The 115,343-nt window shown below is 71.3% G+C and carries 88 protein-coding genes, 1 tRNA gene, 2 rRNA genes and 1 riboswitch (2 of these 92 running past the window's edge); of the genes, 62 read left to right on the forward strand and 29 right to left on the reverse strand.

Features of this window, described 5'->3' with window-relative positions; translation table 11 throughout:
- From ACSMXR_RS28240 to ACSMXR_RS28250, 3 genes are all read left to right on the forward strand, one after another.
- A 23S ribosomal RNA gene (locus ACSMXR_RS28240) occupies positions 1–2,174 on the forward strand (it extends 951 nt beyond the left edge of the window).
- Between the two features lie 79 nt (positions 2,175–2,253).
- A 5S ribosomal RNA gene (gene rrf / locus ACSMXR_RS28245) occupies positions 2,254–2,370 on the forward strand.
- Between the two features lie 178 nt (positions 2,371–2,548).
- A tRNA-Thr gene (locus ACSMXR_RS28250) sits at positions 2,549–2,621 on the forward strand.
- A 68-nt stretch (positions 2,622–2,689) separates the two neighbouring features.
- On the opposite strand, the gene ACSMXR_RS28255 is transcribed toward ACSMXR_RS28250, so the two are convergent.
- Entirely contained in the window at positions 2,690–5,317 is a 2,628-nt protein-coding gene (locus ACSMXR_RS28255) for a SpoIIE family protein phosphatase (RefSeq protein WP_137230043.1), read from the reverse strand.
- A 401-nt stretch (positions 5,318–5,718) separates the two neighbouring features.
- Here ACSMXR_RS28255 and ACSMXR_RS28260 point away from each other — a divergent pair, with 401 nt between their 5' ends.
- The 11 genes from ACSMXR_RS28260 to ACSMXR_RS28310 all read left to right on the forward strand — a co-directional run bounded on the left by ACSMXR_RS28260 (position 5,719) and on the right by ACSMXR_RS28310 (position 21,037).
- The gene (locus ACSMXR_RS28260) at positions 5,719–11,178 is read left to right on the forward strand and encodes a HAMP domain-containing protein (RefSeq protein ID WP_218524532.1); all 5,460 of its coding nucleotides are present in this window, start codon (positions 5,719–5,721) and stop codon (positions 11,176–11,178) included.
- A gap of 244 nt (positions 11,179–11,422) precedes the next feature.
- Entirely contained in the window at positions 11,423–12,106 is a 684-nt protein-coding gene (locus ACSMXR_RS28265) for a response regulator (protein WP_030080218.1), read from the forward strand.
- A gap of 114 nt (positions 12,107–12,220) precedes the next feature.
- Positions 12,221–15,052 carry a DNA translocase FtsK gene (locus ACSMXR_RS28270; protein ID WP_381848154.1) on the forward strand — a complete coding sequence of 944 codons (2,832 nt, stop codon included), beginning with the start codon at positions 12,221–12,223 and terminating at the stop codon, positions 15,050–15,052.
- A 320-nt stretch (positions 15,053–15,372) separates the two neighbouring features.
- Positions 15,373–16,173 carry a helix-turn-helix domain-containing protein gene (locus tag ACSMXR_RS28275; RefSeq protein ID WP_137230049.1) on the forward strand — a complete coding sequence of 267 codons (801 nt, stop codon included), beginning with the start codon at positions 15,373–15,375 and terminating at the stop codon, positions 16,171–16,173.
- A 164-nt stretch (positions 16,174–16,337) separates the two neighbouring features.
- Positions 16,338–17,819 carry a 30S ribosomal protein S12 methylthiotransferase RimO gene (rimO, locus tag ACSMXR_RS28280; RefSeq protein ID WP_137230051.1) on the forward strand — a complete coding sequence of 494 codons (1,482 nt, stop codon included), beginning with the start codon at positions 16,338–16,340 and terminating at the stop codon, positions 17,817–17,819.
- Entirely contained in the window at positions 17,816–18,661 is an 846-nt protein-coding gene (gene pgsA / locus ACSMXR_RS28285; protein WP_381793946.1) for a CDP-diacylglycerol--glycerol-3-phosphate 3-phosphatidyltransferase, read from the forward strand. The genes rimO and pgsA overlap by 4 nt, the downstream gene beginning before the upstream one ends.
- Positions 18,658–19,167 carry a CinA family protein gene (locus ACSMXR_RS28290; protein ID WP_137230055.1) on the forward strand — a complete coding sequence of 170 codons (510 nt, stop codon included), beginning with the start codon at positions 18,658–18,660 and terminating at the stop codon, positions 19,165–19,167. Before pgsA ends, ACSMXR_RS28290 begins: the two co-directional genes overlap by 4 nt.
- Positions 19,168–19,276: 109 nt before the next feature.
- Positions 19,277–19,660 carry a helix-turn-helix domain-containing protein gene (locus ACSMXR_RS28295; protein ID WP_003965837.1) on the forward strand — a complete coding sequence of 128 codons (384 nt, stop codon included), beginning with the start codon at positions 19,277–19,279 and terminating at the stop codon, positions 19,658–19,660.
- Positions 19,661–19,858: 198 nt separating this feature from the next.
- Entirely contained in the window at positions 19,859–20,329 is a 471-nt protein-coding gene (locus ACSMXR_RS28300; protein ID WP_137230057.1) for a Dps family protein, read from the forward strand.
- Between the two features lie 100 nt (positions 20,330–20,429).
- Positions 20,430–20,606 (forward strand): CsbD family protein, encoded by a 177-nt coding sequence (locus tag ACSMXR_RS28305; protein WP_137230713.1) that lies wholly within the window; start codon positions 20,430–20,432, stop codon positions 20,604–20,606.
- 176 nt (positions 20,607–20,782) lie between these two features.
- Positions 20,783–21,037 (forward strand): hypothetical protein, encoded by a 255-nt coding sequence (locus ACSMXR_RS28310; RefSeq protein WP_376188212.1) that lies wholly within the window; start codon positions 20,783–20,785, stop codon positions 21,035–21,037.
- Here ACSMXR_RS28310 and ACSMXR_RS28315 read toward each other — a convergent pair.
- The 3 genes from ACSMXR_RS28315 to ACSMXR_RS28325 all read right to left on the reverse strand — a co-directional run bounded on the left by ACSMXR_RS28315 (position 20,985) and on the right by ACSMXR_RS28325 (position 27,470).
- Positions 20,985–21,749, reverse strand: a complete 765-nt coding sequence (locus tag ACSMXR_RS28315) for an SDR family NAD(P)-dependent oxidoreductase (RefSeq protein WP_376188213.1) — start codon at positions 21,747–21,749, stop codon at positions 20,985–20,987. The genes ACSMXR_RS28310 and ACSMXR_RS28315 overlap by 53 nt on opposite strands.
- A 36-nt stretch (positions 21,750–21,785) precedes the next feature.
- Complete coding sequence (locus ACSMXR_RS28320; RefSeq protein ID WP_473170179.1) at positions 21,786–22,706, reverse strand: Fpg/Nei family DNA glycosylase; 921 nt, start codon at positions 22,704–22,706, stop codon at positions 21,786–21,788.
- 78 nt (positions 22,707–22,784) lie between these two features.
- Entirely contained in the window at positions 22,785–27,470 is a 4,686-nt protein-coding gene (locus ACSMXR_RS28325; protein ID WP_473170180.1) for an Lhr family ATP-dependent helicase, read from the reverse strand.
- Between the two features lie 102 nt (positions 27,471–27,572).
- Here ACSMXR_RS28325 and ACSMXR_RS28330 point away from each other — a divergent pair, with 102 nt between their 5' ends.
- The 3 genes from ACSMXR_RS28330 to ACSMXR_RS28340 all read left to right on the forward strand — a co-directional run bounded on the left by ACSMXR_RS28330 (position 27,573) and on the right by ACSMXR_RS28340 (position 29,685).
- Positions 27,573–28,421 carry an AraC family transcriptional regulator gene (locus ACSMXR_RS28330; protein WP_137230067.1) on the forward strand — a complete coding sequence of 283 codons (849 nt, stop codon included), beginning with the start codon at positions 27,573–27,575 and terminating at the stop codon, positions 28,419–28,421.
- 140 nt (positions 28,422–28,561) lie between these two features.
- On the forward strand, positions 28,562–29,383 hold the full coding sequence (locus ACSMXR_RS28335) for an AzlC family ABC transporter permease (protein ID WP_381793936.1): 822 nt from the start codon (positions 28,562–28,564) through the stop codon (positions 29,381–29,383).
- On the forward strand, positions 29,380–29,685 hold the full coding sequence (locus tag ACSMXR_RS28340; RefSeq protein WP_137230071.1) for an AzlD domain-containing protein: 306 nt from the start codon (positions 29,380–29,382) through the stop codon (positions 29,683–29,685). Before ACSMXR_RS28335 ends, ACSMXR_RS28340 begins: the two co-directional genes overlap by 4 nt.
- Positions 29,686–29,727: 42 nt before the next feature.
- Here ACSMXR_RS28340 and ACSMXR_RS28345 read toward each other — a convergent pair whose 3' ends face one another.
- Positions 29,728–30,642, reverse strand: coding sequence for a hypothetical protein (locus tag ACSMXR_RS28345; protein WP_381793934.1), 915 nt, complete (start codon positions 30,640–30,642; stop codon positions 29,728–29,730).
- Positions 30,643–30,721: 79 nt separating this feature from the next.
- On the opposite strand from ACSMXR_RS28345, the gene ACSMXR_RS28350 reads away from it, so the two are divergent.
- The gene (locus ACSMXR_RS28350; protein WP_137230074.1) at positions 30,722–30,916 is read left to right on the forward strand and encodes a DUF3046 domain-containing protein; all 195 of its coding nucleotides are present in this window, start codon (positions 30,722–30,724) and stop codon (positions 30,914–30,916) included.
- A gap of 164 nt (positions 30,917–31,080) precedes the next feature.
- A complete protein-coding gene (locus tag ACSMXR_RS28355) occupies positions 31,081–32,223 on the forward strand; it encodes an AI-2E family transporter (RefSeq protein WP_473172454.1) in 1,143 nt (380 codons plus the stop codon).
- Positions 32,224–32,270: 47 nt separating this feature from the next.
- On the opposite strand, the gene ACSMXR_RS28360 is transcribed toward ACSMXR_RS28355, so the two are convergent.
- The gene (locus ACSMXR_RS28360; protein WP_381848133.1) at positions 32,271–33,224 is read right to left on the reverse strand and encodes an SDR family oxidoreductase; all 954 of its coding nucleotides are present in this window, start codon (positions 33,222–33,224) and stop codon (positions 32,271–32,273) included.
- 90 nt (positions 33,225–33,314) lie between these two features.
- Between ACSMXR_RS28360 and ACSMXR_RS28365 the strand changes: the two genes are divergently transcribed.
- The 3 genes from ACSMXR_RS28365 (at position 33,315) to recX (ending at position 36,328) form a co-directional block, all read left to right on the forward strand.
- The gene (locus ACSMXR_RS28365; protein ID WP_473170181.1) at positions 33,315–34,250 is read left to right on the forward strand and encodes an aminoglycoside phosphotransferase family protein; all 936 of its coding nucleotides are present in this window, start codon (positions 33,315–33,317) and stop codon (positions 34,248–34,250) included.
- A gap of 191 nt (positions 34,251–34,441) precedes the next feature.
- On the forward strand, positions 34,442–35,572 hold the full coding sequence (gene recA / locus ACSMXR_RS28370) for a recombinase RecA (protein ID WP_137230078.1): 1,131 nt from the start codon (positions 34,442–34,444) through the stop codon (positions 35,570–35,572).
- Positions 35,573–35,575: 3 nt separating this feature from the next.
- Complete coding sequence (recX, locus tag ACSMXR_RS28375; RefSeq protein ID WP_137230080.1) at positions 35,576–36,328, forward strand: recombination regulator RecX; 753 nt, start codon at positions 35,576–35,578, stop codon at positions 36,326–36,328.
- A 20-nt stretch (positions 36,329–36,348) separates the two neighbouring features.
- Here recX and ACSMXR_RS28380 read toward each other — a convergent pair whose 3' ends face one another.
- The 9 genes from ACSMXR_RS28380 to ACSMXR_RS28420 form a co-directional block, all read right to left on the reverse strand.
- Positions 36,349–36,981, reverse strand: a complete 633-nt coding sequence (locus ACSMXR_RS28380) for a DUF6197 family protein (RefSeq protein WP_473170182.1) — start codon at positions 36,979–36,981, stop codon at positions 36,349–36,351.
- Positions 36,982–37,136: 155 nt separating this feature from the next.
- Positions 37,137–37,574, reverse strand: a complete 438-nt coding sequence (locus ACSMXR_RS28385; protein ID WP_240805823.1) for a rhodanese-like domain-containing protein — start codon at positions 37,572–37,574, stop codon at positions 37,137–37,139.
- Complete coding sequence (locus tag ACSMXR_RS28390; protein ID WP_473170183.1) at positions 37,571–38,194, reverse strand: cupin domain-containing protein; 624 nt, start codon at positions 38,192–38,194, stop codon at positions 37,571–37,573. Before ACSMXR_RS28390 ends, ACSMXR_RS28385 begins: the two co-directional genes overlap by 4 nt.
- Before the next feature lie 73 nt (positions 38,195–38,267).
- Positions 38,268–38,354 carry a putative leader peptide gene (locus ACSMXR_RS28395; protein ID WP_311605579.1) on the reverse strand — a complete coding sequence of 29 codons (87 nt, stop codon included), beginning with the start codon at positions 38,352–38,354 and terminating at the stop codon, positions 38,268–38,270.
- Positions 38,355–38,394: 40 nt separating this feature from the next.
- Positions 38,395–40,107: an FAD-dependent monooxygenase gene (locus ACSMXR_RS28400; RefSeq protein ID WP_137230086.1), complete on the reverse strand. Its 1,713-nt coding sequence runs from the start codon at positions 40,105–40,107 to the stop codon at positions 38,395–38,397.
- Positions 40,108–40,283: 176 nt separating this feature from the next.
- The gene (locus ACSMXR_RS28405; protein ID WP_137230088.1) at positions 40,284–41,225 is read right to left on the reverse strand and encodes an amino acid ABC transporter permease; all 942 of its coding nucleotides are present in this window, start codon (positions 41,223–41,225) and stop codon (positions 40,284–40,286) included.
- Positions 41,222–41,869, reverse strand: a complete 648-nt coding sequence (locus tag ACSMXR_RS28410) for an amino acid ABC transporter permease (RefSeq protein WP_137230090.1) — start codon at positions 41,867–41,869, stop codon at positions 41,222–41,224. Before ACSMXR_RS28410 ends, ACSMXR_RS28405 begins: the two co-directional genes overlap by 4 nt.
- A gap of 175 nt (positions 41,870–42,044) precedes the next feature.
- The gene (locus tag ACSMXR_RS28415) at positions 42,045–42,968 is read right to left on the reverse strand and encodes a glutamate ABC transporter substrate-binding protein (RefSeq protein WP_137230092.1); all 924 of its coding nucleotides are present in this window, start codon (positions 42,966–42,968) and stop codon (positions 42,045–42,047) included.
- Between the two features lie 33 nt (positions 42,969–43,001).
- Positions 43,002–43,787: an amino acid ABC transporter ATP-binding protein gene (locus ACSMXR_RS28420; RefSeq protein ID WP_030080163.1), complete on the reverse strand. Its 786-nt coding sequence runs from the start codon at positions 43,785–43,787 to the stop codon at positions 43,002–43,004.
- A gap of 390 nt (positions 43,788–44,177) precedes the next feature.
- Between ACSMXR_RS28420 and ACSMXR_RS28425 the strand changes: the two genes are divergently transcribed.
- Together ACSMXR_RS28425 and ACSMXR_RS28430 are read left to right on the forward strand one after the other, a co-directional pair.
- The gene (locus ACSMXR_RS28425) at positions 44,178–44,870 is read left to right on the forward strand and encodes a response regulator transcription factor (protein ID WP_030080161.1); all 693 of its coding nucleotides are present in this window, start codon (positions 44,178–44,180) and stop codon (positions 44,868–44,870) included.
- 20 nt (positions 44,871–44,890) lie between these two features.
- Complete coding sequence (locus ACSMXR_RS28430) at positions 44,891–46,285, forward strand: sensor histidine kinase (RefSeq protein WP_137230094.1); 1,395 nt, start codon at positions 44,891–44,893, stop codon at positions 46,283–46,285.
- 48 nt (positions 46,286–46,333) lie between these two features.
- On the opposite strand, the gene ACSMXR_RS28435 is transcribed toward ACSMXR_RS28430, so the two are convergent.
- Positions 46,334–47,332: a TAXI family TRAP transporter solute-binding subunit gene (locus ACSMXR_RS28435; RefSeq protein WP_137230096.1), complete on the reverse strand. Its 999-nt coding sequence runs from the start codon at positions 47,330–47,332 to the stop codon at positions 46,334–46,336.
- Between the two features lie 144 nt (positions 47,333–47,476).
- Between ACSMXR_RS28435 and miaB the strand changes: the two genes are divergently transcribed.
- On the forward strand, positions 47,477–48,997 hold the full coding sequence (gene miaB / locus ACSMXR_RS28440; RefSeq protein ID WP_030715951.1) for a tRNA (N6-isopentenyl adenosine(37)-C2)-methylthiotransferase MiaB: 1,521 nt from the start codon (positions 47,477–47,479) through the stop codon (positions 48,995–48,997).
- A gap of 153 nt (positions 48,998–49,150) precedes the next feature.
- Positions 49,151–49,870 (forward strand): class III extradiol dioxygenase subunit B-like domain-containing protein, encoded by a 720-nt coding sequence (locus ACSMXR_RS28445; RefSeq protein ID WP_381793916.1) that lies wholly within the window; start codon positions 49,151–49,153, stop codon positions 49,868–49,870.
- Between the two features lie 63 nt (positions 49,871–49,933).
- Here ACSMXR_RS28445 and ACSMXR_RS28450 read toward each other — a convergent pair whose 3' ends face one another.
- Positions 49,934–50,179 (reverse strand): antitoxin, encoded by a 246-nt coding sequence (locus ACSMXR_RS28450; RefSeq protein WP_030080154.1) that lies wholly within the window; start codon positions 50,177–50,179, stop codon positions 49,934–49,936.
- A gap of 211 nt (positions 50,180–50,390) precedes the next feature.
- Here ACSMXR_RS28450 and miaA point away from each other — a divergent pair, with 211 nt between their 5' ends.
- The 6 genes from miaA to hflX all read left to right on the forward strand — a co-directional run bounded on the left by miaA (position 50,391) and on the right by hflX (position 58,481).
- Positions 50,391–51,329, forward strand: a complete 939-nt coding sequence (miaA, locus tag ACSMXR_RS28455; RefSeq protein ID WP_473170184.1) for a tRNA (adenosine(37)-N6)-dimethylallyltransferase MiaA — start codon at positions 50,391–50,393, stop codon at positions 51,327–51,329.
- Positions 51,330–51,436: 107 nt separating this feature from the next.
- Positions 51,437–51,889, forward strand: a complete 453-nt coding sequence (locus ACSMXR_RS28460) for a hypothetical protein (RefSeq protein WP_030080151.1) — start codon at positions 51,437–51,439, stop codon at positions 51,887–51,889.
- 72 nt (positions 51,890–51,961) lie between these two features.
- Positions 51,962–52,834, forward strand: a complete 873-nt coding sequence (dapF, locus tag ACSMXR_RS28465; RefSeq protein WP_473170185.1) for a diaminopimelate epimerase — start codon at positions 51,962–51,964, stop codon at positions 52,832–52,834.
- Between the two features lie 209 nt (positions 52,835–53,043).
- Positions 53,044–55,209 carry a RelA/SpoT family protein gene (locus ACSMXR_RS28470; protein WP_473170186.1) on the forward strand — a complete coding sequence of 722 codons (2,166 nt, stop codon included), beginning with the start codon at positions 53,044–53,046 and terminating at the stop codon, positions 55,207–55,209.
- A 174-nt stretch (positions 55,210–55,383) separates the two neighbouring features.
- On the forward strand, positions 55,384–56,829 hold the full coding sequence (locus ACSMXR_RS28475) for a M1 family metallopeptidase (RefSeq protein ID WP_473170187.1): 1,446 nt from the start codon (positions 55,384–55,386) through the stop codon (positions 56,827–56,829).
- Between the two features lie 131 nt (positions 56,830–56,960).
- Positions 56,961–58,481: a GTPase HflX gene (gene hflX / locus ACSMXR_RS28480; protein WP_103512823.1), complete on the forward strand. Its 1,521-nt coding sequence runs from the start codon at positions 56,961–56,963 to the stop codon at positions 58,479–58,481.
- Positions 58,482–58,571: 90 nt separating this feature from the next.
- Here hflX and ACSMXR_RS28485 read toward each other — a convergent pair whose 3' ends face one another.
- Together ACSMXR_RS28485 and ACSMXR_RS28490 are read right to left on the reverse strand one after the other, a co-directional pair.
- On the reverse strand, positions 58,572–59,747 hold the full coding sequence (locus ACSMXR_RS28485) for a trypsin-like serine peptidase (RefSeq protein WP_473170188.1): 1,176 nt from the start codon (positions 59,745–59,747) through the stop codon (positions 58,572–58,574).
- A 242-nt stretch (positions 59,748–59,989) separates the two neighbouring features.
- A complete protein-coding gene (locus ACSMXR_RS28490) occupies positions 59,990–61,159 on the reverse strand; it encodes a trypsin-like serine peptidase (protein ID WP_218524511.1) in 1,170 nt (389 codons plus the stop codon).
- A 355-nt stretch (positions 61,160–61,514) separates the two neighbouring features.
- On the opposite strand from ACSMXR_RS28490, the gene ACSMXR_RS28495 reads away from it, so the two are divergent.
- From ACSMXR_RS28495 to ACSMXR_RS28515, 5 genes are all read left to right on the forward strand, one after another.
- Positions 61,515–62,909, forward strand: coding sequence for a diaminobutyrate--2-oxoglutarate transaminase family protein (locus tag ACSMXR_RS28495; RefSeq protein WP_137230112.1), 1,395 nt, complete (start codon positions 61,515–61,517; stop codon positions 62,907–62,909).
- A gap of 28 nt (positions 62,910–62,937) precedes the next feature.
- On the forward strand, positions 62,938–64,854 hold the full coding sequence (locus tag ACSMXR_RS28500) for an IucA/IucC family protein (protein ID WP_364890994.1): 1,917 nt from the start codon (positions 62,938–62,940) through the stop codon (positions 64,852–64,854).
- An 83-nt stretch (positions 64,855–64,937) separates the two neighbouring features.
- Positions 64,938–65,735 carry a GNAT family N-acetyltransferase gene (locus tag ACSMXR_RS28505; protein WP_473170189.1) on the forward strand — a complete coding sequence of 266 codons (798 nt, stop codon included), beginning with the start codon at positions 64,938–64,940 and terminating at the stop codon, positions 65,733–65,735.
- Positions 65,736–65,795: 60 nt separating this feature from the next.
- Positions 65,796–67,751 (forward strand): IucA/IucC family protein, encoded by a 1,956-nt coding sequence (locus ACSMXR_RS28510; protein ID WP_473170190.1) that lies wholly within the window; start codon positions 65,796–65,798, stop codon positions 67,749–67,751.
- 38 nt (positions 67,752–67,789) lie between these two features.
- A complete protein-coding gene (locus ACSMXR_RS28515; RefSeq protein ID WP_473170191.1) occupies positions 67,790–69,760 on the forward strand; it encodes an ATP-dependent DNA helicase in 1,971 nt (656 codons plus the stop codon).
- Between the two features lie 107 nt (positions 69,761–69,867).
- On the opposite strand, the gene lexA is transcribed toward ACSMXR_RS28515, so the two are convergent.
- Positions 69,868–70,665 carry a transcriptional repressor LexA gene (gene lexA, locus ACSMXR_RS28520; RefSeq protein WP_010072358.1) on the reverse strand — a complete coding sequence of 266 codons (798 nt, stop codon included), beginning with the start codon at positions 70,663–70,665 and terminating at the stop codon, positions 69,868–69,870.
- Between the two features lie 488 nt (positions 70,666–71,153).
- Here lexA and nrdR point away from each other — a divergent pair, with 488 nt between their 5' ends.
- Both nrdR and ACSMXR_RS28530 read left to right on the forward strand, forming a co-directional pair.
- The gene (nrdR, locus tag ACSMXR_RS28525; RefSeq protein WP_473170192.1) at positions 71,154–71,666 is read left to right on the forward strand and encodes a transcriptional regulator NrdR; all 513 of its coding nucleotides are present in this window, start codon (positions 71,154–71,156) and stop codon (positions 71,664–71,666) included.
- Positions 71,667–71,840: 174 nt separating this feature from the next.
- Positions 71,841–74,738 (forward strand): vitamin B12-dependent ribonucleotide reductase, encoded by a 2,898-nt coding sequence (locus ACSMXR_RS28530; protein ID WP_137230121.1) that lies wholly within the window; start codon positions 71,841–71,843, stop codon positions 74,736–74,738.
- 124 nt (positions 74,739–74,862) lie between these two features.
- On the opposite strand, the gene ACSMXR_RS28535 is transcribed toward ACSMXR_RS28530, so the two are convergent.
- Positions 74,863–75,399 carry a TerD family protein gene (locus ACSMXR_RS28535; protein ID WP_381848093.1) on the reverse strand — a complete coding sequence of 179 codons (537 nt, stop codon included), beginning with the start codon at positions 75,397–75,399 and terminating at the stop codon, positions 74,863–74,865.
- A 173-nt stretch (positions 75,400–75,572) separates the two neighbouring features.
- Here ACSMXR_RS28535 and ACSMXR_RS28540 point away from each other — a divergent pair, with 173 nt between their 5' ends.
- The 6 genes from ACSMXR_RS28540 (at position 75,573) to ACSMXR_RS28565 (ending at position 81,513) form a co-directional block, all read left to right on the forward strand.
- A complete protein-coding gene (locus ACSMXR_RS28540; RefSeq protein WP_364890986.1) occupies positions 75,573–76,178 on the forward strand; it encodes a YdbC family protein in 606 nt (201 codons plus the stop codon).
- A gap of 98 nt (positions 76,179–76,276) precedes the next feature.
- Positions 76,277–76,936 carry a histidine phosphatase family protein gene (locus ACSMXR_RS28545; RefSeq protein ID WP_137230128.1) on the forward strand — a complete coding sequence of 220 codons (660 nt, stop codon included), beginning with the start codon at positions 76,277–76,279 and terminating at the stop codon, positions 76,934–76,936.
- A gap of 12 nt (positions 76,937–76,948) precedes the next feature.
- Positions 76,949–77,857 (forward strand): ADP-ribosylglycohydrolase family protein, encoded by a 909-nt coding sequence (locus tag ACSMXR_RS28550; RefSeq protein WP_137230130.1) that lies wholly within the window; start codon positions 76,949–76,951, stop codon positions 77,855–77,857.
- A gap of 250 nt (positions 77,858–78,107) precedes the next feature.
- Positions 78,108–79,952, forward strand: a complete 1,845-nt coding sequence (locus tag ACSMXR_RS28555; protein WP_473170193.1) for a DUF4153 domain-containing protein — start codon at positions 78,108–78,110, stop codon at positions 79,950–79,952.
- A gap of 149 nt (positions 79,953–80,101) precedes the next feature.
- Positions 80,102–80,812 carry a ribonuclease HII gene (locus ACSMXR_RS28560; protein ID WP_376188824.1) on the forward strand — a complete coding sequence of 237 codons (711 nt, stop codon included), beginning with the start codon at positions 80,102–80,104 and terminating at the stop codon, positions 80,810–80,812.
- Positions 80,813–80,874: 62 nt separating this feature from the next.
- Positions 80,875–81,513, forward strand: a complete 639-nt coding sequence (locus tag ACSMXR_RS28565) for a hypothetical protein (protein ID WP_381793891.1) — start codon at positions 80,875–80,877, stop codon at positions 81,511–81,513.
- Positions 81,514–81,630: 117 nt separating this feature from the next.
- On the opposite strand, the gene ACSMXR_RS28570 is transcribed toward ACSMXR_RS28565, so the two are convergent.
- Positions 81,631–82,272 (reverse strand): hypothetical protein, encoded by a 642-nt coding sequence (locus tag ACSMXR_RS28570; RefSeq protein WP_137230138.1) that lies wholly within the window; start codon positions 82,270–82,272, stop codon positions 81,631–81,633.
- 216 nt (positions 82,273–82,488) lie between these two features.
- Positions 82,489–84,660, reverse strand: a complete 2,172-nt coding sequence (locus tag ACSMXR_RS28575) for a RecQ family ATP-dependent DNA helicase (RefSeq protein WP_364890979.1) — start codon at positions 84,658–84,660, stop codon at positions 82,489–82,491.
- Between the two features lie 110 nt (positions 84,661–84,770).
- On the opposite strand from ACSMXR_RS28575, the gene ACSMXR_RS28580 reads away from it, so the two are divergent.
- The 6 genes from ACSMXR_RS28580 (at position 84,771) to ACSMXR_RS28605 (ending at position 92,797) form a co-directional block, all read left to right on the forward strand.
- A complete protein-coding gene (locus ACSMXR_RS28580) occupies positions 84,771–86,180 on the forward strand; it encodes a DUF4192 domain-containing protein (RefSeq protein WP_473170194.1) in 1,410 nt (469 codons plus the stop codon).
- 91 nt (positions 86,181–86,271) lie between these two features.
- A complete protein-coding gene (locus tag ACSMXR_RS28585; RefSeq protein WP_030080101.1) occupies positions 86,272–87,030 on the forward strand; it encodes an NUDIX hydrolase in 759 nt (252 codons plus the stop codon).
- A 145-nt stretch (positions 87,031–87,175) separates the two neighbouring features.
- Entirely contained in the window at positions 87,176–88,912 is a 1,737-nt protein-coding gene (locus ACSMXR_RS28590) for an ATP-binding cassette domain-containing protein (RefSeq protein WP_473170195.1), read from the forward strand.
- 160 nt (positions 88,913–89,072) lie between these two features.
- Positions 89,073–89,960 carry a FadR/GntR family transcriptional regulator gene (locus ACSMXR_RS28595; protein WP_170994441.1) on the forward strand — a complete coding sequence of 296 codons (888 nt, stop codon included), beginning with the start codon at positions 89,073–89,075 and terminating at the stop codon, positions 89,958–89,960.
- A gap of 323 nt (positions 89,961–90,283) precedes the next feature.
- Positions 90,284–91,831 (forward strand): RNA polymerase sigma factor, encoded by a 1,548-nt coding sequence (locus tag ACSMXR_RS28600; RefSeq protein ID WP_137230149.1) that lies wholly within the window; start codon positions 90,284–90,286, stop codon positions 91,829–91,831.
- Positions 91,832–91,966: 135 nt separating this feature from the next.
- On the forward strand, positions 91,967–92,797 hold the full coding sequence (locus ACSMXR_RS28605) for a S1 family peptidase (RefSeq protein ID WP_364890974.1): 831 nt from the start codon (positions 91,967–91,969) through the stop codon (positions 92,795–92,797).
- Positions 92,798–92,917: 120 nt separating this feature from the next.
- Here ACSMXR_RS28605 and ACSMXR_RS28610 read toward each other — a convergent pair whose 3' ends face one another.
- On the reverse strand, positions 92,918–93,151 hold the full coding sequence (locus ACSMXR_RS28610; RefSeq protein WP_030080091.1) for a DUF7455 domain-containing protein: 234 nt from the start codon (positions 93,149–93,151) through the stop codon (positions 92,918–92,920).
- Between the two features lie 447 nt (positions 93,152–93,598).
- On the opposite strand from ACSMXR_RS28610, the gene ACSMXR_RS28615 reads away from it, so the two are divergent.
- The 3 genes from ACSMXR_RS28615 (at position 93,599) to ACSMXR_RS28625 (ending at position 98,000) form a co-directional block, all read left to right on the forward strand.
- Positions 93,599–95,725 carry a DNA gyrase/topoisomerase IV subunit B gene (locus tag ACSMXR_RS28615; protein ID WP_030631429.1) on the forward strand — a complete coding sequence of 709 codons (2,127 nt, stop codon included), beginning with the start codon at positions 93,599–93,601 and terminating at the stop codon, positions 95,723–95,725.
- A 209-nt stretch (positions 95,726–95,934) separates the two neighbouring features.
- Positions 95,935–96,411 carry a DUF485 domain-containing protein gene (locus ACSMXR_RS28620; RefSeq protein ID WP_218524495.1) on the forward strand — a complete coding sequence of 159 codons (477 nt, stop codon included), beginning with the start codon at positions 95,935–95,937 and terminating at the stop codon, positions 96,409–96,411.
- A complete protein-coding gene (locus ACSMXR_RS28625) occupies positions 96,408–98,000 on the forward strand; it encodes a solute symporter family protein (RefSeq protein WP_381793881.1) in 1,593 nt (530 codons plus the stop codon). The genes ACSMXR_RS28620 and ACSMXR_RS28625 overlap by 4 nt, the downstream gene beginning before the upstream one ends.
- Positions 98,001–98,016: 16 nt before the next feature.
- Here the strand turns inward: ACSMXR_RS28625 and ACSMXR_RS28630 are convergent, their stop codons facing one another.
- Both ACSMXR_RS28630 and ACSMXR_RS28635 read right to left on the reverse strand, forming a co-directional pair.
- Positions 98,017–98,691: a response regulator gene (locus ACSMXR_RS28630; protein WP_030080085.1), complete on the reverse strand. Its 675-nt coding sequence runs from the start codon at positions 98,689–98,691 to the stop codon at positions 98,017–98,019.
- Positions 98,688–100,391 (reverse strand): ATP-binding protein, encoded by a 1,704-nt coding sequence (locus ACSMXR_RS28635; protein WP_473170196.1) that lies wholly within the window; start codon positions 100,389–100,391, stop codon positions 98,688–98,690. The genes ACSMXR_RS28630 and ACSMXR_RS28635 overlap by 4 nt, the downstream gene beginning before the upstream one ends.
- 183 nt (positions 100,392–100,574) lie before the next feature.
- Here ACSMXR_RS28635 and ACSMXR_RS28640 point away from each other — a divergent pair, with 183 nt between their 5' ends.
- On the forward strand, positions 100,575–101,594 hold the full coding sequence (locus tag ACSMXR_RS28640) for a LacI family DNA-binding transcriptional regulator (RefSeq protein WP_030080080.1): 1,020 nt from the start codon (positions 100,575–100,577) through the stop codon (positions 101,592–101,594).
- A 7-nt stretch (positions 101,595–101,601) separates the two neighbouring features.
- Here the strand turns inward: ACSMXR_RS28640 and ACSMXR_RS28645 are convergent, their stop codons facing one another.
- The gene (locus tag ACSMXR_RS28645; RefSeq protein ID WP_473170197.1) at positions 101,602–102,894 is read right to left on the reverse strand and encodes a citrate synthase; all 1,293 of its coding nucleotides are present in this window, start codon (positions 102,892–102,894) and stop codon (positions 101,602–101,604) included.
- A gap of 111 nt (positions 102,895–103,005) precedes the next feature.
- On the opposite strand from ACSMXR_RS28645, the gene ACSMXR_RS28650 reads away from it, so the two are divergent.
- Both ACSMXR_RS28650 and ACSMXR_RS28655 read left to right on the forward strand, forming a co-directional pair.
- Positions 103,006–104,160, forward strand: coding sequence for a citrate synthase/methylcitrate synthase (locus ACSMXR_RS28650; RefSeq protein WP_137230157.1), 1,155 nt, complete (start codon positions 103,006–103,008; stop codon positions 104,158–104,160).
- Positions 104,161–104,183: 23 nt separating this feature from the next.
- Positions 104,184–105,338: a CobW family GTP-binding protein gene (locus tag ACSMXR_RS28655; protein ID WP_376188613.1), complete on the forward strand. Its 1,155-nt coding sequence runs from the start codon at positions 104,184–104,186 to the stop codon at positions 105,336–105,338.
- A gap of 37 nt (positions 105,339–105,375) precedes the next feature.
- Here the strand turns inward: ACSMXR_RS28655 and ACSMXR_RS28660 are convergent, their stop codons facing one another.
- A complete protein-coding gene (locus ACSMXR_RS28660) occupies positions 105,376–107,829 on the reverse strand; it encodes a DNA gyrase/topoisomerase IV subunit A (RefSeq protein WP_218524492.1) in 2,454 nt (817 codons plus the stop codon).
- A gap of 280 nt (positions 107,830–108,109) precedes the next feature.
- Between ACSMXR_RS28660 and ACSMXR_RS28665 the strand changes: the two genes are divergently transcribed.
- The 4 genes from ACSMXR_RS28665 to ACSMXR_RS28680 all read left to right on the forward strand — a co-directional run bounded on the left by ACSMXR_RS28665 (position 108,110) and on the right by ACSMXR_RS28680 (position 112,988).
- Entirely contained in the window at positions 108,110–109,483 is a 1,374-nt protein-coding gene (locus ACSMXR_RS28665) for a M16 family metallopeptidase (protein ID WP_137230163.1), read from the forward strand.
- Between the two features lie 26 nt (positions 109,484–109,509).
- Positions 109,510–110,880, forward strand: a complete 1,371-nt coding sequence (locus tag ACSMXR_RS28670) for a M16 family metallopeptidase (RefSeq protein WP_473170198.1) — start codon at positions 109,510–109,512, stop codon at positions 110,878–110,880.
- A gap of 224 nt (positions 110,881–111,104) precedes the next feature.
- Positions 111,105–111,273, forward strand: a riboswitch (cyclic di-AMP (ydaO/yuaA leader).
- A 13-nt stretch (positions 111,274–111,286) separates the two neighbouring features.
- A complete protein-coding gene (locus ACSMXR_RS28675; RefSeq protein ID WP_218524491.1) occupies positions 111,287–112,102 on the forward strand; it encodes a M23 family metallopeptidase in 816 nt (271 codons plus the stop codon).
- Positions 112,103–112,280: 178 nt separating this feature from the next.
- Positions 112,281–112,988 carry a GntR family transcriptional regulator gene (locus ACSMXR_RS28680; RefSeq protein ID WP_137230167.1) on the forward strand — a complete coding sequence of 236 codons (708 nt, stop codon included), beginning with the start codon at positions 112,281–112,283 and terminating at the stop codon, positions 112,986–112,988.
- A gap of 171 nt (positions 112,989–113,159) precedes the next feature.
- Here the strand turns inward: ACSMXR_RS28680 and ACSMXR_RS28685 are convergent, their stop codons facing one another.
- Positions 113,160–113,441, reverse strand: coding sequence for an HPr family phosphocarrier protein (locus tag ACSMXR_RS28685; RefSeq protein ID WP_007449776.1), 282 nt, complete (start codon positions 113,439–113,441; stop codon positions 113,160–113,162).
- Between the two features lie 96 nt (positions 113,442–113,537).
- Between ACSMXR_RS28685 and ACSMXR_RS28690 the strand changes: the two genes are divergently transcribed.
- Positions 113,538–115,343 carry the 5' portion of a bifunctional acetate--CoA ligase family protein/GNAT family N-acetyltransferase gene (locus ACSMXR_RS28690; protein WP_473170199.1) on the forward strand. Its footprint extends 1,119 nt past the window's final position, so the window shows 1,806 of its 2,925 coding nt (coding positions 1–1,806); it begins with the start codon at positions 113,538–113,540; the stop codon falls past the right edge of the window.

Raw genomic sequence — 115,343 nt, forward strand, 5'->3', positions numbered from 1 at the left:
TTCTTGCCGGAGGTAGAGCACTGGATAGGCGATGGGCCCTACCGGGTTACTGACCTTAGCCAAACTCCGAATGCCGGTAAGTGAGAGCGCGGCAGTGAGACTGTGGGGGATAAGCTCCATGGTCGAGAGGGAAACAGCCCAGAGCATCGACTAAGGCCCCTAAGCGTACGCTAAGTGGGAAAGGATGTGGAGTCGCAGAGACAACCAGGAGGTTGGCTTAGAAGCAGCCACCCTTGAAAGAGTGCGTAATAGCTCACTGGTCAAGTGATTCCGCGCCGACAATGTAGCGGGGCTCAAGCGTACCGCCGAAGTCGTGTCATTCGTACACATATCCCCAACGGGAGTACGGATGGGTAGGGGAGCGTCGTGTGCCGGGTGAAGCAGCCGCGGAAGCGAGTTGTGGACGGTTCACGAGTGAGAATGCAGGCATGAGTAGCGATACACACGTGAGAAACGTGTGCGCCGATTGACTAAGGGTTCCTGGGTCAAGCTGATCTGCCCAGGGTAAGTCGGGACCTAAGGCGAGGCCGACAGGCGTAGTCGATGGACAACCGGTTGATATTCCGGTACCCGCTTTGAAACGCCCAGTACTGAATCAGGCGATGCTAAGTCCGTGAAGCCGGCCCGATCTCTTCGGAGTTGAGGGTAGTGGTGGAGCCGATGAACCAGACTTGTAGTAGGTAAGCGATGGGGTGACGCAGGAAGGTAGTCCAGCCCGGGCGGTGGTTGTCCCGGGGTAAGGGTGTAGGACGCACGGTAGGTAAATCCGTCGTGCACATAGTCTGAGACCTGATGCCGAGCCGATTGTGGTGAAGTGGATGATCCTATGCTGTCGAGAAAAGCCTCTAGCGAGTTTCATGGCGGCCCGTACCCTAAACCGACTCAGGTGGTCAGGTAGAGAATACCGAGGCGTTCGGGTGAACTATGGTTAAGGAACTCGGCAAAATGCCCCCGTAACTTCGGGAGAAGGGGGGCCATCACTGGTGATAGCACTTGCTGCTTGAGCTGGGGGTGGCCGCAGAGACCAGCGAGAAGCGACTGTTTACTAAAAACACAGGTCCGTGCGAAGCCGTAAGGCGATGTATACGGACTGACGCCTGCCCGGTGCTGGAACGTTAAGGGGACCGGTTAGCTGACTTTCGGGTTGGCGAAGCTGAGAACTTAAGCGCCAGTAAACGGCGGTGGTAACTATAACCATCCTAAGGTAGCGAAATTCCTTGTCGGGTAAGTTCCGACCTGCACGAATGGCGTAACGACTTCTCGACTGTCTCAACCATAGGCCCGGTGAAATTGCACTACGAGTAAAGATGCTCGTTTCGCGCAGCAGGACGGAAAGACCCCGGGACCTTTACTATAGTTTGATATTGGTGTTCGGTTCGGCTTGTGTAGGATAGGTGGGAGACTTTGAAGCGGCCACGCCAGTGGTTGTGGAGTCGTCGTTGAAATACCACTCTGGTCGTGCTGGATGTCTAACCTGGGTCCGTGATCCGGATCAGGGACAGTGTCTGATGGGTAGTTTAACTGGGGCGGTTGCCTCCTAAAGAGTAACGGAGGCGCCCAAAGGTTCCCTCAGCCTGGTTGGTAATCAGGTGTTGAGTGTAAGTGCACAAGGGAGCTTGACTGTGAGACCGACGGGTCGAGCAGGGACGAAAGTCGGGACTAGTGATCCGGCAGTGGCTTGTGGAAGCGCTGTCGCTCAACGGATAAAAGGTACCCCGGGGATAACAGGCTGATCTTCCCCAAGAGTCCATATCGACGGGATGGTTTGGCACCTCGATGTCGGCTCGTCGCATCCTGGGGCTGGAGTCGGTCCCAAGGGTTGGGCTGTTCGCCCATTAAAGCGGTACGCGAGCTGGGTTTAGAACGTCGTGAGACAGTTCGGTCCCTATCCGCTGTGCGCGTAGGAATATTGAGAAGGGCTGTCCCTAGTACGAGAGGACCGGGACGGACGAACCTCTGGTGTGCCAGTTGTCCTGCCAAGGGCATGGCTGGTTGGCTACGTTCGGAAAGGATAACCGCTGAAAGCATCTAAGCGGGAAGCCTGCTTCGAGATGAGTATTCCCACCCTCTTGAGGGGTTAAGGCTCCCAGTAGACGACTGGGTTGATAGGCCAGATGTGGAAGCCTGGTAACGGGTGGAGCTGACTGGTACTAATAGGCCGAGGGCTTGTCCTCAGTTGCTCGCGTCCACTGTGTTAGTTCTGAAATAACGAACGGCCGTGTTTATGTCCGGTGTTGGTTAATTTCATAGTGTTTCGGTGGTCATTGCGTTAGGGAAACGCCCGGTTACATTCCGAACCCGGAAGCTAAGCCTTTCAGCGCCGATGGTACTGCAGGGGGGACCCTGTGGGAGAGTAGGACGCCGCCGAACAATTTGTCCGGGAAAGCCCCGCACCTTTTGGTGCGGGGCTTTTCTGCGTTCCGGGTGCGATCGGTCGGCTTGTGCTGCGTGGGGTCGGTACTCCAAGCGCCTTGCGCCTGGGCCGGGCGCGATTATGAGCATCTCCGGATCCCGTGTATGGTTTACCTCGTTGCCACAGCGCAACGAGGCCCCAATAGCTCAGTCGGTAGAGCGTCTCCATGGTAAGGAGAAGGTCTGCGGTTCGATTCCGCATTGGGGCTCAGAACATAACGAAAGGCCCCCGCCGGATGGCGGGGGCCTTTCGCGTTGGTGGAGTGGGGAGCGGGGCTCAGACGAGGGGCGGTTCCGGGACGCGCATGGCGAGGATGGCCATGTCGTCCGAGGCCGGCTCGGCGGCGAAGCGTTCCACGGCCCGCAGGATGCGTGAGGCGACCGCTCCGGCCGTCAGGCCCGTACACGTCGACAGGACGTCCGCGAGGCCGTCGTCGCCCAGCATGCGGCTTCCCTCGCGGCGTTCGGTGACGCCGTCCGTGACGCACAGCAGGACGTCACCTGGGTTGAGGACCACTTCCTGCTCGTACAGGTCGAGGTCCTCGATGACGCCGAGCAGGGGCTGCGGTTCCGCGGCGGACTCCACGGAGCCGTCCTGGCGCAGGCGCAGCGGCAGCGGGTGGCCGGCGCAGACGACCTTCAGGAGGGCGCTGCCGTCCTCCTGGGGCCACAGCTCGCCGTACAGAAGGGTCAGGAAGCGGCTGCGGGCGCCCTCGTCGAGGATCGCCGCGTTGAGGCGCTCCAGGACCGCGGGGCCGCCGAAGCCCTCGCGGGCGAGCAGACGCAGTGCGTGGCGGGCCAGGCCCGTGACGGCGGCCGCCTCCGGGCCCGTACCGCACACGTCGCCGATGGCGAAGCCGTACGCGCCGTCGCTGATCGGGAAGACGTCGTAGAAGTCGCCGCCGACCTCGTTGCCCTCGCCCGCGGCGCGGTAGATGACCTCGATCTCGACGTTCGGCACGTCGGGGAGGCCCGGGGGCAGCAGGCTGCGCTGGAGGGACTGGCTGATGGCCATGCGCTCCGAGTACAGGCGGGCGTTGTCCAGGGCCAGGGCGGCCCTGCGGGAGAGGTCCTCGGCCAGTTCCAGGATCTCCTGGCGGAAGTGGTCGTCCGAGGGCTTCCCGAGCGTCAGCATGCCGATCACACGGTTGCGGGCGACCAGCGGGAGGACCACCGTCTCACCGCCGACGGCCTGAGCCGTGGCGAGCGTCGTGCGGGTGGCCGTGCTCATGCTCAGCGGAGCGTCGTGCTGCAGGCTGCGGGTCGACGTGGACAGGGCCGCGCGGTGGCCCGCCTCCGAAGGGGCGGCCCAGACGCGGGCGCCCGGGGTCGGGACCGGATCCGGCGGGGCGATCTTGGAGAGCAGGGCCTTGAGGCCGTCGATGAGGTCCTCGTCCTCGTGCAGCACGTACGAGAGGTACGGCTCGGAGGACTGGTCCGCGATCGTGTAGACGGCGCACCAGGTGGCCAGCGTCGGGACCGTCATCTGGGCCATCAGCGCCAGGGTCTGGTCCCGGTCGAGGGTGCCGGCCAGCAGGTCGGAGGCCTCGACGAGGAAGGACAGGGAGCCTCGGCGCAGCCGTTCCAGCTCGCCGAGGCGGGCGGACTCCACGGCGAGCGCGATGCGGTCGGCGGCGAACTGGAGGCGCAGGGCCTCCTCGTTGGAGTAGCGGCCCGCGCCCTCCGCCGCGACGCCGAGGGAGCCGGTGAGGCGTCCCTCGACCTTCAGCGGGACGGTGACGACCGAGCGCATCCCGGTGTCGGTGAGGAGCGGGACGGCGCCGGGGACGGCGGTCAGGTCCTCGTGGACGGCGGGCATACGGGCGGAGCCGTAGCGTCCCGTACCGGCCTCGACCGGGACCCGGGCGAAGCGCTGGCGGGCCGAGGGCAGGCCCGTCGTGGCGCGGACCTCCAGCTCCGTCTCGTCGTCCGTGGCGAGCAGCAGGAACGCGGCGTCGGCGTCGAGCATGTCGCGGGCCCGCTCGACCGTCCGCTGGAGCAGACCGTCCAGGTCGTCCGGGGCGGGGGAGCCGATGAAGACCTCGAACGGGTCCGTGGCGCGGCTGTCGGGCGAGGTGTCGGAGACCGGGGCACGGACCGGGGTCTGGAGCACGGCACGCTCGTCGTCGCGGACGAGGAGGCAGACCGTGGAGGGTTCGCCGTCGTTGTCGCGGACCCGCAGGTGCGAGGCGTAGACGGCGATGGTCCGGCCGTCCGCGCCGCGGATCCCGTAACTGCCCTCCCAGCGGGAGAGCTGCAGGGCGTCGGCGATGCCGGTGTTGGTCCCCGGGGTGTGCGGCCAGGCCACGAAGTCGGTGAACTGCTTGCCGGTGACCTGCTCCGCGGTGTGCCCGAAGACATACGCGGCGTCGTCGTTCCACGCGCTGATCGCGCCGGTGCTGTCGATCTGGACGACGGCGACCCGGACCCGCTGGTCGGTGACGGGGAGGAGCGAGGTGGGCAGGACCGGGCCGGCGGAGCGGATGCCCACCGGCCGGTCGGGCAGGTCCAGCTGGAACCAGACGTGCTTGCGGGTGGGGGAGTACTCGACGCCCCAGCGGGAGGCCAGGGCGGCGCACAGCAGCAGACCGCGGCCGTTCTCGCGGTCGGGGCTGCCGAAGTCGAGGCCGTTGCTCTGGAGCGGGACCTCGCGTTCCGGATAGTGGTCGGAGACCTCGACCCGGACGCCGTCCTCGGTGCGCAGGCACAGCACGTCGGCCGCGGTCCCCGCGTGCACGACGGCGTTGGTCACGAGCTCACTGGTGAGCACGACGGCGTCGTCGACGACATCGTTGTAGCCCCACCCCTGGAGCGTGTCCCGGACGAAGGCGCGGGCGGTCGCGACGGAGCGTCCGACCGGTTCGAAGGTGGCGGCCGCGCGCGCGGTGATCACAGCACTCCCCATATTGGTGTCTCGTCGCTTCCCCGAGTCCTGTGCCCGTTTATCGCCGCTTCGATTCGCTTGCCAGGCTAGACGTATCTCAAGGGTGCCGGGTACACGAGGGCCGAGTTCGGGACAGAGCGGTCCGGCGGTGGTGCGCGGGCGCACAAGTATGGACTCCCGGTGCAAGGGATGGGGGGCAACCGGTGCAGGTTGCCCGCCGACCGGTTCCGGCCTGGTACGTTGCCATGATTTGACGTCCGCCCGGTCGCCCGTTGACGGTGTGCAGTGGCGGTGAGCCAAAGTGGAACTGGGCAAGCTTCCGGATAGGCCCGAGTGAAACGGTCAACCCCTGCGGGAGGGACACGGTGGAGTCTGGCGTGGCGGCGCAGGGTTCGAAGGCGCGTACAAAAGGCGGACAGTCCGTGAAAAAGCAGCGCAATGGCACCGTCGAAGTGGACGCGGCAGCTCTGAACAGAGTGCTCGCGGGCCTCGTGGCGATGCGCGACGGCAACTTCCGCCGGCGGCTCACCGTCTCCGGCGACGGTGTGATGACGGAGATCGCGGCGGTCTTCAACGAGGTCGCCGACCGGAATCTCCATCTCACCGGTGAGCTGGCGCGCGTACGGCGGGTGGTCGGGCGCGAGGGCAAACTCACGGAGCGGCTGGAGACGGGCGCCTGCGAGGGTTCCTGGGCCGCCGCGATCGACGCCTCCAACGAGCTCGTCGACGATCTCGCGCGACCGGTGTCCGAGGTGGGCCGGGTGCTGTCGGCGGTCGCCGACGGTGATCTGGAGCAGCGGATGGAGCTGCGGTCGCACACGACGGACGAGACGGTCCGGCCGCTGCGCGGCGAGTTCCTGAAGGTCGCCCGTACGGTCAACAACCTGGTCGACCAGCTGTCGGTCTTCACCGAGCAGGTGACCCGGGTCGCCGTCGAGGTGGGCACCGAGGGCAAGCTCGGCGGTCAGGCGCAGGTGCGCGGGATGTCCGGGTCCTGGAAGGACCTCACGGACTCCGTGAACACCATGGCGTACCGGCTGACCGCCCAGGTGCGGGACATCGCGCTGGTGACGACGGCGGTCGCCAAGGGCGATCTGTCGCGGAAGGTCACCGTCCATGTGGCCGGCGAGATGCTTCAGCTGAAGAACACCGTCAACACGATGGTCGACCAGCTGTCCTCGTTCTCCTCCGAGGTGACGCGCGTCGCCCGTGAGGTGGGCACGGAGGGCGAGCTGGGCGGTCAGGCGACCGTGCCGGGTGTGGCCGGTGTGTGGAAGGACCTCACCGACTCCGTCAACACGATGGCGGGCAACCTCACCTCCCAGGTGCGCGGTATCGCCGAGGTGACGACGGCGGTCGCCAGCGGTGACCTGACGCAGAAGGTCACCGTGAGCGCGCGCGGCGAGGTCGCGCAGCTCGCCGAGACGATCAACCAGATGACCGAGACGCTGCGCACCTTCGCGGACGAAGTGACGCGGGTGGCGAGCGAGGTCGGTGGCGAGGGGCTCCTCGGCGGTCAGGCGCAGGTGCCGGGCGCCGCGGGGACCTGGAAGGACCTCACCGACTCGGTGAACACGGTCTTCCGGAACCTGACGACGCAGGTGCGCGACATCGCGCAGGTCACCACGGCGGTGGCCAGCGGTGACATGTCGCAGAAGGTCACGGTCGACGTGGCCGGGGAGATGCTGGAGCTGAAGAACACCGTCAACACGATGGTGGACCAGCTCCAGTCGTTCGGTTCCGAGGTGACCCGGGTGGCCCGGGAGGTCGGCGTCGAGGGACGGCTCGGCGGCCAGGCCGAGGTGCCGGGGGCCGCCGGCACGTGGAAGGACCTCACCGACTCGGTGAACACCGCGTTCCGCAACCTGACCGGTCAGGTCCGGGACATCGCGCAGGTCACCACGGCGGTCGCCAACGGTGATCTGTCGCAGAAGGTCACCGTGGACGTGGCCGGGGAGATGCTGGAGCTGAAGAACACCGTCAACACGATGGTGGCGCAGCTGTCCAGCTTCGCCGACCAGGTGACGCGGATGGCCCGCGACGTGGGCACCGAGGGCCGCCTCGGCGGCCAGGCGCGGGTGGACGGCGTCTCGGGTACGTGGAAGGAACTGACGGACTCCGTCAACTTCATGGCGGGCAACCTCACCTCACAGGTGAGGCAGATCGCCCAGGTGACGACGGCGGTGGCGCGGGGCGACCTGTCGCAGAAGATCGATGTGGACGCCCGGGGCGAGATCCTGGAGCTCAAGAACACCATCAACACGATGGTCGACCAGCTCTCCGCCTTCGCCGACCAGGTCACCCGGGTCGCCCGCGAGGTGGGTACGGACGGCCGGCTCGGCGGTCAGGCGCAGGTGCCCGGCGTCGCCGGAGTGTGGCGCGATCTCACCGATTCGGTGAACGGCATGGCCGGAAACCTCACCGCTCAGGTCCGTAACATCGCGCAGGTCGCCACGGCGGTGGCGCGCGGTGACCTGTCGCAGAAGATCGATGTGGACGCCCGGGGCGAGATCCTGGAGCTGAAGAACACCCTCAACACGATGGTGGACCAGCTGTCCAACTTCGCGGAGCAGGTGACGCGGGTCGCCCGTGAGGTGGGTACGGAGGGCATCCTCGGCGGACAGGCCGAGGTGCAGGGCGTGTCCGGTACGTGGAAGGACCTCACCCAGTCCGTCAACGGCATGGCGAACAACCTGACCCTCCAGGTCCGCAACATCGCCGAGGTCACCACCGCGGTCGCCAAGGGCGATCTCTCCAAGAAGATCACCGTCGACGCCAAGGGCGAGATCCTCGAACTGGTCACGACCGTCAACACGATGGTCGACCAGCTGCTGAACTTCGCCGACGAGGTGTCCCGGGTGGCCCGTGAGGTGGGCACCGAGGGGATCCTGGGCGGTCAGGCGCGGGTGCGCGGGGCGACCGGCATCTGGAAGGACCTCAGCGAGAACGTCAACCTGATGGCCAACAACCTGACCAGCCAGGTGCGGAACATCTCCCGGGTCTCCTCCGCGGTCGCCAACGGCGATCTGACGAAGAAGGTCACCGTGGAGGCGCGCGGCGAGGTCGCGGAGCTGGCCGACACGGTCAACACGATGGTGACGACGCTCTCCTCGTTCGCCGACGAGGTCACGCGGGTGGCCCGTGAGGTGGGCACCGAGGGCGAGCTGGGAGGCCAGGCCCGGGTGCCGGGAGTCGCCGGTACGTGGAAGGACCTCACCGAGTCCGTGAACTCGATGGCCTCCAACCTGACCGGTCAGGTGCGGCAGATCGCCACGGTCACCACCGCCATCGCCAAGGGCGACCTGACCAAGAAGATCGACATCGACGCGCGCGGTGAGATCCAGGAGCTGAAGAACACCATCAACACGATGGTCGACCAGCTGTCCTCGTTCGCCGAGCAGGTGACCCGGGTGGCCCGCGAGGTGGGCACCGAGGGGCAGCTGGGCGGTCAGGCGCGGGTGCGGGACGTGGACGGCACCTGGCGCGACCTCACCGAGTCGGTGAACGAGATGGCCGGGAACCTGACCCGTCAGGTGCGGGCCATCGCGGCCGTCGCCACCGCGGTGACCCGCGGCGATCTGAACCTCAAGATCGATGTGGACGCGGCCGGTGAGATCCAGGTCCTCCAGGACAACATCAACACGATGATCGCGAACCTGCGCGACACCACGCTCGCCAACAAGGAGCAGGACTGGCTGAAGGGCAACCTGGCCCGGATCTCCGGTCTGATGCAGGGCCGCCGCGACCTGGACGACGTGGCCTCGTTGATCATGAGCGAGCTGACGCCGGTGGTCTCGGCGCAGCACGGTGCGTTCTTCCTGGCGATGGCCGCGGGCGACTCGGACGAGGTGGGTCCGGACAACGGTGAGGCCGGCGCGTACGAGCTGCGGATGCGGGGGAGTTACGGCTACTCCGCGGGTTCGATGCCGACCTCCTTCCGGCCTGGTGAGACGCTCATCGGGACGGCGGCCGAGGAGAAGCGGACGATCCAGGTGGACAACGTGCCGCCGGGCTATCTGAAGATCTCCTCCGGTCTGGGCGAGGCCCCTCCGGCGCATGTGATCGTGCTGCCGGTGCTCTTCGAGGGCAAGGTTCTCGGCGTGATCGAGCTGGCCTCGTTCCAGCCGTTCACGCATATCCAGCGGGACTTCCTCAACCAGCTCGCCGAGATGATCGCGACGAGCGTCAACACGATCAGCGTCAACACCAAGACCGAGAAGCTGCTGGAGCAGTCGCAGGAGCTGACCGAGCAACTGCGGGACCGCTCGCAGGAGTTGGAGAACCGGCAGAAGGCCCTCCAGGCGTCCAACGCCGAACTGGAGGAGAAGGCCGAGCTGCTGGCCCAGCAGAACCGCGACATCGAGGTGAAGAACACCGAGATCGAGGAGGCGCGGCAGGTGCTGGAGGAGCGCGCCGAGCAGCTCGCGGTATCGATGCGCTACAAGTCCGAGTTCCTGGCGAACATGTCGCACGAGCTGCGTACGCCGCTCAACTCGCTGCTGATTCTGGCCAAGTTGCTGGCGGACAACGCCGAGGGCAATCTCTCGCCGAAGCAGGTGGAGTTCGCCGAGACGATCCACGGGGCCGGTTCCGACCTGCTCCAGCTGATCAACGACATCCTGGACCTGTCGAAGGTCGAGGCGGGCAAGATGGACGTCAGTCCGACCAGGATCGCGCTGGTCCAGCTGGTCGACTACGTGGAGGCGACCTTCCGCCCGCTCACCGCGGAGAAGGGGCTCGACTTCTCCGTACGGGTGTCGCCGGAGCTTCCCGCCACGCTGCACACCGACGAGCAGCGCCTGCTCCAGGTGCTGCGCAACCTGCTGTCCAACGCGGTGAAGTTCACCGACAGCGGCGCGGTGGAGCTGGTGATCCGGCCGGCCGGCGCCGATGTGCCCAACGCGATCCGTGAACACCTGCTGGAGGCGGGTTCGCTGCGGGACGCGGACGCCGATCTGATCGCCTTCTCGGTGACCGACACCGGGATCGGGATCGCGTCCAGCAAGATGCTGGTGATCTTCGAGGCGTTCAAGCAGGCGGACGGCACGACGAGCCGGAAGTACGGCGGCACCGGCCTCGGTCTCTCCATCAGCCGGGAGATCGCCCGGCTGCTCGGCGGCGAGATCCACGCGGCGAGCGAGCCGGGGCGCGGTTCCACCTTCACCCTGTACCTGCCGCTGCACCGCGCCGAACTGCCGCCCCAGGGCTACCCGCCGGTGGGTTCCGGTTCCGCCGAGGTGCTGGGCGGTACGGGCGAGATGGGGCAGCCGCAGTCCCCGCAGGGCCAGTCGGCTCCGTACGGCGATCCGGCCAACTCCGCCGGGATGTTCCGGCGGCGGCGCAAGGCGCTGGGGGAAGCGGCGGGCAGGGCAGCGCTGCCGGCCGGCCGCACCCCGTCCGAGAGCGCCCCGCAGCAGGAGGAGCGGGTGCCGGGGAGCCAGGGCGAGGGGCAGGTTCAGGGCCAGGCCGCGGCGGAGGAGCCGGCGCCCCGGCGGACATTCCGCTTCCGCGGCGAGAAGGTGCTCATCGTCGACGACGACATCCGCAATGTCTTCGCGCTCACCAGCGTGCTGGAGCAGCACGGACTGTCGGTGCTGTACGCGGAGAACGGCCGTGAGGGCATCGAAGTGCTGGAGCAGCACGACGATGTGACGGTCGTGCTGATGGACATCATGATGCCCGAGATGGACGGTTACGCGACGACGACCGCGATCCGGCGGATGCCGCAGTTCGCCGGGCTGCCGATCGTGGCGCTCACCGCGAAGGCGATGAAGGGCGACCGGGAGAAGGCCATCGATTGCGGGGCTTCCGACTATGTGACGAAGCCGGTCGATCCTGATCACCTGCTCGCGGTGATGGAGCAGTGGATGCACGGAGAGTGATCGAGGATTGAACGAATTGGCGTGAGTTGTTGACCGACTGTGCTCGAACGGGTGTGAACGCGCTGCATTCGGGGAACCTTCTGGTCTCCCACCGCGTTTGCGGTATGTGCACAGTGACATCGCGGTGACAGGGTGTGGTGACGGGCGGGGTGCGGCTACCATGACCGGCACAAGGACGGACGGCGCAAGGGAGTCGTCCCCTGGGGCGGCACCCGGTGCATTTCCGGGGCGAGGAGGGCGGGCCATGGTGCAGAAGGCCAAGATCCTCCTGGTCGATGACCGGCCGGAGAATCTGCTGGCGCTGGAGGCCATCCTCTCTGCGCTCGATCAGACACTGGTCCGGGCATCGTCAGGGGAGGAGGCGCTCAAAGCGCTGCTCACGGACGACTTCGCGGTCATTCTGCTGGACGTCCAGATGCCGGGCATGGACGGTTTCGAGACCGCCGCGCACATCAAGCGGCGGGAGCGGACCCGGGACATCCCGATCATCTTCCTCACCGCGATCAACCACGGTCCGCACCACACCTTCCGCGGCTACGCGGCCGGTGCGGTGGACTACATCTCCAAGCCGTTCGACCCGTGGGTGCTGCGCGCCAAGGTCTCGGTCTTCGTCGAGCTGTACATGAAGAACTGCAAGCTCCGCGAGCAGGCCGCTCTGCTGCGGCTCCAGTTGGAGGGCGACGGCCACGCGGGCGGCGAGCACGAGAAGGAGCCGGCCGGTCTGCTGGCCGAGCTCTCCGCGCGGCTCGCGGCGGTCGAGGAGCAGGCGGAAGCGCTCTCCAAGCAGCTCGACGACGAATCGGCGGACGCCGCGGCGGTCGCCACCGCCGCCCATCTCGAACGCAAGCTGACCGGCCTGCGCCGCGCGCTCGACGCGCTGGAGCCGGGCACCGGCGGGGGCACGGGCGTGCTGCCCGCACAGGGCTGACCCGCCGCCCCTGCCGTGAGGCGGCGTCAGTTCCCGGCCGTCCGGAGGCGACACGGTCGAGTGAACCAGTAGGCGAACGTGTTCACGGGCGACGACAGCGGTAACCTCGGCATCATGGCCTCACGTACGTCCGGCAAGGGTTCCCAGGGCACGGCGGGCACCGCGAAGCGCGTCGGCCGTACCTCGGGCCCGGCGAAGAAAGCCGCGCCCGCCAAGAAGACCGCGCCGAAGAAATCGGCAGCTCCCGCGAAGAAGGCCCCCGCGAAGAAGGCGGCGGCCAAGAAACCCGCGCCCAAACCCGCACCGTCACCCACCGGGGGCATCTACCGGCTGGTGCGGGCGGTCTGGCTCGGGGCGGCGCACGGCGTCGGCGCGCTGTTCCGCTCGATAGGGCGTGGCGCCAAGGGACTTGACCCCGCCCACCGCAAGGACGGCCTCGCGCTGCTGCTGCTCGGCCTGGCGCTGATCGTCGCCGCGGGCACCTGGTCCAACCTCCAGGGGCCGGTCGGCGACCTGGTCGAGATGCTGGTGACCGGGGCCTTCGGCCGGCTCGATCTGCTCGCGCCGATACTGCTGGGCGCGATGGCGGTACGGCTGATCCTCTACCCGGAGCGGCCCGAGGCCAACGGACGCATCGTCATCGGGCTGTCCGCGCTGGTCATCGGAGTCCTCGGCCAGGTCCACATCGCCTGCGGTTCGCCCGGCCGGGACGAGGGCACCGAGGCGATGCAGGACGCGGGCGGGCTGGTCGGCTGGGCCACCTCCAAGCCGCTGATCTTCATGATGGGCGAGGTCCTCGCCGTACCGCTGCTGGTGCTGCTGACCGTCTTCGGACTCCTCGTCGTCACCGCCACCCCGGTCAACGCCATCCCGCAGCGGCTGCGTCAGCTCGGCGTCCGCCTCGGCATCGTGGAACCGCTGCCCGAGGCCGGCGAGGGGTACGAGAACGACGACGAGCGCTACGACGACCAGTGGCGCGAGGCGCTGCCCGAGCGGCACCAGCGGCGCGGCGCGCGTCGCACGGACCCGGACGCGGACCCGGTCTACGACCACGACCAGGCCGAGGCGGAGGCGCTCACCAAGCGCAGGAGGTCCCGCAGGCCCTCCGTGCAGCCCGCGATGAACCGGCCGCTGGACGCGGTGGACGTCGCCGCCGCCGCGGCCGCCGCGCTCGACGGGGCCGTGCTCAACGGCATGCCGCCCTCGCCGATCGTCGCCGACCTGACCCAGGGCGTCTCCGTGGACCGCGAGCGCACGGGCACGCCCGTCCCCGGCGCCCGGGAGGCCGAGCGGGACGGAGCGGGGAAGAGCGGGGCGGGCCGCCGGTCCGGCGACACCGACGAGCCGACCGGTGGTGACCGTTCCGGTGGCGCCTCCGAGCGGTCCGGTTCCGTTCCCGACCTGACCAAGCCCGCACCGGAGCGTTCCGAGGGCCTGCCCGCGCGCGCCGAGCAGCTCCAGCTGTCCGGCGACATCACGTACGCGCTGCCCTCGCTCGACCTGCTGGAGCGCGGCGGACCGGGCAAGACCCGCAGCGCCGCCAACGACGCGGTCGTCGCCTCGCTGACCAACGTCTTCTCGGAGTTCAAGGTCGACGCCGCGGTCACCGGCTTCACCCGGGGCCCGACGGTCACCCGTTACGAGATCGAGCTCGGCCCCGCCGTGAAGGTCGAGAAGATCACGGCCCTGGCCAAGAACATCGCGTACGCCGTGGCCAGCCCGGACGTACGGATCATCTCGCCGATCCCGGGCAAGTCCGCCGTCGGCATCGAGATCCCCAACTCCGACCGCGAGATGGTCAACCTCGGCGATGTACTGCGCCTCGCGGACGCCGCCGAGGACGACCACCCGATGCTCGTGGCGCTCGGCAAGAACGTCGAGGGCGGCTACGAGATGGCCAACCTCGCCAAGATGCCGCACGTCCTGGTCGCCGGCGCCACCGGCTCCGGCAAGTCCTCCTGCATCAACTGCCTGATCACCTCGATCATGGTGCGGGCCACCCCGGACGACGTGCGGATGGTCCTCGTCGACCCCAAGCGCGTCGAGCTCACCGCGTACGAGGGCATCCCCCACCTCATCACCCCGATCATCACCAACCCCAAGAAGGCCGCCGAGGCGCTCCAGTGGGTCGTGCGGGAGATGGACCTGCGCTACGACGACCTCGCCAACTTCGGCTACCGGCACATCGACGACTTCAACCACGCGGTGCGCAACGGCAAGTGCAAGGCGCCCGAGGGCAGCGAGCGCGAGCTGTCCCCGTACCCGTATCTGCTGGTGATCGTCGACGAGCTGGCCGACCTGATGATGGTGGCCCCGCGCGACGTCGAGGACTCGATCGTCCGCATCACCCAGCTGGCCCGCGCGGCCGGCATCCACCTGGTGCTCGCGACCCAGCGCCCCTCGGTCGACGTGGTGACCGGCCTGATCAAGGCGAACGTGCCCTCCCGGCTCGCCTTCGCCACCTCCTCCCTCGCCGACAGCCGGGTCATCCTCGACCAGCCCGGCGCCGAGAAGCTCATCGGCAAGGGCGACGGCCTCTTCCTCCCGATGGGCGCCAACAAACCCACCCGTATGCAGGGCGCCTTCGTCACCGAGGACGAGGTCGCCGCCGTCGTCCAGCACTGCAAGGACCAGATGGCCCCGGTCTTCCGGGACGACGTCGTGGTGGGGACGAAGCAGAAGAAGGAGATCGACGAGGACATCGGCGACGACCTGGACCTGCTCTGCCAGGCCGCCGAGCTGGTCGTCTCGACCCAGTTCGGATCGACCTCGATGCTCCAGCGCAAGCTCCGGGTCGGCTTCGCGAAGGCGGGCCGGCTGATGGACCTCATGGAGTCCCGCAACATCGTCGGGCCCAGCGAGGGTTCCAAGGCGCGGGACGTCATGGTGAAACCCGACGAGCTCGACGGGGTGTTGGCCGTCATCCGCGGGGAATCCGCTCCGTAACGGAATCCGCTCCGTAAAGGTTTTGTGGGCAACCGTTTCGTACGGTCGTACGTCCAGTTGAAGGGAGGGACGGAACCGTGCTCCTCCCCGCAGCCCGCTCCGTCGTCACCTCACCCGTACCCCCACCCCGTTCGGCCCACTACAGGTTGCCCAGTCCTCGATCGGGGCTGTGTTCCGCCCCCGCTCCACCCCGGAGCCGGTGGCGGGGCCGTCCGGCGAGCCCGATGGCGTACAAAGTCGTCCCTCCCGGTTGCCCCTCCCTTTCGTACCCCCCCTAGACTGAACATCCAGCAGGTGGCTCACGCTCGAAAGGCGCCCCCGTGTCCATCGGCAACTCCCCCGAAGACGACCGGCCTTCGATCGGTCGTGCCCTCCAGCAGGCTCGTATCGCCGCAGGTCTGACGGTCGAGGAAGTCAGCAGCTCCACCCGGGTGCGCATCCCCATCGTGCACGCGATCGAGCAGGACGACTTCTCCCGCTGCGGCGGCGACGTCTACGCCCGCGGTCACATCCGCACGTTCGCCCGTGCCGTCGGTCTCGATCCGGAACCGCTGGTCGAGGAGTACGACGCCGATCACGGCGGCCGTCCCGCACCGACCCCCGCGGCACCGCTGTTCGAAGCGGAACGCATCCGTTCCGAGCCCCGGCGGCCCAACTGGACCGCGGCCATGGTCGCGGCCATCGTCGCCGTCATCGGGTTCGTCGGCTTCACGCTCTTCGACGGCGAGGACGAACCCTCCAACACCGCACAGATCGCGGAGGGCTCCAAGCCCGACAAGACCGCGGCCAAGCCCACCGCCACCAAGCCCTCCGACCCCGAGCCCGTGCCCTCCGAGAGCGCCATCGCCGCCGCCCCCCGGGACAAGGTGACGGTCAAGCTCAGCGCGGACCGGGGCAAGAGCTGGATCTCGGCCAAGGACCACAACGGCCGGCTGCTCTTCGACGGGCTGCTGCTCCAGGGCGAGTCCAAGACCTTCCAGGACAAGGAGCGCATCGACCTCGTCCTCGGCGACGCCGGGGCGATCGACCTCTTCGTCAACGGCAAGCAGGTCGAGGACCGCTTCGGTCCCGGCCAGGTCGAACGGCTCTCCTACACCAAGGGCGACCCCGAGGCCGGCTGATCCGCCGCCCTCCGTTCCTGTAGACGTCCGACGGGCGTCCGGCCTCGCGCCGGGCGCCCGTCGGCGTTCCCCGGCCCGGTCCGACTGCTACGGGGAGTAACAGCGGCGAGGGCAGGCAACCCTGCACGGCAGGGGGGCCGCCGGGACAAAGTAGTCTTGAGTCCATGCCCGAACGCCGTACCGTCGCCCTTGTCACTCTTGGCTGCGCCCGTAACGAGGTGGACTCGGAGGAGCTTGCAGGCCGCTTGGCAGCGGACGGCTGGGACCTCGTCGAGGATGCCTCCGACGCGGATGTCGCAGTCGTCAACACCTGTGGGTTCGTCGAAGCCGCCAAGAAGGACTCCGTCGACGCCCTGCTCGAAGCCAACGATCTGAAGGATCACGGCCGCACCCAGGCCGTCGTCGCCGTCGGCTGCATGGCCGAGCGCTACGGCAAGGACCTCGCCGAGGCCCTGCCGGAAGCGGACGGCGTCCTCGGATTCGACGACTACGCCGACATCTCCGACCGGCTCCAGACCATCCTCAACGGCGGCATCCACGCCTCGCACACCCCGCGCGACCGCCGCAAGCTGCTGCCGATCAGCCCCGCCGAGCGGCAGGACGCCGCCGTGGCGCTGCCCGGCCACGCCCAGGAGACGCCCGCCCCGGCCCCCGAGGACCTCCCCGAAGGCGTCGCACCGGTCTCCGGGCCGCGGGCACCGCTGCGCCGCCGGCTCGGCACCAGCCCCGTCGCCTCGGTGAAGCTCGCCTCCGGCTGCGACCGCCGCTGCTCCTTCTGCGCCATCCCCTCCTTCCGCGGCTCGTTCATCTCGCGCCGCCCCTCGGACGTCCTCCAGGAGACCCGCTGGCTGGCCGAGCAGGGCGTCAAGGAGGTCATGCTCGTCTCCGAGAACAACACCTCCTACGGCAAGGACCTCGGCGACATCCGCCTCCTGGAGACCCTGCTGCCCGAGCTGGCCGACGTGGACGGCATCGAGCGGATCCGGGTCAGCTACCTCCAGCCCGCCGAGATGCGCCCCGGCCTCATCGACGTCCTCACCTCGACGCCGAAGGTCGCCCCGTACTTCGACCTCTCCTTCCAGCACTCCTCCCCGAGCGTGCTGCGCACGATGCGCCGCTTCGGCGACACCGACCGCTTCCTGGAGCTCCTGGACACCATCCGGAGCAAGGCCCCCGAGGCCGGCGCCCGCTCCAACTTCATCGTCGGCTTCCCCGGCGAGACCGAGGCGGACCTCGCCGAGCTGGAACGCTTCCTCACCGGCGCCCGCCTCGACGCGATCGGCGTGTTCGGCTACTCCGACGAGGAGGGCACCGAGGCGGTCGGCTACGAGAACAAGCTGGACGCCGACACCATCGCGGAGCGCCTGGCCCATATCTCCCAGCTGGCCGAGGAGCTGACCTCGCAGCGGGCCGAGGAGCGCGTCGGCGAGACCCTCCAGGTGCTGGTGGAGTCCGTGGAGTCGGAGGAGGACGGCGAGGTCGCGATCGGGCGCGCGGCCCACCAGGCTCCCGAAACGGATGGCCAGGTGGTCTTCACCACACGCGAGGGACTCGTGCCGGGCCGTATGGTCGAGGCAAAGGCAGTGGGCACCGAGGGCGTCGACCTGGTGGCCGAACACCACGAGCTTGCGGAGGCAGCCAGATGACCGGAGTCCCGGCATCCGCGGCAGGCGGCTCCGGCGCGAAGCCGGTCCGCGGCGGCAAGCTGGGCACTGCGGCCGTCAACCAGGCCAGCCTGTGGAACATCGCCAACATCCTGACCATGATCCGGTTGCTGCTCGTACCCGGCTTCGTGCTGCTGCTGTTCCACGACGGCGGATACGACCCGGTCTGGCGCTCCTTCGCCTGGGCGGCCTTCGCCATCGCGATGATCACCGACCTGTTCGACGGTCATCTGGCGCGGGCGTACAACCTGGTCACCGACTTCGGGAAGATCGCCGACCCGATCGCCGACAAGGCGATCATGGGTGCGGCGCTGGTCTCCCTCTCCGTCCTGGGCGACCTGCCCTGGTGGATCACCGGCGTGATCCTCGCCCGTGAGCTGGGCATCACGCTGATGCGGTTCTGGGTGATCCGCCATGCGGTGATCCCGGCCAGCAGAGGCGGCAAGCTGAAGACGCTCGCGCAGGGGACGGCGGCCGGGATGTACGTCCTGGTGCTCACCGGGCCGCTGGCCACGCTGCGCTTCTGGGTGATGATGGTCGCCGTCGTGCTGACGGTCGTCACCGGACTCGATTACGTACGCCAGGCCGTCGTCCTGCGCCGCAAGGGCCTCGCCGCCGAGCGCGCCGCCGCCGCTGAGCGGGCCGCGGAGGCTGTGGAGGCCCTTCAGGCTCCTGCGGGCACGGCGGTCGGCGCCGGTCAGGCCGCCGGTGCGGTGGGCGGTGTGACGGATGTACGTGGTGCCGACGTGCGGAGCGCTGACGTACGCGGTGCCGACGTGCGCGGTGGCGCCGAGGCGCGCGACGCCGCGGAGGCCGAGCGGTGACAGCCGCTGCCCGGGTGCTCCGGCTGCTCGGAGCGCGGGGCGAGACGCTCGCCGTCGCCGAATCGCTCACGGGCGGCCTCGTCGCCGCCGAGCTGACCTCCGTACCCGGCGCTTCCCTGTCCTTCCGGGGATCGGTGACGGCATACGCCACCGTCCTGAAGCGGGACGTCCTGGGCGTCGACGGGACCCTTCTGGCTGAGCGCGGAGCCGTGGACCCCGAGGTCGCGCTGCGGATGGCGGCCGGTGTGCGCCGGGTTCTCGACGCGGACTGGGGCGTCTCCACCACGGGGGTCGCGGGGCCGGAACCCCAGGACGGGCAGCCGGTCGGCACCGTCTACGTTGCCGTGGCAGGGCCCTCCGGCGTCGAGAAAGTGACGGCACTGCGGTTGAATGGTGGGAGGGCGGATATCCGTAGTGAGAGTGTGCGAAGCGTCCTCGAACTGCTCGCCGGCGAACTCGGTGAGAATGCGCGGGCACAGGATACGGAACAACACGGGGGGAATTGATGTTTGCAGCCCTGAGTGAACACGACATCGCTCCCCGCACGGCCGCAGCACAAGGCGGTACGGTAGGGCGTGAAGGATGCGGCTACGCGGTCCGAGGAGGGAGCCACCGATGATTCTGCTCCGTCGCCTGCTGGGTGACGTGCTGCGTCGGCAGCGCCAGCGCCAAGGCCGTACTCTGCGCGAAGTCTCCTCGTCCGCCCGGGTCTCGCTCGGTTATCTCTCCGAGGTGGAGCGGGGGCAGAAGGAGGCATCCTCCGAGCTGCTCTCCGCGATTTGCGACGCGCTTGACGTACGGATGTCCGAGCTCATGCGTGAGGTGAGCGATGAGCTCTCGCTCGCTGAGCTGGCCGAGTCGGCAGCTGCCAGTGATCCGGTCCCAGTACCGGTTCGTCCCATGCTCAATTCGGTCTCCGTCTCTTCGGTCGCAGGTGTGCCGTCGGGACGGGTGACCATCAAGGCGCCCGCGGAAGCGGTGGACGTCGTCGCCGCCTGATCCACGCGGCACACATGCTCGACCGGAGTCCCGGTCGGCCCCTGACGGGGCCGGCCGGGACTTCTGCGTTCCGTGTGTGAGGCGGGGGTCAGTGGGCACACGGAGGACAAGGCCCGCATGACCGTTTTGGTTCAAATGTGCCATCGTGGGTGATGCACCGAGACGGTCAGTGAAAGCTGACGGATGGGAGTAGCGCACATGTCTGTGGTCAAGAGCACGTTGTCCGAGGGCGATCTCAAGGTCGTGGGAACAGCGCTGCAGGGCGCTCTGGTCGACCTCGTCGACCTCTCCCTGGTGGCCAAGCAGGTCCATTGGAACGTGGTCGGTCCGCGCTTCCGCTCCGTGCACCTTCAGCTCGACGAGGTCGTCGTCACGGCCCGGCAGCACTCCGACACGGTGGCCGAGCGCGCCTCGGCGGTCGGGGTCAACCCGGACGGGCGCTCCGGCACGGTCGCCAAGGAGACCGCCATCGCGTCCGTGCCCGAGGGTTGGATCAAGGACACCGACGCCGTGCGGATCCTGGTGGACGCGCTGGGCGTGGTCATCGGCCGGATGCGGGAGCGCATCGAGGCGACCGACGAGCCGGACCCGATCACCCAGGACCTGCTGATCGGGCTGACGGCAGAGCTTGAGAAGCACGCGTGGATGTTCCAGGCGGAAAGCGCCTGACCGGCGTCTGAGCGAACCGCGTGAACCGCGTGATCCGAGCGATCCGCGTGAACCGAGTGACCGAGCGAAAGGGAGCGACATCGTGAGTGGTGACAGCGCCATGGACAAGCTCAAGGGCAAGGGCAAGGAAGCGGTCGGCAAGCTGACCGGCGACCACCGCAAGGAGGCCGAGGGCAAGACCGATCAGGCCAAGGGCCGGGCCAAGGACGCGGTGGACGAGGCCGGCGACCGTGCGAAGGGCATCAAGGACTCGCTCAGCGGCGACGACGACAAGTAGTCCTTCGGCCCTGCGGCCCTGTGGGCGCGTACCAGGGCTTGCGTGGCATCGGAGTGCCCCCGCCGGATCGGCGGGGGCACTCCTGTGTGGGTGGCCCTTCGGCCGGACGTTCTGGATGCACCGCCGCCGCGGCCAGGGGAAACTGCCGGAAAGGACGTCGGCCGCGGGAGGCAGCGATGAAACGGCGTTGGGTGCCGGCGCTGGTCCTCGGCGGGCTGTGGTGGTGGGCGGTGCTCCGGCTGGCGCTGCAACCGGAGCAGGCGGGGCTGGTGGAGGGGGCGGTGGCGGCGGGCGGCTGGGGGCTGAGCCTGTTGCCGGTCCATGTCGCGTCGGTGGGAGCGGGGGGCTCGGTGAGGTCGGTGGCGCCCGTCGGGCTGTTCACCAGGGCATGGCGACGCCGCCGTTCGGGCGGAGGATCTGGCCGGTCATGAAGGCCGAGGCGTCCGAGGCCAGGTGCAGCACGGTGTGGGCGACGTCCTCGGGTTCGCCGACCCGGCCCAGCGGAGAGATCCGGGCCATCGTCGCCTCCGCGCGGTGCTGGCTCTCGGCATCGTGCCGGTCGGTCATCGGCGTACGGATCCAGCCTGGTGCGACGGCGTTCACCCGTATGGCGTGGGGCCCCAGCTCGGTGGCGAGCGTCTTGGTGAGCTGCACCACGGCGGCCTTCGCGACGCTGTAGCAGAGCAGGCCCGCGCTGGCGGAGTCCACGGCTCCGGATGCCATCGTGATCAGCGAGCCGGGGGCGGAGCGGGCCGTCATGGAGCGGGCCACTTCCTGGCAGGCGTACAGCACGCCTTTGAAATTGACCGCCAGCACCCGGTCCAGATCTTCGTCCGCCGTCTCCAGCACGCTGCTCGTGTGCATGATCCCGGCCACCGCGACCAGGATGTCGAGATGCCCGGCCGCTTCGACGGCCGCCCGGACCTGGTCGCGGTCGGTGACGTCCAGGGGGTGCGTACGGGCGGAGCCGCCCGCGTCGGCGATCCGGTCGTACGTCCGGCGCAGGCCCGTCTCGTCACGGTCCGCGCAGTGCACCGTGGCTCCGGCCGCCGCGAGCAGCAGGGCGCTCGCCCGCCCGATACCGCTCGCCGCACCCGTGACGAACGCGGCGCGGCCCGTGAGGTCGTACGCGGAGAGGGGCATGACGGGACCGTACGACCGGGTCTGACGGGGCGTCAACTAGGGCGTCGGGCCTGATTGGCAGCCGGGGCACCAGTAGGTGGGCCGGTCGTCCTGGTCGGCGAGGCGGATCGGGGTGCCGCAGCGCAGACAGGGGCGGCGGGCGCGCCCGTAGACGTACAGCCGCTCCTGTACGCGAACGGGCGGCCGGGTACGGGGGCGGAGGCCGGCGGCCGTGGTGGGGATCGGGACCGGCCCGGGGCTCGTGCTCGGGGTCGGCCTCGGGGCCGGTCCGGGGCTTGTGCCTGGTGTCGGCGGGGTGCGGAGTTCGGAGGTGATGGTTGTGGTGCGGGTGGGGCGGTCGCGGTTGGCGTGCAGCAGACGCTCGGCCAGGGTGACGAGCCGGGGGAGTACGCCGTCGGGGAGGGCGCCCACGGGGAGCCAGGGCGTGACGCGGGCCAGGAAGCACAGCTCGCTTTTGTAGACATTGCCGATGCCCGCCAGATTGCGCTGGTCCAGGAGCGCCTCGCCGAGAGGGCGCTCCGGCGCGGCGAGCAGGTGGTCCACGGCGAGGCCGGGATCCCAGTCGGGGCCCAGCAGATCCGGGCCCAGGTGGCCCACGGCCCGGCTCTCCTCGCTGGTGCGGAGCAGTTCCAGCACGGGGAGCCGGTAGCCGACCGCGGTGTGCTCCGCGTTGCCGAGGATCGCGCGGATCTGGTGCCCCGGGCCGCCCCGCCAGCGCTCGTCCGGGGCGTACACCCGCCAGGAACCGTCCATCCGGAGGTGGCTGTGCAGCGTCAGGCCGCCCTCGATCCGGGTCAGCAGGTGCTTGCCGCGCGCGGTGACGTCCAGGACGGTGCGGCCGGTGAGGTCGGCGGTGGCGAAGCGGGGGACGCGCAGGTCCGACCGGGTCAGCACCTGCCCCGCCAGGGCCTCGTGCAGCCGGGCGGCGGTCTGCAGGACGGTGTCTCCTTCGGGCATGCCTCCATGATGGGTGCGTAGGGGCGGTTGTGCGCCGGCCCGGGCTCGCCCACGGCCCGGGGCGCGTTCCGGCGGCGGTCAGGCGCGCAGGCGCAGGCCTCTCGGAGTGGCGAGGAACCCGGCCGCCTCCAGTGTCCGGCCCAGCGGCGAGGTGAGGGAGGAGACGCCGTTCGTCCGCTCCACCGTCACCGTGCCCAGGGCGCCGGCCCGGGCCGAGGCCGCCAGTGCCTCGGCCGCCGCGCGCAGGGCGGGCGCCTCGGGGTCGGACGGCCAGGCCAGGAGGGTCTTGCCGCCGCGCTCCATGTAGAGCGTCAGCTCACCGTCGACCAGGACCACCAGCGCCCCCGCCTTGCGGCCCGGCTTGTGTCCGGCGCCGTCCGGGGACTCCGGCCACGGCAGGGCCGCTCCGTACGCGTTGGCCGGGTCGGCGGCGGCGAGCACCAGGGCCTGGGGCACGGTGTCCGGATCCCGGCGGTCCCGTGCGGTGGACGCCGCCCGCAGCCGGTCCACCGCGCCGTCCATCGCGAACTGGGCGGCCCCCAGACCCTCGACCACATAGCCGCGCCGCGCCTGCCCGTTGTCCTCGAAGGCGGCCAGCACGCGGTACGTCGCGGAGAAGCCGCCCTCCACCCCCTCGGCCTGCACCGCGCCCCGGGTCACCACACCGTGCCGGTCGAGGAGGGTGCGGGCCAGGGCGTGGGCGCGGTGGGTCCGTTCCGGTTCGACCGGGGGGAGCAGCGACCAGCGGCCCGAGACCGTCGGCGGGCCGGTGCGGGACGCGGGGCGGGCGGCCGCGGTGAGCGAGCCGTAGCGACCGCGCGGGACGCTGCGCCGGGAGCGGTGGGCGGTGGAGCCCGCCGTCCGCCCCGAGCCCAGCAGCGAACGCAGCGGGGCCAGGGTGTCGTTGGTCAGCCGCCCGGACCAGGCCAGGTCCCACAGGGCGTCGGCCAGCTGCTGGTCCGTGCAGTCCGGGTGGGTGGTGGCCCGGACCTGGTCGGCGATCTGGCGGAAGAAGAGGCCGTATCCGCCGGAGAGCGTGGTGAGCGCGGACTCGTGGAGCGCCGACAGCTCCAGCGGGTGCGGGGGAGGCAGGAGCAGCGGCGCGCTGTCGGCGAGGTAGAGGGAGACCCAGCCGTCCTTGCCGGGCAGCGCTCCCGCCCCGGCCCAGACGACCTCGCCCGTGGTCGTCAGCTCGTCGAGCATCGCCGGGTGGTAGCCCGTGACGCGGCTCGGCAGGATCAGCTTCTCCAGTGCCGACGCGGGCACGGGCGCGCCCTGGAGCTGCTCGACGGCGCGGGCCAGCCCGTCGATGCCCCGCAGGCTGCTGGAGCCGAAGTGCTGCCACTGGGGGAGGAAGGAGGCGAGGGCCGCGGGCGGCACCGGCTCCAGCTCCTGGCGGAGCGCCGCCAGCGAACGGCGCCGGAGCCGGCGCAGCACCGTGGCGTCGCACCATTCCTGGCCGATGCCCGCCGGGTGGAATTCGCCCTGCACGGTCCTGCCGGAGGCCGAGAGACGCTGCAGCGCGCCGTCCGTGACGGCGGTGCCGAGCCCGAAGCGCTCGGCGGCCCGGGCGGCGGTGAACGGGCCGTGCGTCCGTGCGTACCGTGCGAGGAGGTCGCCGAGCGGATCCTTCACCGGCTCGGTGAACGCCTCGGGAACGCCGACCGGAAGCGCGGTGCCCAGGGCGTCGCGAAGCCGGCCCGCGTCCTCGATCGCCGCCCAGTGGTCCGCGCCGGCGATCCGGACCTGGATCGCCCGGCGGGCCGTCGCCAGCTCTGGCGCCCAGGACGGCTCGGCCCCCCGCTCGGCCAGCTCGGCGTCGGTGAGCGGACCGAGCACGCGCAGCAGATCGGCCACCCCCTCGACGTCCTTGATCCGCCGGTCCTCGGTGAGCCACTGCAGCTCCCGCTCCAGCTCGGTGAGGACCTCGGGGTCGAGCAGTTCGCGCAGCTCCGCCTGGCCCAGCAGCTCGGCCAGGAGATGGGAGTCCAGGGAGAGGGCGGCGGCGCGCCGCTCGGCGAGCGGCGAGTCGCCCTCGTACAGGAACTGGGCGACGTAGCCGAAGAGGAGCGAGCGGGCGAACGGCGAGGGCTCCTGGGTGGTCACCTCGACCAGCCGGACCCGGCGTGCCTCCAGGTCGCCCATCAGTTCCGTGAGCCCGGGGACGTCGAACACGTCCTGCAGGCATTCGCGGACGGCCTCCAGGACGATCGGGAACGAGCCGAACTCCGAGGCGACCTGGAGCAGCTGGGAGGCCCGCTGGCGCTGCTGCCAGAGCGGGGTGCGCTTGCCGGGGGAGCGGCGCGGCAGCAGCAGGGCGCGCGCAGCGCACTCCCGGAACCGGGCGGCGAACAGGGCCGAGCCGCCCACCTGGTCGGTGACGATCTGCTGGACCTCGCCCTGGTCGAAGACGACGTCGGCGGCCGCCACCGGGGGCTGGTCGCTGTCGTACGCCACGGCGACCGGCGCCGGTCCGCCGTTCCCGGGGGCCGGGGTCGGCGGGGCGTCGAAGTCGAGCAGATCCAGGCCCATCATGTCCGCGTCGGGCAGCCGCAGCACGATGCCGTCGTCGGCGTGCATCACCTGGGCGTCCATGCCGTACCGCTCGCCGAGGCGGGCGGAGAGGGCGAGCGCCCACGGGGCGTGCACCTGGGCGCCGAAGGGGGAGTGCACGACCACCCGCCAGTCGCCCAGCTCGTCCCGGAACCGCTCGACCAGGATCGTCCGGTCGTCCGGCACATGACCGCAGGCCCGGCGCTGCTCGTCCAGATAGGCCAGGATGTTGTCCGCGGCCCAGGCGTCGAGTCCGGCGGCGAGCAGGCGCAGCCGGGCATCCTCGTCGGACAGTCCGCCGATCTCGCGGAGGAAGGCCCCCAACGCGCGGCCGAGCTCCAGCGGGCGGCCCAGCTGGTCGCCCTTCCAGAACGGCAGCCGCCCCGGAACGCCCGGGGCCGGTGAGACCAGGACCCGGTCCCGGGTGATGTCCTCGATCCGCCAGGACGTGGTGCCCAGGGTGAAGACGTCGCCGACGCGGGACTCGTAGACCATCTCCTCGTCCAGCTCGCCGACCCGGCCGCCGCCCTTCTTCGGGTCGGCCCCGGCCAGGAAGACCCCGAAGAGGCCGCGGTCGGGGATGGTGCCGCCCGAGGTGACGGCGAGCCGCTGCGCCCCGGGGCGGCCCGTGACCGTACCCCCCACCCGGTCCCACACCACCCGAGGGCGCAGCTCCGCGAAGGCGTCGGAGGGATAGCGTCCGGCGAGCATGTCGAGCACGGCGGTGAACGCCGATTCCGGGAGTGAGGCGAACGGGGCGGCCCGCCGGACCAGGGCCAGCAGGTCGTCGGCCTGCCAGCTGTCCAGGGCCACCATGGCGACCAGCTGCTGGGCCAGCACGTCCAGCGGATTGGACGGGATGCGCAGTGCCTCGATGGCCCCCTCGCGCATCCGCTCGGTGACGACGGCGGCCTGCACCAGATCGCCGCGGTACTTCGGGAAGACCACCCCGGTGGAGACCGCGCCCACCTGGTGCCCGGCCCGCCCCACCCGCTGGAGGCCGGAGGCGACGGAGGGCGGGGACTCCACCTGGATCACCAGGTCGACCGCGCCCATGTCGATGCCGAGCTCCAGGCTGGAGGTGGCGACCACGGCGGGCAGCCGGCCCGCCTTGAGGTCCTCCTCGACCTGGGCCCGCTGCTCCTTGGAGACCGAGCCGTGGTGGGCGCGGGCCAACAGGGCGGGGGCGCCCCTGCCGGCGCCGGACTGGGCCATGATCTCCGCCGGGGCATGGGCCTCCGGGAGCGCGGGGGCCGGGTTGTCGGGGTCGAACGCGGTGCCGGTGGCCCGTTCGTACGCGATCTCGTTCAGCCGGTTGCACAGCCGCTCGGCCAGCCGCCGGGAGTTGGCGAAGACGATGGTGGAGCGGTGCGACTGGACGAGATCGGCGATGCGCTCCTCGACATGCGGCCAGATCGAGGGCTTGTCCGCCTGGCCGGAGTCGCCGTCGGTCGCGGGGGAGCCGCCCAGCTCGCCCAGATCCTCGACCGGGACGACGACCGACAGGTCGAACTCCTTGGTGGACCGGGGCTGGACGATCTCCACCTTGCGCTGCGGCGACAGGAAGCGGGCCACCTCGTCGACCGGCCGGACCGTCGCGGACAGGCCGATGCGCCGGGCGGGACGGGCCAGCAGCTCGTCCAGACGCTCCAGGGAGAGCGCGAGATGGGCGCCGCGCTTCGTCCCGGCGACCGCGTGCACCTCGTCGAGGATCACCGTCTCGACGCCGGCCAGCGCGTCCCGGGCGGCGGACGTCAGCATAAGGAACAGCGACTCGGGCGTGGTGATCAGGATGTCCGGCGGTCTGGTCACCAGGGAGCGCCGCTCGGCGGGCGGGGTGTCCCCGGACCGGATGCCGACCCGCACCTCCGGCTCCGGCAGCCCCAGGCGCACCGACTCCTGCCGGATGCCGGTCAGCGGCGAGCGGAGGTTGCGCTCGACGTCGACCGCGAGGGCCTTGAGCGGGGACACGTACAGCACGCGGCAGCGCTTCTTCGCCTCGGCGGGCGGCGGCCCGGCAGCCAGCCGGTCCAGCGAGGCGAGGAACGCGGCCAGCGTCTTCCCGGAACCGGTCGGCGCGACGACCAGGACATCGCTGCCCTCGCCGATGGCCCGCCAGGCGCCCTCCTGCGCCGCGGTGGGCGCGCTGAAGGCCCCGGTGAACCAACTGCGGGTCGCGGGCGAGAAGGCGTCGAGAGCGGAGCCGGTCATGTCCCCCATCGTGCACCCCGCCACTGACAACCGGCCGGAACGACCGCCCGCGACCGGCTGCTCACACCCCGGCGCACGGCCGGGACCTGCGAGAATGTCCCCATGACGGGAGCGGACGGCACGGCGGAATGGGCGCGGCACTGGCAGTACGCCGCCCTGCCCGATCTCGATCTGCTGCGCGCCCGGTACGTCCGCCACACCTTCCCCCGGCACAGCCACGAGGGCTACGTCTTCGGTGCGGTCACCGGCGGGGTGGAGGACGTGGGACTGCCGGGCGGCACCGTCCACGCGGTCCCCGGAACCGTCGTCATGATCAACCCGGAGGTGCCGCACACCGCCCGCTCCGGGGCGCCCGAGGGCTGGGCGTACGCCACGCTCTACCCGTCGGCCCAGGTCGTCAACGACATCGCGGCCGAGGTGACGTCCCTGCGCGGCACGGTCGGCTTCGCCGAGAGCCGGGTGACCGATCCCCACGCGTCCCGGCTGATCACCGAGGTGCACCGGGCGGCGGAGGAGGGCAACGCACTGGCGGCCGACAGCCTGCTGCGGGTCCTGGTCACCCGGCTCCTCAGCCGGCACGGCAGCCCGTTGCCCGGTCTGACCGCGCACGCCGGGAGCGCGCGGAACGCCGTACGCGCCCGTGCCGTGCTGGAGGAGCGCATGGCCGCCCCGCCCACGCTGGAAACGCTCGCCGCGGAGCTGGGCACCGGCCCGTTCGCGCTGCTGAGGGCCTTCAAGAAGGAGTACGGCATGCCGCCCCACACCTGGCTCACCGACGCCCGGGTGCGCAGGGCCCGCCGCATGCTCGATGCCGGTGTCGCCCCCGCCGAGGCCGCGACCGCCGTCGGCTTCACGGACCAGCCGCACCTCAACCGCCACTTCACCCGGATCGTGGGGGTGCCGCCCGGCGCCTACCAGCGCGAGCGCGGTGTGCTGCGGCCCGGTGGATGAGAACCCGATGGCCGGGTGGGTGGGGAGCCCGGTGGCGCCGGTGGGTGGGAAACCGGTGGTCGGTGGGGGTCAGGAACATGTCGGTGGGGGTGCAAGAACGTACAAGACCCGGCCCGACCGATCCCCGTAGCGTTCCGGGCGTGGCAGAACAGACAGCACCCCCAGAGAGCACAGGCGCACCCGGTGCCATATCCGCCGGTCCGCCCGGCCCGTCGGCCGAGGTCCGACCGGAGAAGCCGGACGCGGCGGTCGTCCGGGACGCGCTCGGCGTCGGCATCGCCGTCGGGCTCTCCGGCTTCGCCTTCGGCGTCACCTCCGCCGGCTCCGGCCTCAGCCTGCTCCAGACCTGCGTCCTGAGTCTGCTCGTCTTCACCGGCGCCTCGCAGTTCGCCCTGGTCGGCGCGCTGGCCGCGGGCGGCAACCCCTACACCGCGGCGGCCGGGGCGTTCTTCCTGGGCGTACGGAACGCCTTCTACGGTCTGCGGCTCTCCCAGCTGCTCGCCCTTCCCCGTGCGGTGCGCCCCTTCGCCGCCCACTGGGTCATCGACGAGACGACCGCGGTCACCCTGCCGCAGCCCACCCGGCGAGCCGCGCGCATCGGCTTCACGGTCACCGGGCTCACCCTGTACGTGCTCTGGAACCTCACGACCCTGGTGGGTGCTCTGGGCGCCGAGGCGCTGGGCGACACCGACGCGTGGGGCCTGGACGCGGCGAGTCCGGCGGTGTTCCTCGCCCTGCTCGCGCCGATGCTCAGGAGCACCACCGAACGCGTCACGGCGGGCCTGGCCGTTCTGCTGGCCCTGACGCTGCTGCCCGTACTGCCGGCCGGTGTGCCCGTACTGCTGTCGGCGCTCGCGGCGCCGGTCGTCCTCTTCCTGATGGGACGTGCCAAGCGGGGACCGGGCACCGGGGACGAGGACGACGCGGTGACACAGCGGAAGAAGGGTGGGCGGCGCTCATGAACGTCTGGATCGCCATCGGACTGACCGTGGTGGGCTGCTACCTCGCCAAGCTGCTGGGCCTGCTGGTGCCCGCGGGCGTGCTGGAGCGACCGCTGGTCCAGCGGATGGCCGCGCTGCTGCCCGTGGCGCTGCTGGCGGCTCTCACCGCACAGCAGACCTTCGGCGACGGCCAGCACCTCGTCCTCGACGCCCGTGCCGCGGGTCTCGCGGCGGCCGCGCTCGCCCTGGTCCTGCGCGCCCCGTTCCTGGTGGTCGTCGGTGCGGGCGTCCTGGTCACGGCGGTCGTACGCGCGCTGGCCTGAGCGAGCGGCCCCGTACCGCCCGGCCGCGCGCTTCCGTGGTGGTCAGCCGAGCGGGCGACCGTACGAGCGGAGCGTCTCCAAGGCTCTGAGCGTCACCAGGGGACGTCCTTCCAGCGCGGTGCCCGGAGCCCACCGGCGCCAGTTCACGGGCCACCCGCCGTCGTCCTGCTGCTCGGCGGCCAGGTGGTCGAGCGAGCGCTCCAGCTCCTCGTCCGTGAACCAGCGGCGGGCCAGCGACCCGGGCGTACGGGCGTAGTCGTGCGGGAAGTGGTGCTCGCCCGGGGCGTAGCCCGTCGCCACCGGGTAGTCCGCCGTCCGGGAGGGATCGAGCACCGCGAGCCGTTGTTCGCGCACCAGGCGGCCGAGTCGGTCGGCCGCCGCCTCGGCGCGGGCCCGGTCCGGAGCGCCGTCCAGAAAGGCGATCGCGGCCTCGATCTCGTATGGATGGGACTGTTCCAGGGCATCGACGGCGCTCCAGCAGAAGTCCGTCGCCCGGAACAGCCAGGCGTGCCACACCTGATTGGCGTGCAGCAGTCCGACGACCGGCCCGGTCGCCAGCAGTTCCGCCGGCGGATCGTCCACGATCGGGATGAACGGTGCTGCGGGATAGCCGCGCTGGGTGGGCAGCAGAGCGGGCAGTGCGCCTTCTTTGGTTGACACATCGGTCAGATAGCGACAGATCCGTTCAACGCGCTGTCCGTCGCAGCGGCCGATCGAGTCAAGAACGCTCAGTGCGTGGGCGGTGTGCAGCGGCTGGCTGACCGGACCCCGGAGGTCGGGTTCCAGCGCGTGACCGTAGCCGCCGTCCCCGTTCAGATAGGCGGAGAGGGCCGTCTCGACGGCGTCGGGACCTGCGCCGAGGAAGCCATGGGCGAACCTCCGCTGTTCGAGGACGCGGGCCGTGAGCCAGATGAACTGCTCGGCGCGGGCGAGGGTGTTTGCTCCGGTTCCAGCCATGGACCGACCGTAGAGGGGAAAGGCGCCCGGCATGTGCCGGGCGGACCGGCTGCACTCTCAGGAGCGGGATACTGGTGGCATGCGGTTGACGATTTTCTGGGAGCGGATGGCCGACCACTTCGGTGCGGCGTACGCGGACTCCTTCGCCCGTGACCATGTGATGACCGAACTCGGCGGCCGCACGGTGCACCAGGCCCTGGACGCGGGCTGGGACGCCAAGGACGTCTGGCGCGGGGTCTGCGCGGCCATGGACGTCCCGGCGGACAGGCGCTGAACAGGAGAGGTCGACTCGGGGCGGGGGGACCGGTGGCCGGAGGCATGGGCCAGACTTGTCCCGTGCCATCGACAGACGAGACCGTCCCGGTCCAGCCGTCCGCCTCCCCGCCCACCCCGCCGGCCGCGCCACCCGCGCCGCCGTCCGGTGCCGGCGGGGTCCGTATGCCCGGCTGGCTGCCGCGTGCGATGGTGCTGGCCCTGGCGCTCTACGCCTGCTTCCAGCTCAGCAGCTGGGCGTTCGACCAGCTCATCGGGTTGCTGACGAACGTGCTGATCGCGTTCTTCCTCGCGCTCGCCATCGAGCCCGCGGTCGGCCGGATGGCGCATCGTGGCATACGCCGGGGGCTGGCCACGTTCCTCGTCTTCCTCTGCCTGATGATCTTCGGTGTCGGGTTCGTGGTGCTGCTGGGGTCGATGCTCGCGGGCCAGATCGTCGACATGGTCGACGAGTTCCCCAAGTACATCGACTCGGTGATCAACTGGGTCAACCAGACCTTCCACACCGAACTCTCCCGGGTCGAGGTCCAGGACAGCCTGCTGCACTCCGACTGGTTGCAGAAGTACGTCCAGAACAGCGCCACCGGAGTGCTCGACGTCTCCACCACGGTCATCGGCGGGCTGTTCCGGCTGCTGACGATCTTCCTGTTCTCGTTCTACTTCGCGGCCGACGGCCCCCGGCTCCGCCGCGCGCTGTGCTCCGTCCTGCCGCCGGCCCGGCAGACCGAGGTGCTGCGCGCCTGGGAGATCGCGGTCGACAAGACCGGCGGGTACATCTACTCGCGCGGTCTGATGGCACTGATCTCCGGTGCCGCGCACTACATCCTGCTGGTGATCCTCGGCGTGCCGTACGCCCCGGCGCTCGCGGTCTGGGTCGGACTCGTCTCGCAGTTCATCCCGACCATCGGCACGTATCTCGCGGGCGCTCTGCCGATGCTGATCGCCTTCACGGTCGACCCCTGGTACGCGGTGTGGGTGCTCGGGTTCGTGGTGATCTACCAACAGTTCGAGAACTATGTGCTCCAGCCCAAGCTGACCGCGAAGACCGTCGACATCCACCCCGCGGTCGCCTTCGGATCGGTCATCGCGGGCACGGCCCTGCTCGGTGCGGTCGGCGCGCTGGTCGCCATCCCCGCCGTCGCCACGCTCCAGGCGTTCCTCGGCGCCTATGTGAAGCGGTACGACGTCACCGACGACCCACGGGTGCACGGCGGAAGCAGCCGGGCTCCCCGGAGGCCGTTGCCGTCACGGATACGCCGTCTGCTGAACGGCCGCGGGGGAGCGGAGGACGGGCCGCGTCAGCGGTAGCCGGCCGCAGCGGGCGCCTCAGGGGTAGTCCGTGACGTCGGGCCGCCTCAGCGGTAGCCCGTCACGTCGGCCGGCAGGCCCGGGTCCTGGACCTCGGTCAGATACCGCCAGGCGTCGGGCCGGTCCCCGTCCACATCGGTGAAGCCGTACACCTGGGCGAGCTGCCCGCTGGAGAGCGACCTGCCGTTCCAGCGGGCCACCTCGGGATCGCCGGCGAGGGCGGCCACGGCGCGGCCGACGTACGCGGGGGACTCGGAGATCGCGAAGTGGGGCGCGTGCGCCACGGCGTCGCGCCAGGTGGCCTCGGTCACCCCGTGGGCCTGGAGCATGGCCTCGGACCGGAGCCAGCCGGGGGTGAGCGCCACGGCCGTCGCGCCGTGCGGTGCGAGTTCATGGCCGAGGGCGAAGGCCATCCGGTTCACCGCGGCCTTGGCCAGGTCGTAGAAGAACGAGACGCGGTAGTGGGACGCGTTGTACTCGTCCGTCCCGTCGGTCATCTCGACGACCAGGCCGCCCGGAGTCTCGATCAGCAGCGGCAGCGCGAAGTGGCTGGTGATGGCATGGGTGTCGACGGCCAGCCGCAGGGTGTGCAGCCCGGTGTCGAGCGACGACTCCCACACCGGCCTGTCCCACTCGATCTCGGCGCCCCAGATGTCGTTCACCAGGATGTGCAGGGCTCCCTGCTCGCTCGCGATACGGGCCACGAGTGCCCTGACCCGGTCGGGCACCAGATGGTCGACCTGGACGGCGATACCCCGTCCGCCCGCCGCGTCGACCAGGGCCGCGGTTTCCTCGATCGTCTCGGGCCGGTCCATCTCGGAGCGCTCGGACCCGCTCGTACGGCCGGTCACGTACACGGTCGCCCCGGCGGCGCCGAGCTGGACGGCGATCCCGCGACCGGCCCCGCGGGTGCCTCCGGCGACGAGCGCCACACGGCCGGCCAGGTCGGATGCGGGGGCCTGCCCTCCGTGGGGTGTTCCGGGTTCCGCGGTCGCTCCCATAACGATCGAATATAGGGCGATCCGTTCAGGTGCGCAGGCGCTGTCGGGAGGGCGGGAGACGCTCCGGCTGCTCCAGTACCGTGCATGCGCATGACTGATGCCGAGATCGAGATCCAGAACGGAACCGAGGCCGAGGCCGGAGCCGAGATCACCGCGGAGCTGGTTCGGGACCTGTTGCGGGAGCAGCATCCGGACCTCGCGGGGCTGCCCGTCCGCGAAGTGGCGGGCGGCTGGGACAACCAGCAGTGGCGGGTCGGGGACGAGCTGGCCGTACGGATGCCGCGTACCGAACGCGCCCCCGATCTCCAGCGCAAGGAGCGGCGGTGGCTGCCCGTCCTGGCCCCGCGCCTGCCTCTCCCGGTCCCGAACCCCGTGCGGACCGGTGAACCGTCCGCGCTCTTCCCGAAGCCCTGGACCGTCATGACGTGGGTCCCCGGAGAGCCCCTGGACCACACCTCCATCAGCCGTGGCGACCACGCGGCCGAGGTCTTGGCGGGCTTCCTCCGGGCGCTCCATGTGGAGGCGCCCGCCGGGGCGCCGATCAGCTCGGACCGCGGTGCCCACCCCAGCGGATGCACGGACGGCTTCGACGACTTCTTCGAGGCCGTCGCCCCCGGCGACATCGCCGATGCGATCCGGGCCGTCTGGGCCGATGCCGTCGCGGCCCCCGCGTGGGAGGGGCCGCCGGTATGGGTGCACGGTGACCTGCACCCGGCGAATGTCGTCGTCTCGGACGGGACGCTCTCCGGTGTGATCGACTTCGGCGACCTGTTCGCCGGTGATCCGGCGTGGGATCTGGCGGCCGCATGGGTGATCCTTCCGGCGGGCGCCGCAGCGCGGTTCTTCGACGCCTACGCGCGTGCCGACGAGGGGACGATCCGGCGCGCCCGTGGACTGGCCGTTCTGAAGGGCCTGGTCCTCATGCTCGTGGGCCGGAACGGGGACCAGGGCCTCCCCGGCGGCAAGCCGACATGGGGGCCCGCGGGCCGGGCGGCCCTCGACCGTGTCCTGGGAAGCGCTCGGTAGTGCGCATGGGGTCAGCGTGGTGCGCTTGACACCAAAATCGAACATCCATTCTGATGGGATTCCGGCCGGGTTTTCCCGGGCCCGACCGTGGAGTTGTCCACAGGCCGGGAGGACGTCGAGGCCCATTGTCAGTGGCAGGGGTTAGCGTCTGTGACGTGAAGCGATCGACTCAAGCAAATCGGGTGGAACCCATGGCAGGCAACGACCGCGAGAAGGCGCTGGACGCCGCACTCGCACAGATTGAACGACAGTTCGGCAAGGGCGCGGTGATGCGCCTGGGCGAGCGGCCCAATGAGCCCATCGAGGTCATCCCCACGGGATCGACCGCCCTCGACGTCGCCCTCGGCGTCGGCGGTCTGCCGCGCGGCCGCGTGGTGGAGGTGTACGGACCGGAGTCCTCCGGTAAGACGACGCTGACGCTGCACGCCGTGGCGAACGCGCAGAGGCTGGGCGGCTCGGTGGCGTTCATCGACGCCGAGCACGCGCTGGACCCGGAGTACGCGAAGAAGCTCGGTGTCGACATCGACAGCCTCATCCTGTCCCAGCCGGACAACGGTGAGCAGGCGCTGGAGATCGTCGACATGCTGGTGCGCTCCGGCGCCCTGGACCTGATCGTCATCGACTCCGTGGCGGCCCTGGTGCCCCGTGCGGAGATCGAGGGCGAGATGGGTGACTCGCACGTGGGTCTGCAGGCCCGTCTGATGAGCCAGGCGCTCCGCAAGATCACCAGCGCGCTCAACCAGTCCAAGACCACCGCGATCTTCATCAACCAGCTGCGCGAGAAGATCGGCGTGATGTTCGGCTCCCCGGAGACCACCACCGGTGGCCGGGCGCTGAAGTTCTACGCCTCGGTGCGTCTGGACATCCGGCGTATCGAGACGCTGAAGGACGGGACCGACGCGGTCGGCAACCGCACCCGCGTCAAGGTCGTCAAGAACAAGGTCGCGCCGCCGTTCAAGCAGGCGGAGTTCGACATCCTCTACGGCCAGGGCATCAGCCGCGAGGGCGGACTGATCGACATGGGCGTGGAGCACGGCTTCGTCCGCAAGGCCGGCGCCTGGTACACGTACGAGGGCGACCAGCTCGGCCAGGGCAAGGAGAACGCCCGCAACTTCCTCAAGGACAACCCCGACCTCGCCAACGAGATCGAGAAGAAGATCCTGGAGAAGCTGGGTGTCGGCGTCCGTCCGGACGCCGATACGGGCGAGCCCGCCGCGGACGCCGCCGCGACCGCGGCACCGGCGGCCGACGGGGCGGCGAAGCCGGCGGCCACCGCGGCCGCCAAGGCCAAGCCGGCCAAGACCGCGGCGGCCAAGAGCTAGGCCGTGACACGTCGTACGGAGTGGCCGGGCAGCCCTGCCGAGCCCGGTGGCGACCCCGAGTCCGGTTACGGGCACACCGACGCGTCCGCCGCCGCGCGGGGGGCGGCAGCGGACGACGTCGGGGCGCGGTCCGGGCGCCGCTCACGCGGTGGAGCGGGCGCCGGGAGCGGATTCGGCGAAGGGGCGGGCCGCCGTGCCCGCTCCGGCACCAGAAGCAGCGGCTCCCCTTCCTCGTCGAGGGCCGAGAAGGGGGAGCCGCGAGACCCGGTCGAGCAGGCGCGCAACATCTGTCTGCGCCTGCTCACCGGGACGCCGCGTACGCGCAAGCAGCTCGCGGACGCCCTGCGCAAGCGGGAGATCCCGGACGAGGCGGCCGAGGAAGTGCTCGCGCGCTTCGAGGACGTCGGGCTGATCGACGACGCGGCGTTCGCCGGGGCATGGGTGGAGTCCCGGCACCACGGCCGGGGGCTCGCGCGCCGTGCCCTCGTCCGTGAGCTGCGGACGAAGGGCGTGGACTCCGCCGTGATCGACGAGGCGGTCGGGCAGCTCGACGCGGATCAGGAGGAGGAGACGGCCCGCGAGCTCGTGGCCCGCAAGCTCCGCTCCACGCGAGGCCTGGACCGTGACAAGCGGCTGCGCCGTCTGGCGGGGATGCTCGCACGCAAGGGGTACGGGGAGGGCATGGCCCTGCGGGTGGTGCGGCAGGCGCTGGAGGAGGAGGGCGAGGACACGGAGGGCCTGGACGAGCCCTTCTGACGAGAGCTCTTGTCCGGTGGTTACTGCCCGGCCGAGGCCGCGCGGCGGGCGGCCCCGTCGACGAGGGCCAGCGCGTCCGCCGCGGTGCGGCCCGGCACGCGGTTCCAGGGGCCGATCAGCCCGGGCCAGCCCTGTGCGCGCAGCTCCGTGATCAGCCAGGCGCCGGCCCGGTCCACGGTGTCGAGGGAGCCGTAGCCGAGGCGGTGCGCCGAGATCAGGGCGCCGCAGACGCAGCGGGCGCCACGGGCGTTCCGCAGCCGGTACGGGGTGTTCTGCCAGCCCCACTCGGCGAGGATCTGCCGTGCGTAGCCGAGCTGGGTCGAGGGGCGCAGGTCGCTCTGCCCGACCCGTCGCCAGAGGTGGATGCGGTCGGGCAGCATCGCACCCAGCCGCCCGGGCAGCGGGCGCTCGTCCGGAGGCGGGGCGGGCAGCGTCCGCAGTGTGTCGTCGACGAGCCGGTCCACGGGCACGGACAGCAGGCTCCGCCAGTCGAAGGGGCCCGCGGGCGAAGGTTCCGCCGGACTCGCGGGGGTGAGCGCGGGCTCGGGGGCGGTGTGCTCCCACCCCGTGACGATCTGCTGCCACGCCTGGCTGTCGTGCAGCCGGGAGGCCTGGTCGTCGAGCAGTTCCGGGGTGAGGACAGCGATCGCCATGAGTGCGTCATCTCCGTACATTTCGGACCTCTGTGTGAGGCGAATGTCGGTCACGCACGGCGATTGCTCTAGTGGAACGTGGCGTTCGGGTGTGCGACACCCGGGGCCCGGCACCCGAACTCAGGTGTCAGGCCCCGGGTGTCAGGTCCCAGGTGTCAGACGGAGGCGACCGGGAGTCCCGCGGCCCGCCACGCCTGGAAGCCGCCGATCAGGTCGGTGGCCCGGTGCAGGCCCAGCTGTCGCAGCGAGGCGACCGCGAGGCTGGAGGCGTAACCCTCGTTGCAGATGACGACGATCCGGAGGTCGTGGCCGACCGCCTCGGCGGCGCGGTGGCTGCCCCGGGGGTCGAGCCGCCACTCCAGCTCGTTGCGTTCGACGACCAGCGCGCCCGGGATCAGTCCGTCCCGGTCGCGGAGGGCGGCGTACCGGATGTCCACCAGCAGGGCCCCGGCCTCCGCCGCCGCGGCTGCCTCCGCCGGGCCGATCCGGTCGTAGTCGGCCCGGACCCGCTCCAGCAGCTCGTCGATGCCCACCGGCGCAGTGCCCACCGGCGTCGAGGCGTCCTTCAACGTCTCGTTCCGGTCCGCGCTCACTGCCAGTCCTCCGGGCGCTCGGTCTGCTCCAGGCGGAGCACCGCACCGGTGCGGCTGAACCGGCGGATCCGCGGCAGCGGCGGGTAGTAGGCGTGGACGGAGACCGCGTGGGTGTCGGTGGACTCGTTGAGGACCTCGTGGACGTGGTTCTGGCCGAACGCCCGGCCCTGACCGGTCGCCAGCACCCTGGACCGGTCCACCCCCTCCGTCAGCTCCAGCGTCTTCCAGCCGTCGGTGGGCAGCCGCACGGCCAGCGAGTGTTCCTTGAGGGCGCCGGACGCGGTGGTGAACGCGCCGAACGAGTCGGCGTGATCGTGCCAGCCCGTGCCGGTGCCCGGCGGCCAGCCGATCAGCCACGCCTCGCTGCCGCCCGGCCCGTCGAGCCGGATCCAGGTGCGGCCCTCCGGGTCGAGGGGGAGCGAGGCGATGAGGTTCTCGTCCCGGGCGGCGTCGCGGACGAAGTCCATCAGCTCCGCGACCGTCGGCGCGGCAGCGGAAGACCCGGCAGCGGAGGACCCGGCAGGAGAGGACCCGGCGGAGGCGGGCGCAGTGGCGGCCACAGGGGCGGAAGGGGAAGGAACGGAGACAGCCGTGGGCACGGCGGAGTGAGGGGAAGACACGAGGACCGTCCTGAGAGTTCGCATGGGATCCCGGCCGTGCGGAAAGCGGCACGGACCGGCAGAGGAAAGCGATTCAGCAGGACGGGCGACACACGCAGCCCGCGTAACGGACGAGGTCCATATGGACCCTCCGCCACAGGCGCACATCGGTGTCGGTCATGATCTGGAGTACACCATGCGCGCCTGTGCCGGTCAATCGGTCAGGTGATCGCGGCGGTCCCGTCGGCGTGCACCCGTGCCCGTGCCCGGGGTGGCCGCTCGTGGTCCGTGCCCTGTCCGCCCTCGCCGTCCTCCGGTTCCGCGGGCTCCCGCGCGCCGCGCGGCGTACCGCCCAGCGCGGCCCGTGCCGCGGTGTACAGCTCCGCGGGCCGTACGCCGCCGAAGGCCGCCACCAGATGTCCGTCGGGCCTGACCAGCAGAACGGTATGGGCCGATGCCCCCGGATAGCTCTCGGTGACCAGCAGCTCCGTGGGCCCCGGGAGCGCGGCGACGGCGTCTGTGAGGCGGGGCATGACGCCGGCCGTCCGCCAGTGCCGCCGGTCCCAGACGCCGGTCCCCGGTGCGACCAGGATCACCAGCGGTCTGCCCTGCCCGAGCCGCTCCCGCAGCCGTGCCGTCGTTCCGTCCGGCGCCGTCACCGTCACATCGGTGACCGGCGCACCGGGGGGCGTACCGACAACGGTGTGCGCCTCGGCGTGCGGAGGCGCAAGAGGGGAGTGTGAGTACGAAGGGGGCGCACCGAGGGCTCCACAGCCCAGATGGCCGTCGGAGAGCAGGGTGTCGTGACCGCGCGCGGCGCCCGGGACCAGGGTCCGCAGGCCGCCTCCGCCGCGCAGTATCGGCAGCGACTGGTCGGCGGCGCGCAGCCGGGCGGCCACCGCGGCCCGGCGCTCCGCCTGGTAGCTGTCGAGCAGTTGCTCGGCCGGTCCGTGGTGCCAGGCGTGGGCCAGCTTCCAGGCCAGGTTCTCGGCGTCCCGGAGCCCCTCGTCGAGCCCCTGCGTGCCCAGCGCGCCCAGCAGATGCGCCGCGTCCCCGGCCAGGAAGGCGCGCTGCTTGCGCCAGCGCCGGGCGAGCCGGTGGTGGAGTGTGTGGACGCCGGTGTCCAGCAGTTCGTACGCCGGGGTCTCGCCGCACCAGCCGGCCAGCGTGTCCCGGATGCGGGTGACCAGGGCTTCGGGGGTGACCAGTTCGCCGCGCGGCGGCAGCAGCCAGTCCAGCCGCCAGACGCCGTCCGGCAGCGGCCGGGCGGAGATCTCGGCGCCCCCGGTCCGCCAGGGAGGCTGCCGGTGCAGAACGGCCTCGTCGGGCCAGGGCAGTTCGGCCCGGAGCGCGGCGACGGCGTGCCGCTCCACCGCCGTACGACCGGGGAACCGGATGTCCAGCAGCTTGCGCACGGTCGACCGGGCGCCGTCGCAGCCGACCAGATAACTCCCGCGCCACCAGGTCGATCCCGGCTCCCGGGTGTGCACCGTGATGCCGTCGGGGTCCTGCTCCAGCGTGTCGATCCGGCTCATCGGCACCAGCTGGACCAGCGGCGCCTTGTCCACCGCCGCACGCAGCGCGCCGCTCAGCGCGTGCTGCGGAACATGGAGCGGCGCGGGAAGGAGCCCGGGGAGCGGCTCCTCGGCCTCCTCGTGCCCGCGGCCCCCGCTCAGCGGCACGTCCCTGACCAGCTGCTTCCGGCGCATCGAACGCCATCCGGCCCAGCGCAGCCCGACGCGGTCCAGCTCCCGGCAGCCCAGGCGGCCCACCAGGTCGGCGGTGTCCTCGCGCAGCACGACCGTGCGGGCGGGACGGGGCTCCTCCGTGCCGGGGCCCTCGTCGAGAACGACCGAGGGGACGCCCTGGGCGGCGAGGGCCAGCGACAGCGTCAGGCCGACGGGCCCGGCGCCGACGACGATCACCGGGTCCACGGCGCGTACCCTCCGGCCCGTACGGTCATGCGGAACGTGGCATAGGAAGCCGGGTGCGTGATCACAGAACGTATGCAACCCACTGGTGGTGCTTGCGTCAAGTGACCGAGGCAGCGACGCGTGCGCCGCTGCCTCGAATGCTCCTGCCGGGAGGGGCCGGGAAGGCCCCCGGGAGGTCAGTTGCCCGTCACACCGGTCCCACCGGCACCGCCGTCCGTCGGGCCTGCGCCCCCTGCGCCCCCCGCGTCCACGCCGGGAAGCGCGCCCACGGTGGGGATGGTGGCGGTCTGGACGCCGGGCGCCACCTTGATGCCGGTCTTGGCGCGGCGGCCGCGCTTCTCGATCCAGGTCGCCAGCGCCGAGAGCAGCAGACACATCGCGATGTAGATCGTGCCGATGACGATGGTGGTGGAGACGTAGGGGTAGATCCCGTTCACCTGTGTGTTGGAGGCGATCAGACGCGCGGTCTGGAGCAGCTCCGGGTACAGGATGATGAAGCCGAGCGAGGTGTCCTTGAGCGTCACCACGAGCTGGCTGATGATCGTCGGCAGCATCGACCGGACGGCCTGCGGCATCAGAACCGTCATCATGACCTGCGTCTTGCTCATGCCGAGCGCGTACGCGGCCTCGCTCTGCCCCTTGGGGACCGAGTTGACCCCGGCCCGCAGCACCTCGGCCTGCACACAGCCGTTGTAGATGGACAGGCCCGCCGCCAGTGCCCACATCGAGTAGTCGGTGAGGAAGCCGACCCAGATGGCATAGATGGTGATCAGCAGCGGCAGTGAGCGGAACAGCTCGATGAAGGCGGTCGCCGCCCAGCGGACCGGTTTGTGGTCGGAGAGCCGGCCCACCGCCAGGAGCACACCGAGGATCAGCGAGCCGATCGCGGCCAGTCCGAAGGCCTTGAGCGTGGCGACGAGGGCATCAGCGATGTTCTGCCGGATACCCGCGTAGTTGAAGATGTCCCACATCTCGGGCGCCAGGTGGCCCTTGTCGGCGAGGCGCAGCACGCTGACGACGAGCAGCGCCGCGATGGCGAGGGTGCCGACGACGGCGTAGATCCGGTTGCGGACGACGGCCTTGGGACCCGGGGCGTCGTAGAGAACGCTGGCGCTCATCGGGCGACCTCCATACGACGCTCCAGCAGCCGGAAGAGGCCGCTGATGGTAAACGTGACGACCAGGTAGCCGAGGGCCACCCAGATGAAGACGGGGATGATGTCGTAACCCTTGTCGCTCATCAGCTTCTGCCAGCCGAACAGCTCGGTGTTGCTGAAGGCGCCGGCGATCGCGGAGTTCTTGGTCAGCGCGATGAAGATGCTGCTCAGCGGCGGGATCACGGTCCGGGTCGCCTGGGGGAGCACCACGATCTGGAGCGTCTGGGCGAACGTCATGCCGATCGAGCGTGCGGCCTCCGCCTGCCCCAGCGGCACGGTGTTGATGCCGGAGCGGACCGCCTCGCAGACGAACGACGAGGTGTAGAAGCCGAGCGCCAGCGAGCCGAGGACGAATGGGCTCATCCCCGGGAAGAGGATCTCGGGCACGACGAAGAAGAAGACCAGGAAGAGCAGTGTCAGCGGGGTGTTGCGCATCAACGTGACCCACGCAGTGCCGAAGTACCGCAGCGGCGGCACCGGCGAGACGCGGAATCCGGCGACGACGACACCGAGAACCAGGGCGATAAGCGAGCTGACGGCGGTGATCGACACAGTTCCTATGAAGCCGTCGCGGAACGCTGGAAAATTGTCGAGCAGTACGTTCATGAGGTCTCCGCGTCGGCGGTCATCGGCATCGGGGCAGGGGAAGGAGCGCCCCGTACGCACACCGGCCCCGGGGAGAGGGGCACGGCGGCGGCCTACGGGACGCCTGGGTCATTCGCGGGGCGTCGTGACAGGTGTCGGAGCTCGGACGCCCGGCGGTGCCGGGCGCCCGAGGGCGTCAGTAACGCTCGATGGCCGGCGGGTCGACGTACTCCGAACCGGACAGGCCCAGCGTGGCCTCGTAGATCTTCTTGTACGTGCCGTCCTTGACGCGGTCCTCCAGCGACTTGCTGATGGCCTCGCGGAGCACCTTGTCGTCCTTGTTCAGGCCGACGCCGTAGGGCTCGTCGGTGAACGGCTTGCCGACGACCTTGAGCTTGCCCTTGTTGGCGGCGGCGTAGCCCTTGAGGATCGAGTCGTCCGTGGTGACGGCGTCGACCTGCTTGGTCAGCAGCTGCTGCACGCAGTCGGAGTACTTGGCCAGCTCGACGACGCTCGCGCCGTACTCCGGCTTCTTGATCTCCTGGAGCGGCGTGGAACCGACGATCGAGCAGACCTTCTTGCCCTTCACCGACTCCTTGCCGGTGATCGACGTCTCGTCCTCGCGCACCAGGAGGTCCGCGCCGGCCTTGTAGTACGGACCGGCGAAGCCGACCTGCTTCTTGCGCTCGTCGTTGATCGTGTAGGTGCCGACGTAGTAGTCGACCTGGCCCTTGGAGATGGCCGTCTCACGGACGCCGGAGTCGACGGTCTTCCACTCGATCTGCTTGTCCGAGAAGCCGAGGTCGGCCGCGACCATCTTGGCGATCTCGATGTCGAAGCCCGAGCGCTCCTTGGTCGACTGGTCCTCGAAGCCGAGGAACGGCTGGTCGGCCTTGGCGCCGAGAACCAGCTTGCCGCGCTCCTTGGCCTTCTTGAAGACCGGGGAGTCCAGGGCGACGTCCTTGGCCACGGTGTACGTGGGCAGCGCGGGGGCCTCGGAGGAACCCGGCTGCGTGCCGCCCGGTTTGTCACCGGCGGAGCCCTCCTTGCCACCACACGCGGTGGCGGTCAGGGCGAGGACGGCGATGGCCGCGACGGCGGCGGACTTACGGAGCTTCATGTGAACAATCCTTAAGTTCGTAGGTCGTTGTCGTCAGTGGTGAAGGATCTTCGACAGGAAGTCCTTGGCCCGGTCGCTGCGCGGATTGCTGAAGAACTGCTCGGGGGTCGCCTCTTCGACGATCTTCCCGTCGGCCATGAACACGACGCGGTTGGCGGCGGAACGGGCGAAGCCCATCTCATGGGTGACGACGATCATCGTCATCCCGTCCCGGGCCAGCTGCTGCATGACCTCGAGGACCTCGTTGATCATCTCCGGGTCGAGAGCCGACGTGGGCTCGTCGAAGAGCATGACCTTCGGGTCCATCGCCAACGCCCGTGCGATCGCGACGCGTTGCTGCTGGCCACCGGAGAGCTGCGCCGGGTACTTGTCGGCCTGTACGCCGACGCCCACCCGGTCGAGCAGTGTCCTGGCCTTCTCCTCCGCCGCCTTCTTGTCGGCCTTGCGGACCTTGACCTGGCCCAGCATGACGTTCTCCAGCACCGTCTTGTGTGCGAAGAGATTGAACGACTGGAAGACCATGCCCACGTCGGCGCGCAGCCTCGCCAGCTCCTTGCCCTCCTGGGGCAGGGGCTTGCCGTCGATCGAGATCGCTCCCGAATCGATCGTCTCCAAGCGATTGATCGTGCGGCACAGCGTGGACTTGCCGGACCCGGAAGGCCCGATGACGACCACGACCTCGCCACGGGCGATGGTCAGGTCGATGTCCTGGAGCACATGCAGCGCGCCGAAGTGCTTGTTGACGTTGCTCAGTACGACCAGGTCGTTCGCCGCGGGCGCGGCATCCTCGGCGTCCTTGGTCACTGAAACTCCGCTCATCGGCTTCTTGCTCCGTCCTCCTCGGTTGAAGAGGGACACTAATGACGCAGTGCGACCAACGTCATTACATCTGAGCGGAAATTGAGCATAACGATCCGGCGGCAACCGGACACTCCGCGTGAACGGGACGTCACGCGCCGCCCCGGGGCGTACCGGGTGCATAACGGAAACCCTGCTGTAACCGGCAGGCTCTTGACTGGTGTGCCGCTCATCGGCGTGGATGCCTTGAGCAAGGAAGACGCGAAGCGTTGATGAACGGAAGGTCTCGCAGGCGATCTTCCGGGTGAAGCGGCGTGAAACGTGAGATAACACCTGGTGACACCGTGCAACGGTGGCGCCGACGCAACCCGAGGAGCCGGACGGCCCCGGGAGACACGCCAGAGGAGGGCCATGAGACTGCTGCTCGTCGAGGACGACGACCATGTCGCGGCGGCCCTGTCCGCCGTGCTCGCCCGGCACGGATTCCAGGTCGTGCACGCCCGCAACGGCGAGGAGGCCCTGCGCGCGCTGCTGCCCGCCGAGAAGGAGCCCTTCGGGGTGATCCTCCTCGACCTCGGCCTGCCCGACCAGGACGGCTACGAGGTGTGCGGAAAGATCCGCAAGCGCACCGCCACCCCCGTGATCATGGTCACCGCCCGCGCCGATGTGCGCTCGCGCATCCACGGACTCAACCTGGGCGCCGACGACTACGTCACCAAGCCGTACGACACCGGCGAGCTGCTCGCCCGTATCCACGCGGTCGCCCGGCGCACCACCAGCGGCGAGGACACCGCGCCGACCCCCGTCGCCGCCCTGCGTCTCGGGCCGGTCGCCATCGAGCTGCCGACCCGCCGGGTCAGCGTCGACGGCGAGGAAGTCCAGCTCACCCGCAAGGAGTTCGACCTGTTGGCGCTCCTCGCCCAGCGCCCCGGTGTCGTCTTCCGCCGCGAGCAGATCATCAGCGAGGTCTGGCGCACCAGCTGGGAGGGCACCGGGCGCACGCTGGAGGTCCATGTCGCCTCGCTGCGCTCCAAGCTGCGGCTGCCCGCCCTGATCGAGACCGTACGGGGCGTCGGCTACCGGCTCGTCGCGCCGTCCGCGTAACCGGCGGGTACGTTTCCCCGGTGCGCTCCCGTCTGCTCCCGCTGCTCATCGTCCTGATGGCCGCCATCCTGCTCACCCTCGGCCTGCCGCTCGCGGTCAGCGTGGCGGCGGCCGAACAGCAGCGCCTGGTGATCGACCGGATCGACGACACCGCGCGGTTCGCCGCCCTGGCGCAGGCCATCACCGACACCTCCCCGGACAGCGAGGAGCGCCGCCGCACCCTCCAGACCGACCTGGAGGTCTACACCTCGGTGTACGACATCCGCGCCGGCGTCTTCTTCCGGGACGACCGGGCCCTGGCCAAGGCCCCCAGCTTCTGGAGCCTGCCCGCCGAGGGCGAGGGGCGTACGGCTTTCGACGAGGCGTTGCTGGGCCGCCGCTCGCACGACCCGCCGCAGGTCTGGCCCTGGCGCGACGGCCGTGTCGTCGTCGCCTCGCCCGTGGTGCGCGACGGCGATGTGGTCGCCGTGGTCGTCATCGACTCGCCCACCGGCGAGATGCGGTCGCGGATCCTGCGGACCTGGCTGTTCATCGGCCTCGGCGAGGCGCTGGCGCTGCTGGTGGCGGTCGGCGCGGCGGTCCGGCTCACCGGCTGGGTCCTGCTGCCCGTGCGGACGCTGGACGCCGCCACCCACGACATCGCCGGCGGCCGCATGCGCTCCCGGGTCGCCGCCTCCGCCGGGCCGCCGGAGCTCCGACGCCTGGCGCGCTCCTTCAACGAGATGGCGGACAACGTCGAGGACGTGCTGGAGCAGCAGCGCGCCTTCGTCGCCGACGCCTCGCACCAGCTGCGCAACCCGCTCGCCGCCCTGCTGCTGCGCATCGAGCTCCTCGCCCTCGAACTGCCCGAGGGCAGCGAGGAGATCGCGGCCGTGCGCACCGAGGGCAAGCGGCTGGCCCGGGTCCTCGACGACCTCCTGGACCTCGCGCTGGCCGAGCACGCCGAGGCGGACCTCCAGCTGATCGACGTCGTCCCGCTCACCGCCGAGCGGGTCGCCTCCTGGCGGCCGATGGCGGAGCGGGAGGGGGTGACCCTCACCCTGGACGGAGCCCCGGCGGCCACCGCCTGGGCCGACCCCATCGCGCTCTCCAGCGCCCTGGACGCGGTGATCGACAACGCCCTGAAGTTCACCCCGGCAGGAGAGGACGTCACCGTCACCGTCGCCGCCGGAGCCGTCGCGGCGACCGTCGTCGTCGCCGACCGGGGCCCCGGCCTCACCGAGGCGGAGCTGGAGCGCGTCGGGGACCGCTTCTGGCGCAGCACCCGCCACCAGAACGTCAGCGGATCGGGCCTGGGCCTCTCCATCTCCCGGGTGCTGCTCGCGGCGGGCGGCGGCTCGATCGCGTACGAGCACCACCCACCGCACGGCCTGCGGGTGACGGTCTCGCTGCCCCGCGAACGGCCGGGCGGCTGAGCCGTCGGTCTCCGCGTCAGGAAGCCTCGCACCCTCGCCGAGGAGCGCTCACGGCTTCACCGAGCGGTAGTAGTCCTTCGCCCCGTCGTGCACATCCAGCGGATCCGTGTAGATCGCCGTCCGCAGATCCACCAGCTGCGCCGCGTGGACCTCGCGCCCGATCCGGTCCCGGCTGTTGATCACCGTCCGGGTGAAGGCCTCGGTCATCGCCGCGTCCGTGCGGTCGGTCGTGACGAGCAGATTGGCGACGGCGACCGTCGGCACCGACTGACCCTGCTGGGCCTCCGGATAGGCGTCGGCGGGCATCATCGCCGACCGGTAGAAGCGGGTGGGGCCGGTCGCCGCCTGCAACTTCGCGACCAGGGCCGCCTCCAGCGGCACCAGCCGGATGTCGAAGCGCTGCGACAGCTCCTGCACGGCCGCGGTCGGCAGCCCGCCCGACCAGAAGAAGGCGTCGAGCCGGCCCTGGGTCAGCCGTACGGGCATGGTGTCGATGCCCACCGGCACCGGTGTGATGTCCTCGGCCGGATCGAGCCCCGCCGCCGCCAGCAGCCGGTCCGCGACCAGCCGCACCCCGGAGCCCTGCTGGCCGACGCCCACCCGCTTGCCCCGCAGGTCGGAGGTGGTGCGGATGTCGGAGTCGCGGGGGACGACCAGCTGGACGTAGTCGTCGTACAGCCGGACGCAGCCGCGCAGCCGCTGGGCCCCCGGCCTTCCGTCCCGCAGATAGGTCGCCACGGCGTCGGCGGTGGCGATGGTGAAGTCCGCCTCGCCGGTCGCCACACGGGCGAGGTTCTGCTGCGACCCCTCGCTGGTCCGCAGCCGTATGGACACCTCCGGCATGTCCTTGGCGAGCGCGCCCTCCAGCCGCTCCCCGTACCGCTGGTAGACGCCGCTGGGCACCCCGGTGGAGAAGGTGAGCGACCCGCTCGGGTCACCGTCCCCCTGGGGCTGGAGCCACCACGCGAGCAGCCCGAGCACGACCGCGAGGACGGCGCCCGTCTGCAGGGTGCGCCGGCGGCCGAATCGGGACAGAGCGTGGAACATGCGCGCGATCCTGCCAGCTCACCCACCCCCCTGGCCAGGCTTCCCCGTGAGGCCCGGCCCACAGCGGACGGCCACGGGAGGGGCGGCGGAAGGTTGCGGAAGGCTACGGGAGGGGCCTGCCCGGCAACCGCCTACCCTTGTCCCATGAGCAGCGGCAACCGGAGCGAAGCAGTGGACGTCCAGAAGAGCTACGAGGTGCGCACCTACGGGTGCCAGATGAACGTCCACGACTCCGAACGGCTGTCGGGTCTCCTGGAGGGCGCCGGCTACGTCCGGGCGCCCGAGGGTTCCGACGGCGACGCCGACGTCGTCGTCTTCAACACCTGCGCGGTGCGCGAGAACGCCGACAACAAGCTGTACGGGAACCTGGGCCGTCTCGCGCCCATGAAGACCAAGCGCCCCGGGATGCAGATCGCCGTCGGCGGCTGTCTCGCGCAGAAGGACCGCGACACCATCGTCAAACGGGCCCCCTGGGTCGACGTCGTCTTCGGCACCCACAACATCGGCAAACTGCCGGTCCTCCTGGAGCGCGCCCGCATCCAGGAAGAGGCGCAGATCGAGATCGCCGAATCGCTGGAGGCCTTCCCCTCCACGCTCCCCACCCGCCGCGAGTCCGCCTACGCCGCGTGGGTCTCCATCTCCGTCGGCTGCAACAACACCTGCACGTTCTGCATCGTCCCGGCCCTGCGCGGCAAGGAGAAGGACCGCCGCACCGGCGACATCCTGGCCGAGATCGAGGCCCTGGTCGCCGAGGGCGTCTCCGAGATCACCCTGCTCGGCCAGAACGTGAACGCGTACGGCTCCGACATCGGCGACCGCGAGGCCTTCTCCAAGCTGCTGCGCGCCTGCGGAAAGATCGAGGGCCTGGAGCGCGTCCGCTTCACCTCGCCGCACCCCCGTGACTTCACCGACGACGTCATCGCCGCCATGGCCGAGACGCCCAATGTGATGCCGCAGCTCCACATGCCGATGCAGTCGGGATCGGACACCATCCTGAAGGCGATGCGCCGCTCCTACCGTCAGGAGCGCTTCCTGGGAATCATCGAGAAGGTGCGCGCCGCGATGCCGGACGCCGCCATCTCCACGGACATCATCGTGGGCTTCCCCGGCGAGACCGAGGAGGACTTCGAGCAGACGATGCACGCCGTCCGCGAGGCGCGGTTCGCCAACGCGTTCACCTTCCAGTACTCCAAGCGCCCCGGCACCCCCGCCGCCGACATGGACGGCCAGATCCCCAAGGAGGTCGTCCAGGAGCGCTACATGCGCCTGTCCGCCCTCCAGGAGCAGATCTCCTGGGACGAGAACAAGAAACAGGTCGGCCGCACCCTGGACGTCATGGTCGCGGAGGGCGAGGGCCGCAAGGACGGCGCCACCCAGCGCCTCTCCGGCCGTGCCCCCGACAACCGGCTGGTCCACTTCACGCAGCCCGAGAAGGCCGTGCGCCCCGGTGACGTGGTGACCGTGGAGATCACCTACGCCGCCCCGCACCACCTGCTCGCCGAGGGCACGCCGCTCGCCGTACGGTCCACCCGCGCGGGCGACGCCTGGGAGAAGCGCACCACCGAGGCGGCCGCCAAGCCCGCCGGAGTGATGCTCGGCCTCCCCGGCATCGGCGCCCCGGACCCGCTCCCGGCCGCCGCTGCCCCGGCCTGCGGCATCGGCTGACGGCCCCGGGCCCGGCGTCGGCCGGCGCTCCGGGTCCGCGAGCTCCAAGGCCCGCGACACCGGCCGACGGCCCGGGCCGCTGAGGACCCTGCCGACGGCCCCCGGCCCGCGCTCCGGCCCCGGCCGGCACCCCCGGCAAGTACGCTGACCGGCATGCTTGTCGCCGCCGCCGTGTGCCCCTGTCCGCCGCTCCTGGTGCCCGAGGTCGCCGCCGGAGCCGCCCCCGAGCTCGACGCCGCGCGGGACGCGTGCCTCGACGCCGTGGGGGTGCTCGCCGCCTCACGCCCGGATCTGCTCGTCGTGGTCGGACCGGGCGACGACCGCTCCGCCGGGCCCTACCCGGCAGGAGCGCACGGCACCTTCCGGGGCGTCGGCGTGGACCTCGATGTGACGCTCGGCGACGCACCGCGGGGCGCGGCGGTCCCGGACCGGCCGCTGCCGCAGTCCCTCACCGTGGGCGCCTGGCTGCTGGGCCGGGCCCGGTGGACGGGCGCCCCCGTCGAAGGGCTCGCCGTGGCCGAGCGGGAGGCCGCCGAGGAGTGCGCGTCGGCCGGACGGGCTCTCGCCGGACGTGCCGAGCGGGTCGCGCTCCTGGTGATGGGCGACGGCAGCGCCTGCCGCACCCTCAAGGCGCCCGGCTACCTCGACGAGCGGGCCGCCGCGTTCGACGCGGGGGCCACCGAAGCGCTCGGCTCCGCCGACCTCGACGCCCTCGCGGCGCTCGACGCCACGCTCGCCCACGAGCTCAAGGCGGCCGGCCGGGCCCCCTGGCAGCTGCTCGGCGGCGCCGCGCGGGACGCCGGGCTCGCCGGACGGCTGCTGTACGAGGACGCCCCGTACGGCGTGGGCTACACCGTCGCCGCCTGGTCCTGAACAGACCGGCGGCGGGCACGGAGCACTCGGCTCCGTACCCGCCGCCGGGGTACTGCCACCGCGTCAGGAAGCGGGCGGCGGCGGAGGCGGAGTGCCCCCGTCCTTCTGCCCCAGCTTGTCCACGGCCTCCTTGGCCTTGCGCGTACCCGAATCGATCTTGTCGCTGTACTTGCCCTTGGTCTTCTGGTCGACAGTGCGCGCGGCCTTGTCGAGGCCCTGCTCGATCTTGCCCCCGTGCTGCTGCGCGAGGTCGCCGACCTTGTCCTTGGCCGGACCCAGCTTGGCCTTCAGGTTGTCCAGGAACCCCATTGGGTCACCTTCCGTGCAGTGAGGACTGTTCGCGGGAGCGTTCTCCCGCCCCCATTGTCCGTCACCTGTCCGTTCCTGCCGTTTTTACTCGCCCTACAGCGCCCGTCGGCGTTTTCCGAGCGCATCCTTGACGTCGCTCTCCGCACCCGGCGGCGCCCCCCGCCCCGCCCGACGTGTTCGGGACGGCCCGGATATTTGGGAGACTGTCCGGGTGACCCCTCCCACCTCCGTCCCCCGCGTCATCACCGTCGTAGGCCCCACCGCAGCCGGAAAATCGGATCTGGGGGTCTTTCTGGCCCAGCGGCTGGGCGGTGAGGTGATCAACGCCGATTCCATGCAGCTCTACCGGGGGATGGACATCGGCACCGCGAAGCTGACGCTCGCCGAGCGCGACGGCGTGCCGCACCGGCTGCTGGACATCTGGGACGTCACCGAGGCCGCCAGCGTCGCGGAGTACCAGCGCCTGGCCCGGCTGGAGATCGACCGGCTGCTCGCCGAGGGGCGCACCCCCGTCCTGGTCGGCGGTTCCGGGCTGTACGTCAAGGGCGCCATCGACGCCCTGGAGTTCCCCGGCACGGACCCCGAGGTCCGCGCCCGCCTCGAAGCGGAACTGGCCGAGCACGGCTCCGGCGCCCTGCACGCCCGCCTCGCCGCCGCCGACCCCGACGCCGCCCGGTCCATCCTGGCCAGCAACGGCCGCCGCGTCGTGCGCGCCCTCGAAGTCATCGAGATCACCGGCAAACCCTTCACCGCCAACCTCCCCGGCGACGAGCCGGTCTACGACGCCGTGCAGATCGGCGTCGACGTGGACCGCCCCGAACTCGACGAGCGCATCGCCCTGCGTGTGGACCGGATGTGGGAGGCCGGACTCGTGGACGAGGTGCGCGCCCTGGAGAAGTCCGGGCTGCGCGAGGGCCTCACCGCCTCCCGGGCCCTCGGCTATCAGCAGATCCTCGCGGCGCTCGCGGGGGAGTGCACCGAGGACGACGCGCGGGCCGAGACCGTACGCGCCACCAAGCGCTTCGCCCGCCGTCAGGACTCGTGGTTCCGCCGCGACCCGCGTGTCGTGTGGCTCGGCGGCGGACACCGTGACCGGGGGGAACTCCCGCACCGGGCGCTGACGTTGGTCGAACGAGCGGTCACAGCCTGATCACGTGATGGCATCGGGAAGCTCCGGCCGTCAATTCGGCACCCGTGATCGTGCCATCATCGAGCATCGATCCACCAGTGGAGTCCGAGTTGGGAGGGCGCGTGGCGATGGAGGCCGGCCCTCGCGACACGGAGCAGCGCGACACAGAGCACGAGGTGCCGTCACAGCGGGAGACCGCGGGACGGCTGAGCCCGGACGGGCCCGACGAGCAGGACGTGACCCCCGAGGTCGAGGTCGAGCTGCGGCCCACCCGCAAGCTGCGGATCTGGCAGCTCGCGCCCATCGTCATGCTGGCCGCGGTCGGCTCGCTGATGTTCGCCTTCCCGCTCGCCTTCGAGTTCGGTGACGGCGGCGCGATCGTCGCCATGCTGGGTCTCCTGATCAGCTGCTGCGCGGCCGGCTGGGGCATGATGGCGGCCCGCCGCGTCGGCCACACCTGGCCGGGACTGCCCTCCCGCGGCTCGGGCGACCGCCCCGACTGGCGCGTGATCGCCCTGTACGCCGCGACCGGCGTCGCCCTGGTCGCCCTCGCCGTCTGGCGCGTGGCCCGGCTGCGCTGACGGCGTCGCGGCGCGGCCCGTACGACCGGGCCGCTCGTGCGGCTTGTCGGCGCCGCCTCGTACAGTTGGCCTGTGAGCACCTCGCAGATCGCCTTCCTCAAGGGTCACGGCACCGAGAACGACTTCGTGATCGTCCCGGACCCGGACAACGCCCTCACGCTGCCCGCCGCCGTCGTCGCCCGGCTCTGCGACCGCCGGGCCGGCATCGGCGGCGACGGTCTGCTGCACGTCGTGCGGTCCGCCGCGCACCCCGAGGCACGGGACATGGCGGAGACCGCCGAGTGGTTCATGGACTACCGCAACGCGGACGGCTCGATCGCCGAGATGTGCGGCAACGGCGTGCGTGTCTTCGCCCACCACCTCCAGCGCGCCGGCCTCGTCGAGGAGGGCGACCTCACCGTCGCCACCCGGGGCGGCCCCAAGCGGGTGCACCTCGCCAAGAACGGCGACATCACCGTCTCCATGGGGCGCGCCGTGCTGCCCGACGAGAGCGTCACGGTCACCGTCGGCGACCGCAGCTGGCCCGCCCGCAACGTCAACATGGGCAACCCCCACGCGGTCGCCTTCGTCGACGACCTCGACCACGCCGGTGACCTGCTCACCGCCCCGCCCATCAGCCCCGAGGCCGTCTACCCCGAAGGCGTCAACGTCGAATTCGTCGTCGACCGGGGCCCGCGCCACGTCGGGATGCGCGTCCACGAGCGGGGCTCCGGCGAGACCCGCTCCTGCGGCACCGGCGCCTGCGCGGTCGCCGTCGCCACCGCCCGCCGCGACGGCGCCGACCCCGCCGGGACCGGCCTCCCCGTGACGTATCGGGTGGATCTCCCCGGCGGCACCCTCGTCATCACCGAGCACCCCGACGGCTCGATCGACATGACCGGCCCCGCCGTGATCGTCGCCGAGGGCGTCATCGACGCGGCCTGGCTCGACACAGTCACCGGCTAGGGCCTGTCCAGCTCTTCCGACCGGCTCGAAGCAGCCACCCGGCCGGTTTCGCTCGAAACGGTGATCGGCCGGAGCTTCGCTCGAATGGGTGATCCGTTTCACGCTGGGCGAGAGCTGGACTGCGCCACGTGGTGGGCTCGATAGCATCAAGCACCGGCCCCGAGGCGCATCCAGCCCTCGCCCCGCCGGCCGAGTCGCCGGAGGTGCCCATGAGTGCAGAGGCCGCCGATCCGGGCGCTCCCCTTCGCAGGCGGAGCCGCCCCCGAATCGATCTGCGCAGACTGGGCCGGGTGGCACTGCGCGGCCCGGTCTCCCGCGACCGGCTGCCCGACGCCATCGGCCATGTCGCCGAGGCGCACCGCGCCCACCACCCCGACGCCGACCTGACCATCCTGCACCGGGCCTACGTCCTCGCGGAGTCCTCGCACCGCGGCCAGATGCGCAAGAGCGGCGAGCCGTACATCACGCACCCGCTGGCCGTCACCCTGATCCTCGCCGAGCTCGGCGCCGAGACCACCACCCTCACCGCCTCCCTCCTCCACGACACCGTCGAGGACACGGAAGTGACGCTCGATCAGGTGCGGGAGCAGTTCGGCGACGAGGTCTGCTACCTCGTCGACGGCGTCACCAAACTGGAGAAGGTCGACTACGGCGCCGCCGCCGAACCGGAGACCTTCCGCAAGATGCTCGTCGCCACCGGCAACGACGTCCGCGTCATGTCGATCAAGCTCGCGGACCGGCTGCACAACATGCGCACCCTCGGCGTGATGCGCCCCGAGAAGCAGGCCAGGATCGCCAAGGTCACCCGCGACGTCCTCATCCCGCTCGCCGAACGGCTCGGCGTGCAGGCGCTCAAGACCGAGCTGGAGGACCTGGTCTTCGCGATCCTGCACCCCGAGGAGTACGAGCACACCCGCGCCCTGATCGCCGCAGCGGCGGGCCCGGACGCCCCCCTCGACACCATCGCCGACAACGTACGGCACACCCTGCGCGACGCCGGTATCAGCGCCGAAGTCCTCATCAGGCCACGCCACTTCGTCTCCGTGCACCGGGTCCGCCGGAAACGCGGCGAACTGCGCGGCACCGACTTCGGCCGGCTGCTCGTCCTCGTAACGGAGGACGCCGACTGCTACGCCGTCCTCGGGGAACTGCACACCTGCTTCACCCCGGTGATCTCCGAGTTCAAGGACTTCATCGCCGCCCCCAAGTTCAACCTGTACCAGTCGCTGCACACCGCCGTCGTCGGCCCCGAGGGCGCGGTCGCCGAAGTCCTCATCCGTACGCACCGGATGCACAAGGTCGCCGAGGCGGGCGTCGTCGCGCTGGGCAACCCGTACGCCCAGGACCACGCGGCCGCCCAGCACGCCGAGCCGTCCGACGAGCGTGCCGACCCGACCCGGCCCGGCTGGCTCTCCCGGCTGCTGGACTGGCAGGAGTCCGCCACCGACCCCGACACCTTCTGGACCACCCTGCGCGACGACCTCGCCCAGGACCGCGAGATCACCGTGTTCCGCACGGACGGCGGCACCCTCGGGCTGCCGGCCGGGGCCAGCTGCGTCGACGCCGCCTACGCGCAGTACGGCGACCGGGCCCACACCTCCATCGGCGCCCGGGTCAACGGCCGCCTCGCCACCCTGAGCACCGTCCTCAGCGACGGCGACACCGTGCAGCTGCTGCTCGCCCAGGACACCGCGTCCGGCCCTTCGCCCGACTGGCTCGACCATGTGCGCACCCCCGCCGCCCGGATCGCGATCACCGGCTGGCTCACCGACCACCCCGACGAGGCGAAGCCCACCGGCTCGATGATGACGTCCGCGGACGCGGGCGCACCCGGCCCCGCCGACCCCGCCCCGGAGCGCGACGCCCAGGTCACCGCACCGGCGCGCACCCGCTCCGGCCCTCGCGCCACGGGTGTCGTCGTCGAGGGGGCGGGCGGTCCGGTGCGCCTGGCCGGCTGCTGTACGCCGGTGCCCCCCGACGAGCTGACCGGCTTCGTCGTCCGGGGCGGCGCGGTCACCGTGCACCGCCGTGAGTGTCCCGCCGTGGCCGCCATGCAGGAGATCGGCCGCGCCCCGGTCGGGGCCCGCTGGGCGGACGCCGAGGGCCGGGAGTCCGAAGCGGGGTGCCGGGTCACCCTCGTCGCCGAGTCCTTCGGCCGCCCCCGGCTCCTCGCCGACCTCACCGAGGCCATCGCCACCGCCGAGGCGGCGATCGTCTCCGCCACCGTGGAGCCGCCCAGCGAGCAGCGGGTCCGCCACACCTACACCCTCCAGCTCCCCGACGCGGCGGGTCTTCCCGCCCTGATGCGGGCCATGCGCGAGGTCGCCGGGGTCTACGACGTCAGCCGCGCCCAGCACCCGGCCCCGGCCAACTGAACGGTCAGGGGCGGCTGAACGGTCAGGGGCTGCTGAACGGTCCCGGCCGACCGAGCGGCCAGGGCCGACCGAGCGGTCACGGGCGGCCGAGCGGTCACGGTCCGGGCGTTCTCGTTCGGGTGGTGCGGCGCGCGGCTCCCCGGCCGGGCGGCGCCGCGCTGATAGCGGTAGTCCATGCCGCTCCTGACCCGCCGACTGCGCGCCGCCCTGCTGGCGACCGCCTCGGCCACCCTCGTCGCCGCCACCCTGCCCGCACCCGAGCCCCTGGGCATCGGCGACCGGCTCTTCCCCGAGCTGGGCAACCCCGGCTACGACGTCCTCGCGTACGACATCGCCCTCACGTACCACGGCAGCAACACCAAGCCCCTGGACGCCGTCACCAGGATCAAGGCCCGCACCACCGCCCCGCTCGACCGGATCAACCTCGACTTCGCCCGGGGCACCGTCCGGGGCGTCGAGGTCAACGGGCAGAGCGTCGACTTCGGCAGCAAGAACGAGGACCTCGTCCTCCAGGCCCCCCGCCGCCTCCCCGCGGGCGTACCGCTGAACATCACCGTCCGGCACACCAGCGACCCGAGCGGATCCGGCGACGACGGCGGCTGGGTCCGTACCGCCGACGGGTTGGCCATGGCCAACCAGGCCGACGCCGCCCACCGCGTCTTCCCCAGCAACGACCATCCCTCGGACAAGGCGTACTTCACCTTCCGGATCACCGCCCCCGAGAAGCTGACGGCGGTCGCGGGCGGCCTGCCCGTGGGGAAGACCCGGCACGGCTCCACGACCACCTGGACCTACCGCACCGAGCACCCCATGGCCACCGAGCTGGCCCAGGTCTCCATCGGCAGCTCCGCCGTCGCGCACCGCTCCGGACCGCACGGGCTGCCGGTGCGCGACGTCGTCCCGGCCGCCGACCGGAAGAAGCTGGAGCCCTGGCTGAAGAAGACCCCGGCCCATCTGACCTGGATGGAGGAGCAGGTCGGCCGCTACCCCTTCGAGACGTACGGGGTGCTCGTCGCCGACAGCCCCATCGGCTTCGCCCTGGAGACCCAGACGCTGTCCCTGTTCGGCAAGTCCTTCTTCACCGAGCCCGGCTACCCGGAGTGGTACGTCGAATCGGTGATGATCCACGAGCTGGCCCACCAGTGGTTCGGCGACAGCGTCTCGCCCGCGAGCTGGTCCGACCTGTGGCTCAACGAAGGACACGCCAGCTGGTACGAGGCCCGGTACGCCGAGGAGAACGGCGGCGGGACCCTGGAGCGGCGGATGCGACAGGCGTACGAGCTCTCCGACGGCTGGCGCGCGGACGGCGGCCCTCCGGCGCACCCGGACGGCCCGGCCCCGGGGCAGAAGCTCAGCCTGTTCCGCCCGGTCATGTACGACGGCAGCGCGCTGGTGCTCTACGCGCTGCGCCAGGAGATCGGCGAGGCCGCCTTCGACCGGCTGGAGCGCACCTGGGTCCGGGTGCACCGGGACTCCACGGCGACCACCGCGGACTTCACACGGCTCGCCTCCGGCATCGCGGGCCGTGATCTGACCGCCTTCTTCGACGGCTGGCTGTACGGGAAGAAGACCCCGCCGATGCCCGGACACCCGGACTGGAGCAGCGCGAAACCCGCGTGACGGGCCCGGTGGGGCCGTGCCACTATCGACGCGTCGGCGCGGCGGACCGCACCGGAGTTCCCGGAAGGGAATCATCCGGGAAGATCACACGTTGTGACTGGCGTAAAGACTTCTATCGACGTAAGGATCCAATGACCTCCTCTTCTTCCCTTCCCCAGGACGCGCAGGACGCGCAGAGCGCCACGGAGAACACCACCGAGAGCCTCACCGAGGCCCGCCGGGCCGACGCCCTGATGGAAGAGGACGTCGCCTGGAGCCACGAGATCGACGGAGCACGGGACGGCGAACAGCTGGACCGCTCCGAGCGTGCCGCGCTGCGCCGCGTGGCCGGTCTCTCCACGGAGCTCGAGGACGTCACCGAGGTCGAGTACCGCCAGCTGCGCCTGGAGCGCGTGGTGCTGGTGGGCGTCTGGACCTCGGGGACGGTGCACGACGCGGAGATCTCCCTCGCGGAGCTCGCCGCACTCGCCGAGACGGCGGGCGCCCAGGTGCTCGACGCGGTGTACCAGCGGCGCGACAAGCCCGACCCGGCCACCTACATCGGCTCGGGCAAGGCCCTGGAGCTGCGTGACATCGTGCTCGAATCCGGTGCCGACACCGTCGTCTGCGACGGTGAGCTGAGCCCCGGCCAGCTGATCCACCTGGAAGACGTCGTCAAGGTCAAGGTGGTCGACCGGACCGCCCTGATCCTCGACATCTTCGCCCAGCACGCCAAGTCCCGAGAGGGCAAGGCGCAGGTCTCGCTCGCGCAGATGCAGTACATGCTGCCCAGGCTGCGCGGCTGGGGTCAGTCGCTCTCCCGTCAGATGGGCGGCGGCGGTTCCAGCGGCGGTGGCGGCATGGCCACCCGTGGTCCCGGTGAGACCAAGATCGAGACGGACCGGCGACGGATCCGCGAGAAGATGGCGAAGATGCGCCGGGAGATCGCGGAGATGAAGACCGGCCGCGAGATCAAGCGGCAGGAGCGCAAGCGCAACAAGGTGCCCTCCGTCGCCATCGCCGGATACACCAACGCCGGAAAGTCCTCGCTGCTCAACCGCCTGACCGGGGCCGGAGTCCTGGTGGAGAACGCCCTGTTCGCCACCCTGGACCCGACCGTCCGCCGGGCCGAGACGCCGAGCGGCCGTATCTACACCCTGGCCGACACCGTCGGGTTCGTCCGGCATCTGCCGCACCACCTCGTCGAGGCGTTCCGCTCCACCATGGAGGAGGTCGGCGAGTCCGATCTCATCCTCCATGTGGTGGACGGCTCCCACCCGGTGCCGGAGGAGCAGCTCGCCGCGGTGCGCGAGGTCATCCGGGACGTCGGCGCGGTGAACGTACGAGAGATCGTCGTGATCAACAAGGCGGACGCGGCGGACCCCCTGGTCCTCCAGCGGCTGCTGCGCAACGAGAAGTACGCCATCGCGGTCTCGGCCAGGACCGGCGCCGGCATCGACGAGCTGCTCGCGCTCATCGACGCCGAGCTGCCCCGTCCCTCCGTCGAGATCGAGGTGCTCGTGCCGTACATCCAGGGGGCGCTGGTCTCCCGGGTGCACGCCGAGGGCGAGGTGCTCTCCGAGGAGCACACCGCCGAGGGCACCCTGCTCAAGGCCCAGGTCCATGAGGAGCTGGCCGCCGAGCTCGGGACCTTCGTTCCCGTCGCGCACTGACGGCGGCCCGCCCGCACGACAGCCGAAGGCCCGGCCCCCTCTCTTCCGGGAGAGGGGGCCGGGCCTTCGTCGTACGGTCGGCGTCCGGGACTACTGCCCGGCGAACTTGTCGCTCATCATCGTGAAGGTGCGCCGGGCGTCCTCACCGAGCTGCGGACCGGCCAGCCAGCCCGAAGTGACCGGGCCGATCGAGGTGTTGGACACCAGCATCGACTTCCCGTCAGGACCGGCGACGAACCAGCCGCCACCGGAGGAGCCGCCGGTCATCGTGCAGCCGATCCGGTACATGGTCGGGGTGCCCGGGGCGATCGAGAGCCGGCCGGGGCGGTCGACGCACTGGTGCATCAGCAGACCGTCGTACGGCGGACCGGCCGGGTAGCCCCAGGCGCCCATGCCGCTGATCTGCTGGACCTCCGGAGCGTCGAAGGAGACCGGCAGCGCGTTGCCCACCGTCTCCTCCAGCGACTTCGTGCCCTTCTCGGGCTTCACGTGCAGGATCGCGTAGTCGTACGGCGCGCCCGCACCGCCCGTCGGACCGCCGCCGGAGATCCACTCGCCGGAGGACGCGGCCCAGTCCGCCCAGTAGGTGCCGTAGGGGGCGATCTCCTGCGGCTGCGCGGTCCGCAGCTGCGCCGCGTTCTTGCCCTGGTCGTTGTACGAGGGCACGAAGACGATGTTGCGGTACCAGCCGCCGCCCGCGCCCGCGTGCACACAGTGTCCGGCGGTCCACACGAGGTTGGACCGGCCCGGGTTCTTCGGGTCCTTCACGACCGTGCCCGAGCACACCATGGAGCCCTTGGGGGAGTCGAAGAAGACCTTGCCGACCGGGGCGGCGTGCCGGTGGTACGGGGTCTTCTCCGGCTTGGCCCGCACCGGTGCGGGCTCCGGGTCGCTGACGTCCTGGCCCGCGGAGAGGTCACCGGCCGCCATCGTCTTGGCGGGCTCGTCGGCCGAGGCCATCCGGTCCGGCTCCCACAGGCCCTCGATGACCGGGTTGACGAAGTCCTCGGCCTTGCGGAGCCAGCCGTCCTTGTCCCAGTTCTTCCACCCCCCGTCCTTCCACTTCTCCGGGTCCACGCCGTGCTTCTCCAGGGCCTCGCCCAGATCACCGGGCAGACCGCCGGTGGGGCCCTTGCCGGCCGCCCCGTCGGAGGCGGACGGCTTCGCGGCGGAGGCGGCGTCCTCGTCCGGGCCGCAGGCCGTGGCCGTCAGTGTGAGCGCCGCGACGAGGCCGGTGGCGGCCAGCAGCGGACGTATCGATCGCATGGAAGAGATCCCCCTGAACAACTGAGTCGTACGGTGGCGCGCGGGCGCACGATGCGCGGAAGCGCGGTGGTGCGCGGGCGCGGTCGAGCATTCTGTCATGTGCTTGTCATGCCGAAGGTCGAGGTCGAACGCCGGGGCTGGGATGCCGGGCTCGGACGCCGGAGCCGGGCCCGGCCGGGCCGTGGCCCCCGGCAGACGACTGCCGGGGGCCACGGACGTACACAGGCCCGGACGGGCGGGTCCTACTGACCCGCGTACTTCTCACTCACCGCGCGGTAGACGCCCTCGGCCTCCTTGCCGAGCCGCGGACCGGCCAGCCAGCCCGCCGTGACCGGGCCGATCGAGGTGTTCGAGACCAGGGCGGGCTTGCCGTCCTGCCCCGCCGCCACCCAGCCGCCGCCGGAGGAGCCACCGGTCATCGTGCAGCCGATGCGGTACATCGTGGGCTGGTCCTGGAAGACGGAGAGCCGGCCCGGCTTGTCCTTGCACTGGAGCAGCTTCTGGCCGTCGTACGGCGGCGCGGCCGGGTAGCCGGTGGCCGTCATGTCGGTGATCTGCGGCACGGCCGGAGCGTTGAACTCCACCGGCAGCGCCGAACCGACCGTCTCCTCCAGCGACTTGCCGCCCGCACCCTTCTCCGGCGTCACGTGCAGCACCGCGAAGTCGTACGGCGCGCCCTGGCCGCCGACCGCGGCGCCCTGCTCGATCCACTGCTCGGAGGTCTGGGCCCACTGGCCCCACCACACGCCGTACGGAGCGATCTTCTCCTTGGGCGCGGTCTCCAGCTGGTCCAGCGACAGGCCGTCGTTGTTGTACGCCGGGACGAAGGCGATGTTGCGGTACCAGCCGCCCTTCTTGCCCGCGTGCACACAGTGCCCGGCGGTCCACACCATGTTGGACTTGCCGGGATTCGCCGGGTCCTTCACCACGGTCGCGGAACAGACCATCGAGCCCTGCGGGCCGTCGAAGAGCAGCTTCCCGGACTCCGGGGCGTTGTCGTGGTACGGCGTCGCGACACCGGCGGCCTGGACCGGGGCCGGCGTCGGGTCCGTCACACCGTCGTCGCCCGAGATGTCGTTGTCGACCGGGTTCTCCGGGGGCTTGTCGGCCTCCCGCATCCGGTCCGGGTCCCACAGACCGTCGATGATCGGGTTGACGAAGTCCTTGGCCTCACGCAGCCACTTGTCCTTGTCCCAGTTCTTCCACTCACCGTCCCGCCACTTGTCGGGGTCGATGCCGTGTTCCTTGAGACGGTTCTTGAGGTCGTCCGGAATCGTGACCTTGCCGTCGGAGGACTGTTCGGCGGAGGCGCTGGGCGTGGAGCCCGCGTTGTCCTCCTCCGGGCCGCACGCGGTGGCGGTGAGCGCCAGCACGGCGGCGACGGCGGTCGCGGCGAGCGCGGAGGAGGGCATGCGCCGTGCGCGCCTCCCGCGCCGTGCGGTATCGGTCGGGCGAATGGGTCGCATCTCGTGATCCCCCTGGGACTTCGTCACTCGGTACTCGTGCTGCATTGCGGACACTTCGGGCGCCGGAGCGGGTGCTTCCGCGCCGCTGTGCGGCCCCCACTATGCCGGTGCCGATGGTGACGGTACGCGGCAGGTCCGCGGTTCCGTCGCCGCGAGGATGTTCCGATTTACCCGTGATCCATCGCGGACGGCGTCGTTGGTACGTACGGGGGACACCAGGACAGCGTTCACGCCCTTGGTGCGTCCGCGCGAAAACGTACCGACGTGCAACGCAACTGTTACCGCAGGAGGATCAAGAGCCGTGTCCGTGACCGAACCCGCACCGGTGGCACCGCCCTCCGCGCACGAGGGGATCCTCCGCCGACAGTCCCTGCGCGAATCGGCGGCCCGCACCTACGCACGGTCCCTGCCGATCGTCCCGGTGCGCGCCCGCGGGCTCACCATCGAGGGCGCGGACGGACGGCGCTATCTGGACTGTCTGTCGGGAGCGGGCACCCTGGCGCTCGGGCACAACCACCCCGTCGTGCTCGAAGCCATCCGGAAGGTCATCGACTCCGGCGCCCCGCTGCACGTGCTGGACCTCGCCACCCCGGTCAAGGACGCCTTCACCACCGAGCTGTTCGCCACCCTGCCGCGGCAGTTCGCCGACAACGCCCGCATCCAGTTCTGCGGCCCCGCCGGCACGGACGCCGTCGAGGCCGCGTTCAAACTGGTCCGCGCCGCCACCGGCCGCACCGGCCTGCTCACCTTCACCGGCGCCTACCACGGCATGACCGCCGGCGCCCTGGAGGCCTCCGGCGGGGCCACCGACGTACGGGTCACCCGGCTGCCCTTCCCGCAGGACTACCGCTGCCCGTTCGGGACCGGCGGCGAGCAGGGCGCGGCGCTCGCCGCCCGCTGGACCGAACACCTCCTGGACGACCACAAGGGCGGAGTGCCGACCCCGGCCGGGATGATCGTGGAGCCGGTCCAGGGCGAGGGCGGCGTCAACCCCGCCCCGGACGCCTGGCTGCGCCGCATGCGCCGGATCACCGCGGACCGCTCCATCCCGCTCATCGCCGACGAGGTGCAGACCGGGGTCGGCAGGACCGGCGCGTTCTGGGCCGTCGAGCACAGCGGGATCGTGCCCGACGTCATGGTCCTCTCCAAGGCGATCGGCGGCTCCCTGCCCCTCGCGGTGATCGTCTACCGCGCTGAGCTGGATCTTTGGCAGCCGGGCGCGCACGCGGGTACGTTTCGTGGCAACCAGCTCGCCATGGCGGCGGGCGCGGCCACGCTCGCGTACGTCAGGGAGAATCAACTGGCGGACCGCGCGGCGGTCCTGGGGGCCCGGATGCTCGCCCGACTCAGGGAACTGAGGGCGCATCACCCGGGCATCGGTGACGTACGGGGGCGGGGACTGATGATCGGCCTGGAGCTGGTGGATCCCGAGCGCGCGCCCCTGCCCGCCGAAGCCGGCGACCCCGCCCCGGCCCCGCCGCCCGACCCGGCCCTCGCCCTCGCCGTCCAGCAGGAATGCCTGCGGCGCGGCCTCATCGTCGAACTGGGCGGCCGGCACGACGCCGTGGTCCGCCTCCTGCCGCCCCTCACCCTCACCGACGAGCAGGCGAGTGCCGTCGTCGACCGTCTCGCCGACGCGCTGGCAGCCGCGACACGCTCCCCGCACCGTCGGACCACCGCCGGGCCGACCACCTGAACCCGGAATCCCCACAAGGAAGAACGCCGTGAACCCCACCCCCGCGTCCGAGGCCGACGGCCCCGGTACCCCCCAGCTCCGAGGGCAGGACGGACCGGCCGCCCCCGGCACGGTCGAGGCGACGACGGTGCCCCGCCAGAAAACCTCCCACCACGGCGACCCGAACCTCCCCTCGTACGGGCCGGGTTCGGGCCCCGAACCGCGAGACGGCCAGGACCGGGACCGGGAGCCCGACGCGCTCGACGACCCGGACCCGGTGCGCGCCGCCGACGCGGCGGGCACGGAGAGCCTGCTGCGCTGCTGGACCCGGGAGACCGACCTGCCCCGCCCCGAAGGCGACACCCTGCGCATCGCCTTCCCCGCCAGCGGCACCGCCCTCCTCGTCCCCGTGCGCTACTGGTCCGCCACCGGAGCTCACCGCTTCGGCGCGCCCGTCCTGGAGAACGCCCCCGCCGACGCCCCGCCCGCCGACGCCGCCACCGTCGCCGTCCTCATCGGCCGCGAGGGCGGCGAGAGCGGCGCGGGCGATCTGGTCGGCCGGGTCGCCGACTCCGTACGCCACACCGCCGTCTTCATCGAGCAGCGCCGGCGCAGCCCCGCGGACCCCGCCGGGGCCGACCTCTTCCTCACCGCCGAACAGGCACTGCTGCTCGGCCACCCGCTCCACCCCACGCCCAAGAGCCGCGAAGGCCTCTCCGAATCGGAGGCCCGCCGCTATTCGCCCGAACTCCACGGCTCCTTCCCGCTCCACTGGTTCGCCGTCGACCGGTCGCTGACCGCCACCGACTCCGCCTGGACTGAGGGCGCTCCGGCCACCGCCGAGGAGCTGCTCGCCCCGTACGCCGAAGGGCTGACCCTGCCGCCGGGCACCGTCGCCGTCCCCGTACACCCCTGGCAGGCCGCCGATCTGCTCCACCGCCCCGGGGTCCAGGCCCTCGCCGCCACCGGCCTGCTCCACGACCTCGGCCCGCACGGCGAGCACTGGCACCCCACCTCCTCCATCCGCACCGTCCACCGGCCCGGCGCGCGGGTGATGCTCAAGCTCTCCCTCGGCGTGCGCATCACCAACTCCCGCCGCGAGAACCTCCGCAAGGAGCTGCACCGGGGCGTCGAGGTCCACCGCCTCCTGTCGACCGGACTCGCCGAGCAGTGGCAGCGGGAGCACCCCGGCTTCGACATCGTCCGCGACCCCGCCTGGCTCGCCGTCGACGACCCGGAGGGCGCACCGGTCACCGGGCTCGACGTGGTGCTCCGCCACAACCCCTTCGGCCCGGCCGACGACGCCGCCTGCATCGCGGGACTCACCGCCGAGCGCCCCCGGCCCGGCAGTCCCGGCCTGCGCTCCCGGCTCGCCGAGGCCGTCTCCCGGCTGGCCGCCCGCACCGGCCGCTCCACCACCGCCGTCTCCGCCGAATGGTTCCGGCGCTATCTGCACCACGTCGTGCGCCCCGTGCTCTGGCTCGACGCCCACGGCGGCGTCGCGCTCGAAGCCCACCAGCAGAACACCCTCGTGCTGCTCGACCCGGACGGCTGGCCCGTCGGCGGCCGCTACCGCGACAATCAGGGCTACTACTTCCGCGACTCCCGCCGCGCCGAGCTGGAACAGCGGCTTCCCGGCATCGGCACCGTCAGCGACACCTTCGTCTCCGACCCCGTCACCGACGAGCGGTTCGCCTACTACCTCGGCATCAACAACGTCCTCGGCCTGATCGGGGCGTTCGGGGCCCAGCGCCTGGCCGACGAACAGGAACTCCTCACCGTTCTGCGCCACTTCCTCACCGAGACCGCGGAACTGGGCTCGCCCCTGCCCGCGTATCTCCTTCAGAACCGCCAACTGCGCTGCAAGGCCAACCTGCTGACCCGGCTGCACGGCCTCGACGAGCTGGTCGGACCGGTCGACACCCAGTCCGTCTACGTCACCATCGCCAACCCGCTGCACAGCTGAGCACCCGCACCAGGCAGACTCCGAGCGCACCCGTTCCGGAGCAGCCCACCGACCGCACCCGGTCCAGAGAGGAGAGCGCCACCGTGCCTCCCGCCGACGCCTCAGCGGAACCCGATGCCTCAGCGGAACCCGATGCCTCAGCGGAACCCGACGCCGCCCCGGCCGACCCCGGCTCCGCCGAACGGTCCGGCGGCGGCGCGGGTGAGCGTGACGCCGTCGAGGACACCCTCGACCTGAAGCTCACCGAGGAGCTCCTCGCGCTGATCGCCGAGGAGCGGACCACCGGGGCGGACCGGGCCCGGGTTCCCCAGGAGCTGCTGGGCGACCCGGGGGCCTGGCCGCCCGCGGCCACGGCGGCGGGGGAGTTCGCGCTGCTGCCCGTCCGGCCGGAGCGCGATCTTCCCGTCCTCAGCCGCTGGATGAACGACCCCGCCGTGGCGGCCTTCTGGGAGCTCGCCGGACCGGAGTCCGTCACCGCCGACCACATCGGGCCCCAGCTCGAAGGGGACGGACGCAGCATCCCCTGCCTCGGCGTGCTCGACGGCACGCCCATGAGCTACTGGGAGATCTACCGCGCCGACCTCGACCCGCTGGCCCGCCACTACCCGGCCCGCCCGCACGACACCGGCATCCACCTCCTCATCGGGGGCGTGAACAACCGTGGCCGGGGCGTGGGCACCACCCTGATCCGCGCCGTCGCCGACCTCGTCCTGGACAACCTTCCGCGGTGCGGGCGGGTCGTCGCCGAGCCCGACCTGCGCAACACCCCGTCCGTATCCGCGTTCCTCAGCGCCGGTTTCCGCTTCTCCGCCGAAGTGGATCTCCCCGACAAACGCGCCGCGCTGATGATCCGCGACCGAACGTACCGAGACCAGCTGTGACTTACTCGCCGCACTTTCCACACCGCTCGAACCTCATAGGTTCCATCCGGAGGAGTCCCCGTGCCGACATATCCCGCGAGCCGTGATTCAGCCGAGTCCCCGCAGCTGTTCAGCCCTCCGGAGCTGGACCGGCAGATCTGGGACCGGGCCGCAGCACGGCTCCTCGCCAAGATGCTCGGCGAGTTCGCCTACGAGAAGATCATCGAGCCGGTCCCGGGGCCCGGGACCGACGGGCTCCACCGGCTGACCCTCGACGACGGGGGCGTGCTCGCCTTCACCGCCCGGCGCGGCGTCTACGGCAGCTGGCGCGTCGACCCCGACTCGATCGAGATCACCGCGCGGCCCCCGGCCGCCCGCACCGACGGCACACCGGCCGCCTCGCCCACCGACGCGCGGCCCAACGGCTCACCGGCCACCGCCGGATCCGTCGACGCACCGTCCAACGGTTCCGCCTCCGCCGCCGGACCCCGGCCGTTCCGCGACCCGCTGACGTTCCTCGCCCGGGCCCGCGAGCTCCTCGGACTCGACGGCACGACGCTCGGCCACCTCATCCGCGAGCTGACCCGGACCCTGTCCGCCGACGCCCGGCTCGACCACACCGCGCTCACCGCGGACCGGCTCGCCGCCCTGGACTACGCGGAGCTGGAGGGCCACCAGACCGGCCACCCCTGGCTGGTGGCGAGCAAGGGCCGGCTCGGCTTCTCCGCCGCCGACGCCGCCCGCTTCACCCCCGAGACCCGCAGCCCGCTCCGGCTGCCGTGGATCGCGGTCAGCACCCGCATCGCGCAGTACCGGGGCGTCGGCCGCCTCACCACCCCCGACCAGCTGTACGCCGGTGAGCTCGACGGGGACGTCCAGGACGCCTTCGCCGAAGAGCTGCGGAGCCGGGGACACGACCCGCGGGACTACCTCTACCTCCCCGTGCACCCGTGGCAGTGGGACGAGTGGATCGTGCCGCTCTTCGCCCCGGCCATCGCCGACGGCGACATCGTGGCCCTGCACACCGACGGCGACGCCCGCCTCCCGCAGCAGTCCATCCGCACCTTCGCCAACGTGGAACGGCCCGAGCGGCACACCGTCAAGCTCCCGCTCTCCATCCTCAACACCCTGGTCTGGCGCGGCCTGCCGACCGAGCGGACCCTCGCCGCGCCCGCCGTCACCGCCTGGGTCCAGGGGCTGTGCGAGGACGACCCGTTCCTGCGTGACACCTGCCGGGTCGTCCTCCTCGGCGAGGTCGCCTCCGTCGCCGTGGAACATCCGCTGTACGACCACCTCCCCGAAGCGCCCTACCAGTACAAGGAACTCCTCGGCGCGATCTGGCGGGAGCCCCTGCCGCCCCGCCTCGCCCCGGGCGAACGCGCCCGCACGCTCGCCTCCCTCCTTCATACGGACCCGGCGGGCCGCGCGTTCACCGCCGAGCTGGTCGAACGCTCCGGCCTCTCCCCGGAGACCTGGCTGAAGCGGCTCTTCGCCGCGCTCCTGCCGCCCCTGCTGCACTTCCTCTACCGCTACGGCACCGTCTTCTCCCCGCACGGCGAGAACGCCATCGTCGTGTTCGACGAGAACGACGTGCCCGTACGGCTCGCGATCAAGGACTTCGTCGACGACGTCAACATCAGTGCCCGTTCGCTGCCGGAGCACGACGCCATGCCCGAGGAGGTGCGCGCCGTCCTCCTCACCGAGGAGCCGTCCTTCCTCACCCAGTTCATCCACTCCGGACTCTTCGTGGGCGTCTTCCGCTATCTGTCCCCGCTGTGCGAGGAGCAGCTCGGCGTCCCCGAGGACACCTTCTGGTCACTCGTCCGGGCGGAGATCGTGCGCCACCACGCGCGCTTCCCGGAGCTGAAGGAGCGGTTCGAGCTGTTCGACATGCTCACTCCGGAGATCGAACGGCTCTGTCTGAACCGCAACCGCCTGCATGTCGACGGCTACCGGGACCGGGCCAGCCGCCCGCACGCGGCGATCCACGGCACGGTCCCCAACCCGTTGCACCCCTCCGCCCGGGTCCGGGAGTGACCGCCGTTGTCAGTGGTGCGCCGTAGGGTGGTCGGGCTATGACGAAGCCATCCCTCCCCGAGCTCCTGCACGCCGCCGTCACCGCCGTCGGCGGTACGGAACGGCCCGGCCAGGTCACCATGGCCGAAGCCGTCGCCGAGGCCGTCGACGACCAATCCCACCTGCTCGTCCAGGCCGGCACCGGTACGGGCAAGTCGCTCGGCTATCTGGTGCCGGCCCTGGCGCACGGGGAGCGGGTCGTCGTGGCCACGGCCACCCTCGCCCTCCAGCGCCAGCTCGTGGAGCGCGATCTTCCGCGTACGGTCGACTCGCTGCATCCGCTGCTGCGCCGGCGCCCGCAGTTCGCCATGCTCAAGGGCCGGTCGAACTACCTCTGTCTGCACCGGCTCCACGAAGGGGTTCCGCAGGACGAGGAGGAGGGGCTCTTCGACCAGTTCGAGGCGGCGGCCCCGTCCAGCAAGCTGGGGCAGGACCTGCTGCGGCTGCGGGACTGGTCGGACGAGACGGAGACCGGCGACCGGGACGATCTGACCCCCGGCGTCTCGGACCGGGCCTGGGCGCAGATCTCGGTCTCCTCGCGCGAGTGCCTGGGCGCGATGAAGTGCGCGTACGGCGCGGAGTGCTTCGCCGAGGCGGCCCGCGAGCGCGCGAAGCTCGCGGACGTGGTCGTCACCAACCACGCGCTGCTCGCGATCGACGCCATCGAGGGCGCGCCGGTGCTGCCCTCGCACGAGGTGCTGATCGTCGACGAGGCCCATGAGCTGGTCTCCCGGGTCACCGGCGTCGCCACCGGCGAGCTCACCCCGGCCCAGGTCAACCGCGCGGTCCGGCGGGCGGCGAAGCTGGTCAACGAGAAGGCCGCCGACGCCCTCCAGACCGCGGCGGAGGGCTTCGAGCGGGTCATGGAGCTGGCGCTGCCCGGACGGCTCGAAGAGGTGCCCGAGGACCTCGGATACGCGCTGATGGCGCTGCGCGACGCGGCACGCACGGTGATCTCCGCGATCGGCGCCACCCGGGACAAGTCGGTCGAGGACGAGAACGCCGTACGCAAGCAGGCCCTGGCCTCGGTCGAGACGATCCACGGCGTTGCCGAGCGCATCACCCAGGGCTCCGAGTACGACGTCGTCTGGTACGAGCAGCACGACCGGTTCGGAGCCTCCGTCCGGGTCGCCCCGCTCTCCGTCTCCGGGCTGCTGCGCGAGAAGCTCTTCGCCGAGCGGTCCGTGGTGCTGACCTCGGCCACCCTCAAGCTCGGCGGGGACTTCAACGGCGTGGGCGCGTCCCTCGGGCTGGCCCCCGAGGGCACGGCGGGCGAGGACGTCCCGCAGTGGAAGGGGCTGGACGTCGGCTCCCCGTTCGACTATCCGAAGCAGGGCATCCTCTATGTCGCCCGGCACCTCAACACCCCGGGGCGCGAGGGATCGCGTACGGACATGCTGGACGAGCTCGCCGAGCTGGTGGAGGCGGCAGGCGGCCGCACGCTCGGGCTGTTCTCCTCGATGCGGGGGGCCAAGGCGGCCGCCGAGGAGCTGCGGGGACGCATGGACCGGCCGATCCTGCTCCAGGGCGAGGAGACGCTCGGCGAGCTGATCAAGAACTTCGCGGCCGACCCGGAGACCTGCCTCTTCGGCACCCTGTCGCTCTGGCAGGGCGTCGACGTCCCGGGGCCGAGCTGTCAGCTGGTGGTGATGGACCGGATCCCGTTCCCCCGGCCCGACGATCCGCTGATGAGCGCCCGGCAGAAGGCGGTCGAGGAGGCCGGCGGCAACGGCTTCATGGCGGTGGCGGCGACGCATGCCGCTCTGCTGATGGCCCAGGGCGCGGGCCGGCTGGTCCGGGCCACAGGCGACAAGGGCGTCGTCGCCGTGCTGGACCCGAGGCTGGCCAACGCGCGGTACGGAAGCTATCTGCGCGCCTCGCTGCCGGACTTCTGGTACACCACGGACCGGAACCAGGCGCGCCGCTCACTGGCCGCCATCGACGCCAAGGCCAAGGCGGACGGGGCGTAGACGGCAGGGGGTCCCGGGGCAAGGCAAAGCCCCGGGACCGACGTCATGATCGACGTCCTAGGCAGAGATCCCGGGGCGGACGAGCCGTGACCGACGCTTCCGTCTCCTCAGACGCGGCGCAGCACCGCCACCACCTTGCCCAGGATGGTCGCCTCGTCGCCGGGGATCGGCTGGTACGCGGCGTTGTGAGGGAGCAGCCATACGTGACCGTCCTCCCGGCGGAAGCGCTTGACCGTCGCCTCGCCGTCGAGCATGGCGGCGACGATGTCACCGTTCTCCGCGACGGGCTGGCGGCGGACGGTGACCCAGTCGCCGTCACAGATCGCGGCCTCGATCATCGAGTCGCCGACGACCTTCAGGACGAACAGCTCACCGTCGCCGACGAGCTGGCGGGGGAGCGGGAAGACGTCCTCGACGGACTCCTCCGCGAGGATCGGGCCACCGGCGGCGATCCGGCCCACCAGCGGCACATAGGACGCGGCGGGCTTGCCCGTGGTGTCGGTCGGCTGGGTGCTGGGCTGGTCGGAGCCGCGCACCTCGTAGGCGCGGGGCCGGTGCGGGTCCCGGCGCAGGAAGCCCTTGCGCTCCAGCGCCATCAGCTGATGGGCGACGGACGAGGTGCTGGACAGGCCCACCGCCTGACCGATCTCCCGCATGGAGGGCGGGTACCCTCGCCGCTGCACGGAGTCGCGGATGACCTCGATGACCCGCCGCTGCCGGTCGGTGAGTCCCGAGCTGTCCGCCCGGATGCCGGGAGGCCTGCCGGGCATGGATCGTCCCGGGCGTGCGGGCTCGGGCCCGTCCGTGTTCGTGACTGAGTCATTCATGGCATGCACCGGCTCAAGTCGGCTCTGGGAGCGATGGTCCCGGGCGGTGATGGTGGCACTGTCTGCGGTGGTGGTCACGTCGGCCCCTCTCGAATGTTCTCCCTAGCTGGACAACGGTAGTAGCTTTCGAAAGGTTGCGCCAAACACACGTTCGAGTGAAAAACGAATAAAGGGGTGCCGCGCTGCTACCGACAGGTGTATGAGCGGCAGTTCGGGGGTCGCGCACGGCTTCCGTGAAGGCGCTCGCGCTCCCGCCCCGAGTCTTTCATCCGGACCTGTGCGCCGGAGCCCCGGCGGCTCGGCGGCCCCGCGTTTCCCGTACCCTCTTCTCTGGCCCACGCTCCCCCCGAGCGGCCTCCGAGCGAGGTCCGGCGCGCGACACGCGATAGGGCCGAAAACGCGACTCAACCCTAGATCTAGTGGTTGGATTGCTCCAGTCACCCAGAAGTTGTGGTCTCGGTTCAACCGCGCCGTGGTCATCGCCTATGCTGGGGACTGCTTCCAGGGGCCCGGACACGGCCCTGAAGAGGCTATTCAGTCGTGCGCGTGAAGGAGGGTTGGGAGCCATGCACTGCCCCTTCTGCAGGCACCCCGACAGCAGGGTCGTCGACAGTCGCACCACCGATGACGGGACGTCGATCCGTCGCCGTCGGCAGTGCCCCGACTGTTCCCGCCGTTTCACCACGGTGGAGACCTGCTCGCTGATGGTGGTCAAGCGCAGCGGCGTGACCGAACCCTTCAGCCGCACCAAGGTCATCTCCGGCGTCCGCAAGGCCTGCCAGGGACGACCCGTCACGGAGGACGCCCTCGCCAAGCTCGGCCAGCGGGTCGAGGAGGCGGTGCGCGCCACCGGCAGCGCCGAGCTGACCACCCACGACGTGGGCCTGGCCATCCTCGGCCCCCTGCAGGAACTCGACCTCGTCGCGTACCTGCGCTTCGCGTCCGTGTACCGGGCGTTCGATTCCCTGGAAGACTTCGAGGCCGCCATCGTGGAACTGCGTGAGCAGCGGCCCTCCACCGAGGACTGCGGGAGCGGCGAGACCCTTGAGGTCCCCGCGCCCGCCATTTCCGCCGACTGAGAGCGGTACCCGCCCGGGACGCCCGTGCCCGCAGACGTATCTCTGTGGACCGGCGGCAGGGCGACATGAGAGTGCTTCCGGCTGCCGAGCGCGGCTTCCGGGGCAACGGACACACATTGTGCCTGGGAAGATCTGGGCACTTCAGGGCGTTTTCGCCCACATATGGGAGGCGGCATGACAGAGACGGCGAGCGGCCCGGCACGAGGTTCCCGCACCAAGGGCGCCAAGGCGAGCAAGGGTCTGCGTATCGAGCGCATCCACACCAACCCCGGCGTGCATCCGTACGACGAGGTGGCGTGGGAGCGCCGTGACGTCGTCATGACCAACTGGCGCGACGGCTCGATCAACTTCGAGCAGCGTGGCGTCGAGTTCCCCGACTTCTGGTCGGTGAACGCGGTCAACATCGTCACCAGCAAGTACTTCCGCGGAGCTGTCGGCACGCCGCAGCGCGAGACCGGTCTCAAGCAGCTGATCGACCGGATCGTGAAGACGTACCGCAAGGCCGGTGAGGAGAACAGCTACTTCGCCTCTCCCGCGGACGCCGAGATCTTCGAGCACGAGCTGGCCTACGCCCTCCTGCACCAGGTCTTCAGCTTCAACTCCCCGGTCTGGTTCAACGTCGGCACGCCCCAGCCGCAGCAGGTCTCCGCCTGCTTCATCCTGGCCGTCGACGACTCCATGGAGTCGATCCTCGACTGGTACAAGGAAGAGGGCATGATCTTCAAGGGCGGCTCCGGCGCCGGCCTGAACCTCTCCCGTATCCGCTCCTCCAAGGAGCTCCTCTCCTCCGGCGGCAACGCCTCGGGACCGGTCTCGTTCATGCGCGGCGCCGACGCGTCCGCCGGAACGATCAAGTCGGGCGGCGCCACCCGCCGCGCGGCCAAGATGGTCATTCTCGACGTCGACCACCCCGACATCGAGAACTTCATCGAGACCAAGGTCAAGGAGGAGGAGAAGATCCGCGCCCTGCGCGACGCGGGCTTCGACATGGACCTGGGCGGCGACGACATCACGTCCGTCCAGTACCAGAACGCCAACAACTCGGTCCGCGTGAACGACGAGTTCATGAAGGCCGTCGAGTCCGGTGGCAAGTTCGGGCTGCGCGCCCGGATGACCGGCGACGTCATCGAAGAGGTCGAGGCCAAGTCCCTCTTCCGCAAGATGGCCGAGGCCGCCTGGGCGTGCGCCGACCCGGGCATCCAGTACGACGACACCATCAACGCCTGGCACACCTGCCCGGAGTCCGGCCGGATCAACGGCTCGAACCCGTGCAGCGAGTACATGCACCTGGACAACACCTCGTGCAACCTCGCCTCGCTGAACCTGATGAAGTTCCTCAAGGACGACGGCCTGGGCCACCAGTCCTTCGAGTCCGAGCGCTTCGCCAAGGTCGTCGAGCTGGTCATCACCGCGATGGACATCTCGATCTGCTTCGCGGACTTCCCCACGCAGAAGATCGGCGAGAACACCCGCGCCTTCCGCCAGCTCGGCATCGGCTACGCCAACCTCGGCGCCCTGCTGATGGCGACCGGTCACGCGTACGACAGCGACGGCGGCCGCGCGCTCGCCGGCGCCATCACCTCGCTGATGACCGGTACCTCCTACCGCCGCTCCGCCGAACTGGCCGCGGTCGTCGGCCCGTACGACGGCTACGCCCGCAACGCCGAGCCGCACCAGCGCGTCATGAAGCAGCACTCCGACGCCAACGCCAAGGCCGTCCACGTCGACGACCTCGACTCGCCGGTCTGGGCCGCCGCGACGGAGGCCTGGCAGGACGTGATCCGGCTCGGCGCGAAGAACGGTTTCCGTAACGCGCAGGCCTCGGTCATCGCGCCCACCGGCACCATCGGTCTCGCGATGTCCTGCGACACCACCGGTCTGGAGCCCGACCTCGCCCTGGTCAAGTTCAAGAAGCTGGTCGGCGGCGGCTCGATGCAGATCGTCAACGGCACGGTGCCGCAGGCGCTGCGCCGTCTCGGCTACCAGCCGGAGCAGATCGAGGCGATCGTCGCCCACATTGCCGAGAACGGCAACGTGGTCGACGCCCCCGGCCTGAAGACCGAGCACTACGAGGTCTTCGACTGTGCGATGGGCGAGCGCTCCATCTCCGCGATGGGCCACGTCCGGATGATGGCGGCCATCCAGCCGTGGATCTCCGGCGCGCTCTCCAAGACGGTGAACCTCCCCGAGACGGCCACCGTCGAGGACGTCGAAGAGGTCTACTTCGAGGCGTGGAAGATGGGCGTCAAGGCGCTCGCGATCTACCGCGACAACTGCAAGGTCGGCCAGCCCCTCTCCGCCAAGACCAAGGACAAGGAGAAGGAAGAGGTCACCGCGAAGGCCGAGGAGACCATCCGCGAGGCGGTCGAGAAGGTCGTCGAGTACCGCCCGGTCCGCAAGCGCCTCCCCAAGGGCCGTCCCGGCATCACCACCTCCTTCACGGTGGGCGGCGCCGAGGGTTACATGACCGCCAACTCCTACCCGGACGACGGTCTCGGCGAGGTCTTCCTGAAGATGTCCAAGCAGGGTTCGACCCTGGCGGGCATGATGGACGCCTTCTCCATCGCCGTCTCGGTCGGTCTGCAGTACGGCGTCCCGCTGGAGACGTACGTCTCGAAGTTCACCAACATGCGCTTCGAGCCGGCCGGCATGACGGACGACCCGGACGTGCGGATGGCGCAGTCGATCGTCGACTACATCTTCCGTCGCCTGGCGCTCGACTTCCTGCCCTTCGAGACCCGCTCGGCCCTCGGCATCCACTCCGCCGAGGAGCGTCAGCGCCACCTGGACACCGGCAGCTACGAGCCGTCGTTCGAGGCGGACGGTCTGGACGCGGACAGCCTGGCCCAGTCGGCCCCGGTCCACGCCGAGCCGCTGAAGGTGGTGGCGGCTCCCCAGGAGTCCGCCGCGAAGCCCGCGCCGAAGACGGCGCACACCTCGGCCGAACTGGTCGAGATGCAGCTCGGCATCAGCGCCGACGCCCCGCTCTGCTTCTCCTGCGGTACGAAGATGCAGCGCGCCGGCTCCTGCTACATCTGCGAGGGCTGCGGCTCGACGAGCGGCTGCAGCTGACCGGACGCGTGAGCGTCTGCGGAACCGCGTAGGGCTCAGCTGACCCGCGGCTCACGAAGGGGGACCGGCCACTGGCCGGTCCCCCTTCGGCATGCCGCCCCGGGTTGTCCGGAACTGACCGTTGTCAGCCCTCGGCGGCCCGGCTTCCCATCGCGGCGGCGAACGCGTCGGGGTCGCCGTCGTAACCGCGTACGGCCGACCGGAAACCCCAGGGGCCCGAGCCGTCCCGGGTGAACTCCCCGACCACCGCCGCGGTCGCCCACGCCACGTCGGAGAAGTCGTTCTCCGCCAGCTTCGTGTAGCCCTCGGCGATCTCCATCGCCGTGCTCCCTATGGCGCCGAACGTCTTGTGGCCCTCGCGCTGCTGGATGGCGACACCGACCACCACCCGCCCGTACCGCTCCGCCAGCCGGTTCAGCTCGATGGTCATGACCTCGTCGAAGCCGAACCCCTGGCCGGTCCGGCTGTCCCGGTTGAGCGTGATGGTGCCGTCCGGCGAGCGGCTGTCGAAGTGGACCAGATAGGCGGGGGCGCCGTACGGATCGTCGGCCGGGTAGGTCGCCGCGATGATGTCGAGGTCGTTGGCCGGCGCCCCGTGCGGGCTGGGGTCCCATTTGACCCGTACCTCGACCTTCTCGATGTCCTTGTTCGGAGTGCTCAAGAAACTCCCCTCCCGGCCGACGGCCCGTGGACCGTTCTCTTCGCCCGATACACGATTGACCCGATCATGTACGGAACCGGCCGCTGAACCAACTGCCCCGGAACCGGACGGCGGATTCGGGCCACCCACCGGTACCGTGACCGGCGCCACGTTCCGCGCCGTACGATGGCGCGGTGCTGGTGAAGTGGATTCGCTGTTCCGTGGTGGACCGTCATGGTTTCGAACGGGGACAGCGGAAGTGGGCGGGGCTGCTCGGCGAGCCGGGGTTCAGAGGACAGAGCGGCGGGTGGAGCCGAACGCGCCCCGACGTCGCCCATGTCTTCGCTTTCTGGGAGAACCGCGTCTTCTACGACTCCTTCATGGCCCGCGGGCACGACCGGCTGGCAGCCGGGCAGTCGGGCATGTTCCGCGATATGCAGGTCACCCTCTTCGAGCGCCGCTTCGACGTGAAGACGGGCTTCGAGCCCCACTTCGCGGAGGCGGACGTCGTCAGGGTCGCGCACAGCCGGGTGCACGAGGAGCGCGCCGAGCACTTCGTACTGATGCAGAAGCAGGTGTGGAATCCCGCCATGGCCGGGTCACCCGGCATGCTGCGCGGTGTGTTCGGCGAGGCGCCCGGCAACGAGTTCCTGGCGCTGTCCCTGTGGAAGTCGAGCGCCGAGCGCGGCAAGTACCGCACGGCGGGGGCCGAGCGGCTGGCGGCCCGCGCGCAGACCGAGACGGACGTGATCGAGCTGACGGGCGACGTCGTGGACCTGGAACCGTCCTGGACGGTGTGACCCCGGCGGCCCGGCCCCTCCTGGACCGGGTGACCCGCGCGGCCCCCTCCTGCCGCCCCGACCGGTCGTGCCGCCCCGATCCGATCTAGGCTCGGGACATGGCACGACCGCAGCGCATAGTCCTCGTCCGGCACGGAGAGTCCGAGGGCAACGCCGACGACACGGTGTACGAGCGGGAGCCCGACCACGCGCTCCGGCTCACCGACACGGGTCTGCGGCAGGCCCGGGCGACCGGGGAGGAGCTGCGGGAACAGTTCGGCGAGGAGCGGGTGAGCGTCTACATCTCGCCGTACCGCCGCACCCACGAGACGTTCCGGTCCTTCGGCCTGGACCCGGTACGCGTCCGGGTCCGCGAGGAGCCCCGGCTGCGCGAGCAGGACTGGGGCAACTGGCAGGACCGGGACGACGTACGGCAGCAGAAGGCCTACCGGGACGCCTACGGGCACTTCTTCTACCGTTTCGCCCAGGGCGAGTCCGGCGCCGACGTCTACGACCGGGTCGGCGCGTTCCTGGAGAGCCTGCACCGCAGCTTCGAGGAGCCGGACCACCCGGAGAACGTCCTGCTGGTCACCCACGGGCTGACGATGCGGCTGTTCTGCATGCGCTGGTTCCACTGGTCGGTCGCGGAGTTCGAGTCGCTGTCCAACCCGGGCAACGGCGAGACGCGGACCCTGGTGCTCGGCGAGAACGGCCGCTACACGCTCGACCGGCCCTTTCAACGCTGGCGAACCCCTGAGCCGTACGGCCGCACCGGATAGAGTGGCTGTGCGATGACCGCTGATTCTGCTTCCGCGCGGCGCTTCGAACGCGCCCTGGCCAGCCTGCGTGGGCTGTCCGTGGGAGACGCCCTGGGCTCCCAGTTCTTCGTCCCCGTCAACTACCCCCTGCTGAAACAGCGGGCCCTGCCGTCCGGGCCCTGGCAGTGGACCGACGACACCGAGATGGCCTGCTCGGTCCTGGCCGTGCTCGCCGAGCACGACCGCATCGACCAGGACGCGCTCGCCCGCTCCTTCGCCGAGCGCCACGACTTCGACCGGGGCTACGGCCCCGCCGTCAACCGGCTCCTCAGGCTCGTACGGGAGGGCGGCGACTGGCGGGAACTGTCCTCGGCCCTCTTCAACGGCCAGGGCTCCTGGGGCAACGGTTCGGCGATGCGCATCGCCCCGCTCGGCGCCTGGTACGCGGATGATCCCGAGCAGGCCACGCATCAGGCGGAGATCTCCTCGTACACCACGCACCAGCACCGTGAGGCCGTCGTCGGCGCGATGGCCGTGGCCGCCGCCGCGTCGCTCGCCGCCGCCCCCGGCGGGCCGCCGAGCCCCGAGGACCTCCTCGACGGCGTCATCGCCCTCGTGCCGCGCAGTGCGGTCGGCGCGGGGCTGCGCCGGGCCCGCGACATGCTGGACTACCGGGACGCCGGGACGGTCGCCGCGGTCCTCGGCAACGGCCGCCGGACCAGCGCCCACGACACCGTGCCGTTCGCGCTCTGGTCGGCGGCCAGGAGCCTCGGCAACTACGAGGAGGCGTTCTGGGTCACCGCCCAGGCGGGCGGCGACGTCGACACGACGTGCGCCATCGTCGGCGGTGTCGTCGCCTCGGGCGAGGCCGGAGCACCGCCTGCCGACTGGCTGGCACAGACGGAGGAACCGCCGGCGTGGATGACTCCGTCCCTGCGCTGATGCCGGATCCCGCGCTGCTCCCGGCCGCCGTACCGCTCCCGTTCCCGCGCTGAAACCGTTCCCGCCGTCATCTGTCACGGTCCTGCCACAGGATGACCCGGCGTGTCGGTGAAGCATCTACGAACGCGAGTTCGGGATTACTCTTTCGGCCACGCCGCCCCTGGTTGATCTTGAGGGCGTGCGCCGAATGAGACGCCGGGACAGGCGGACGGCCCCGGGCCGCGCGTGGACCCGGTCGGGGAGGGGTCCCATGTCCGATCAGCCGTCCGAGCCGTCCAGACCGCCGGAGAAGTCCGAGGAACCCGGTACGCCCCGGCCACCGGAGCAACCGGATCCGCCGGTGACCTCGAAGACCGCCAAGCCCGCCGAGGCCGCGGACGCACCGGCCGCGAACAAGCCACAGCTGCCCGAACCACGGCCGTCCGAACCGCAGTCGCCGGGCGCGGCGTCATCCGGAGCACCTGCGTCCGGAAAAGAGCCGGCCCGCGCGCAGACCGCCGCTGCACGGACCGCCGCCGGCGCCGGTAAGCCCGCCGGCCCCTGGCAGTACGCCGCAGGGGCGCCCGGCGCCAAGGACGAGGGTGTGACGGACCGGCTCCGGCCCGCCGCGCCGCCCCTCATCCGCTCCGCCGTGCTCTGGTCGGTCCTGGCCACCGCCGTCCTGAGCACGCTCTTCCTGGGCGATGGAATCGGGGTAAACCTTCTCATCGTGGCGGTGCCCGCCGCGCTGGCCGCGTTCTTCGCCGCACGGGCCGCGGGCCGCAGGCTGCGGCCCTGGACCGCGACCTGGGCGCTGGGAGGGCTCGCGCTGCTCGCGATACCGGCGCTCCGGGACGCGGGCTGGCCCACCTTCCTCGCCGTGGTGTCGGCCTTCGCGCTCGGCTCGCTGGCACTGCACGGCAGCCGCAGCTGGCTGGGCGTGCTGGTCGGCTCGCTGGGCCTGTTCGACTCGGTCGTGCCCGGCATCATCTGGGGCGTACGGGGGATCCGCGCGCGGGCCGACGGCTCCCGGGCGCGCTGGGGCGCCGCCCTGCGGACCACGGCGGTGGCGCTCGTGCTGCTGGTGGTGTTCGGAACCCTCTTCGCCAGCGCCGACGCCGCGTTCGCCGATCTGCTGGGCAGCCTGATGCCCGACGCCTCGATCGGCGAAGGACCGTGGCGGATCTTCCTGTTCGCCCTCGGGCTGGCGGGCGCGCTCGCCGCCGCGTACGCCGCCGCTGCCCCGGTGCGCTGGGACGGGCTCACCGTACGGCCCGGCAAACCCCGGGGACGGGCGGAGTGGGCCCTTCCGCTGATGGTGCTCAACCTGCTCTTCGCCGCGTTCATCACCCTCCAGCTCGTCGTCCTCCTCGGGGGCTACGAGAAGGTGCGGGCGGAGACCGGCCTCGATCACGCCGAGTACGCCCGCCAGGGCTTCTGGCAACTGCTGTGGGCCACCCTGCTCACCCTCCTCGTGATCGCCCTGGCCCTGCGCTGGGCGCCGCGCGGCGGCAGCCGGGACCGGACCCTGGTGCGCGCCGTCCTCGGCACCCTCTGTGTGCTCACCCTCGTCGTCGTCGCCTCCGCGCTGCGCCGCATGGACCTGTACGTCGAGGAGTACGGCCTGACCAGGCTCCGGATATCCGTGGCCGCGATGGAGCTCTGGCTCGGCGTGGTGCTGATCCTGATCCTGGCGGCCGGAGTCTTCGGGGCCCGGTTCCTTCCGCGGGCCATCGCGGTGAGCGCGGCGGCCGGGGTCCTGGCCTTCGGGCTGCTCTCGCCGGACGGACTGATCGCCGAACAGAACGTCCAGCGCTTCGAGGACAGCACGTCGACCGCCATCGACATCGACTACGTCAAGGACCTCTCCGCCGACGCCGTGCCGGCCCTGGACCGACTGCCCGAACCGGAACGCTCCTGCGCGCTGCGGATCATCCAGTACGAGGTCCTGTACGCCGACACCCCCTGGTACGCGATCAGCTGGGGCGAGGCGCGGGCGAAGGAGATCCTGGAGAAGCGGCCGGTCGAGGGCGACGGCCGCGACTGCTACCGGGCGGGCCGAAGCGGAACCCGCGACGGCTACCAGCCGGACGACGACGGCTACGACCCGTACTGAGCACGTCCCGCCGGGGCGACGGACCCGCCGAGCCCCATGGGTTCGGCGGGTCCGCGCGGTCTCGAAGCCGTCTCCGATGGCTGATTCGCGGTATGCCCGGCGCCCCGGGGTGTTGCTGCCGTGGCACTCGGCGTACGCTGGCAGGCGCCATGCCGTACGAACCACCCACGCACACCGTCGAGCGCTCGCTTCGCGCTACCACCGGTGCCAGGACCGTCGCCGGTGTCGATGAGGTCGGACGCGGTGCGTGGGCCGGACCCGTCACCGTGTGCGCGGCGGTCACCGGACTGCGCCGACCGCCCGAAGGCCTCACCGATTCCAAGCTGTTGACCCCCCGGCGGCGTGCCGAACTCGCCCCCGTACTCCGGAGCTGGGTCACCGCCTACGCGCTGGGCGAGGCCTCGCCGCGGGAGATCGACGACCTCGGCATGACCGCCGCCCTCCGGCTCGCCGCCGTGCGGGCCCTGGACGGACTGCCGGTGCGGCCCGACGCGGTGATCCTCGACGGCAAGCACGACTACCTGGGCGCTCCCTGGAAGGTCCGCACCGTGATCAAGGGCGACCAGTCCTGTATCGCGGTCGCGGCGGCCTCGGTGATCGCCAAGGTGCACCGAGACGGGATGATGGCCGAACTGGGCGCCGCCTCCGAGGACTGCTCCGACTTCGCCTTCGACGCCAACGCGGGGTACCCCTCGCCGGTGCACCGGGCCGCGCTGGAGGAGCGGGGGCCCACGGCCCATCACCGTCTCTCCTGGGCGTATCTGGACGCGCTGCCCCGGTGGCAGCACCTGAAGAAGGTCCGTATTTCCGCCGAGGCGGCCGCACTCGAAAGCGGGGGCCAGCTCGGCTTCGAATTCTGATCGCGCACACGCGCCCCTCTTACCGACGCCGACGACATCGGCGTTCGCACCGACCACCTTGCATGCCTCCGATCTCCGAGGAGCCTCAGATTCCCGAGAGCGCCCAGGGTCCCCGCGTCACTCCGGCCGCCGGCCGCACCGCGCCGACCCCCCGTCCCGTACCCGGTCCGCGTTCCGCGGCCACCCCGCGTCCCGGTCGTCCGGGCCCCGGCCCCGCGCGCCCCGCGCCCCCGGCGCAGCGCGCCCACCCCGCCCCCGCGGCGCCCGCCGCACCGGCACCCACCCGCCCGGCGCCGACGGAGGATCGTTCCGCGCCGCAGATCCAGCTGATCCCGGCGCCTGCAGCGGGCGCACTCGACGCGGCCGAGGAGGCCGTCGACCTGCTGCTGGAGTCCGGTCGCGCACCGGGAGACATCCTGGTGCTCACCACCGGCGAACAGCACCCGTGGGCCGCCCACGAGCTGTCCTTCGGCGAAGCCGCGTACTGGGCCCAGCACGACGCGGGCGACGACGTCTTCTTCGCCGACGCCTCCTTCGCGGAGAAGGCCGGCTCCCGGCCCGTGGTCGTCGTCGCGGTCAACGACGCCGACCGGACCGCGGCGGCCCGTACGCTGCCCGTCGCACGCGACCGTGCGGCGGCGCTGCTGATCGTCTGCGGAGACCCGCAGACGATCAACTCCGCGCTCGGCGCCGGGGTCTGAACACGCCCCACCGGTGTCCCCGGCCGCCCGCACGGGCGGCCGGAGGCGCCACCGCCGGTCTCCGGGCCGTGCACCGGGCCTGCCCCGACGACCCGATGGCTGCCGGGTCGGTGCCCTTCAGCGGGCGGCGGTCCGGCGCAGTGCCTCCGCCGCGCCGCCGCCCGACCGGGTCGGGGAGGCCCGGTGGTCGCTGACGGCGTCGGCCAGCAGTGAGGGCTCCGACAGCGAGCTGGGCCGTCGCCCGCCCCTTCCCTCGCCGAGCACCTGCCAGCCCCCTCGGGTGAGCGTGATGTAGGCCCCGCAGCGGAGCCCGTGCAGGGTGCAGGCGTCCCGGAGGCCCCACATCCACGCACCGTCCTCCTCGGTCCACCGTTCGTCGCCGTCACGGCAGTACAGCAGGACGGCCGTACGGACCGGGGTGCGGCGGCGCAGATCGTGCGGGATGACGCGCCGCAACTGCGCCAGCAGGGCGTTGCGGAACTCCCAGCCGTCCGCGGCCACCGTCGTCCGGCGGGCGAACGAGGCGCTCGCCGTGAGCCGTTCCTCATGATCGAGGACCGCGACCACGGCCGTGGTCGGCACCGGCCGGTGCCGGGAGTGCAGCCCGCTGACGACTTCCCGGGGACTGCGGAGCAGGGGTATACCCGCCGAGGCCCACTCCGCTGGTTCGAGCATCCGGGCAAGGCGGTTGACGGAGTCTGCGGAAACCGAGGACGCCGCTGTCGAAGTGGCTGTGGGCGGGGCGAATCCGAAGGTCACGGTCCTCCCTTCGCTACGCGCCCGTGGTGCGGGCAGGGTCGAGTGAGGGCGCGCCGCGACACAGCCCTTCCGGGCCCGATGAGGAACTGTGCGGGGGCATCTCCAATTCTCCCTGGCCTACCGGCAGGCGGCAACGAGCAATTGCTGCGGCTGACGGGAATCAGCCGGAATGACACTGATATCCCTGCCCAGACCCGCCCGGGATGACTCCTCCTGTCACGCCTGAACCGCGAGGACCAGCGGAAACACCCCCTGCGCTCCGGCCCGCCGCAGCAGCCGCCCGGCCACGGCCAGGGTCCAGCCGGTGTCCGAAAGATCGTCCACCAGCAGGACAGGACCGTTCGCGGCCGCCAACGCCTCCGCCAGCTCCGGCTCCACGACCAGGGCCTCGTGCAACGCCCGCACCCGCTGGGCGCTGTTGGTCTGCGACATCATCACGTCCTCGGCGCCCGGCGCGTACGAGACCGTCCCGAGCAGGGGCATCCGGCCGATTTCGGAGATGCGCTGGCCGAGCGACCGGACCAGTTGAGGCCTGCGGCGCGAGGCGACGGTCACCACACCGACCGGCCGCGGAGCCGCGTCCGCCGAACCGGAGGACCAACCACCCGGCCCCTTCGCCCAGTCGGCGAGCACGGTGACCACGGCGTTCGTGACGTCGTCCGGCACCGGCCCGTCCGGAGCCTGTGCCGCGAGCAGGGGACGCAGCCGGTTGCCCCAGCCGATGTCGGAGAGCCTGCCGAGCGCCCGGCCGGTGAAGGACAGCTCTCCCGCCGGGATGCGCCCCTTGAGATCGATGCCCACCGCGGGCAGGCCGGTGGGCCACATCTTGCGGGGATCCACCTCGACGCCGGGCCGGCCCAGTTCGTTGCGCGCTCCGTCCAGGGCGGCGGTGGAGACCTTGTCGTCGAACCGGGCGCCCGCGCAGTTGTCACAGCGTCCGCAGGGCGCGGCCTCCTCGTCGTCGAGGCGCAGCCGCAGGAACTCCATCCGGCACGCCGTCGTCGAGGCGTAGTCACGCATGGCCTGCTGCTCGGCCTCCCGCTGCCGGGCCACCCAGGCATAGCGCTCGGCGTCGTAGACCCAAGGGGCGCCCGTGGAGATCCAGCCGCCCTTGACGCGCTTCACCGCACCGTCGACGTCCAGCACCTTGAGCATCGTCTCCAGCCTGGTCCGCCGCAGATCGACCAGGGGCTCCAGCGCGGGGAGGGAGACCGGCCGCTCCGCGCGGGCCAGAACGTCCAGGGTGCGCCGGACCTGCTCCTCCGGCGGGAAGGCGACGGAGGCGAAGTACTGCCAGATCGCCTCGTCCTCCTTGCCGGGGAGCAGCAGCACCTCGGCGTGCTCGACGCCGCGCCCCGCACGCCCGACCTGCTGGTAGTAGGCGATGGGGGAGGAGGGCGAGCCCAGGTGCACGACGAAGCCGAGGTCGGGCTTGTCGAATCCCATGCCCAGCGCGGACGTGGCGACCAGCGCCTTGACCCGGTTGGCCAGCAGGTCGTCCTCGGCCTGCTGGCGTTCGGCGTTCTCGGTCCGCCCGGTGTACGAGGCCACCGCGTGCCCGTTCTGGCGCAGATAGGCCGTGATCTCCTCGGCCGCCGCGACGGTCAGCGTGTAGATGATCCCGGAGCCGGGAAGCTCGCCGAGGTGGTCGCCCAGCCAGGCCAGCCGGTGTGCCGCGCCCGGCAGTTGCAGCACGCTCAGACTCAGGCTCTCCCGGTCCAGCGGGCCTCGCAGCACCAGTGCGTCGGTGCCCGCGCCGGTGCCCAGCTGTTCCGCGACGTCCGCCGTCACACGGGCGTTGGCCGTGGCGGTGGTGGCGAGCACCGGGACCCCCGTCGGCAGATCGGCGAGCATCGTCCGCAGCCGCCGGTAGTCGGGCCGGAAGTCGTGCCCCCAGTCGGAGATGCAGTGGGCCTCGTCGACCACCAGAAGCCCGGTCGCCGCCGCCAGTTTCGGCAGCACCTGGTCGCGGAAGTCGGGATTGTTGAGGCGTTCCGGGCTCACGAGCAGGACGTCGACCTCGCCCGCCGCCACCTCGGCCTGGACGCTCTCCCACTCCTCCGTGTTGGACGAGTTGATCGTGCGGGCGCTGATCCCGGCCCGGGCCGCGGCCGCGACCTGGTTGCGCATCAGGGCCAGCAGCGGCGAGACGATCACCGTCGGGCCGCTGCCCTGCGCGCGGAGCAGCGAGGTCGCCACGAAGTAGACGGCGGACTTGCCCCAGCCGGTGCGCTGCACGACCAGGGCTCTGCGTTTGTCGGCGACGAGCGCCTCGATGGCCACCCACTGGTCCTCGCGCAGCACGGCCGTACCGGTGGCATCGCCCACCAGGCGGGCGAGGACGGAATCGGCCGAAGCCCTGAGAGCTGCACGATCTGCGTTGGTCATGCCCCCATGCAACCCGATGGCCACGACAAACCGCGAACGACAGGTCGAGCCTGTGGATAACGTTATCCACAGGGGTCGCGGGATCTGGCGGGCTGCGGGACCGTCAAGCCATGAACAAGCACCACGAATCCACCGGCCCGGCCGGGGAACAGCAGATCACCCTGCGCGGCCCCGCCGAGCTCGCGGACGCCCTCCCGTATCTCATGGGCTTCTACCCCAACGACAGCGTCGTGATGGTCGCCCTGCACGGCGGGCGGGGCCGGTTCGGCGGCCGGCTCCGGCTCGGCATTCCGCAGGCGCCCGGCGAATGGGGGCCGGTCGCCGACCAGCTGGCGGAGTGCCTGGTATCGGGGAGCGAGCGCTGTGAAGGACGGCCCGACGCGATCGTGATCTTCCTCTGCCAGGACTCGCCGGACGGCTCGGGCGGCCCGCTGACCATGGAGCGGCTCAGGCCGTTCGCGCAACGCCTGCGCACGGCGTGCGGAGCGCTCGACGTGCCCGTCCTCGAAGCGCTCTGCATCTCCGACGGCCGCTACTGGTCCTACTGCTGCCCCGATCCCCGCTGCTGCCCCGAGCAGGGAAATCCGCTGGCCATGCCCGGCACCACGGTGATGGCCGCGGCCGCCACCTACGCGGGCGTCCATGTCCGGGGCACGCTGCGCGACATGGAGGCGAGGCTTCAGCCCTGGCGGTCCCCGGTCGACGTGACCACGCAGCAGGAGGCCCTGGACAGGGCGGTGCCGGTGCTGATGCCGAGGCTCCTGGACGAGCGGGCCAGGCGGGAGGTCGCGGCGGAGACCCTTCAGCTGGCGCGCACGCTCATGGACCGCATCGAACGGGCGCAGCCGGCCCCTCCCGCGCTCGCGGACGCCGGGGACGACCAGCTCATCGGCTCCGACGAGGCCGCCGCGGTCATCCTCGGGCTCCAGGACCGGGAGACCCGGGACAGGGCCGCGGCCTGGATGGAGGGGGCGGAAGCACAGTCGGCGCTGCGTCTGTGGCGGGTCCTGGCACGGCGCTGCGTCGGGCGGTACGGGGAGCACGCGGCCGCTCCGCTCACCCTGGCGGGCTGGGTGTCCTGGTCCACCGGAGACGAGCCGGGCGCACGGGTCGCCCTGACGCTGGCACTGCGAGCCGACCCCGACTACACCTTCGCCCAGCTGCTGCACCGGGCCTGCAACGAAGGGCTCGATCCGGAGGCCCTGCGCCGCTGCCTGCGCGAGACCGTGGACGGGGGACCGGTCGAGGGCGAGGCCGCGGGCGCGAGGACGGGCTCCGGCGCCGGGGCGGCGGAGGTATCGGTGTCCACCGCCGCCGACCGGGGTGCCACCCCGCTGCGTGTCCGCAGGGTCCGTCCGCTGCCCGACGGCGGCCGGCGGCGCGGGCGGGCTCCCCGGCCTCCGGGCGCCGAGCGGGGAAGGGCGGCACCGGGATCGGTCCGTCCCCGGCCCTCGGTGGCCGGGCGGCGGCCGCGCGAGGCCCGGCGGTACGGCCGACGCGGCACCAGGACGCGCCGATGACCCGTCACCCGGAACCGACCGCGGCACCCGGACTGATCACGAGCATGCCGAAGGGAGTGTTTATCGTCAGGCAGACGACTATGATCGCGACATGCCGCCCTACGACCCGTCGACCTTCCCGCCCTTCGCTGTCACCGTCGACCTGGTCGTGCTCACGGTGCGCCGTCACGCGCTCTGCGCGTTGGTCGTCCGCCGCGGAGAGACCCCGTTCCAGGGCCGATGGGCGCTGCCCGGCGGATTCGTCAGGATGGACGAGGACCTGGGGTCCGCGGCGGCACGTGAACTCGTCGAGGAAACCGGCCTCTGCGCACACGATCCGGCGAAACCCGCCGTGGGCAACGGCGCGCATCTGGAGCAGTTGGCCACCTACGGCGATCCGGCGCGCGACCCCCGGATGCGCGTGGTCAGCGTCGCCCACCTCGCCCTCGCACCGGACCTGCCCGCGCCCCGGGCCGGCGGCGATGCCAACAGCGCGCGCTGGGCGCCGGTCGAGGATCTGCTGCACCCCGGCACCGGACGTGAGGGCGAACAGGCGGCGCCGCTGGCTTTCGACCACGCCCGGATTCTGGCCGACGGAGTGGAGCGGGCCCGCTCCAAGATCGAATACTCCTCGCTGGCCACGGCGTTCTGCCCGCCGGAGTTCACGGTCGGCGAGTTGCGCCGGGTGTACGAAGCGGTGTGGGGCGTGGTTCTCGACCCCCGCAACTTCCATCGCAAGGTCACCGGAACGCCCGGATTCCTGGTGCCTTCCGGCGGGACGACCACGCGACAGGGCGGCCGGCCCGCGCAGTTGTTCCGGGCCGGGGCGGCCACGGTCCTCAATCCGCCGATGCTGCGGCCCGAGGTCTGAGCCACCGGGCGTTCCGCCGTCGATGGCCGCGCGGAACGCCTGTCGGCTCACCCCTGCACCAAAAGTCGGAAATGTCGCGTTATGTTGCTGGGTAACCCCCTGCCGCCGAGCGGTCTCACCTTCCGCGAGAGACGCGAGAGAAGCGATGCTCCAGGCCATCGGACTCACCAGCACCCCCCGTCGCGACGCTCCGCCCGCCGTGAACGATCTGACCTTCGAGGCTCCGCCCGGCCGTGTCACGGCCCTGCTGGGCGCCCCGGGCTCGGGCAGGACCACGGCCCTGCGTCTGATGCTCGAACTGGACGCCGGGCGGGGCGTCGCCTACTTCCGGGGGCGGCCGCTGCACCGCATCGCCCATCCGGCGCGGGAAGTGGGCGTACTGCTCGGCGATGTACCGGGCCACCCCTCCCGGACCGCCCGGGGCCAGCTCCGTATGCTCTGCGCGGCGGCCGGCGTGCCCGCCACCCGGGCCGACGAAGTGCTCGAAGTGGTCGGTCTCGCCGGGCTCGGGGACCAGCGTCTGGGCACGCTCTCGGTGGGCATGGACCGTCGGCTCGGCCTCGCCTGCGCGCTGCTCGGAGACCCGCACACGCTGATCCTGGACGAGCCCGCGGAGGGGCTGTCCCCCCGCGAGAACAGCTGGTTGTACGGGCTGTTGCGCGCGCACGCGGCCCAGGGCGGCACGGTTCTCCACACCACCGGCGACCCCAAGGAGGCGGCCCGCACGGCCGACCGCGTCGTTACCATCGGCGGCGGGCGCCTCGTCGCCGACCAGGACGTCGCCGACTTCGCCCGCACCCGGCTCCGGGCCCGGGTCGCCGTCCGCACCCCGCACGCGGCCCGGCTGGCGGCCGTGGTCAGCCGGGAGGCCCGGGCCGCACAGCGCTCCGTCGAAGTGGTCGAGGAAGCGGCCGGCCGGCTGACGGTCTACGGCAGCAACTGCGCGGAGATCGGCGACACCGCCTACCGGCACGGCGTCCCCGTGCACCAGCTCGCCGACGAGATCGGCGACACCGGCCCCGCCGCCCCTGCGGAGAGCGGGAGCGGGGAGCGCGACGACTCGGCCGCCGCCCTGTCCGAGTTGCCGCCCCCGATCCGGGTGCGTCCCGCACGCGGCCCCCTGCGCCCGCTCCGGTACGAACTGCGCCGCTCCCTCGGCGTCAGGACAACGGCCATGATCATGGCGGCCGTTCTGGTGGTGTCGGCCGTGGTGTCCGTGCTGCTCGCCCGCACCGACGGCACCGCGCTGCCCCGCGTGCTCGCCGCATGGCCCGCCCTGCTGCCGCTGCCTCCCGCCGCGCTCGGCGCGGGTCTGCTCGGGGCGCTCTCCTTCGGGGACGAGTTCCGCTATCCGGCACTCGCGGCCGCGCGCGGCACCGTGCCCCGGCGGCTCGGGCTGCTGCTGGCCAAGCTCACCGTGACCGCGGGTTTCGCCCTGCTGCTCGCCGGTCTCGCGGTGGTGTGCGGAGCGCAGTGCCTCCGGCTCGTATACGGACCGGATTTGATCGAGATCCCTTCGAACGCCGTGGCACTGGGCGTGAGTTGGGCCGCTCTGACGGTCGGCTGCGCCTGGGCGGGGCTGTTGGCGGCCGGCGTCTTCCGGGTGGCCGGAGCGGGCATCGCGGCGGTGCTGGCCGTTCCGGTGCTTGTTGTTCCGCTGGTGCAGAAGCTCTTCGCGGCACCGTCCGCACGTTCGGTCGCCGGACTCCCGGGCCGGCTGCGCGAACTGGCCGGATGGCAGCTGCCGCTCCAGGCCGACCACTGGGTCCTCGCCGCCGCGCGGGTGGTGGCCCAACCCGTCGGGACGGCGCTCGCCCTGTCGTTGTCAGCCCTGATCTGCGCGTATCTGTTCACCAGCCTTCGAGGAAAGGCGCGTTGGTGATCACCGTCGTGCCACGTCGAGGACAGGAGCCCGTAACTCCCTGAGAAATGCCGGGTTTGTAGGTATATGGCGTCAATTGCGGAGCGAGCGCCGATCACCCTTTCGTGTGCTTTTCACCAAAGACCTCAAGGGGCGGGCGAGCCGCGCCGACAAAGGATGCGTGAGTACCCTTGCGCACACCATGATGACCGCCGCCCGCACCGTCGACTCCGGACTGGCCGGCCCGGGCGAACTCGACCGCTATCCCTATACGGAGGCGCAGGCCGGCGAGCGTGCCGCAGCCCGGTCCTGGGGCGGTGCCGATTCCGAGTTGGGACGGGCGAGCCGACGGGGGGCGGCCAGCCGCGGGCGCGGTCTCCACGGCCAACTCGTCCAGCAGCTGGGCCAGATGATCGTTTCCGGTGACCTCGGCGCTGACCGCCCCCTCGTTCCCGAGGAGATCGGCCAGCGGTTCGAGGTCTCCCGCACCGTCGTACGCGAATCCCTGCGCGTCCTCGAAGCCAAGGGGCTGGTCAGCGCGCGCCCCAATGTGGGGACGAGGGTCCGCCCGGTCAGCGACTGGAACCTGCTGGATCCCGACATCATCGAATGGCGGGCCTTCGGTCCGCAGCGGGACGACCAGCGCCGTGAGCTGGCCGAGCTCCGCTGGACCATCGAACCGCTCGCGGCCCGCCTCGCGGCCGGGCACGGCCGGGACGACATCCAGCAGCGCCTCGGCGACATGGTGGAGATCATGGGGCACGCGATGGGGCAGGGGGACGCGATCACCTTCTCCCGCGCCGACGCGGAGTTCCACGCCCTGCTCATCCAGGCCGCGGGCAACCGGATGCTCGAACACCTCTCCGGCATCGTCTCGGCCGCCCTCCATGTCTCCGGCGGTCCCGTCACCGGCTGTGACCGGCCCGGCGAGACCTCGCTCGCCCATCACGCGCGCATCGCCGACGCCCTGGCCTCGGGTGACGCCGGGGCCGCCGAGACGGCCATGCGTCAGCTGCTCGTCGTCCACCCCGACGTCGAGCGTGTGGTTCCCGCGCCGCGCGAGCACTGACCGGGGCGCGGCCGGAAGTGTGGGCCCGGTGCCGCCGGGCCGCACGGGTCCGGCGGCACAATTGTGAGGGGATGCCGTCCATCGCCCGTTTCGCCGCAAATGAGGTGTGACTCGGGCCACGCGGATTGGCCGTAACACTCCTCGAAGCAGCGCGATGACTTAAGAGGTGAGCGTCGCGGAAGGAATACAGCAGCCCTTGGGCGCGCTGTGCAGTTCTGAGGCCTAACCCGCGCCGTCGGCGACATCCCCAGTCGACGGTCGTCGGTTCCCGCCCTCTCCAGGGCAGGGCCGGAAGCCGTTTCCATCGTTCCGAGAGGTTGTTCGTGTCGGCCAGCACATCCCGTACGCTCCCGCCGGAGATCGCCGAGTCCGAGTCTGTGATGGCGCTCATCGAGCGGGGAAAGGCTGATGGGCAGATCGCCGGCGATGACGTGCGTCGGGCCTTCGAGGCTGACCAGATTCCGCCAACCCAGTGGAAGAACGTTCTGCGCAGCCTCAACCAGATCCTCGAGGAAGAGGGTGTGACGCTGATGGTCAGTGCCGCGGAGTCGCCGAAGCGCGCCCGCAAGAGCGTCGCAGCGAAGAGCCCGGTCAAGCGCACCGCCACCAAGACCGTCGCGGCGAAGACCACCGTGACCAGGACCGTCGCGGCCACCGCCGCCCCGACGGCCGAGAGTGCGGACGCGGTGGCCGACGACGCCGTCGCGGCCGCTCCCGCCAAGAAGGCGGCAGCCAAGAAGACGGCTGCCAAGAAGACCGCCGCGAAGAAGACGGCGGCCAAGAAGACAGCGGCGAAGAAGTCCGGCAAGCAGGACGACGAGCTGCTCGACGGTGACGAGGCCGCCGAGGAAGTCAAGGCCGGCAAGGGTGAGGAAGAGGAGGGCGAGGGCGAGAACAAGGGCTTCGTCCTCTCCGACGACGACGAGGACGACGCACCTGCCCAGCAGGTCGCCGTCGCCGGCGCCACCGCCGACCCGGTCAAGGACTACCTGAAGCAGATCGGCAAGGTTCCCCTCCTCAACGCCGAGCAGGAGGTCGAGCTCGCCAAGCGCATCGAGGCCGGTCTCTTCGCCGAGGACAAGCTGGCGAACGCCGACAAGCTCGCGCCGAAGCTCAAGCGCGAGCTGGAGATCATCGCCGAGGACGGCCGCCGGGCCAAGAACCACCTGCTGGAGGCCAACCTCCGTCTGGTGGTCTCCCTGGCCAAGCGCTACACCGGTCGCGGCATGCTCTTCCTGGACCTGATCCAGGAGGGCAACCTCGGTCTGATCCGCGCGGTCGAGAAGTTCGACTACACCAAGGGCTACAAGTTCTCCACGTACGCCACCTGGTGGATCCGTCAGGCGATCACCCGCGCCATGGCCGACCAGGCCCGCACCATCCGTATCCCGGTGCACATGGTCGAGGTCATCAACAAGCTCGCGCGCGTGCAGCGCCAGATGCTCCAGGACCTGGGCCGCGAGCCCACCCCGGAGGAGCTGGCCAAGGAACTCGACATGACCCCCGAGAAGGTCATCGAGGTCCAGAAGTACGGTCGCGAGCCGATCTCGCTGCACACCCCGCTCGGCGAGGACGGTGACAGCGAGTTCGGTGACCTGATCGAGGACTCCGAGGCCGTCGTCCCGGCGGACGCGGTCAGCTTCACGCTCCTCCAGGAGCAGCTCCACTCGGTGCTCGACACGCTCTCCGAGCGTGAGGCCGGCGTGGTCTCGATGCGCTTCGGTCTCACCGACGGTCAGCCGAAGACGCTCGACGAGATCGGCAAGGTCTACGGCGTGACGCGTGAGCGCATCCGTCAGATCGAGTCGAAGACGATGTCGAAGCTTCGTCACCCGTCGCGCTCCCAGGTGCTGCGCGACTACCTCGACTAGATCGCGGTATTTTCACCGGCCGAGGGCCCGGAACCCCCAGGGGATCCGGGCCCTCCGGCGTGTCCTCGGGTGCGTACCCGGACCGGCTGGATCACGCTGGGTGGATCACTTGTCACCTCAGCGTCAGGAGCCTCCATGCCCCGTCCCGTCGTCCGTGCCCTGACCGGGGTGCTCGCCCTGACCGCCGCCGCGGCCGTGCTGCCGTTCGCCTCGCCCGCCCCGGCGGCCGCGGACAGCATCATCGTCGGCGGCCGGCCCGCCCCCGTGGCCGACAGCCCCTGGGCGGTGGCGCTGTCGAGCCGGGACCGGTTCGGAGGGGCGCGCTCGGGTCAGTTCTGCGGCGGCGTCGCCGTGGCGCCCACGAAGATCCTGACGGCCGCCCACTGTCTGAGTGACGAGGCGCTCGGCGGACCGGCGGACCGGGTGAAGGACCTGCTGGTGATCGCCGGCCGGGAGCGGCTGAGCGACTCCGGCGGCCAGGAGATCCCGGTCCGGTCCATCTGGGTGAACCCGAAGTACGACCCCGTCTCCAACGCCGGCGACCTCGCGGTGCTGACCCTGTCCCGCGCACTGCCGAAGGACGGCGTCATCCCGATGGCCAGGGGCGGGGACGCCGCCTACCGGGCCGGGACCGCGGCGGACGTCTACGGGTGGGGCGACACGACCGGAAGCGGTACGTACGCCTCCGTGCTGCGCTCCGCGCGGGTGCGGGTCCTGCCGGACAGCGACTGCGCGCGCGCCTACCCGGGCGGCCAGGAGGGCACGTACAGGGCCTCGGCGATGGTCTGTGCGGGCGATCCGGCGGGCGGCCGGGATGCGTGCCAGGGCGACAGCGGCGGGCCGCTGGTGGCCCGTGGGCGGCTCATCGGCCTGGTGTCCTGGGGGAGCGGCTGCGGGCGCGCGGGAAGCCCCGGGGTGTACACCCGGGTCTCCGCCGCCCTGGAATGGGCCGCGGGCCGTATCTGAGCCGGACCGGGCCGCGTGGGCGGTCCGGCCGTCACGACGAGAACGGGCGGCTCCCCCGGTGGGGGAGCCGCCCGTCGGCCGGTCCTGGACCGGCCCCTGGCTCGTCGTGGATGCGAGGTGTCAGTGTTGGTCCTCGTCGGCGGAAGCCGTCTGCACGGCGGTGAGCCGATCCGTCTCATCCTGTATTTCCGCGGCGATCTTCTTGAGTTCCGGCTCGAACTTGCGTCCGTGGTGGGCGCAGAAGAGCAGTTCACCGCCGCTGATCAGGACGACGCGCAGATATGCCTGGGCGCCGCAACGGTCACAGCGGTCTGCTGCGGTCAGCGGGCTCGCGGGGGTCAGAACAGTAGTCACGTCGCCTCTTCTCTAGCTCGACGAGCTGTCGTACCAGGGTCAACATCCAACCAGGCCGAAAACGTTCCCGCTCGTGGCTTTTCTTCGAAACTTCTTCTCGGTGTGGCTGTCTGTTGCCGGTTGGCGGCGAATGTGCCGTATGCGGAGCGCTACGGTTTCGCATTGCTTGTCTAGGGGGTCGGTCCCGCCGGCCGGCTTGCCGGTTTGTTCATGAGGACGTGCCCGGAGCCTAAATGGTTCATGCGTCGAAGGGAACGTGATGTGCACGTCACTCCAACGAATGATCGAACACCCATGCGAGCCTGGAAGAAGCTCGACTAGCATGAGGATTCCCCGAGGGTGGCGTTACAACCGCTCTACCAGGCCTCTGTAGGCTCTCAGCGGCAACCGAAGCCCAGCCCTGTACCCACGGGGGCCCCAGATGAAATTCAGCGAGGAGCGAACCGCGTGACCGCCGAAACGTCCGTGCCGTCCACCGCGATGCTGACCGGAGCAGGCGGCGACCGGGACAGCTCCAACTACACCGCGCGGCACCTTCTCGTCCTCGAAGGCCTGGAGGCGGTCCGCAAGCGCCCCGGGATGTACATCGGGTCCACCGACAGCCGTGGCCTGATGCACTGCCTCTGGGAGATCATCGACAACTCCGTCGACGAGGCTCTCGGGGGCTACTGCGACCAGATCGAGGTCATCCTCCACGACGACGCCTCCGTCGAGGTCCGGGACAACGGCCGTGGCATCCCGGTCGACGTCGAGCCCAAGACGGGCCTCTCCGGCATCGAGGTCGTCATGACCAAGCTGCACGCCGGAGGCAAGTTCGGCGGCGGTTCCTACGCCGCGTCCGGCGGCCTCCACGGCGTCGGCGCCTCCGTCGTCAACGCCCTCTCCTCCCGCCTGGACGTCGAGGTCGACCGCAACAGCGCGACCCACTCCATCAGCTTCCGGCGCGGTGTCCCCGGCATGTTCACCGAGCAGGGTCCGGACAGCCCGTTCGACCCGGCCAATGGCCTGCGCAAGGGCAAGCGCGTCCCCAAGACCCGTACCGGTACCCGGGTGCGGTACTGGGCGGACCGCCAGATCTTCCTCAAGGACGCCAAGCTCAACCTGGAGACGCTCTACCAGCGCGCCCGCCAGACGGCCTTCCTCGTCCCCGGTCTCACGATCATCGTCCGCGACGAGCGCGGGCTCGACGGCGAGGGCAAGACCGAGGAGACGTTCCGCTTCGACGGCGGCATCAGCGAGTTCTGCGAGTACCTGGCCCAGGACAAGGCCGTCTGCGACGTCCAGCGCCTCAGCGGCACGGGCACCTTCAAGGAGACCGTCCCGGTTCTCGACGACCGCGGCCACATGACCGCCACCGAGGTCACCCGAGAGCTGGCCGTCGACATCGCCCTGCGCTGGGGCACCGGCTACGACACGACCGTACGGTCGTTCGTGAACATCATCGCCACCCCCAAGGGCGGCACCCACGTCACCGGCTTCGAGCGCTCCCTGACCAAGACGGTGAACGAGGCGCTGCGCTCCGCCAAGATGCTGCGGGTCGCCGAGGACGACGTCGTCAAGGACGACGCCCTCGAAGGCCTCACGGCCGTCGTCACCGTCCGGCTCGCCGAGCCGCAGTTCGAGGGGCAGACCAAGGAGGTGCTCGGCACCTCGGCGGCCAACCGGATCGTGGCCAATGTGGTCGCCAAGGAGCTCAAGGCGTTCCTGACCTCGACGAAGCGGGACGCCAAGGCCCAGGCCAGGGCGGTGCTGGAGAAGGCCGTGGCCGCCGCCCGCACCCGGATCGCGGCCCGCCAGCACAAGGACGCCCAGCGCCGCAAGACCGCGCTGGAGTCCTCCTCGCTGCCCGCCAAGCTCGCCGACTGCCGCAGCGACGACGTCGAGCGCAGCGAGCTGTTCATCGTCGAGGGAGACTCGGCGCTCGGCACGGCCAAGCTGGCCCGGAACAGCGAGTTCCAGGCACTGCTGCCGATCCGCGGCAAGATCCTCAACGTACAGAAGTCGTCCGTCTCCGACATGCTGAAGAACGCCGAGTGCGGCGCGATCATCCAGGTCATAGGAGCCGGGTCCGGGCGGACCTTCGACATCGACGCCGCCCGCTACGGCAAAGTCATCATGATGACCGACGCCGATGTCGACGGCTCCCACATCCGGACCCTGCTGCTGACCCTCTTCCAGCGCTACATGCGCCCGATGGTCGAGGCCGGGCGGGTCTTCGCCGCCGTTCCGCCGCTGCACCGGATCGAGCTGGTCCAGCCCAAGAAGGGGCAGGACAAGTACGTCTACACCTACTCCGACAACGAGCTGCGCCAGACCCTCCTGGAGTTCCAGCGCAAGAACGTCCGGATCAAGGAATCGATCCAGCGCTACAAGGGCCTGGGCGAGATGGACGCCGATCAGCTGGCGGAGACGACGATGGACCCGCGCCACCGCACGCTGCGGCGCATCAACATCGGCGATCTGGAAGCCTCCGAGCAGGTCTTCGACCTGCTGATGGGCAACGAGGTCGCGCCCCGCAAGGAGTTCATCACCAGCTCCGCGGCCACCCTGGACCGCTCGCGCATCGACGCCTGACCCCCGTACAGCCGCCCGGCCCCCGCTCCCGTCCCACGGAGCGGGGGCCGCGGACGTTTCGTGGGGCTCTGCCGGGGAAGCGCGCAGCCGTCCGGGACTTCTGTCACCTGAAGGGGTGAAGTCGGGCGAATGACGCGCCCGCGATCTTCCCGAACCGCCCATGGTTGGCCGTGCGGCCGAAAAGGTCGGCGGATCAGGGGAGTTGTTCGGTGGAGAAGGAAGCAGGGCCGGAGACCGCGGGAGTGCGGCTCGACGACCCGTGGGACGACGCGCCGGTCGCCGACCGGGGCGACCGGGACGGGACGGGAGGCGCCGGCGGCCTCGACGCGTCCGGTACGCCATGGCCGGATCCGGCCCCCAGCGCGGCCGACATCTATCTGGAAGTGCACCGCAGCGCCGCCTTCCGCGAGGTGCGCCGCCGCTACCGCCGCTTCGTGGTCCCCGCCGCCCTGGCCTTCCTCCTCTGGTATCTCGCCTATGTCGTCGCCGCGACCACCGCACCCGAGCTGATGGCCCGCCCGGTCGCCGGCGCGGTCAACGTCGCGATGGTGGCGGGTCTCGGCCAGTTCCTCACCACGTTCCTGCTCACGTGGGCGTACGCACGCCACGCACGGCTGCGCAGGGACCGCGCGGCGCTCGATCTGCGGTGGGACACCCAGGAGATGACGAGAGGGCTCGGACGTTGAGAGGCGACCACCAGACACTCGCCCTGCTGCTGTTCAGCGCGTTCATCGCGGTGACGCTCTTCATCACCACCTGGGTCGGCCGCAACCGGCAGGGCTCCGCCGAGGAGTTCTACGCCGGCGGACGCCTGTTCTCGCCCATGGAGAACGGATTCGCCATCGCCGGCGACTACATGTCGGCGGCCTCCTTCCTCGGGATCTCCGGGCTGATCGCCCTCTTCGGGTACGACGGCATGCTCTACTCCGTCGGCTTCCTCGTCGCCTGGCTGGTCGTCCTGCTGTTCGTCGCCGAACTCGTCCGCAACTGCGGCCGGTTCACCCTGGCCGACGTGGTCGCCGCGCGCATGGCGGAGCGCCCGGTGCGCACCGCGCTCGGCACCTCCTCCGTCACCGTCTCCGTGCTCTACCTGGTGGCCCAGATGGTCGGCGCGGGCAGCCTCGTGGCCCTGCTGCTCGGCGGTACGAGCGACGCGGCCCGGTCCTGGACGGTCGTCGGCGTCGGCGCGCTCATGGTGATCTACGTGTCCTTCGGCGGCATGCGCGCCACCACCTGGATCCAGATCGTCAAGGCCGTCCTGCTGATGGCCGGGGCCGTCGCGCTCACCGTGCTGGTCCTGGTCCACTTCCACGGGAACATCAACAACCTGCTCGACACCGCCGCCGAACGCAGCGGCCACGGCAAGGACTTCCTCGCGCCCGGCCTCCGCTACGGCGGGGACTGGACCTCACGCTTCGACTTCATCAGCCTGGGCGTCGCCCTCGTCCTCGGCACGGCGGGGCTGCCGCACATCCTGTCGCGCTTCTACACCGTGCCCACCGCCCGTGCCGCGCGCCGCTCGGTCGTCTGGTCCATCGGCCTGATCGGCAGCTTCTACCTGATGACGATCGTGCTCGGGTTCGGCGCGGCCGCGCTCGTCGGCTCCGCCGAGGTCCGCTCGTCGAACGCGGCGGGCAACACCGCGGTCCCGCTGCTGGCCCTCCACCTGGGCGGCGGTGAGGGGTCCACCGGTGGAACGATTCTCTTCGCCGTGGTCGCCGCCATCGCCTTCGCCACCATCCTGGCCGTCGTCGCGGGCATCACGCTCGCCTCGTCCGCGTCCGTCGCCCACGACCTCTACGCCTCGCTCCGCCGCCCCGGGCGCAAGAAGCACGGCGAGGTCGCCGTGGCGCGCGTCGCCGCCGCGGGCATCGGCGTCGTCGCGATCGGCCTCGGACTGCTCGCCCAGAACCTGAACGTCGCCTTCCTGGTGGGCCTCGCCTTCGCCGTGGCCGCGTCGGCGAATCTCCCGGCCCTGCTCTACTCGCTGTTCTGGCGCGGCTTCACCACCCGGGGCGCGGTCTGGGCGGTGTACGGCGGGCTGATCCCGGCGGTCGTGCTGGTGCTGGTCTCGCCCGTCGTCTCGGGCAGCCCCACGTCCCTGTTCCCCGGCATCGACTTCCAGCTCTTCCCGCTGGAGAACCCGGGCCTGGTCTCCATCCCGCTCGGCTTCCTGGCCGGCTGGATCGGTACGGTCACCTCGCCCGAGAAGCCCGACGAGGCCAAGCACGCCGAGACCGAGGTACGGGCGCTGACGGGGGCCGGGGCGGCGTAGAGGGCCCGACGAGGGCTCAGCCCGCGGCCCAGGCGTACCGGTGTTCCGGGCGGCCCGTCTCGCCGTACCGCAGGGTCAGCCGGACCTTCCCGGTGCGCTCCAGGAGCTTCAGATAGCGCTGGGCCGTCTGCCGGCTCATTCCCGCGCTGTCGGCGATCTCCTGGGCGGAGAGCGGGCCCTCCGCGCCGCGCAGGGCCTGCCGGACGAGCTCTGCGGTGGTGGGGGAGTGGCCCTTGGGGAGGTCCGGCTCGCCCGCCGCCCACAGCGCGCCGAAGAGCCGGTCCACCTCCGCCTGTTCGGCCTCCCCGCCCCCGTCGAGCGTGTGCCGCAGGGCCGCGTACGCCTCCAGCTTCGAGCGCAGGCCCGCGTACGTGAACGGCTTCACCAGGTACTGGAGCGCGCCGTGCCGCATCGCGTCCTGCACGGTCGCTACGTCCCGGGCGGCGGTCACCATGATCACGTCGACCTGACGGCCGAGGCGGCGCAGTTCCCGTACGACGGCGAGGCCGTTGCGGTCGGGCAGGTAGTGGTCCAGCAGGATCAGGTCCACCGGGACCTCCTCGACCGTCGCCAGCGCCGAGGCCGCCGAGTGGGCCTGCGCCGCCACCCGGAATCCGGGCACCTTGGCGACGTACGCCGCGTTGATCCGCGCCACCCGGACGTCGTCGTCCACGATCAGGACCTGGATCACCGCTGCTCTCCCGTCGTGGCCGGACGCTCGGGGGGCGGCGGGCCGTCGGCTCCGGTCACGGTCCCCGGGCCGGGCTCGGGCCCCGGCTCGGCCAGCGCGTCCGGCAGCACCACCGTGAACACCGCACCGCCCCCGTCCGCCGCCGACACCGTCACCCTGCCTCCCTGGCGCTCCGCGAGCCTCCGTACGAGGGCGAGCCCGAGGCCGCGCTTGCCGTGCGCCGGGAGATCCTTGGTGGACCAGCCCTCTGTGAAGATCGACGCGTGCTGCTCCCGCGGGACGCCGGGGCCGCTGTCGCGCACCCCCAGGATCACCGTACGGCCCTCCGTGCGCAGCCCGACCTCGATCCGCGCGGCGTCCGATCCGGCCGCCGCGTCCGTGGCGTTGTCGACGAGGTTGCCGACCACCGTGACCAGGCCCCGGGGATCGACCACCCGGTCCGGCAGCAGCGTGCCGGGAGCCAGCCGCAGCGCGACGCCACGCTCGGCGGCCACCGTCGTCTTGCCGACGAGGAGGGCGGCCAGCAGCGGGTCATGGACCTTCTCGGTGACCTGCTCGGCCGTCGCCCGGTGCACGCCCACCACCTCCGTGACGAACTCCATCGCGTCCTCGTGCATCTCCAGCTCCAGCAGCCCCAGCAGGGTGTGCAGCCGGTTCGCGTGCTCGTGGTCCTGGGCGCGCAGGGCGTCGATCAGCCCGGTGGTGGAGTCGAGTTCGCGGCCCAGATGCTCCAGCTCGGTCCGGTCGCGCAGGGTCACCACCGCTCCGCCGTCGTCCGTGGGCATCCGGTTGGCCAGCAGCACCCGGCTGCCCCGTACCGCCAGCAGGTCGTCGCCGACCACCCGGCCGGCCAGCACATCGGCGGTCCGGCCCTCGCCCAGCACCTCCTCCAGCGTCCGGCCCGCCGCCTCCGGGCCCACGCCCAGCAGCCGCTGCGCCTCGTCGTTCAGCAGCCGGACGCGCCCGGCCCCGTCGAGGGCGACGACCCCCTCACGGATGCCGTGCAGCATGGCCTCGCGTTCGGTGAGCAGCGCGGAGATGTCGGAGAACGCCAGGTCATGGGTCTGCCGTTGCAGCCGGCGGGAGATCAGATACGCGGCGAGCGCCCCGACGGCCAGGGCGCCGCCCGCGTACGCGAGCAGCCCCGGGATCGCCCCGAGGAGCCGGGCGCGGACGCTGTCGTACTCGATCCCGACCGAGACCGCGCCGATGACCTCGCCCGAGGGGCCGAACAGCGGCACCTTGCCCCGCGCCGAGCGGCCGAGGGTGCCGCTGTCGATCTCCATCACCTCGCGGCCGCGCAGCGCCTCACCGGGGTCGGTGGAGACGACCGCGCCGATCCGGTCGGTCTCCGGGTGCGACCAGCGCACCCCGCGCCGGTCCATGACGACGACGTACTCCGCCCCGGTCGCCCGCCTGACCCGCTCGGCGGCCGACTGGACGGGACCCCGGTCGGACGGGTCGGTGCTGCCCAGGTCCCGCACGATCTCCGGCTGGGCGGCGGTGCTCTGGGCGATGGCCAGCGCGCGGCGCATCGCCTGGTCGTCCAGCTGTTCGCCGAGCGGGGCCAGGAACAGGCCGGTGACCAGGACGATCACGCCGGTGATGATGGCCAGCTGCATCAGCAGGACCTGGGAGAAGACCCGCTGGGGCCAGCCGAACCGGCGCGGTCCTCGGCCGGAGGTCGGTGGGGCGTTCATCGTAGAGACGGTAAGGGCCGGGCGGCCGGGGCGGAAATTCGGCCGTGCATCGAGGGCTCCGCCGTGCCCGCCTCTTGCCTCCCGGCGCCAGGTCTGTGAGCGTTCCGGCTGTGCGGGCGGGTGTTCCGAACGAGTTCGCCATCAACGCAATCTTCTTGCTTTTCTTGCGCTAATCTTGCGCTCATGACGCGACGACTTGCTCAAGTGGCCCAGAAGGTGGGAGTCAGCGAGGCGACGGTCAGCCGGGTGCTGAACGGCAAGCCGGGCGTCTCCGACGCCACCAGGCAGGCCGTCCTCTCCGCGCTGGACGTCCTCGGATACGAGCGCCCGACCCAGCTGCGCGGCGAACGGGCCCGGCTGGTCGGACTGGTCCTGCCCGAGCTGCAGAACCCGATCTTCCCGGCCTTCGCCGAAGTGGTCGGCGGCGCGCTCGCCCAGCAGGGGCTGACCCCGGTGCTCTGCACCCAGACCAAGGGCGGCGTCTCCGAGGCCGACTACGTCGAGCTGCTCCTCCAGCAGCAGGTCTCCGGCGTGGTCTTCGCGGGCGGCCTCTACCACCAGGCCGACGCCCCGCACGACCACTACAAGGTGCTCGCCGACCGCAAGATCCCGGTCGTGCTGATCAACGCGGCCATCGAACACCTCGGCTTCCCCGGCGTCTCCTGCGACGACTCCGTAGCCGTCGAACAGGCCTGGCGCCACCTCGTCTCGCTCGGCCACGAGCGCATCGGATTCGTCCTGGGCCCGTCCGACCACGTGCCCTCGCAGCGCAAGCTCGCCGCCGCCCGGATCCTCGCCGACGAGGCGGGCACGAGCATCCCCGACGAGCGGGTGGCGCGCGCGATGTTCTCGCTGGAGGGCGGACAGGCCGCCGCGATGCGGCTGCTGGAGCAGGGCGTCACCGGCATCATCTGCGCCAGTGACCCGCTCGCGCTGGGCGCCGTGCGCGCGGCCCGCCGCCGGGGTCTCTCGGTGCCCGACGACGTGTCGGTCGTCGGCTACGACGACTCGGCCTTCATGAACTGCACCGAGCCGCCTCTGACCACCGTCCGCCAGCCCATCGAGGCCATGGGGCGGGCGGCCGTGGAGCTGCTCTCGGTCCAGATCGGCGGGCGGACCGTGCCCTCGGACGAGCTGCTCTTCGAACCGGAGCTGGTGGTGCGCGGCTCCACCGCCCAGCCGCCGCGCGAGAATTCCCTGTGATCCGTAGCTAATTTGCGCTGCCCGGCCCTTGGTCCGGACCTGATCCGTTCCGGGGGAGGGGCTGGGGCGGCCGGGGACCGACGTACTGCCCGCTCGGCCGGATCCGCAGCGGGCGTTCCCCGTACTCCTCCAGCGCGTGCGCGATCCACCCCGCCGTGCGGGAGACCGCGAACACCGTCTCGCCCGCGTCCGCCGCCATCCCGCGGGAGACGGAGAGGACGGCGAGCGCCAGGTCGATGTTGGCGTGCAGCGGCGTGTGGCGGGCCGTCGTGGCGACCACCTCACGGGCCGCCGCCAGCGCCCCGGCCGCCTGCGGTACGTCCTCCAGCAGCGCGAACAGGGTCGTCGCCCGGGGGTCCTCGCCCCGGTACAGCCGATGGCCCAGGCCCGGCACCCGCCGCCCGGTCCGCAGATGATCGGCGACCACGGGGACCGCGCTGCCCCGGTCCACCGCCTCCCGCAGCATCCGGTGCGCCAGACCGCTCGCCGCCCCGTGCAGCGGCCCCTCCAGTACGCCGAGGCCCGCCGAGACCACGGCGTACGGGTGGGCCCGCGCGGAGGCGGCGACCCGGGCGGCCAGCGTGGAGGCCGCCAGATCGTGGTCGATCAGGAGGGCCAGGGCCGCGTCCAGCACGGCCAGGGAAGCGGCGTCGGCCGGCTCCGGGGTGAGCCGTGACCACAGCGCCGCCGCCAGCGAACCCCCTTCGCCCTCCGGGCCGCCCAGCTCCGGCAGAGCGCCCACCAGCGTCGGGATCAGGCCCCGGGCGCTGCTCAGCACCGCCTCCGGCGACAGGTCGAACCGCAGCGGATCCGTGGCCGCCGCAGCGGTCACCGCCACCCGCAGCCGGTCCGTCGACCCGCTGTGCGCGGGCAGCGCGCCGACCGTCCGGCGGGCCGCCGCAAGCGTCGCGGCGGGTGCGGTGAACCGGGCGCCGGGCCGCAGCTCGCCCGTCCACAGCCACTCGGCGACCTCCTCGTAGCCGTACCGCCGGGCCAGCTCCGTCGCGTCGACGCCCCGGAAGAAGCAGCGGTCGCCCTCGATGAGCGTGATGCCGGTGCGGAAGGCGAGGTCGCCCCCGGCCGGTGACGGCTCGCGCCGCCCCGAGCGCCGGGCCAGCGCCCGCACCTCCTCGGCGTCGAACGTGCTGCCCCGGCCTCCGGCCGCCCGCACGCTGCTGAGCTGGCCCCGGCTGACGTACGCGTACACCGTCTCGGGCTTCACGCCCAGCAGCTCGGCCGCCTCACGGGTGGTCAGCCGGGGTGCGTCCGGTCGGGAGCCGGGCTCTGGTTGATCCGTCATGGAGACCACCGTATCCACCACAGGTTGACATTGATTCAATCAACATTGACAGATCTCAAGTCAAGCATAGACAGTCGAATCAATGTTGCATGCACGGAGGAGAGAACGGCCATGACCACCACCCCTGTCGTCCCCGCCGTCCCCCGCGGCCTCGCCGGCGTCGTCGTCACCGACACCGCCCTCGGCGACGTCCGCGGCCGCGAGGGCTTCTACCACTACCGCCAGTACTCGGCGATCGAGCTCGCGCGGACCCGTAGCTTCGAGGACGTCTGGTACCTGATGGTCCACGGCGAACTGCCGGACCGTGCGGCCGCCGCCGACTTCGCCGCCCGCACGGCCGCGCTGCGCACCCTGCCCGCCGAGGTGCGCGAGGCCCTGCCCGCCATCGCCCGCGCGAGCGCCGTCTCCGGCCCGCTCGCCGGACTCCGTACCGCGCTGTCCCTGCTCGGCGCCTCGGCCGGCTTCCGCCCGGTGTACGACATCGGGGCCGACCGCCGACGCGAGGACGCGCTCGCCGCCTGCGCGGCCGTCCCCACGATCCTGACCGCCCTCCACCGCCTGGGCGAGGGCCTGGAGCCGGTCGAACCCCGCACGGACCTGCCGCACGCGGCGAACTACCTGTACATGCTGACCGGATCGGAGCCGGAGCCCGACCGGGTCCGGGCCGTCGAGCAGTACCTCATCTCGACCGTCGACCACGGCTTCAACGCCTCCACCTTCACCGCCCGGGTCGTCGCCTCCACCGGAGCCGATCTGGCCGCCTGTCTGGTGGCCGCGGTCGGCGCGCTCTCCGGACCGCTGCACGGCGGAGCCCCCAGCCGGGCCCTGGACACCCTCGACGCCATCGGCACCCCGGACCGCATCGACGGCTGGATCCGCGAACAGGTCCTCGCCGGCCGCCGCATCATGGGCTTCGGCCACCCTGTCTACCGCACCGAGGACCCCCGCTCCCGGATGCTCAAGTCCCTCGCCCAGGGCTTCGGAGGCCCGCTCGTCGACTTCGCCGTGGAGGTGGAACGCCAGGTCGAGGCCATCCTCGCCGAGCTGAAGCCGGGCCGGGAGCTGCACACCAACGTGGAGTTCTACGCCGGAGTGGTCATGGAGCTGTGCGGGCTGCCGCGCGCGATGTTCACCCCCACCTTCTGTGCGGCGCGAGTGGTCGGCTGGAGCGCCAATATCCTGGAGCAGGCGGAGGACTCGAAGATCATCCGCCCGGCGGCCCGCTACGTCGGCGCACCCCCGCCGCAGCCGGTCCCGGCACCCTGACGACGCCCCCAGGAAGGCTCCCGTTGACCCCGCCCCGCACCCCGCAGATCCCGGTAGTCGTCCTGGCGGGCTTCCTCGGCTCCGGCAAGACCACGCTCCTGAACCATCTGCTCCGCAACCGGGCGGGCACCCGGATCGGCGTGATCGTCAACGACTTCGGGGCCATCGAGATCGACGCCATGACCGTCTCGGGGCAGGTCGGCTCGACGGTCTCGCTGGGCAACGGCTGTCTGTGCTGCGCCGTCGACGCGAGCGAACTCGACACCTTCCTGGAGACCCTGACCCGGCCCTCCGCCCGGCTGGACGTGATCGTCATCGAGGCGAGCGGACTGGCCGAACCCCAGGAACTCGTGCGCATGCTGCTGGCCAGCGACAACCCGCACATCCTGTACGGGGGTCTCGTCGAGGTCGTCGACGCCGCGGAGTTCGACTCCACCCGTAAGCGGCATCCGGAGCTCGACCGCCATCTCGCCGTCGCCGACCTCGTCGTCCTGAACAAGACCGACCGGGTGGGGGAGGCCGAGCGGGAGCGGCTGCGCGCGACGGTCGCGGAGCTGAGCGGTCCGGCCGCCGTGATCTCCGCCGTGCACGGCCGGATCGACCCCGAGCTGTTCTTCGACCCCGCGCTGCGGCCGGACCACGAGGAGATGGCGGGGCAGCTGACCTTCGAGGACCTTCTGCGGGAGGAGGAGGCGTGCGACGGGCACGAGGGTCATGGCGGGCACGGCGACCATGAGGGGCACGGTGAGCACGAGGGGCACGGTGACCACCTCCACGCCTCGTACGAGAGCGTCGACTTCACCTCCGACGTGCCGCTGGACCCGCGCCGCTTCATGGCGTTCCTCGACTCCCGGCCCGAAGGGCTCTACCGGATCAAGGGGTTCGCGGACTTCGGCGCGGGCGACCGGGACAACACGTACGCGCTGCACGCGGTGGGCCGCTTCCTGCGCTTCGTGCCCCGGCCGTGGGCGCGCGGCGAACAGCGGCTCACCCAGCTCGTCATGATCGGCGCGGGCATCGACGCCGGAGCGCTGCTGGCCGAACTCGCCGCCTGCCGCGCGGAGGAGCCCGCCCCCGACGCGTCCGCCGACCCCGAAGCCGTCGAACGCGGCATGTGGGGCGTGCTCCGCTACGTACAGGAGCAGGCCCCCGAACAGGAAGCGGCCGCGGAGGCGTAACGCCCCCGGGCCGCTCCTTGCCGTACGAAACGGCCGCCTACAGCGGCGGTCCCGCGATCACGGCCACCGATTCGAGCAGCGGCGTGCCCGAACCGTCCCGCCTCGGGTCCGGCTCCGGCAGCTTCGCCGGGGTGCCGTTCTTCTGGGCGGCCCGGGCCGGGGTGGCGCCCGCCCAGGCGAACACCAGGACGTCCTCGCCCTTCAGGAACCGCTGGCAGCGCACGCCGCCGGTCGCCCGGCCCTTGCGCGGATACTGGTCGAACGGGGTCAGCTTGGACGTCAGCACCGAGTCGTCCAGCGTGCCGTGCGAGCCGGCCACCGTGAACACGATCGCCTCGGCCGCCGGGTCCACCGCCGTGAACGACAGCACCTCGGCCCCGGCCGCCAGCTTGACGCCCGCCATGCCTCCGGCGGGCCGCCCCTGCGGGCGTACCTGGGCCGCCGGATAGCGCAGCAACTGGGCGTCGGAGGTGATGAACACCAGGTCCTCCTCGCCGGTGCGCAGCTCGGTCGCGCCGACGATCCGGTCACCGTCCTTGAGGGTGATGACCTCCAACTCGTCCTTGTTGGCCGGGTAGTCCGGCACGACGCGTTTCACCACGCCCTGGAGCGTGCCGATCGCCAGCCCCGGCGAGGCCTCGTCGAGCGTCGTGAGGCAGATCAGCTCCTCGTCCGCCTCCAGACTGAGGAACTCGGAGATCTGCGCCCCGCCCGAGAGATTCGGCTCCGCGTGCGTGTCCGGCAGCTGCGGCAGGTCGATCACCGAGAGCCGCAGCAGCCGGCCGGTCGACGTCACCGCCCCGACATCGCCCCGGGCCGTCGCCGCCACCGCCGACACGATCACATCGTGCTTGGTCCGCCGGGCGTCCTCGGAGATCTCCACCGGGTCCGCGTTCGCCGTACGGGCCAGCAGACCCGTCGAGGAGAGCAGCACCCGGCACGGGTCGTCCGCCACCTCCAGCGGCACCGACGCGACCTGCGAACCGGCCGACTCCAGCAGCACCGTGCGCCGGTCCGTGCCGAACTTCTTCGCCACCGCCGCCAGCTCCGAGGAGACCAGCTTGCGCAGCTCCGCGTCCGACTCCAGGATCGCGGTCAGCGCCTCGATCTCGCCGTTGAGCTTGTCGCGCTCGCTCTCCAGCTCGATCCGGTCGAAACGGGTGAGCCGGCGCAGCGGGGTGTCCAGGATGTACTGCGTCTGGATCTCGCTCAGCGAGAAGTGCGCCATCAGGCGCTCCTTCGCCTGCGCGGAGTTGTCGCTGTCCCGGATGATCCGGATGACCTCGTCGATGTCGAGCAGGGCGACGATCAGGCCCTCGACCAGATGCAGCCGGTCGCGGCGCTTGGTACGGCGGAACTCGCTGCGCCGGCGCACCACCTCGAAGCGGTGGTCGAGATAGACCTCCAGCAGTTCCTTGAGGCCCAGGGTGAGCGGCTGGCCGTCGACCAGCGCCACGTTGTTGATACCGAAGGACTCCTCCATCGGCGTCAGCTTGTAGAGCTGCTCCAGCACCGCTTCCGGCACGAAGCCGTTCTTGACCTCGATGACCAGACGCAGGCCGTGCGCCCGGTCGGTGAGGTCCTTGACGTCGGCGATGCCCTGGAGCTTCTTCGCCGAGACCAGGTCCTTGATCTTGGCGATCACCTTCTCCGGGCCGACGGTGAAGGGCAGTTCGGTGACGACGAGACCCTTGCGGCGGGCCGTCACGTTCTCCACGGAGACGGTGGCGCGGATCTTGAACGTGCCGCGGCCGTTCGTGTACGCGTCCTTGATGCCGCCCAGCCCGACGATGCGGCCACCGGTGGGCAGGTCGGGTCCGGGGACGTAACGCATCAGCGTCTCGACGTCCGCGCCCGGGTGCTTGATCAGGTGCCGGGCCGCGGCGATGACCTCGCCCAGGTTGTGCGGGGGCATGTTGGTGGCCATGCCCACGGCGATCCCGGAGACCCCGTTGACCAGGAGGTTGGGGTAGGCGGCGGGGAGGACGACCGGCTCGCGCTCCTGGCCGTCGTAGTTCGACTGGAAGTCGACGGTGTCCTCGTCGATGGCTTCCGTCATCAGCGAGGTGGCGTCGGCCATCCGGCACTCGGTGTACCGCATGGCGGCCGGCGGGTCGTCGTTGCCGAGAGAGCCGAAGTTGCCGTGGCCGTCGACCAGGGGGAGCCGCATCGAGAACGGCTGCGCCATGCGCACCAGGGCGTCGTAGATCGAGGCGTCGCCGTGCGGGTGCAGCTTGCCCATGACCTCGCCGACGACGCGGGCGCACTTCACATAGCCGCGGTCGGGGCGCAGTCCCATCTCGTTCATCTGGGACACGATGCGCCGGTGCACCGGCTTCATGCCGTCGCGGGCGTCGGGCAAGGCCCTGGAGTAGATCACCGAGTACGCGTACTCGAGGAAGGAGCCCTGCATTTCGTCGACGACGTCGATGTCGAGGATCTTCTCCTCGAAGTCGTCCGGCGGCGGGGTCTTCGTGCTACGGCGGGCCATCGCGGCTGCGACTCCTTCACGGATTCTGTTCGGACAACCTGAGCTTGTTCGGTACAACACGAGCTACTGACGCGGTCCATTGTGGACCTCGCCACTGACAACGCCGACCTCGACCCGTCCGAAGGCCGGTCCGAAGCGGTCGGGGCGGCGCGCCCGCGAGGGCGTCCACGACACCATCGACGGAAACATCCACGGAACGGGAACTTCGCCAGGTGCCGGTGCGCTTGCTTAGAGTGGCAGGTCTGGCAGGAAGTCCAGTATCGCGATCGAAGGGACGTACATGCCCATGGGTCACACGGCCACCGCACAGGCCGGCTCCGGCGGCTTGACAGCGACCGAGCACCGCCTGGCCAACGGCCTGCGTGTGGTGCTCTCCGAGGACCATCTGACCCCGGTCGCCGCGGTCTGCCTCTGGTACGACGTCGGCTCGCGCCACGAGGTCAAGGGACGCACCGGTCTGGCTCACCTCTTCGAGCACCTGATGTTCCAGGGCTCGGGACAGGTCAAGGGGAACGGCCACTTCGAGCTCGTCCAGGGGGCCGGCGGCTCGCTCAACGGGACGACCAGCTTCGAGCGGACCAACTACTTCGAGACCATGCCCACCCACCAGGTGGAGCTGGCTCTCTGGCTGGAAGCCGACCGGATGGGCTCCCTCCTCGCCGCGCTCGACGAGGAGTCCATGGAGAACCAGCGCGACGTCGTCAAGAACGAACGCCGCCAGCGGTACGACAACGTGCCCTACGGCACCGCGTTCGAGAAGCTGACCGCCCTCTCCTACCCCGAGGGCCACCCCTACCACCACACCCCGATCGGCTCCATGGCCGACCTGGACGCGGCCACGCTGGAGGACGCCCGCGCGTTCTTCCGTACGTACTACGCGCCCAACAACGCGGTGCTCTCGGTGGTCGGCGACATCGACCCCGAGCAGACCCTCGCCTGGATCGAGAAGTACTTCGGCTCCATCCCCTCCCACGACGGCAAGCAGCCGCCGCGCGACGGGACGCTGCCGGAGATCATCGGCGAGCAGCTGCGCGAAGTGGTCCACGAGGAGGTCCCGGCGCGCGCCCTGATGGCCGCCTACCGCCTCCCGCACGACGGCACCCGCGCCTGCGACGCGGCCGACCTGGCGCTCACCGTGCTCGGCGGCGGCGAGTCCTCCCGGCTGCACAACCGCCTGGTGCGCCGCGACCGTACGGCGGTGGCGGCGGGCTTCGGGCTGCTGCGGCTGGCCGGGGCGCCCTCGCTGGGCTGGCTGGACGTGAAGACGTCCGGCGGGGTCGAGGTGGAGCAGATCGAGGCCGCCGTCGACGAGGAGCTGGCCAGGTTCGCCGCCGAGGGGCCCACCCCCGAGGAAATGGAGCGGGCCCAGGCGCAGTTGGAGCGCGAGTGGCTGGACCGGCTCGGCACGGTCGCCGGCCGCGCCGACGAACTGTGCCGCTACGCGGTGCTGTTCGGCGACCCGCAGCTCGCCCTGAGCGCCGTGGGCCGGGTCCTGGACGTCACCGCGGAGGAGGTGCGCGCGGCGGCCGAGGCGGCCCTGCGCCCCGACAACCGGGCGGTGCTGGTGTACGAGCCCATCGAACCGGCCGACGAGGCCGACGAGGGCGAAGACGGCGCCGAGGGCAGCGACGCGCACGAGGGGGCGGCCAAGTGAGCGACGCCGCCGTGACTGGAGTAACCATGGAGTTCCACCCGCAGCCCACCGCCGGCACGGCCCGCCCCTGGGCCTTCCCGGCGCCCGAGCGCGGCGCCCTGCCCAACGGGCTGACCGTGCTGCGCTGCCACCGCCCCGGCCAGCAGGTCGTCGCGGTGGAGATCTTCCTGGACGCGCCGCTGGAGGCCGAGCCCGAGGGCCTGGACGGCGTGGCCACGATCATGTCGCGGGCGCTCTCCGAGGGCACCGACAAGCACAGCGCCGAGGAGTTCGCCGCCGAGCTGGAGCGCTGCGGCGCCACCCTCGACGCGCACGCCGACCACCCCGGTGTCCGGGTCTCCCTGGAGGTTCCGGCCTCCCGGCTGGCCAAGGCCCTCGGCCTGGTCGCCGAGGCGCTGCGGGCCCCGGCCTTCGCCGAGAGCGAGATCGAGCGGCTGGTGGGCAACCGCCTCGACGAGATCCCGCACGAGCAGGCCAACCCGTCCCGGCGCGCCGCCAAGCAGCTCTCCAAGGAGCTGTTCCCGGCCACCGCCCGGATGTCCCGCCCGCGCCTGGGCACCGAGGAGACCGTCCGGCGGATCGATCAGGCCACCGTGCGCGCCTTCTTCGACGCCCATGTCCGCCCGTCCACGGCGACGGCCGTGATCGTCGGAGACCTGACCGGCATCGACCTGGACGCGCTGCTGGCGGAGACCCTCGGCGACTGGTCGGGCAACGCCGGCCAGGCCCGCCCGGTGCCGCCCATCACCGCGGACGACACCGGCCGTGTGGTCATCGTGGACCGCCCCGGCGCGGTCCAGACCCAGCTGCTGATCGGCCGGATCGGCGCCGACCGGCACGAGCGCGTGTGGCCCGCGCAGGTCCTCGGCACGTACTGCCTGGGCGGCACCCTCACCTCCCGGCTGGACCGGGTGCTGCGCGAGGAGAAGGGCTACACCTACGGCGTACGCGCCTTCGCCCAGGTGCTGCGCTCCAGCGGCCCCGACTCGGGCGGCGCGGCGATGCTCGCGATCAGCGGCTCGGTGGACACGGAGTCCACCGGACCGGCGCTGGAGGACCTCTGGAAGGTTCTGCGGACGCTGGCCGCCGAGGGGCTGACCGACGCCGAGCGCGAGACGGCCGTGCAGAACCTGGTGGGCGTCGCCCCGCTGAAGTTCGAGACCGCCGCCTCCGTCGCGAGCACGCTGGCCGACCAGGTCGAGCAGCACCTCCCCGACGACTACCAGGCCGACCTCTACGCCCGGCTCGCCGAGACGGGCACCGTGGAGGCGACCGCCGCCGTGGTCAACGCCTTCCCGGTGGACCGCCTCGTCACGGTCCTCGTGGGTGACGCCGCGCGGATCGAGGAGCCCGTCAAGGCGCTCGGCATCGGCGAGGTGTCCGTCGTCACCGGCTGACGGCATCCGTGGCACACCGCCGCGAAGAGGACCCCGACGGACGGAAGTTCGCCGGGGTCCTCCCTTTTTGCCCTATTGGTGAGCTTCGCTCCCTTTTGTTGGAGAGGTTGCCTGTCTGCCCTGTGGGATGCGCGACAAATCCCCCTGTCCGTTTGGTGATGGGAAGTCGCCCCGCCTAGCGTCGGCCCGGCTGTCCGTCACCCGTATGCCGCATCCGCGGCGCCGGGCAGTCATCGCCGAGTCCCCGTCAGGCGCGAGCCTGGGGAGCCGGGGACCCACACGCAGTCCCTGGGGTGAATCGGAGGCCCGTGCCGTGAACCGGCGCGGGGATCCGTAGGAGACCTTCCTGCTCCGAACCCGTCAGCTAACCCGGTAGGCGAGAAGGAAGGAAAGGATCAGCCTCTCCATGGCGTTCACCCGTGCCACCGGGAAGCACCGTGCCCCGAGCCGTCTGACGCGTCGCGGCGCCCAGGCCGCCGGCATCGCGGCCCTGGCCACCACCGGAGTCCTCGGCTCGCTGTCCTCCCCGGCCCTCGCCGCGGACACCGAGGCCGCCAAGGTCGCCGACACCGGCCTCACCCAGGCCATCTCCCTCGACGCCACCCTCGCCGACCAGATCGACGCCCAGGCCCAGGCCCAGAAGCAGCAGGCCGAGGCGGTCGCCAGGGCGAAGGCGAAGGCCGCCGCCGAGGCCCGCGAGAAGGCCGCCAAGGCCAAGGCGAAGGCGGAGGCCGAGCGCAAGGCCGAGGCCCGCGCCAAGGAGATCCGCGAGGAGAAGGCCCGTGCCGCCCGCGCCGCCGAGCGCGCCCGGCTCAACGCCTTCCACCTCCCGGTCGCCGGCTCCCACGTCACCACCGGCTACAACACCGGCGGCGCGCTCTGGTCCTCCGGCAGCCACTCCGGCGTCGACTTCCAGGCCGCCTCCGGCAGCTCCGTCGTCGCGGTAGGCGCCGGTACGGTCGTCGAGGCCGGCTGGGGCGGCGCGTACGGCAACAACATCGTGCTCCGGATGTCGGACGGCACGTACACCCAGTACGGCCACCTCTCCTCGATCGGCGTCTCCGTCGGCCAGAGCGTCTCCTCCGGCCAGCAGATCGGGCTCTCCGGCTCCACCGGCAACTCCACCGGCCCGCACCTGCACTTCGAGGCCCGCACCACCCCCGACTACGGCTCCGACATGGACCCCGTCGGCTACCTGCGCTCGCACGGTCTGAACGTCTGACCCGCCTGTGCGCGACCCCGCCCGAAGGCCCCGGCACCCGCCGGGGCCTTCGGCAATTCCGGCCTCAAGATTTCCATGGATTCCGGCCTGCCATCGGAAATTCCGGCAGATTGCAATAGAGTCACGGAACAGACGTCGGGCGGCCGCGTTTCGCGGGGATCAAGGCGGAGGTTCGGACATGCGCATTCCCGCGCATTCGGTATGCACGGCAATCCGTGACGACATCGTCTCCGGTGTCTACGAGCGCGGCAGCCGCCTCACCGAGGAGCTGCTGGCCCGTCGCTACGGGGTCTCCCGCGTCCCCGTCCGCGAGGCCCTGCGCACCCTGGAGTCCGAAGGCTTCGTGGTCACCCGCAGACATGCCGGCGCCTGTGTCGCCGAACCCACCGCGCAGGAGGCGGCCGACCTCCTGGAGCTGCGGATGCTCCTGGAGCCGCTGGGCGCGGCACGCGCCGCCCAGCGCCGCACGGAGGCCCATCTGAAGGTGCTCCGGGGTCTGGTCAGGCTGGGCCAGGAGCGGGCCCGCCGGGGCGAGGGCGAGGATCTGCGCTCACTGGGCGGCTGGTTCCACGAGACCCTGGCCCAGGCGTCGAGCAGCCCCGGCCTCATCGCGCTGCTCACCCAGCTCCGGCACAAGATCGCCTGGATGTACGCGGTCGAGCAGCCGGCCCGTCCGGTCGACGCCTGGGCCGAGCGCGGCGCGATCGTGGACGCCGTGGCGCGCGGCGACGCGGAGCGGGCGAGGGCGCTGACCGCCCAGCACGCGGAACGCGCCACCGGCGCCCACCGGCTCCGCCGCCCGGATCTCGCTGGGCGTCGCACCGCCGCCGTTCCGCCGGTGAGAAGTTCGCAACACGGCGTAAACACTGCGGGCGTCCGGCATTAACAAAAGAGCCGTATACAAAGAGAAGTAATTCCGGTGCGCCATTCAGGCTGCCCGCATTATCGAGGTGCGACTCTTTCCCGAATCATTCCCGAAAGCGAAAGAGCCGTGATCCCTTCACGGGATCACGGCTCTTTCGCCGGTCGCATCCGGACGGACCCGGAGTCGCATGGGTCAGACGGTCTCCGGAAGCTCTTCCAGGCCCTCGGCGACGAGCTTCGCCAGCCGGTCCAGAGCGGCCTCGGCGTCGTCCGCGTCGGACGCGAGCACGATCTCCTCGCCACCCTGCGCGCCCAGACCGAGCACGGCCAGCATGGAGGCGGCGTTCACCGGGTTGCCGTCGGCCTTGGCGATCGTCACCGGGACGCCGGAGGCCGTGGCGGCACGGACGAAGATGGAAGCGGGGCGGGCGTGCAGGCCCTCGGCCCAACCGACGTTTACGCGGCGCTCAGCCATGGTTCTGCCCTTCACATATCAACGGTTGTCTAGACCAGTCTCTCATGCAGTGCGTGGTGCTGTGCCCGGCCTCCTGTCCGGCCGTAGGCTTTGGCCATGGAGCCCACGCCGGAGCAGAGTCCGCATCACGCGTACCCCGACCACTGGGAAGCGGACGTGGTGCTCCGCGACGGGGGCACCGCGCGCATCAGGCCGATCACCACGGACGACGCCGAGCGACTGGTCAGCTTCTACGAGCAGGTGTCCGACGAGTCGAAGTACTACCGCTTCTTCGCCCCGTATCCCCGCCTATCCGACCGGGACGTGCACCGCTTCACCCATCACGACTACGTCGACCGGGTGGGACTGGCGGTCACGATCGGCGGCGAGTTCATCGGAACCGTCCGCTACGACCGCATCGACGACCGGGGCCGCCCCGCCTCCGCGCCCGCCGACGAGGCCGAGGTCGCCTTCCTCGTCCAGGACGCCCACCAGGGCCGCGGAGTCGCCTCGGCGCTGCTCGAACACATCGCCGCGGTCGCCCGCGAGCGCGGCATCCGGCGCTTCGCCGCCGAGGTGCTCCCCGCCAACAACAAAATGATCAAGGTGTTCCGGGACGCCGGGTACACCCAGCGCCGCAGCTTCGAGGACGGCTCCGTCCACCTCACCCTCGACCTCGAACCCACCGAGAAGTCCCTCGCCGTCCAGCGCGGCCGCGAACAGCGCGCCGAGGCCCGCTCGGTGCAGCGCCTCCTCGCCCCCGGCTCCGTCGCGGTCATCGGCGCCGGGCGCAACCACGGCGGGGTGGGCCGCACGGTTCTGCGCAACCTCCTGGCCGCCGGGTTCACGGGCCGTACCTACGCCGTCAACCGCGCCTTCGACGAGGGCCTCGCCACCCTCGACGGCGTTCCGGCCCACCGCTCGCTCGGCGAGATCGACGAGCAGGTCGACCTCGCCGTGATCGCCGTCCCCGCCCACCGGGTGCCCGAGGCCGTCGCCGACTGCGGGGAGCACGGCGTCCAGGGCCTGGTCGTCCTCTCCGCCGGTTACGCCGAGCGGGGCGCCGACGGCCGCGAGCTCCAGCGCGAACTGGTCCGCCAGGCCCGCTCGTACGGCATGCGGATCATCGGCCCGAACGCCTTCGGCATCATCAACACCGCCGAGTCCGTCCGGCTGAACGCCTCGCTCGCCCCCGAGTCGCCCGCCCGCGGCCGGATCGGTCTGTTCACCCAGTCCGGCGCGATCGGCATCGCCCTGCTCTCCGGCCTCCACCGGCGCGGCGCGGGCCTGTCCTCCTTCATCTCGGCGGGCAACCGGGCCGACGTCTCCGGCAACGACTTCCTCCAGTACTCCTTCGAGGACCCGGACACCGACGTCGCCCTGCTCTACCTCGAATCGCTCGGCAACCCGCGCAAGTTCACCCGCCTCGCCCGCCGCACCGCCGCCGTGAAGCCCGTCGTGGTGGTGAAGGGCGCCCGGCACAGCGGCTCCACCCCGCCCGGCCATGCGGTCCCGGTCAGCCGCATCCCCGACGCCACGGTCTCCGCGCTGATGCGCCAGGCCGGTGTCATCCGGGTCGACACCGTGACCGAGATGGTCGACGCCGGGCTCCTGCTGGCGGGCCAGCCGCTCCCGGCCGGCCCCCGGGTCGCCATCCTCGGCAACTCCGAGTCCCTCGGCCTGCTGACGTACGACGCCTGCCTGGCCGAGGGGCTGCGCCCGCGCCCGCCGATCGACCTCACCACGGCCGCCTCCCCGCAGGACTTCCGGGACGCGCTGGCCGAGGCGCTGGCGGACGGCACCTGCGACGCCGTGATCGTCACCGCCATCCCGTGGGTGGGGGAGAACGGCGAGGCCGAGACCGGCGACGGCCAGGTGCTGGCCGAGGCCCTGACCAAGGCGGTGGCCGGAGGCTCGGCCAAG

It is taken from the genome of Streptomyces sp. DSM 106670 (assembly GCF_055792845.1).

What these genes read in the sequence shown, in the direction of transcription:
- ACSMXR_RS28665 (WP_137230163.1), top strand. Translation starts at nt 108,110, where the DNA reads ATGCCCATGGGTCACACGGCCACCGCACAGGCCGGCTCCGGCGGCTTG.
- ACSMXR_RS28415 (WP_137230092.1), bottom strand. Translation starts at nt 42,968, where the DNA reads ATGAAGCTCCGTAAGTCCGCCGCCGTCGCGGCCATCGCCGTCCTCGCC.
- ACSMXR_RS28300 (WP_137230057.1), top strand. Translation starts at nt 19,859, where the DNA reads ATGTCTGTGGTCAAGAGCACGTTGTCCGAGGGCGATCTCAAGGTCGTG.
- ACSMXR_RS28310 (WP_376188212.1), top strand. Translation starts at nt 20,783, where the DNA reads ATGAAACGGCGTTGGGTGCCGGCGCTGGTCCTCGGCGGGCTGTGGTGG.
- nrdR (WP_473170192.1), top strand. Translation starts at nt 71,154, where the DNA reads ATGCACTGCCCCTTCTGCAGGCACCCCGACAGCAGGGTCGTCGACAGT.
- ACSMXR_RS28660 (WP_218524492.1), bottom strand. Translation starts at nt 107,829, where the DNA reads ATGGCCCGCCGTAGCACGAAGACCCCGCCGCCGGACGACTTCGAGGAG.
- ACSMXR_RS28645 (WP_473170197.1), bottom strand. Translation starts at nt 102,894, where the DNA reads ATGACGGATCAACCAGAGCCCGGCTCCCGACCGGACGCACCCCGGCTG.
- ACSMXR_RS28560 (WP_376188824.1), top strand. Translation starts at nt 80,102, where the DNA reads ATGCCGTACGAACCACCCACGCACACCGTCGAGCGCTCGCTTCGCGCT.
- recA (WP_137230078.1), top strand. Translation starts at nt 34,442, where the DNA reads ATGGCAGGCAACGACCGCGAGAAGGCGCTGGACGCCGCACTCGCACAG.
- ACSMXR_RS28315 (WP_376188213.1), bottom strand. Translation starts at nt 21,749, where the DNA reads ATGCCCCTCTCCGCGTACGACCTCACGGGCCGCGCCGCGTTCGTCACG.
- ACSMXR_RS28545 (WP_137230128.1), top strand. Translation starts at nt 76,277, where the DNA reads ATGGCACGACCGCAGCGCATAGTCCTCGTCCGGCACGGAGAGTCCGAG.
- ACSMXR_RS28350 (WP_137230074.1), top strand. Translation starts at nt 30,722, where the DNA reads ATGCGGTTGACGATTTTCTGGGAGCGGATGGCCGACCACTTCGGTGCG.
- ACSMXR_RS28295 (WP_003965837.1), top strand. Translation starts at nt 19,277, where the DNA reads ATGATTCTGCTCCGTCGCCTGCTGGGTGACGTGCTGCGTCGGCAGCGC.
- ACSMXR_RS28320 (WP_473170179.1), bottom strand. Translation starts at nt 22,706, where the DNA reads ATGCCCGAAGGAGACACCGTCCTGCAGACCGCCGCCCGGCTGCACGAG.
- ACSMXR_RS28635 (WP_473170196.1), bottom strand. Translation starts at nt 100,391, where the DNA reads ATGAACGCCCCACCGACCTCCGGCCGAGGACCGCGCCGGTTCGGCTGG.
- ACSMXR_RS28420 (WP_030080163.1), bottom strand. Translation starts at nt 43,787, where the DNA reads ATGAGCGGAGTTTCAGTGACCAAGGACGCCGAGGATGCCGCGCCCGCG.
- ACSMXR_RS28575 (WP_364890979.1), bottom strand. Translation starts at nt 84,660, where the DNA reads ATGACCAACGCAGATCGTGCAGCTCTCAGGGCTTCGGCCGATTCCGTC.
- pgsA (WP_381793946.1), top strand. Translation starts at nt 17,816, where the DNA reads ATGACCGGAGTCCCGGCATCCGCGGCAGGCGGCTCCGGCGCGAAGCCG.
- ACSMXR_RS28590 (WP_473170195.1), top strand. Translation starts at nt 87,176, where the DNA reads ATGCTCCAGGCCATCGGACTCACCAGCACCCCCCGTCGCGACGCTCCG.
- ACSMXR_RS28555 (WP_473170193.1), top strand. Translation starts at nt 78,108, where the DNA reads ATGTCCGATCAGCCGTCCGAGCCGTCCAGACCGCCGGAGAAGTCCGAG.
- ACSMXR_RS28360 (WP_381848133.1), bottom strand. Translation starts at nt 33,224, where the DNA reads ATGGGAGCGACCGCGGAACCCGGAACACCCCACGGAGGGCAGGCCCCC.
- ACSMXR_RS28445 (WP_381793916.1), top strand. Translation starts at nt 49,151, where the DNA reads ATGCTTGTCGCCGCCGCCGTGTGCCCCTGTCCGCCGCTCCTGGTGCCC.
- ACSMXR_RS28345 (WP_381793934.1), bottom strand. Translation starts at nt 30,642, where the DNA reads ATGGCTGGAACCGGAGCAAACACCCTCGCCCGCGCCGAGCAGTTCATC.
- ACSMXR_RS28550 (WP_137230130.1), top strand. Translation starts at nt 76,949, where the DNA reads ATGACCGCTGATTCTGCTTCCGCGCGGCGCTTCGAACGCGCCCTGGCC.
- ACSMXR_RS28580 (WP_473170194.1), top strand. Translation starts at nt 84,771, where the DNA reads ATGAACAAGCACCACGAATCCACCGGCCCGGCCGGGGAACAGCAGATC.
- ACSMXR_RS28325 (WP_473170180.1), bottom strand. Translation starts at nt 27,470, where the DNA reads ATGACCGGCTCCGCTCTCGACGCCTTCTCGCCCGCGACCCGCAGTTGG.
- ACSMXR_RS28395 (WP_311605579.1), bottom strand. Translation starts at nt 38,354, where the DNA reads ATGACCGACACCGATGTGCGCCTGTGGCGGAGGGTCCATATGGACCTC.
- rimO (WP_137230051.1), top strand. Translation starts at nt 16,338, where the DNA reads ATGCCCGAACGCCGTACCGTCGCCCTTGTCACTCTTGGCTGCGCCCGT.
- ACSMXR_RS28405 (WP_137230088.1), bottom strand. Translation starts at nt 41,225, where the DNA reads ATGAGCGCCAGCGTTCTCTACGACGCCCCGGGTCCCAAGGCCGTCGTC.
- ACSMXR_RS28670 (WP_473170198.1), top strand. Translation starts at nt 109,510, where the DNA reads ATGGAGTTCCACCCGCAGCCCACCGCCGGCACGGCCCGCCCCTGGGCC.
- ACSMXR_RS28340 (WP_137230071.1), top strand. Translation starts at nt 29,380, where the DNA reads ATGAACGTCTGGATCGCCATCGGACTGACCGTGGTGGGCTGCTACCTC.
- ACSMXR_RS28470 (WP_473170186.1), top strand. Translation starts at nt 53,044, where the DNA reads ATGAGTGCAGAGGCCGCCGATCCGGGCGCTCCCCTTCGCAGGCGGAGC.
- ACSMXR_RS28640 (WP_030080080.1), top strand. Translation starts at nt 100,575, where the DNA reads ATGACGCGACGACTTGCTCAAGTGGCCCAGAAGGTGGGAGTCAGCGAG.
- ACSMXR_RS28485 (WP_473170188.1), bottom strand. Translation starts at nt 59,747, where the DNA reads ATGCGATCGATACGTCCGCTGCTGGCCGCCACCGGCCTCGTCGCGGCG.
- ACSMXR_RS28650 (WP_137230157.1), top strand. Translation starts at nt 103,006, where the DNA reads ATGACCACCACCCCTGTCGTCCCCGCCGTCCCCCGCGGCCTCGCCGGC.
- ACSMXR_RS28680 (WP_137230167.1), top strand. Translation starts at nt 112,281, where the DNA reads ATGCGCATTCCCGCGCATTCGGTATGCACGGCAATCCGTGACGACATC.
- ACSMXR_RS28450 (WP_030080154.1), bottom strand. Translation starts at nt 50,179, where the DNA reads ATGGGGTTCCTGGACAACCTGAAGGCCAAGCTGGGTCCGGCCAAGGAC.
- ACSMXR_RS28265 (WP_030080218.1), top strand. Translation starts at nt 11,423, where the DNA reads ATGGTGCAGAAGGCCAAGATCCTCCTGGTCGATGACCGGCCGGAGAAT.
- ACSMXR_RS28490 (WP_218524511.1), bottom strand. Translation starts at nt 61,159, where the DNA reads ATGCCCTCCTCCGCGCTCGCCGCGACCGCCGTCGCCGCCGTGCTGGCG.
- ACSMXR_RS28255 (WP_137230043.1), bottom strand. Translation starts at nt 5,317, where the DNA reads ATGGGGAGTGCTGTGATCACCGCGCGCGCGGCCGCCACCTTCGAACCG.
- ACSMXR_RS28605 (WP_364890974.1), top strand. Translation starts at nt 91,967, where the DNA reads ATGCCCCGTCCCGTCGTCCGTGCCCTGACCGGGGTGCTCGCCCTGACC.
- ACSMXR_RS28355 (WP_473172454.1), top strand. Translation starts at nt 31,081, where the DNA reads ATGCCCGGCTGGCTGCCGCGTGCGATGGTGCTGGCCCTGGCGCTCTAC.
- ACSMXR_RS28365 (WP_473170181.1), top strand. Translation starts at nt 33,315, where the DNA reads ATGACTGATGCCGAGATCGAGATCCAGAACGGAACCGAGGCCGAGGCC.
- ACSMXR_RS28435 (WP_137230096.1), bottom strand. Translation starts at nt 47,332, where the DNA reads ATGTTCCACGCTCTGTCCCGATTCGGCCGCCGGCGCACCCTGCAGACG.
- ACSMXR_RS28380 (WP_473170182.1), bottom strand. Translation starts at nt 36,981, where the DNA reads ATGGCGATCGCTGTCCTCACCCCGGAACTGCTCGACGACCAGGCCTCC.
- ACSMXR_RS28475 (WP_473170187.1), top strand. Translation starts at nt 55,384, where the DNA reads ATGCCGCTCCTGACCCGCCGACTGCGCGCCGCCCTGCTGGCGACCGCC.
- ACSMXR_RS28685 (WP_007449776.1), bottom strand. Translation starts at nt 113,441, where the DNA reads ATGGCTGAGCGCCGCGTAAACGTCGGTTGGGCCGAGGGCCTGCACGCC.
- miaB (WP_030715951.1), top strand. Translation starts at nt 47,477, where the DNA reads ATGAGCAGCGGCAACCGGAGCGAAGCAGTGGACGTCCAGAAGAGCTAC.
- hflX (WP_103512823.1), top strand. Translation starts at nt 56,961, where the DNA reads ATGACCTCCTCTTCTTCCCTTCCCCAGGACGCGCAGGACGCGCAGAGC.
- ACSMXR_RS28425 (WP_030080161.1), top strand. Translation starts at nt 44,178, where the DNA reads ATGAGACTGCTGCTCGTCGAGGACGACGACCATGTCGCGGCGGCCCTG.
- ACSMXR_RS28585 (WP_030080101.1), top strand. Translation starts at nt 86,272, where the DNA reads ATGCCGCCCTACGACCCGTCGACCTTCCCGCCCTTCGCTGTCACCGTC.
- ACSMXR_RS28675 (WP_218524491.1), top strand. Translation starts at nt 111,287, where the DNA reads ATGGCGTTCACCCGTGCCACCGGGAAGCACCGTGCCCCGAGCCGTCTG.
- ACSMXR_RS28330 (WP_137230067.1), top strand. Translation starts at nt 27,573, where the DNA reads ATGACGGGAGCGGACGGCACGGCGGAATGGGCGCGGCACTGGCAGTAC.
- ACSMXR_RS28270 (WP_381848154.1), top strand. Translation starts at nt 12,221, where the DNA reads ATGGCCTCACGTACGTCCGGCAAGGGTTCCCAGGGCACGGCGGGCACC.
- ACSMXR_RS28410 (WP_137230090.1), bottom strand. Translation starts at nt 41,869, where the DNA reads ATGAACGTACTGCTCGACAATTTTCCAGCGTTCCGCGACGGCTTCATA.
- ACSMXR_RS28565 (WP_381793891.1), top strand. Translation starts at nt 80,875, where the DNA reads ATGCCTCCGATCTCCGAGGAGCCTCAGATTCCCGAGAGCGCCCAGGGT.
- ACSMXR_RS28530 (WP_137230121.1), top strand. Translation starts at nt 71,841, where the DNA reads ATGACAGAGACGGCGAGCGGCCCGGCACGAGGTTCCCGCACCAAGGGC.
- ACSMXR_RS28460 (WP_030080151.1), top strand. Translation starts at nt 51,437, where the DNA reads ATGGAGGCCGGCCCTCGCGACACGGAGCAGCGCGACACAGAGCACGAG.
- ACSMXR_RS28305 (WP_137230713.1), top strand. Translation starts at nt 20,430, where the DNA reads ATGGACAAGCTCAAGGGCAAGGGCAAGGAAGCGGTCGGCAAGCTGACC.
- ACSMXR_RS28515 (WP_473170191.1), top strand. Translation starts at nt 67,790, where the DNA reads ATGACGAAGCCATCCCTCCCCGAGCTCCTGCACGCCGCCGTCACCGCC.